This window comes from Shewanella algidipiscicola, from assembly GCF_900380485.1.
Taxonomy (GTDB): Bacteria; Pseudomonadota; Gammaproteobacteria; order Enterobacterales; family Shewanellaceae; genus Shewanella; species Shewanella algidipiscicola.
On record NZ_OXJV01000012.1, the window covers coordinates 460,881 to 576,223 of the forward strand.

General features: G+C 47.2%; 102 protein-coding genes, 1 other RNA gene and 2 pseudogenes (2 of these 105 cut by a window edge). 52 read left to right on the forward strand and 53 right to left on the reverse strand.

Annotated features, from left to right (window positions below; translation table 11 throughout):
- From DN599_RS09520 to DN599_RS18890, 5 genes and pseudogenes are all read left to right on the forward strand, one after another.
- Nucleotides 1-460 carry the 3' portion of a MotA/TolQ/ExbB proton channel family protein gene (locus DN599_RS09520; RefSeq protein ID WP_110457367.1) on the forward strand. It extends 56 nt beyond the left edge of the window, so the window shows 460 of its 516 coding nt (coding positions 57-516); its start codon lies off the left edge, out of view; the stop codon is at nt 458-460.
- Nucleotides 453-854, forward strand: coding sequence for an ExbD/TolR family protein (locus DN599_RS09525; RefSeq protein WP_012156720.1), 402 nt, complete (start codon nt 453-455; stop codon nt 852-854). Before DN599_RS09520 ends, DN599_RS09525 begins: the two co-directional genes overlap by 8 nt.
- Nucleotides 854-1,495, forward strand: coding sequence for an energy transducer TonB (locus DN599_RS09530; protein ID WP_110457368.1), 642 nt, complete (start codon nt 854-856; stop codon nt 1,493-1,495). Before DN599_RS09525 ends, DN599_RS09530 begins: the two co-directional genes overlap by 1 nt.
- Before the next feature lie 2 nt (nt 1,496-1,497).
- On the forward strand, nt 1,498-2,751 hold the full coding sequence (locus tag DN599_RS09535; protein WP_110457369.1) for a tetratricopeptide repeat protein: 1,254 nt from the start codon (nt 1,498-1,500) through the stop codon (nt 2,749-2,751).
- A 138-nt stretch (nt 2,752-2,889) separates the two neighbouring features.
- A pseudogene (locus DN599_RS18890) lies at nt 2,890-2,970 on the forward strand (anthranilate/aminodeoxychorismate synthase component II); the annotation flags it as partial.
- A gap of 346 nt (nt 2,971-3,316) precedes the next feature.
- Here DN599_RS18890 and DN599_RS09550 read toward each other — a convergent pair.
- The 3 genes from DN599_RS09550 to DN599_RS09560 all read right to left on the reverse strand — a co-directional run bounded on the left by DN599_RS09550 (nt 3,317) and on the right by DN599_RS09560 (nt 5,910).
- Complete coding sequence (locus DN599_RS09550; RefSeq protein ID WP_162599187.1) at nt 3,317-3,814, reverse strand: IS66 family transposase; 498 nt, start codon at nt 3,812-3,814, stop codon at nt 3,317-3,319.
- A gap of 1 nt (nt 3,815) precedes the next feature.
- A complete protein-coding gene (locus DN599_RS09555; protein ID WP_110457372.1) occupies nt 3,816-4,394 on the reverse strand; it encodes a TetR/AcrR family transcriptional regulator in 579 nt (192 codons plus the stop codon).
- Between the two features lie 91 nt (nt 4,395-4,485).
- On the reverse strand, nt 4,486-5,910 hold the full coding sequence (locus tag DN599_RS09560; protein WP_110457373.1) for a coniferyl aldehyde dehydrogenase: 1,425 nt from the start codon (nt 5,908-5,910) through the stop codon (nt 4,486-4,488).
- A 263-nt stretch (nt 5,911-6,173) separates the two neighbouring features.
- Here DN599_RS09560 and DN599_RS09565 point away from each other — a divergent pair, with 263 nt between their 5' ends.
- The 3 genes from DN599_RS09565 (at nt 6,174) to DN599_RS09575 (ending at nt 7,762) form a co-directional block, all read left to right on the forward strand.
- Nucleotides 6,174-6,551 carry a SpoIIAA family protein gene (locus DN599_RS09565; RefSeq protein ID WP_110457374.1) on the forward strand — a complete coding sequence of 126 codons (378 nt, stop codon included), beginning with the start codon at nt 6,174-6,176 and terminating at the stop codon, nt 6,549-6,551.
- Between the two features lie 275 nt (nt 6,552-6,826).
- Entirely contained in the window at nt 6,827-7,258 is a 432-nt protein-coding gene (locus tag DN599_RS09570) for a universal stress protein (RefSeq protein WP_110457375.1), read from the forward strand.
- A 60-nt stretch (nt 7,259-7,318) separates the two neighbouring features.
- Complete coding sequence (locus DN599_RS09575; protein WP_110457376.1) at nt 7,319-7,762, forward strand: universal stress protein; 444 nt, start codon at nt 7,319-7,321, stop codon at nt 7,760-7,762.
- Between the two features lie 69 nt (nt 7,763-7,831).
- Here DN599_RS09575 and DN599_RS09580 read toward each other — a convergent pair whose 3' ends face one another.
- From DN599_RS09580 to DN599_RS09605, 6 genes are all read right to left on the reverse strand, one after another.
- Nucleotides 7,832-8,941, reverse strand: a complete 1,110-nt coding sequence (locus DN599_RS09580; protein WP_110457377.1) for a PepSY-associated TM helix domain-containing protein — start codon at nt 8,939-8,941, stop codon at nt 7,832-7,834.
- Between the two features lie 86 nt (nt 8,942-9,027).
- Nucleotides 9,028-11,196 (reverse strand): TonB-dependent siderophore receptor, encoded by a 2,169-nt coding sequence (locus DN599_RS09585; RefSeq protein WP_420820859.1) that lies wholly within the window; start codon nt 11,194-11,196, stop codon nt 9,028-9,030.
- A 404-nt stretch (nt 11,197-11,600) separates the two neighbouring features.
- On the reverse strand, nt 11,601-12,362 hold the full coding sequence (locus DN599_RS09590; RefSeq protein WP_110457378.1) for a sulfite exporter TauE/SafE family protein: 762 nt from the start codon (nt 12,360-12,362) through the stop codon (nt 11,601-11,603).
- A 39-nt stretch (nt 12,363-12,401) separates the two neighbouring features.
- Nucleotides 12,402-12,956 (reverse strand): DUF924 family protein, encoded by a 555-nt coding sequence (locus DN599_RS09595; protein WP_110457379.1) that lies wholly within the window; start codon nt 12,954-12,956, stop codon nt 12,402-12,404.
- Between the two features lie 10 nt (nt 12,957-12,966).
- Complete coding sequence (locus DN599_RS09600; RefSeq protein ID WP_110457380.1) at nt 12,967-14,484, reverse strand: PH domain-containing protein; 1,518 nt, start codon at nt 14,482-14,484, stop codon at nt 12,967-12,969.
- On the reverse strand, nt 14,477-15,151 hold the full coding sequence (locus DN599_RS09605; RefSeq protein WP_110457381.1) for a PH domain-containing protein: 675 nt from the start codon (nt 15,149-15,151) through the stop codon (nt 14,477-14,479). The genes DN599_RS09600 and DN599_RS09605 overlap by 8 nt, the downstream gene beginning before the upstream one ends.
- 150 nt (nt 15,152-15,301) lie before the next feature.
- Here DN599_RS09605 and DN599_RS09610 point away from each other — a divergent pair, with 150 nt between their 5' ends.
- Entirely contained in the window at nt 15,302-15,604 is a 303-nt protein-coding gene (locus DN599_RS09610; protein ID WP_420820860.1) for a winged helix-turn-helix domain-containing protein, read from the forward strand.
- A 96-nt stretch (nt 15,605-15,700) separates the two neighbouring features.
- On the opposite strand, the gene DN599_RS09615 is transcribed toward DN599_RS09610, so the two are convergent.
- The 7 genes from DN599_RS09615 to DN599_RS09645 form a co-directional block, all read right to left on the reverse strand.
- On the reverse strand, nt 15,701-16,021 hold the full coding sequence (locus tag DN599_RS09615; RefSeq protein ID WP_110457383.1) for a DUF2956 domain-containing protein: 321 nt from the start codon (nt 16,019-16,021) through the stop codon (nt 15,701-15,703).
- A 99-nt stretch (nt 16,022-16,120) separates the two neighbouring features.
- Nucleotides 16,121-16,930: a heme ABC transporter ATP-binding protein gene (locus DN599_RS09620; RefSeq protein WP_204165113.1), complete on the reverse strand. Its 810-nt coding sequence runs from the start codon at nt 16,928-16,930 to the stop codon at nt 16,121-16,123.
- A gap of 2 nt (nt 16,931-16,932) precedes the next feature.
- A complete protein-coding gene (locus tag DN599_RS09625) occupies nt 16,933-17,949 on the reverse strand; it encodes a FecCD family ABC transporter permease (RefSeq protein WP_110457384.1) in 1,017 nt (338 codons plus the stop codon).
- Nucleotides 17,950-17,985: 36 nt separating this feature from the next.
- Entirely contained in the window at nt 17,986-18,882 is an 897-nt protein-coding gene (locus tag DN599_RS09630) for a heme/hemin ABC transporter substrate-binding protein (protein WP_110457385.1), read from the reverse strand.
- A gap of 111 nt (nt 18,883-18,993) precedes the next feature.
- The gene (locus DN599_RS09635; protein WP_110457386.1) at nt 18,994-19,407 is read right to left on the reverse strand and encodes an ExbD/TolR family protein; all 414 of its coding nucleotides are present in this window, start codon (nt 19,405-19,407) and stop codon (nt 18,994-18,996) included.
- Complete coding sequence (locus DN599_RS09640; RefSeq protein ID WP_110457387.1) at nt 19,404-20,117, reverse strand: MotA/TolQ/ExbB proton channel family protein; 714 nt, start codon at nt 20,115-20,117, stop codon at nt 19,404-19,406. The genes DN599_RS09635 and DN599_RS09640 overlap by 4 nt, the downstream gene beginning before the upstream one ends.
- A gap of 140 nt (nt 20,118-20,257) precedes the next feature.
- Complete coding sequence (locus tag DN599_RS09645) at nt 20,258-20,995, reverse strand: energy transducer TonB (protein WP_110457388.1); 738 nt, start codon at nt 20,993-20,995, stop codon at nt 20,258-20,260.
- Nucleotides 20,996-21,301: 306 nt separating this feature from the next.
- On the opposite strand from DN599_RS09645, the gene DN599_RS09650 reads away from it, so the two are divergent.
- The 5 genes from DN599_RS09650 (at nt 21,302) to DN599_RS09670 (ending at nt 27,397) form a co-directional block, all read left to right on the forward strand.
- Nucleotides 21,302-23,344 carry a TonB-dependent hemoglobin/transferrin/lactoferrin family receptor gene (locus DN599_RS09650; RefSeq protein ID WP_110457389.1) on the forward strand — a complete coding sequence of 681 codons (2,043 nt, stop codon included), beginning with the start codon at nt 21,302-21,304 and terminating at the stop codon, nt 23,342-23,344.
- 116 nt (nt 23,345-23,460) lie between these two features.
- A complete protein-coding gene (gene hutX, locus DN599_RS09655; RefSeq protein ID WP_110457536.1) occupies nt 23,461-24,027 on the forward strand; it encodes a heme utilization cystosolic carrier protein HutX in 567 nt (188 codons plus the stop codon).
- Nucleotides 24,028-24,064: 37 nt separating this feature from the next.
- Nucleotides 24,065-24,619, forward strand: a complete 555-nt coding sequence (gene hutZ, locus DN599_RS09660) for a heme utilization protein HutZ (protein WP_110457390.1) — start codon at nt 24,065-24,067, stop codon at nt 24,617-24,619.
- A gap of 330 nt (nt 24,620-24,949) precedes the next feature.
- Nucleotides 24,950-26,797 carry an ABC transporter transmembrane domain-containing protein gene (locus DN599_RS09665; protein WP_110457537.1) on the forward strand — a complete coding sequence of 616 codons (1,848 nt, stop codon included), beginning with the start codon at nt 24,950-24,952 and terminating at the stop codon, nt 26,795-26,797.
- A gap of 78 nt (nt 26,798-26,875) precedes the next feature.
- Nucleotides 26,876-27,397 (forward strand): lipocalin family protein, encoded by a 522-nt coding sequence (locus tag DN599_RS09670; protein ID WP_110457391.1) that lies wholly within the window; start codon nt 26,876-26,878, stop codon nt 27,395-27,397.
- Nucleotides 27,398-27,489: 92 nt separating this feature from the next.
- Here the strand turns inward: DN599_RS09670 and DN599_RS09675 are convergent, their stop codons facing one another.
- From DN599_RS09675 to DN599_RS09690, 4 genes are all read right to left on the reverse strand, one after another.
- Nucleotides 27,490-29,088, reverse strand: a complete 1,599-nt coding sequence (locus DN599_RS09675; protein WP_110457392.1) for an AMP-binding protein — start codon at nt 29,086-29,088, stop codon at nt 27,490-27,492.
- A 219-nt stretch (nt 29,089-29,307) separates the two neighbouring features.
- The gene (ccoG, locus tag DN599_RS09680; protein ID WP_110457393.1) at nt 29,308-30,762 is read right to left on the reverse strand and encodes a cytochrome c oxidase accessory protein CcoG; all 1,455 of its coding nucleotides are present in this window, start codon (nt 30,760-30,762) and stop codon (nt 29,308-29,310) included.
- A 178-nt stretch (nt 30,763-30,940) separates the two neighbouring features.
- On the reverse strand, nt 30,941-32,392 hold the full coding sequence (locus DN599_RS09685; RefSeq protein ID WP_110457394.1) for a sigma-54 interaction domain-containing protein: 1,452 nt from the start codon (nt 32,390-32,392) through the stop codon (nt 30,941-30,943).
- Between the two features lie 112 nt (nt 32,393-32,504).
- Entirely contained in the window at nt 32,505-33,041 is a 537-nt protein-coding gene (locus tag DN599_RS09690; RefSeq protein WP_110457395.1) for a thioredoxin family protein, read from the reverse strand.
- 217 nt (nt 33,042-33,258) lie between these two features.
- Between DN599_RS09690 and DN599_RS09695 the strand changes: the two genes are divergently transcribed.
- A complete protein-coding gene (locus DN599_RS09695; protein WP_110457396.1) occupies nt 33,259-33,873 on the forward strand; it encodes a LysE family translocator in 615 nt (204 codons plus the stop codon).
- A 194-nt stretch (nt 33,874-34,067) separates the two neighbouring features.
- Here DN599_RS09695 and DN599_RS09700 read toward each other — a convergent pair whose 3' ends face one another.
- Nucleotides 34,068-34,385: a DUF3144 domain-containing protein gene (locus tag DN599_RS09700; protein WP_110457397.1), complete on the reverse strand. Its 318-nt coding sequence runs from the start codon at nt 34,383-34,385 to the stop codon at nt 34,068-34,070.
- A gap of 156 nt (nt 34,386-34,541) precedes the next feature.
- On the reverse strand, nt 34,542-35,081 hold the full coding sequence (locus DN599_RS09705; protein WP_110457398.1) for a prepilin-type N-terminal cleavage/methylation domain-containing protein: 540 nt from the start codon (nt 35,079-35,081) through the stop codon (nt 34,542-34,544).
- A gap of 136 nt (nt 35,082-35,217) precedes the next feature.
- On the opposite strand from DN599_RS09705, the gene ung reads away from it, so the two are divergent.
- Both ung and DN599_RS09715 read left to right on the forward strand, forming a co-directional pair.
- Nucleotides 35,218-35,886, forward strand: a complete 669-nt coding sequence (ung, locus tag DN599_RS09710; RefSeq protein ID WP_110457399.1) for a uracil-DNA glycosylase — start codon at nt 35,218-35,220, stop codon at nt 35,884-35,886.
- Between the two features lie 394 nt (nt 35,887-36,280).
- Entirely contained in the window at nt 36,281-36,868 is a 588-nt protein-coding gene (locus DN599_RS09715; RefSeq protein ID WP_162599188.1) for a cold-shock protein, read from the forward strand.
- Between the two features lie 175 nt (nt 36,869-37,043).
- On the opposite strand, the gene DN599_RS09720 is transcribed toward DN599_RS09715, so the two are convergent.
- The 4 genes from DN599_RS09720 to DN599_RS09735 all read right to left on the reverse strand — a co-directional run bounded on the left by DN599_RS09720 (nt 37,044) and on the right by DN599_RS09735 (nt 39,222).
- Nucleotides 37,044-37,490, reverse strand: a complete 447-nt coding sequence (locus DN599_RS09720; protein WP_110457401.1) for a copper resistance protein NlpE — start codon at nt 37,488-37,490, stop codon at nt 37,044-37,046.
- Nucleotides 37,491-37,584: 94 nt separating this feature from the next.
- Entirely contained in the window at nt 37,585-38,205 is a 621-nt protein-coding gene (locus DN599_RS09725; RefSeq protein ID WP_110457402.1) for a 5-formyltetrahydrofolate cyclo-ligase, read from the reverse strand.
- A gap of 474 nt (nt 38,206-38,679) precedes the next feature.
- Nucleotides 38,680-38,860: non-coding RNA, 6S RNA (ssrS, locus tag DN599_RS09730), on the reverse strand.
- Nucleotides 38,861-38,913: 53 nt separating this feature from the next.
- Nucleotides 38,914-39,222: a cell division protein ZapA gene (locus DN599_RS09735; protein WP_110457403.1), complete on the reverse strand. Its 309-nt coding sequence runs from the start codon at nt 39,220-39,222 to the stop codon at nt 38,914-38,916.
- 333 nt (nt 39,223-39,555) lie between these two features.
- Here DN599_RS09735 and DN599_RS09740 point away from each other — a divergent pair, with 333 nt between their 5' ends.
- From DN599_RS09740 to gcvP, 6 genes are all read left to right on the forward strand, one after another.
- Nucleotides 39,556-40,128 carry a UPF0149 family protein gene (locus tag DN599_RS09740; RefSeq protein WP_110457404.1) on the forward strand — a complete coding sequence of 191 codons (573 nt, stop codon included), beginning with the start codon at nt 39,556-39,558 and terminating at the stop codon, nt 40,126-40,128.
- A 62-nt stretch (nt 40,129-40,190) separates the two neighbouring features.
- Entirely contained in the window at nt 40,191-41,426 is a 1,236-nt protein-coding gene (ubiH, locus tag DN599_RS09745) for a 2-octaprenyl-6-methoxyphenyl hydroxylase (RefSeq protein ID WP_110457405.1), read from the forward strand.
- Nucleotides 41,427-41,443: 17 nt separating this feature from the next.
- Nucleotides 41,444-42,652, forward strand: a complete 1,209-nt coding sequence (locus DN599_RS09750; protein ID WP_110457406.1) for an FAD-dependent monooxygenase — start codon at nt 41,444-41,446, stop codon at nt 42,650-42,652.
- Nucleotides 42,653-43,117: 465 nt separating this feature from the next.
- Nucleotides 43,118-44,212 (forward strand): glycine cleavage system aminomethyltransferase GcvT, encoded by a 1,095-nt coding sequence (gene gcvT, locus DN599_RS09755; protein ID WP_110457407.1) that lies wholly within the window; start codon nt 43,118-43,120, stop codon nt 44,210-44,212.
- A 69-nt stretch (nt 44,213-44,281) separates the two neighbouring features.
- Nucleotides 44,282-44,671, forward strand: coding sequence for a glycine cleavage system protein GcvH (gene gcvH / locus DN599_RS09760; protein ID WP_110457408.1), 390 nt, complete (start codon nt 44,282-44,284; stop codon nt 44,669-44,671).
- Between the two features lie 130 nt (nt 44,672-44,801).
- The gene (gene gcvP / locus DN599_RS09765; RefSeq protein WP_110457409.1) at nt 44,802-47,690 is read left to right on the forward strand and encodes an aminomethyl-transferring glycine dehydrogenase; all 2,889 of its coding nucleotides are present in this window, start codon (nt 44,802-44,804) and stop codon (nt 47,688-47,690) included.
- Between the two features lie 257 nt (nt 47,691-47,947).
- Here gcvP and DN599_RS09770 read toward each other — a convergent pair whose 3' ends face one another.
- Nucleotides 47,948-49,099, reverse strand: coding sequence for a hypothetical protein (locus DN599_RS09770; RefSeq protein WP_162599189.1), 1,152 nt, complete (start codon nt 49,097-49,099; stop codon nt 47,948-47,950).
- Nucleotides 49,100-49,143: 44 nt separating this feature from the next.
- Entirely contained in the window at nt 49,144-50,181 is a 1,038-nt protein-coding gene (locus tag DN599_RS09775) for a nucleoid-associated protein (RefSeq protein ID WP_110457411.1), read from the reverse strand.
- A gap of 580 nt (nt 50,182-50,761) precedes the next feature.
- Between DN599_RS09775 and mtnN the strand changes: the two genes are divergently transcribed.
- From mtnN to DN599_RS09790, 3 genes are all read left to right on the forward strand, one after another.
- The gene (gene mtnN, locus DN599_RS09780; RefSeq protein WP_110457412.1) at nt 50,762-51,535 is read left to right on the forward strand and encodes a 5'-methylthioadenosine/S-adenosylhomocysteine nucleosidase; all 774 of its coding nucleotides are present in this window, start codon (nt 50,762-50,764) and stop codon (nt 51,533-51,535) included.
- 123 nt (nt 51,536-51,658) lie between these two features.
- Nucleotides 51,659-52,927, forward strand: coding sequence for a NupC/NupG family nucleoside CNT transporter (locus DN599_RS09785; protein ID WP_110457413.1), 1,269 nt, complete (start codon nt 51,659-51,661; stop codon nt 52,925-52,927).
- Nucleotides 52,928-53,288: 361 nt separating this feature from the next.
- Nucleotides 53,289-53,750: a hypothetical protein gene (locus tag DN599_RS09790; RefSeq protein WP_110457414.1), complete on the forward strand. Its 462-nt coding sequence runs from the start codon at nt 53,289-53,291 to the stop codon at nt 53,748-53,750.
- Between the two features lie 723 nt (nt 53,751-54,473).
- Here DN599_RS09790 and DN599_RS09795 read toward each other — a convergent pair.
- Together DN599_RS09795 and DN599_RS09800 are read right to left on the reverse strand one after the other, a co-directional pair.
- Complete coding sequence (locus DN599_RS09795) at nt 54,474-56,051, reverse strand: ATP-binding cassette domain-containing protein (RefSeq protein ID WP_110457415.1); 1,578 nt, start codon at nt 56,049-56,051, stop codon at nt 54,474-54,476.
- Complete coding sequence (locus DN599_RS09800) at nt 56,048-57,649, reverse strand: ATP-binding cassette domain-containing protein (protein ID WP_110457416.1); 1,602 nt, start codon at nt 57,647-57,649, stop codon at nt 56,048-56,050. The genes DN599_RS09795 and DN599_RS09800 overlap by 4 nt, the downstream gene beginning before the upstream one ends.
- A 319-nt stretch (nt 57,650-57,968) precedes the next feature.
- On the opposite strand from DN599_RS09800, the gene DN599_RS09805 reads away from it, so the two are divergent.
- The 8 genes and pseudogenes from DN599_RS09805 to DN599_RS09840 all read left to right on the forward strand — a co-directional run bounded on the left by DN599_RS09805 (nt 57,969) and on the right by DN599_RS09840 (nt 65,836).
- The gene (locus DN599_RS09805) at nt 57,969-60,086 is read left to right on the forward strand and encodes a TonB-dependent receptor (RefSeq protein WP_110457417.1); all 2,118 of its coding nucleotides are present in this window, start codon (nt 57,969-57,971) and stop codon (nt 60,084-60,086) included.
- A 93-nt stretch (nt 60,087-60,179) separates the two neighbouring features.
- On the forward strand, nt 60,180-60,890 hold the full coding sequence (locus DN599_RS09810; protein WP_110457418.1) for a TetR/AcrR family transcriptional regulator: 711 nt from the start codon (nt 60,180-60,182) through the stop codon (nt 60,888-60,890).
- Between the two features lie 72 nt (nt 60,891-60,962).
- Nucleotides 60,963-61,904: an ABC transporter permease gene (locus DN599_RS09815; protein WP_110457419.1), complete on the forward strand. Its 942-nt coding sequence runs from the start codon at nt 60,963-60,965 to the stop codon at nt 61,902-61,904.
- The gene (locus DN599_RS09820) at nt 61,901-62,851 is read left to right on the forward strand and encodes an iron chelate uptake ABC transporter family permease subunit (RefSeq protein ID WP_110457420.1); all 951 of its coding nucleotides are present in this window, start codon (nt 61,901-61,903) and stop codon (nt 62,849-62,851) included. The genes DN599_RS09815 and DN599_RS09820 overlap by 4 nt, the downstream gene beginning before the upstream one ends.
- The gene (locus DN599_RS09825; protein WP_110457421.1) at nt 62,848-63,630 is read left to right on the forward strand and encodes an iron ABC transporter ATP-binding protein; all 783 of its coding nucleotides are present in this window, start codon (nt 62,848-62,850) and stop codon (nt 63,628-63,630) included. Before DN599_RS09820 ends, DN599_RS09825 begins: the two co-directional genes overlap by 4 nt.
- Nucleotides 63,627-64,625: a siderophore ABC transporter substrate-binding protein gene (locus DN599_RS09830; RefSeq protein ID WP_110457422.1), complete on the forward strand. Its 999-nt coding sequence runs from the start codon at nt 63,627-63,629 to the stop codon at nt 64,623-64,625. The genes DN599_RS09825 and DN599_RS09830 overlap by 4 nt, the downstream gene beginning before the upstream one ends.
- 3 nt (nt 64,626-64,628) lie before the next feature.
- Nucleotides 64,629-64,745 (forward strand): annotated as a pseudogene (locus DN599_RS09835) (IS30 family transposase); the annotation flags it as partial.
- Nucleotides 64,746-65,383: 638 nt separating this feature from the next.
- Nucleotides 65,384-65,836, forward strand: coding sequence for a GIY-YIG nuclease family protein (locus DN599_RS09840; RefSeq protein ID WP_110457423.1), 453 nt, complete (start codon nt 65,384-65,386; stop codon nt 65,834-65,836).
- A gap of 72 nt (nt 65,837-65,908) precedes the next feature.
- Here the strand turns inward: DN599_RS09840 and DN599_RS09845 are convergent, their stop codons facing one another.
- The 3 genes from DN599_RS09845 to DN599_RS09855 form a co-directional block, all read right to left on the reverse strand.
- Complete coding sequence (locus DN599_RS09845) at nt 65,909-67,105, reverse strand: serine hydrolase domain-containing protein (protein ID WP_110457424.1); 1,197 nt, start codon at nt 67,103-67,105, stop codon at nt 65,909-65,911.
- A gap of 548 nt (nt 67,106-67,653) precedes the next feature.
- On the reverse strand, nt 67,654-68,103 hold the full coding sequence (locus tag DN599_RS09850) for a dCMP deaminase family protein (RefSeq protein ID WP_110457425.1): 450 nt from the start codon (nt 68,101-68,103) through the stop codon (nt 67,654-67,656).
- 298 nt (nt 68,104-68,401) lie between these two features.
- A complete protein-coding gene (locus DN599_RS09855) occupies nt 68,402-69,454 on the reverse strand; it encodes a substrate-binding domain-containing protein (RefSeq protein ID WP_420820861.1) in 1,053 nt (350 codons plus the stop codon).
- Between the two features lie 472 nt (nt 69,455-69,926).
- Between DN599_RS09855 and DN599_RS18905 the strand changes: the two genes are divergently transcribed.
- The 3 genes from DN599_RS18905 to DN599_RS09870 all read left to right on the forward strand — a co-directional run bounded on the left by DN599_RS18905 (nt 69,927) and on the right by DN599_RS09870 (nt 78,110).
- Complete coding sequence (locus DN599_RS18905; RefSeq protein WP_239473275.1) at nt 69,927-70,130, forward strand: nucleoside transporter C-terminal domain-containing protein; 204 nt, start codon at nt 69,927-69,929, stop codon at nt 70,128-70,130.
- Nucleotides 70,131-70,475: 345 nt separating this feature from the next.
- Nucleotides 70,476-71,057, forward strand: a complete 582-nt coding sequence (locus DN599_RS09865) for a phage tail protein (RefSeq protein WP_110457427.1) — start codon at nt 70,476-70,478, stop codon at nt 71,055-71,057.
- A 90-nt stretch (nt 71,058-71,147) separates the two neighbouring features.
- Nucleotides 71,148-78,110, forward strand: a complete 6,963-nt coding sequence (locus DN599_RS09870) for an Ig-like domain-containing protein (RefSeq protein WP_110457428.1) — start codon at nt 71,148-71,150, stop codon at nt 78,108-78,110.
- Between the two features lie 636 nt (nt 78,111-78,746).
- Here DN599_RS09870 and DN599_RS09875 read toward each other — a convergent pair.
- Nucleotides 78,747-79,136, reverse strand: coding sequence for a helix-turn-helix domain-containing protein (locus DN599_RS09875; protein ID WP_110457538.1), 390 nt, complete (start codon nt 79,134-79,136; stop codon nt 78,747-78,749).
- Nucleotides 79,137-79,225: 89 nt separating this feature from the next.
- Between DN599_RS09875 and DN599_RS09880 the strand changes: the two genes are divergently transcribed.
- Nucleotides 79,226-79,717 (forward strand): DUF2938 family protein, encoded by a 492-nt coding sequence (locus DN599_RS09880; RefSeq protein WP_110457429.1) that lies wholly within the window; start codon nt 79,226-79,228, stop codon nt 79,715-79,717.
- Between the two features lie 922 nt (nt 79,718-80,639).
- The gene (locus DN599_RS09890) at nt 80,640-82,223 is read left to right on the forward strand and encodes a methyl-accepting chemotaxis protein (RefSeq protein WP_110457430.1); all 1,584 of its coding nucleotides are present in this window, start codon (nt 80,640-80,642) and stop codon (nt 82,221-82,223) included.
- Between the two features lie 236 nt (nt 82,224-82,459).
- Here DN599_RS09890 and DN599_RS09895 read toward each other — a convergent pair whose 3' ends face one another.
- Together DN599_RS09895 and DN599_RS09900 are read right to left on the reverse strand one after the other, a co-directional pair.
- Nucleotides 82,460-82,723: a DUF3297 family protein gene (locus DN599_RS09895; RefSeq protein ID WP_110457431.1), complete on the reverse strand. Its 264-nt coding sequence runs from the start codon at nt 82,721-82,723 to the stop codon at nt 82,460-82,462.
- A gap of 151 nt (nt 82,724-82,874) precedes the next feature.
- Nucleotides 82,875-83,537, reverse strand: a complete 663-nt coding sequence (locus DN599_RS09900; protein ID WP_110457432.1) for a glutathione S-transferase — start codon at nt 83,535-83,537, stop codon at nt 82,875-82,877.
- A 127-nt stretch (nt 83,538-83,664) separates the two neighbouring features.
- On the opposite strand from DN599_RS09900, the gene DN599_RS09905 reads away from it, so the two are divergent.
- The 7 genes from DN599_RS09905 to DN599_RS09935 all read left to right on the forward strand — a co-directional run bounded on the left by DN599_RS09905 (nt 83,665) and on the right by DN599_RS09935 (nt 92,903).
- Nucleotides 83,665-85,959 (forward strand): peptidase U32 family protein, encoded by a 2,295-nt coding sequence (locus DN599_RS09905; protein WP_110457433.1) that lies wholly within the window; start codon nt 83,665-83,667, stop codon nt 85,957-85,959.
- Nucleotides 85,960-86,036: 77 nt separating this feature from the next.
- Nucleotides 86,037-86,426 (forward strand): ribosome recycling factor family protein, encoded by a 390-nt coding sequence (locus DN599_RS09910; RefSeq protein ID WP_110457434.1) that lies wholly within the window; start codon nt 86,037-86,039, stop codon nt 86,424-86,426.
- A gap of 186 nt (nt 86,427-86,612) precedes the next feature.
- Entirely contained in the window at nt 86,613-87,851 is a 1,239-nt protein-coding gene (locus DN599_RS09915) for a cation:proton antiporter (protein ID WP_110457435.1), read from the forward strand.
- Between the two features lie 327 nt (nt 87,852-88,178).
- A complete protein-coding gene (locus DN599_RS09920; RefSeq protein ID WP_110457436.1) occupies nt 88,179-89,276 on the forward strand; it encodes an alkene reductase in 1,098 nt (365 codons plus the stop codon).
- Between the two features lie 209 nt (nt 89,277-89,485).
- On the forward strand, nt 89,486-90,358 hold the full coding sequence (locus tag DN599_RS09925; RefSeq protein ID WP_110457437.1) for a DMT family transporter: 873 nt from the start codon (nt 89,486-89,488) through the stop codon (nt 90,356-90,358).
- Between the two features lie 16 nt (nt 90,359-90,374).
- Nucleotides 90,375-90,563: a hypothetical protein gene (locus DN599_RS09930; protein WP_338054432.1), complete on the forward strand. Its 189-nt coding sequence runs from the start codon at nt 90,375-90,377 to the stop codon at nt 90,561-90,563.
- A gap of 153 nt (nt 90,564-90,716) precedes the next feature.
- Nucleotides 90,717-92,903 carry an OsmC domain/YcaO domain-containing protein gene (locus DN599_RS09935; protein ID WP_110457439.1) on the forward strand — a complete coding sequence of 729 codons (2,187 nt, stop codon included), beginning with the start codon at nt 90,717-90,719 and terminating at the stop codon, nt 92,901-92,903.
- Nucleotides 92,904-93,039: 136 nt separating this feature from the next.
- Here DN599_RS09935 and yghU read toward each other — a convergent pair whose 3' ends face one another.
- On the reverse strand, nt 93,040-93,897 hold the full coding sequence (yghU, locus tag DN599_RS09940) for a glutathione-dependent disulfide-bond oxidoreductase (RefSeq protein WP_110457440.1): 858 nt from the start codon (nt 93,895-93,897) through the stop codon (nt 93,040-93,042).
- Nucleotides 93,898-94,206: 309 nt separating this feature from the next.
- On the opposite strand from yghU, the gene DN599_RS09945 reads away from it, so the two are divergent.
- Nucleotides 94,207-94,455: a hypothetical protein gene (locus tag DN599_RS09945; RefSeq protein ID WP_110457441.1), complete on the forward strand. Its 249-nt coding sequence runs from the start codon at nt 94,207-94,209 to the stop codon at nt 94,453-94,455.
- A gap of 47 nt (nt 94,456-94,502) precedes the next feature.
- Here the strand turns inward: DN599_RS09945 and DN599_RS09950 are convergent, their stop codons facing one another.
- From DN599_RS09950 to DN599_RS09965, 4 genes are read right to left on the reverse strand one after another with little or no spacing between them, the layout of a single operon-like run.
- Nucleotides 94,503-95,597, reverse strand: coding sequence for a 5-(carboxyamino)imidazole ribonucleotide synthase (locus DN599_RS09950; protein ID WP_110457442.1), 1,095 nt, complete (start codon nt 95,595-95,597; stop codon nt 94,503-94,505).
- Nucleotides 95,597-96,079: a 5-(carboxyamino)imidazole ribonucleotide mutase gene (gene purE, locus DN599_RS09955; protein WP_110457443.1), complete on the reverse strand. Its 483-nt coding sequence runs from the start codon at nt 96,077-96,079 to the stop codon at nt 95,597-95,599. Before purE ends, DN599_RS09950 begins: the two co-directional genes overlap by 1 nt.
- Before the next feature lie 9 nt (nt 96,080-96,088).
- A complete protein-coding gene (locus tag DN599_RS09960) occupies nt 96,089-97,021 on the reverse strand; it encodes a sodium-dependent bicarbonate transport family permease (protein WP_110457444.1) in 933 nt (310 codons plus the stop codon).
- Between the two features lies 1 nt (nt 97,022).
- Nucleotides 97,023-97,283 (reverse strand): hypothetical protein, encoded by a 261-nt coding sequence (locus DN599_RS09965; protein WP_110457445.1) that lies wholly within the window; start codon nt 97,281-97,283, stop codon nt 97,023-97,025.
- A gap of 134 nt (nt 97,284-97,417) precedes the next feature.
- Between DN599_RS09965 and DN599_RS09970 the strand changes: the two genes are divergently transcribed.
- On the forward strand, nt 97,418-98,362 hold the full coding sequence (locus DN599_RS09970; protein ID WP_110457446.1) for a LysR family transcriptional regulator: 945 nt from the start codon (nt 97,418-97,420) through the stop codon (nt 98,360-98,362).
- Nucleotides 98,363-98,366: 4 nt separating this feature from the next.
- Here the strand turns inward: DN599_RS09970 and DN599_RS09975 are convergent, their stop codons facing one another.
- The 7 genes from DN599_RS09975 to DN599_RS10000 all read right to left on the reverse strand — a co-directional run bounded on the left by DN599_RS09975 (nt 98,367) and on the right by DN599_RS10000 (nt 105,407).
- Complete coding sequence (locus tag DN599_RS09975) at nt 98,367-98,690, reverse strand: DUF1840 domain-containing protein (RefSeq protein WP_110457447.1); 324 nt, start codon at nt 98,688-98,690, stop codon at nt 98,367-98,369.
- A gap of 183 nt (nt 98,691-98,873) precedes the next feature.
- The gene (locus tag DN599_RS09980; RefSeq protein ID WP_239473276.1) at nt 98,874-99,545 is read right to left on the reverse strand and encodes a TRAP transporter large permease subunit; all 672 of its coding nucleotides are present in this window, start codon (nt 99,543-99,545) and stop codon (nt 98,874-98,876) included.
- A 202-nt stretch (nt 99,546-99,747) separates the two neighbouring features.
- On the reverse strand, nt 99,748-101,817 hold the full coding sequence (locus tag DN599_RS09985; protein ID WP_110457448.1) for a M13 family metallopeptidase: 2,070 nt from the start codon (nt 101,815-101,817) through the stop codon (nt 99,748-99,750).
- 217 nt (nt 101,818-102,034) lie between these two features.
- On the reverse strand, nt 102,035-102,166 hold the full coding sequence (locus DN599_RS19060; RefSeq protein WP_275426003.1) for a hypothetical protein: 132 nt from the start codon (nt 102,164-102,166) through the stop codon (nt 102,035-102,037).
- Nucleotides 102,167-102,273: 107 nt separating this feature from the next.
- A complete protein-coding gene (locus DN599_RS09990) occupies nt 102,274-103,347 on the reverse strand; it encodes a PepSY-associated TM helix domain-containing protein (protein ID WP_110457449.1) in 1,074 nt (357 codons plus the stop codon).
- A 350-nt stretch (nt 103,348-103,697) separates the two neighbouring features.
- Complete coding sequence (locus DN599_RS09995) at nt 103,698-104,147, reverse strand: hypothetical protein (RefSeq protein WP_110457450.1); 450 nt, start codon at nt 104,145-104,147, stop codon at nt 103,698-103,700.
- 855 nt (nt 104,148-105,002) lie between these two features.
- Nucleotides 105,003-105,407, reverse strand: coding sequence for a GreA/GreB family elongation factor (locus DN599_RS10000; protein WP_110457451.1), 405 nt, complete (start codon nt 105,405-105,407; stop codon nt 105,003-105,005).
- Between the two features lie 1,274 nt (nt 105,408-106,681).
- Here DN599_RS10000 and DN599_RS19065 point away from each other — a divergent pair.
- From DN599_RS19065 to DN599_RS10015, 4 genes are all read left to right on the forward strand, one after another.
- On the forward strand, nt 106,682-106,804 hold the full coding sequence (locus DN599_RS19065) for a hypothetical protein (RefSeq protein WP_275426004.1): 123 nt from the start codon (nt 106,682-106,684) through the stop codon (nt 106,802-106,804).
- Between the two features lie 674 nt (nt 106,805-107,478).
- Entirely contained in the window at nt 107,479-108,681 is a 1,203-nt protein-coding gene (locus DN599_RS10005; RefSeq protein ID WP_204165114.1) for a GGDEF domain-containing protein, read from the forward strand.
- 100 nt (nt 108,682-108,781) lie between these two features.
- Nucleotides 108,782-109,462 (forward strand): energy-coupling factor ABC transporter permease, encoded by a 681-nt coding sequence (locus tag DN599_RS10010; protein WP_110457539.1) that lies wholly within the window; start codon nt 108,782-108,784, stop codon nt 109,460-109,462.
- A gap of 356 nt (nt 109,463-109,818) precedes the next feature.
- A complete protein-coding gene (locus tag DN599_RS10015) occupies nt 109,819-110,316 on the forward strand; it encodes a VF530 family protein (protein WP_110457453.1) in 498 nt (165 codons plus the stop codon).
- 86 nt (nt 110,317-110,402) lie between these two features.
- Here DN599_RS10015 and DN599_RS10020 read toward each other — a convergent pair whose 3' ends face one another.
- The 5 genes from DN599_RS10020 to putP all read right to left on the reverse strand — a co-directional run.
- The gene (locus tag DN599_RS10020; RefSeq protein WP_110457454.1) at nt 110,403-111,293 is read right to left on the reverse strand and encodes a dienelactone hydrolase family protein; all 891 of its coding nucleotides are present in this window, start codon (nt 111,291-111,293) and stop codon (nt 110,403-110,405) included.
- Between the two features lie 464 nt (nt 111,294-111,757).
- Nucleotides 111,758-112,732 carry a pyrroline-5-carboxylate reductase gene (gene proC / locus DN599_RS10025; RefSeq protein WP_239473277.1) on the reverse strand — a complete coding sequence of 325 codons (975 nt, stop codon included), beginning with the start codon at nt 112,730-112,732 and terminating at the stop codon, nt 111,758-111,760.
- Nucleotides 112,713-113,960: a glutamate-5-semialdehyde dehydrogenase gene (locus DN599_RS10030; protein WP_110457455.1), complete on the reverse strand. Its 1,248-nt coding sequence runs from the start codon at nt 113,958-113,960 to the stop codon at nt 112,713-112,715. The genes proC and DN599_RS10030 overlap by 20 nt, the downstream gene beginning before the upstream one ends.
- A gap of 2 nt (nt 113,961-113,962) precedes the next feature.
- The gene (gene proB / locus DN599_RS10035) at nt 113,963-115,060 is read right to left on the reverse strand and encodes a glutamate 5-kinase (protein ID WP_110457456.1); all 1,098 of its coding nucleotides are present in this window, start codon (nt 115,058-115,060) and stop codon (nt 113,963-113,965) included.
- Nucleotides 115,061-115,074: 14 nt separating this feature from the next.
- Nucleotides 115,075-115,343: the end of a sodium/proline symporter PutP gene (gene putP / locus DN599_RS10040; RefSeq protein ID WP_110457457.1), read on the reverse strand. 1,228 nt of this gene lie beyond the right edge of the window; only the last 269 of its 1,497 coding nucleotides appear in the window; its start codon lies beyond the right edge, outside the window — the gene reads right to left on this strand; its stop codon occupies nt 115,075-115,077.

Below are 115,343 nucleotides of genomic sequence, written 5' to 3' on the forward strand. Positions count from 1 at the left end.
CTTTATTGAGCTAGGCGGCATAGTGATGTGGCCGCTATTTATCTGTTGTTTATGGATGTTGTGGTTAGTCAGTCGTGCCTTATTTAAAGAGCAAAGCTTAGAAGCTCTGAGTGGTGTAACAACCGAGTGTGACTGGCTTAATCAACGTTTGCGCTTGTTGGCATTAAGGCAGGCACAGGCTCAGCAGTATGGCGATCTTCAAGGGGTTAGGTTACTTGCTATGGTTGCGCCGTTATTAGGCTTGCTCGGCACCGTGAGCGGAATGATCGCCATGTTTGATGCGGGAGCCAATTATGGCTTTCATGATCCAGCTGTAATTTCTGCAGGGATTTCTATGGCGATGGTGACCACGCAAACAGGTTTGTTTGTCGGCTTAACAGGGGTGATATTGGCCTTTTTTTGGCAGCGAAAGCTTAATCGTTTAGATACCGATTTATTCGTTGGAGGTGCACATGCTTAGCGATCGTTTTAGGCAAGATAAAGATCCCGAGATCAATATGACACCGATGCTAGATGTGGTTTTTATTTTGCTGATCTTCTTTATTGTGTCGACCAACTTTGTGCAGCAATCATCTGTTGAGATCAAGCGCCCTCAAGCCAGCACTGCGACCAGTGTTGACGGCAGCCCAATTGTGGTAACGCTCGACACAACTGGTCGGGTCTACTTTGAGTCAAAAGAGATCGATATTTACTATCTGCCGGGAAAATTACAGCAGATTGCTAGTCAAACGCCGAAAGCAAAATTGCTGGTGGTGGCCGACACTAACTGCCCAACTGGGGTCACGATTAAAGTGTTAGATATCGCCAAACAGGCTGGGATCAGCTTTAGTTCTGTCGCGTCAGAGATCCATTAATGATCAAACAGCAAGTTAAAGCCTTTTGGGTCAATAGTGTCAGGTTTATCTTATCGGTAATGGTAACTATTTTGCTTTGTTACTATTTGCCAAATAGTCTCAATCAAAACCTGGATAAAGGGCCATTAACCCAGCAAGTTAAGCTGCAAGAACTGCCATTATTACCTGTTGAGAAGCCGCGCCAAGTGGAGCCCAAAAAAGTTCAATCTAAACCGATAACGGCGAGCGTGGTAACGCCGATATCAAGCAGTATGCCGATTATGCCTGCTGTTGCAGATATGCCGTTGCAAGTTCCTATCATGGCTACACCAACATTGAACGGCTTAGGGTTACCCAGCATTGCTCCTGTGATTGCGGGTATAAAAGATGTTGATAAAGCGCCTGAATTATTACGCTTTATTCAGCCTAAAATGCCGATCGCAGGTCGTAAGTTTAAGCAAGGAGGCAAAGTTCTGCTACGGCTTATTGTGGAGGCTGATGGCATAGTGAGTCACGCAGAGGTATTAGAAGCAGAGCCCAAACAAGTGTTTGACCAATCAGCGATCGAAGCAGCGCGTAAATGGCGTTTTAAGCCTGCGGTGTTATCGGGCGAAGCGGTTAAGGTGTTTGTTGATGTACCGATTAATTTTAAGGTGAGTTAGTGATGAAGCGTATTCAACAACTTGCATTTGCATTTGTATTTAGTGGGTCGTTGATCAGTTTTTACAGCCATGGAGAGCAAGGGGAAAAGGCAGACCAAGGACGCTCGTTAAATCGGTTTGAGTCTAACCTGCTTAATAAAGCTAGCTCTTTGATAGAACACAACGATTTTGATGCAGCGCTAGTCATGATGCAGCCATTACTTGAGCAAAGTGCTCCACATCCAACGGTATTTCAATATGCATGTAAGACCATTGCCGATACAGGCGATGAAATTAAGGGGTTAAGTTGTTGGCAGCGAGGTTATAAGCTATATCCTCAGAAGGCGAATATTGCGATTAACTTAGCTCATGCTCAGCTTCAGTTTGAACATTATAAGGCGGCGCTTGCTAGCTTAAGCGGCTTGGATTTTTCAACTTTAGATGAGCCTATTTCAGCTCAAGTTCGTTATATGCGCGGCTACGCGCACTACCAGCAGGGGCAATATCAAGCGGTGTTAACTGAGCTGATTAGCCATGATGTGAAGCGGCATTGGTGGCCATTGATTAGTTACAGCCAGCTGGCGTTAGAGCAATGGCAAGCAGCAAAAGATAGCGCTGAGAGTTGGCTAGCACTTGAGCCAATTAACCGCAGCGCATGGCAGGTCTTAACCCGCAGTGAGCTCGGGTTAGAGCATCCTGTTGAGGCCGCGGTCGCAAGCGATATTGCTGCTAACTTACACACCGATAGAAACAAGGGCGTAGCTCGCGACAGTATTGGGCTGTTTGGTCAGATTAAAGCCTATAATTTGGCAGCTAGTTGCACGCAGTTTATTAATTCCAAAACTGATAGCGCAGCGTTTGCATCTGCGGATTTTAGCTGCGCGCAATATGCGTGGATATCGGGGCGCTATCAAACTGCATTAAATATATTAATGCAGTTTGATATGAGCAAACAAAATCAGCTGCATGATGACTTTTATGTACTACAAGGCCAACTATTTGCAGCGCTAAAGCAAGGCGATAAGGCGCGCAATGCATGGATTAAAGTCGGCTTACAATCATTGCCTACCGGCAGTGCGTCTGAAATAAAACATGCTCGACAACGCCGCAATGAATTACAAGGGCAGGCTCTATTATTAATAGGGCAAAGTTACTGGCTAGAGGGACTATGGCCTGAGGCTGAGGCGAGTTACAGGAAGCTTGCGCAAACACCGGGATTTGAAACGATAGCGGCGGCTTTTAGTCAAAGGTTAACTGCCTTAGTATTGTTTGAATAGAAACTCAGATGGTCAAAGCGGGCGGCCGTGGTAGCATCTGCGCCCAAATCATTCATATTTAGTTTTATTGCTCCACTATGGCAATTGGTCTTTTAGGTAGAAACAAATAAAACCAGCAACATAGTTTCTTGGATCTTAATGATCGACAATTACGACTCTTTCACCTTCAATTTGATGCAGTATTTTCAGCAGCTTGGACAAGATATTGTGGTTAAACGGTAAACGTCCGCTGAACTAGGGCCTGTTGATCTTTCAAGGTTGTTTTTGCAGCGAATTGTTGGGTATTTATACAAGGCAGAAGCTTTGTGGTGTAGTTATTCTACATAAAAAGCTGAGAACGCAGTAGAAATGAGCAACAAACGCTGCCCGAAGGGTTCGGCTAAAAACGTTTTACTCTTTGTTAAGTGAATTTTGCTTAGATGACTAGGCTGCAATCCACTCGCCTCGATTAAAACGTTTTTGTCTTGAACAAAATTCAACCAGCAAAGATCAACAGGCCCTAGTACATGATAGTCAAACAGCACCACATTATACATCAATGCTTTATCATTAATGTCTTTTGCTGTTAACGCTGGCGAGTCTGCACCTGAGCAGTACACCCAAATATACGATTCCGCTCGTTCATCATTGTGACTTTGATTGTTGTTTCATCTGCCTGTATGACGGGTGGTGAGAGCAATATTCCTCTCAACCGTTGATACAAGGGCTTAAACAAGGTGCCGCACTTCATCATCCAGTCCGGCAGGGTTCGCCGATTAATTTCAATACCGTGTTGCTTGAATAGGGGGGTCTTGTCGATAAAGCGGTAAGGCGTACTGATATTTATTGGTGATGATTTGGCTGAGCAAGCAGGGAGTGGCGTAGTCCTTTGGTACGAGGCTACTCGGTACCGGCGCTTGTCTGCTTCACCAATGTCATGGAACACTTGAACTTGTGGCAAGTGCTCCGGTAACGGTTTTCGCTTAGTTTTTTCTTTTTTCTTTGGCGGAGTGGTTTCTGACTCTGGTGTGGTATCGACGGCTAAAGTGTCGTCTTCAGCCAGCGTTTCTGCTTCATTAAACAACTCACCTTGGGCTTGCCATGGCCTGCCAAAACAGGTTGAAGCTGGCTTCTTTGTGGCTGGCCTGCTGCCATGTGTCAGGGTTATCAATAAAATAGCGGGTGGCGGCAAGGAATTGGCCGTGGCAATTGTCTTGCATCAGTGCCACCGGATAGGGGGCGATAACACCTTGCGTTTGGCCTTGTTCAATTAAGTCACCAATAAAGCCTAAAATGGTGTTCATCGCCTGCATACGCACCGCTTGCTCAACCGTTGGTGACATAGAGTATTGCTGAAAAAAGGCCTGCTTGAGCGGATTGTCGATCGCCCAATTGAGTGCGCTAAACCAGAGGTGTTTAGCATCTTGCTTAAGCTCCCCCGAGGGCTGATCGCTAGCGATAATCGCATCGGCAAACTCTTGCTTAATCGATAAAAAAAGGTGCTGCATAAGCGCATCTTTAGAGGGGAAGTGGTGAAACAAGGTGCCTGTGGCCACGCCAGCTTGGCGGGCTATCGCTGCGGTAGTGGTGGCATGAAAGCCCTGGGCGACAAACAGGCGGAGGGCTGTGTCCAAGATGGCTTGTTTTTTGTCGGTAATGCTCATGGTGTTCCTTACTGCATCATATGGCTGCGGACACAGGCCCGCCGCGGCGTGCGATAACTGCAATTTATCGCGTGCAACCTCGTCGTGGCCGTTAGCGTAAAAACACTTTCATCAGTAGCTTTTGTATTAGGCCACCATAAGGGGGATGGACTAACTTACCGGTATTCAATTTGCCGCGACTGAGCACGGTTTTAGCGTGGCTCATGGTTAAAAAGCCCTCTTTACCATGATAATGCCCCATGCCCGAGGGGCCAATTCCGCCAAAGGGCGCGTCATCGGCCGCTACATGAAACACGGTTTCGTTAATACACACACCGCCAGAGTGGGTGTGGCTTAAAATACGTTGCTGTGCTGCGTTATCGAAACTCATGATATATAAGGCTAACGGTCGTGGGCGATCATTGATGTAGTTTATGGCTTGGGCTAGATCATCATATTCTATGATAGGCAGCAGCGGGCCAAAGATCTCCTCTTGCATCACCAGCATCTCATCATTGACTTGGCTTAGCAGCTGGGTGGGGATCTTACGCGTCTTGCTGTCGATAGCTTCACCATTGGCCGAGGTGATGAGTGCACCTTTACTGCGCGCATCGTCGAGCACGGCGACTATCCTGTCAAACTGACGTTGATTAATGATGGTGCCATAATCTGGGTTGTTGGCGATTTGACCATACATGGCATTAAACTTATGCGTGAACGCTTGCTTAAAGGCGTCGGTTTTTCCCTTGGGCAGTAACACATAATCGGGGGCGACACAGATTTGTCCGGCATTTAAGCATTTACCGTAGATCATCCTCTCGACCGCTGTCTCAAGTGGCATATCATCGGCAATGATCACCGGCGATTTTCCCCCTAACTCTAAGGTGACCGGAGTGAGATTGTCGGCGGCGGCGCGCATCACGTGACGCCCGACTGTGGTTGAGCCAGTAAACAATAGATGATCGAAAGGCTGCGCCGAAAAAGCGGCCGCGACATCGGCCTCTCCTTCAACGACGGCGACCACAGTGTCATCAAATAGCTCAGCGAGCATCTTTTTTAATACGGTATTGGTGTGCGGGGTGAATTCAGACAGCTTGATCATGGCGCGGTTACCCGCAGCCAGTGCGGTAATTAATGGCCCGACAGATAACATCACCGGGAAGTTCCACGGCACTATGATGCCAACCACGCCAACAGGTTGATAATGTACGGTAATGTTTGCTGGGGCCAGCAGCATACCGGCATGGCGGCGGCTGGGCTTCATCCAACTTTTTAAATGTTTGAGGGTGTAATTGATATTGTTAATGCAGGGCATGATGTCGGAAATAAGGCTATCGTCAGCCGAGCGGTGGCCATAGTCTTGCGACAGGGCCTCAATAATGCTGTGTTGCTGCGTGAGTAAGGCTTTTTTTAAGGCCTTGAGCTGTGCTTTTCGTGCATCAAGATCCGGAGCCGGTTGGCGCTGATAAGCGGATTTTTGCGCGTTTAATTGCTGTAACAGTTGAGTGGCAATATTGGTTTGCAGTGGCATATTCATTACACCTGTCCTTATTCGCTAGCGCGTGATGAGTGGTTACCGCTCGAACTTATTCGCCTTAAAGTAAGCCATGTATCTTGCATGGCGATATCATTCAAAAAATAACCGACTGATTAGTCGGTCTGATAATAGGCGACATTGACTCTGCGGTCAAATAAGCATCATGATTCACAATAAAGTGTGATCTAGATCAACTGTGTTTATGGTATCAAAAACTACACTTAAAGCTAGATGTGTAGGTTTTTTGAGTCATTGGAGGGCATATGAGTGATTTACAGCATGGTATTTCTATCGGTATCGAACGAAGTGGCGACAATATCTATTTAATGCTGACGGCCATCGGCACTTTAACCCACGCCGATTATGAGTTGATGACCCCTATTTTAGAGTCGGCGTTGGCGGGACTCGATCAGCCTGAAATTGTCGCGTTGGTGGATATTACCCAATTAGAGGGGATCTCACTGCATGCTGCGTGGGACGATCTGCAACTGGGGCTTAAACACGGTAAAGCGTTTCACAAGGTGGCGATTGTCGGGCGTGGCGATTTCCAGCAGTGGATGAGTCGCATTGCCGGCTGGTTTAGCCCTGGTGAATTTAAATTTTTTGATAGTCGAGCTAAGGCAAGAGCATGGTTGCTGTGATGTCAGTGGTCATAGAGCTTCAGCTGGTTAATGCTTAATGCGCCTTAAGTTGATGAACCTTAAGTGTTGAGCACGAATAGAGGCTATGGTCGTCACACTTAGCAATGCCATTTGGCGTGTGATTAGGCCGTGGAGTCTAGTCACCTAAGCTTAACGGTTGTTGGGTTATCCGCTAAGCTTAATTACTGTAACCTGTGAATGATATATCAAGTCTTGCGCTAAACGGCTCAATGATACTACCGCTCACATCTCGCATTACCGCTAAGGAGTTCACGATGAGAAAAGGTCAAATTTTATGCCCAACCGACTTTTCCGACACGGCGTCTCATGCGCTGTCTTATGCTATTGAAATGGCCAACCTATATCAGGTGGGCTTTCGATTATTGCATGTTGTTGAGCAGCCTGTTGGTGATGAAAATTACCAGATCTTGGCTATCACTCCCGACGAATTAGCTAAGTCGATGGAAGATGCTGCCGCTGAAAAAATGAAATCATTATTAGCCAAGCTGGACAGTAATTTAGCGGTTGAAACCATGATCCGTCGTGGTGATGCGGTGACCGAGATCTTAGCCGAAGCCGAGGAGAGTGCTGCAGGTATGATTGTGATAGCCAGTCATGGCCGCACGGGTTTCTCCCATTTTTTACACACCAATGTCGCCGAGGCCGTAGCCAATGGGGCTAAGTGTCCGGTATTGGTGGTTAAATAAAGGTGTGAGTTGCAGAGACAGGGATGCTCCTCGCTGACACCATTATTGAGGAGGTGAGTGATGCGTACTCATCAGATTCTATGCCCAACCGACTTTTCTGATACGGCGTCTCATGCTTTGGGTTATGCTATTGAAATGGCATCACTTTACGGTGTGGATTTACGAATAGTGCACGTAGTAAGTCAGCCTTATGGTGCCCATAATTACGGTATTATGATCGGCAGTAATGAAGAGCTAGAGCAGCATTTGCATGCCTACGCCAGTGGCAAATTAGGGCAAATAGTGCGAGAAGCTCAGCTAGAGATGCCCGAGGGACTCACGGTTTACAGTAACATTAGGGCCGGTGATGTACTGGGGCAACTGCTGACGGAAGTGGAAGAACACAACATTGGCATGTTGGTGATTGCCAGTCACGGTCATCAAGGGTTATCACATCTGCTTAACCCCAATATTGCCGAGTCATTGGTCAATAAAGCCAAATGTCCAGTGTTAGTGGTCAAATAGCCTTTCGGCAGCAAGGCGACGGGGGATGCTATGTCGACCGTTTATCGCCATGACTGCCATGCTCGATAGTTATGCTGGGTTTAATTGTTGCGGCGTTCGCTTGGGTTTACGCCGATAACCGCGTCGTTGCCAGTAGAGGTATAGCCCTGTTATCCCTAGCCATAAAGGGCTCAGGCCTAACACTGCCCACAGTATACGGGTAGTTAGGCCGCCAAAATAACCAAAGTGCAGTTTTCGAAAACTGTCGACAAACACCGCTAAGCCACTCGCTTGGCGAATATCACTCTTTGATAGTAGCTCGCCGCTGGTTTTGTCGAAACTGACTTGGCTAGCATATTCGCTCGTCAAGGGGTTATCGCTATCGACCTCACCGTAAAAAGTGATGTTACGTCCGGGCTCGTGTGGCATGGCGAGGTATCCGCCATTAAAGCTGTCAATTTCAGTACGCGCTTGTAAGCGCAGCGCTTCGAAGGAGATATCTGGGCTATGGCGTGGGCCACTGATGTAGACGTGTTCGTCGCCAGCATGCTCGATAAGCTCATGCAGTAGACCTGTAAGGTTCCAATATCCGCCGGTGATCGCCAGCACTATCAATACTGGCGAGCTGCTAATGCCAATCATTTTATGCAGATCGCTAAAGAAGATACGTTTGGCGGCGCTAAGGCGTAAGGTAAAAAATTTGGCCCAAAAGCGGCGATACAGCACTATGCCGCTGATCCCCAGAAATAGCATAACTAAGGCGATAACAAAGCCGATAACGGCGCCAGTCTCATGCAATAGGAAGGCGTAATGCAGTTCAAGCAACCAGTCGGTGATGTAATGCGTCATCGATTGTGGCGTCGATAACACCTTATCGTGATATTGGTCGACATACACCTTTGCCCACTCGTCGGTGTGGCGTTTAATCAGATAGCTGGTATCAGAGCGTTGTTTATCATCGAATATTTCCCAGCCACCTAACTCATATTCTGGATTGTTGCTCAACACTGTGTGCATTAAGTTATCTAAACTGACGCGCTGGGTGTCTGGCGTGGCATCTACCTGCATATGTGCTGGCCTCAGCCAACTATCTATCTCGACTTTGAAGACTAAAATACTGCCAGTCACCGATATAATAAGCAGAGGTAGCATCGCGATCAGCGCCGCTAGAGAGTGCCACTTAAACAGATTTTTTCTCATCGCTTAGGGTTACCATTAGTGAGTTAAACAACTAAACCGCCATGAAGTTATTCATGACGGTTTAACTTGATACTTGATGTTGTGAGCTACATTGCCCAACTTAGGGTGGCGCTGTAGTTCGCCGGTGCGCCGTAATAGCCTTGTGCCCAATAAAGACTGGTGAGGTATTTCTCATCGGTCACATTGTTGGCGTTAAGGCTCAACCCTAGGCGGTCGGTAATTTGGTAACGGGCCATAAGATCGACAATCGCGTATGCGTCTTGGCGGGTAATAATGGTTTGGCCTGCATTAGCAAATCCACTGCCTACCTCGCCTTGGTTTCGATGAATATCGTCTTGCCAGCGCATATTCATGCCGATAGTTAAGCCATCGATAGCGCTAACATCATAAGTGGCGGCCAGTTTGAGCAATTTGCTTGGGGTGTACGCGGCGACTTGTTCATTGCCATCAATATCGAAGTCGGTATAGCCTAAGCTGACATTGAAGCCATCAAACACCTCACCTGCGACCTCAAGTTCATAGCCTTGGCTGCTAATACCATCGGCGCCAATATAGCGTTGCAGCGTTGGCGGCAAGTCCGCTGTGTTGGGGTCTGCTACCGCAAGGTTGACCTGCTGAATATCGAAGTAGGCGATGCTGGTTAGAAGGCGTCCATTAAAGAACTCCCCCTTAATACCCAGCTCTTTACTTTCGCCAGTCACGGGTGCCAAGGTTTGATCATTAATGTCTAGCTCGGTCTGCGCCACAAAGGTTTCGGTATAACTGGCATAGGCGACGACTTCAGGTATCAGGCGATACACCATGCCTAAATAGGGAATAAACTGACTATCATCGGCATCTTGTACCTTGCCATAAGAGATGCCCTCAGATTGCCATTGGTTAAAGCGCCCCCCAGCGATTAAGTGAAAATCCTCAAATAGATTAAAGCGCCCGGTAAAATAGGCGGCTCGCTGCTCAGCGCTAACATCGCTGCCACTGGGCTTGTCTTTGAAGATGGGCTTGGGAGTATTACCATCCCATGTATTGAGATCGGGCATGTCAGGAAAGCCATTGCCTGTCGAGTAGTCATAGAGCGAGATATCGGTGTAGTCGGCCTTGGCATAGTTTATCCCCGCGACCAGTTGATGCTCGCGGCCAAACAGTTCGATATCGCCATTGACGTAGAGATCGAACAGGTGATGTTTCTCATCCAGATCGTACTCGCTACCGTAACCTGTAAGCCCAAGCTCGGTGTTTTTATCTGGCGTGCCATACACATAAAATAGTTCGGTATCTTCGTCTCTGGTTTTATAAGAGTAGGTCGCACGTAAACGCCAATCGTTACTGAAGTAATGACTGAGTTCGACCACAGTGTTTTGCTTTTCTACCAGCCAGTTTGACCAGTTGGCCGAGGTATTGGTCGAGCGGGCATAATCGGTTGCGCTGCCGTCGGTGTAAAATAGTGGTAAGGCCCCCCAGTTATTGCCGCTAGCATCGTTGTGAATATAGCTGTGGCTCACCGAGAGGCTAGTATCATCGCTGAGATTGGCCTCGATAAAGGCATAAAGCACACTCTTATCACTCTGATAACGGTCTAAGTAGGAGTCCTTGGTCTGATTTACCGCCACGATACGGCCAGAAAAAGTGTCGTTGAGTCGTGCGCTGCCGTCGGCCTCGAGTCGGATATTGTCCCAACTGCCATAGCTGGCACTTAAATTGAGTTGGTTATTAGCTGTCGGGCGTTTACGAATAAAGTTGACCGTAGCAGAGGGATTACCTACACCTGTCATTAAGCCGTTGGCGCCGCGGATCACTTCGATACGATCATAAATTGCGGTGTCTTCATCGGAGTGGTTATTGCCATTGGTGAGGGGTAAACCGACACCATCGACCTGAAAGTTAGTCACATCGAAACCACGGGCGGTGTAGTAAGTGCGGTCGGTTTCGATACGTTCGACATTGATGCCGGTGGCGCTATCGAGTGCTGCGTTAATGTCGTTGAGTTGAAAGTCGCGCAATTGGGCATCGGTTATCACAGAAACTGACTGTGGAATATCGCTAATGGCTAAGTCGAGGCGAGAGGCACCACTGACCGAGTGGGCGTTGTAGCCCTCGATATACCGACCAGTAACCTCAATTTTCTCAATATTTTGAATGCTTGATTGTTCGGTGCTTTGCTGTGCTTGCTCATCGGCAAGAGGCGTTGCACTGAGGGTGGTTGGAATAATACAAAGAGCACAATAAACGGCGAGACTAATGGGTGTTTGTTTCATCATTGATTCATCTTAACTGTATGGAAGATTATAGGCTGGACTTATCATTGTTAGGCTATATTTGCGCCGCAGCCGCGTGATTATTGGGCTAAGGCTATCGAAAAACCGGTAAAATATAAATGATAATTATTATCGTTTACAGTTTGGGTATTTGTAAATTTACGCAAATAAAAGGATATTAGGCTTGAGTTGGCTAAGTCACAAAAGTGATAACTCTTTATACGCTATGGGTTAACCATATGTTATTTAATGAAAATTAACATTCACAGTATGACAGCGGTCAATACTGGTATGTTCAGATAAGCCATAGGAACCAGTGCTATGGGAGCCATATGTCAGTGTGCAGATATGTGAGCTGGCGCATTGTTGGTTGACACCGCACGCGATGCGGCGTCGAGGACGGTGCTTTATTCGCTGAGCATCGCTGCGGCGCTGCCACACAATGTCATGATAAACAGGAACCACTTTAATGCGTTAGGGCTGACTTTTATCGCCATTTTGACGGCAATGTGAGCACCGACTAAGGTGCCCGCGGCCAAGATTAAGCCGGGCAGCCAGAGGATCAGATCTTCGGCGATAAAGACGACTAACGAGGCTAAGGTAAAGACCAAAGAGCATAACACTTTTAAGGCGTTAGCTCTGACTAAGTCATAACGTAAGCTGCCAGCCAGTGCCGCCAATAGGACAAAGCCAACCCCAGCCTGAACAAAGCCGCCATAAATACCGGCAATTGTTAACCATACCCAGGAGCTCGGCGTTTGGCTGACTTTCTTCACTTCTGTGCCCAGTGCGGGTGAAATCATGGCCGGTTTCACTAAGATGATCAGTGCCATCGTCAACATGGTGCCTAACAGCAAGGGTTTAATGATATCCGATGGCGCGTAGGCTGCACCTGCCGCGCCAATGAATCCGCCGATAATGGTGGGCAATAAAATGGGGCCTGTATCACCGCCGTCTAATTTACCGTGCCGTTTAAATCCCACGACAGCCGTTAAGGACTGGACCACTACGCCTACGCGATTGGTGGCATTAGCGACTTCTGCAGGCATCCCCATCACCATTAAGGCTGGCAAGGTTAAATTAGATCCGCCACCGGCTAAGGTGTTAATGATCCCTGCGAGAAATCCGGTGAACAATAGCAATAGGCCGTGGGTAAGGGTGACATCCATTTTTTGTCCTTGGTCGATGTTGTTGAATGAAGTAGGGCGTTAGAACCGCGATCCCGGCTGTTGTAAAAAGGCGACCTCTTCGGGCGTCGACCGGCGGCCTAAGATGTGATTGCGATGAGGGTAGCGGCCAAATCGGTCGATGATCGCCTTATGACGCTGCTCGAACGGTAAGTTGGCCGTCACGGCCTCACGGCTAAAGAGGATTAGTGCCACCTCATGGATAGCACGCGACTCGCTGTGCATGTAAGGCATGTAGAGGAAGGACACATAGCTAACATTCAGCTGCTGATCGGCCCCCGCCGCAACGGCTTCTTGGGCTAAGGCTAGCGCCATGGGATCGGCGGCAAAGGCCTGCGGAGTATCACGATAAATGTTGCGGCTAAATTGGTCGAGGATGATGATTTCTGCCAAGCGCCCTTGTGGCGTAATGCGCCAATGATAAAGTTCGCCCTGTTTAGCCTGGATCAATAACGGCTCAAAACGCTGCTTAATCAGCGCGTCAAATTCGCTGTCTTTATCGAACCAAGCTTTGGGGTCAATCTCGTTAAACCAGAAATGGATAATATCATCTGGGCTATGCTGGGTGTTTGGCATCTAGGGCTCCTTATATCCAGTTATTATGGTCATACTTGGTTAAGCTTAGCGCCGTTTCGGCTATCAGTCTGGCGTCAGTGATACTAAGGTAAGGTATAGTTTGCTCGCCGCTGGCCATGCCTAAATGCAATGTGGCTAAGTGTTTGCGTCGCTGCCCAGACGTTTGGCTTATGCAGACATGCTGCACCTTGGTTAGCGACAGCAACTGCCAGCTGTGTCCAAGCATTCCGGTATGGATCCACAGATCATGGCCTTGCAGTCGATAACCCCATTGGCGATATCTTAGGTAGAGCGCGATCACCACAAGGGTCGCAGCGAGCCACATTAGTTGGGTGAAGCCGTTCAGACCCTGGAGAGCAACAGCGAGTAAAGGCACTAACGGTGGCCAATAAGCTCGGCGCCAAAACCAGCCAATATCAATCCCTTGGTAATGACTGGGCAGCTCGGTGGCGCGGCTCTTGAGTCCGGAAAGCTTAAAGAATACGGACGTTATCTCGGCAGGTGTCATGCTTGGGATCAGCATATGACGTTTGGCGTGCTGTTCGATCTCAGTCCCCTTTACTTGCTTGAAGTTTGCGGTCCAACGCTTAAACAGCCGACCTAAAATAGGCTGATTAAAGCGAATTAATTGTACTCTGCTTAATGCCAATACATCGTGTTGCTTGGCCAGTAAACCGCCGGTGCGGTGCAAGGTGTTATTCCGTAAACTCAACTTATAAGGGTGGTATTTTAAGACAGCCGATGCGATAGAGATAAGTGCCAATAACAGGGACAGTAAGAGTAACACCGACAGTGCAAATAGCAGTTCACTCATCAAACTGGTGGCGATAGTGGTTTGATACCATTGCCACAACGCTTGGGCAAACACGTTATCACCTATTTTGTCCCAATTGAGTTGCCCCAATATCGAGCCAAAGATGATGGATAACCAAAAGAGGTTATTTTGATATAAACCAAAGATGAGCAGATCCTTAAGCTGTTTTTGCACCACAATGCTGCTTGCTGAAGGGGCTGTTGCCGCGCCATCGACAGGCGCCGTTTCCGTTTGCTCGCTTACCGCTTGAGTGGGCGCATGGATAAATAATCGCTGTTTAAGCTGCATGGCTTGGCGGTAGTTGACCGCCGACAGCACAGCTTCATCTTGCTTTGAACCTGCCGTTTCCACCACTAAACTAAATAGTCCCAATGGGCGGAAATAGAGCGGCTGTTCGAGGCGCACATTTTGAATTTTATTCAGTGGAATTTCGTGAGTGCGTTTAAATAACAATCCCTGTTTGATGCCCAACTTATGGTCTTGTACGCGAAAGCGATATTGGCTCCACTGCACAATGGCGAAGGTGGTGATGGCTAAGATTATCGCGCTAATGACCAATATCACCCAAGGCGAGCTAAAACCCTGTTGCCAGCCGGTGTAGATCACAGGTATCAGCGCATAACCGTTACTGAGCATCATTTTGAGCGCATGTAAGCTAAAACTGATGATAGACCATGGCGATAGGCTCGCCCATTGAGTAAAGCGACTACTCATGTTTATCGCTCGGCGTTGCGGGATCACTGGGCGCGTTAGGTTGAGAGGCGAGTTTTGTCGTGTCGGTGAGATTATCGCTATTCAAGCTGGCCTGCGCTTCGATGTCGGATGGCGCCGAGCTGGCTTGGCGAACGAGCGCCGCTTTGGCCAACAAGTGTTGCCTAAGGGACTCAGCGACCGAACTACTCAGCCCTGGTAGGGTTATTTCGGCGCTGCCACTGCCAGCGCTAAAACACTTTAAGGTATGCTGACCAAAACGGCGCTCCAGCGGTCCCTGCGACAAACTAACATGTTGCAAGCGGCTGTAGGGCAAGGCGATTTTTTGCTGCCAAATAACTCCTTGTTGCATAACAAACTCATAGTCAAATACCCCATAAGCTAGCGACTGGGCAACCTTATAGCGGCCATAACTGATGAGCGCAGCGAGCACGAGTGCGGCCGTCACCAGTCCCAATAGCGCTAAAATGGGCAGATTGACCAATATGCCGATTACCGCAATGGCGATAATGATCGGCACAAATAACAGCAGGTTTTCGATGTGGACTTGTTCGATATAAGTGCTTTCCACTGGAGTGAGAGGCACTTGATCGAAGCTTAGCCATTCATTGGGCGCCAGCCGTTGCCGCTCGCCTAGGCTAAGTGTTGGGTCTTTTAGATCGTCTGCCATTGATTATCCTAAGCAAGATTGCCATGCTGTGGTTTATTTAGACTATATCAGCATCATGCCCAATTTAACCAGAGTGCGCCATAGCACTAATTTGTCATTATCTGTTATGGTTACAAAAGAGCTAAAATTAACCTCATCATGGAGTGCGCTGTGGGCGTAACCGACAATCAAATATCAAAACAGAAAAAGGCCTTTATTAGAAAACTCTATTTAGCCCATCTTATCGATAACGAACGTCATAACTTGTTGTCGCTGAGTAAGCTTACGGCCATGCCTCGGCGGACCTTGCAAGATGCCATTGCCACATTGGGCGATGTGGGTATCGAGTGTGAGTTTGTGCAAGATGGCGCGCGTCATAACGCAGGTTATTATCAATTACGCAGTTGGGGGCCGATTAATCCATTATGGGTTAAGGAGCACCTCAACGGTTTGCTCGCTCAATTACAATCATAATGAACCATTCACTGCAACACATTCTCGGCCTCGCTTCGTGTCTTGAACCGAGGCTTCAGATTAAAGACCTAGTCCTCGATGCGCAGTTTGAAGCCGTTAACGTGTTAACAGGTAAGCGGCAAATCCGACCCAGCTGAACAGTAGTAGCGCCCAAGGCAACTTAGCGGCGTTGTTTGAGTCGCTGGCTTGAACCTCATCGGTTTGCTCTGCAGAGGTTTTTTTCGTTTTTAGTGCCTGCTTGCGGGCTTTATCTTTCTCACGCGCCTTACTCTTTTGCTGTTTTTTATATTCAGCAATGCCTTTCTCAATCCCCAGCGTAATCAGTTTGGTTTGTTCTTTGGTTTGTCCCGGTTTTTGGGTTGCTTTAGCGACTCTTAGCGCCTCATTTTTGGTCTCATTTGAGATAGGATTCGACATCAGTCATGGTATCCATTATTAACATTAAGCGCACTATATCAGCTCTTAAGCTCGGCTGCAGCAAGGGCGCTTAGCCTGATAACTTTGAATATTAATTTTTTAAAACAGCAACGTAGTGGAATGGTCGGGCGATTGCACTATGAGCGGATCATAATGCCAGACTTGCCTCACGGTTGCTGCGGTTAAGGTGTCACTAGGCGCACCATCGCGGACAATGTGGCCTTGTTCTAATATCACGAGTCGGTCGGCATAACGCGACGCTTGGTTAAGATCATGCAATACCACTATCACTGCGTAGCCTTGTTGGTGGGCCAAGGCTTTTGCGATCGATAGCACTCGATGTTGCTGTGCTAAATCGAGTGCCGATGTGGGTTCATCGAGCAATAAAATGGGCGGCCTAGGGGATTGTGCCAGCTGGGTTAATACTCTAGCCAATTGCACTCGTTGCTTTTCGCCGCCAGAAAGACTCGGGTAGCGACGCTGCTTTAGGTGTTGCAGTGCCAGATGGTTTAACTGCTGCTCGACTATGGCTTGTCCCTGCTGGTGACTTAGGCTTAAGGGGTAAAGTCCCATGGCTACCACTTCCTCAGCGGTGAAGGGGAAGGTCAGTGAGGCGTGTTGCGGCAATACCCCAAGGGACTGAGCCAATTGTTGTCGATCCCACAGTGTTAATGGTTTGCCATAAATTTGAATGTCACCACAGGTGGGTGTCACCTCGTGACATAGGCTTTTTAACAAGGTCGATTTCCCCGCGCCATTTGGCCCTAGCAGTGCGGTGACCTCGCCGGAGCGAATCGTTAAATTAATATCAGATAAAACGGTTTGCTGGTCAATCTGCACGGAAAGTTGGCGCACTTCGAGAAGATCATCTTGGTGAGCGGCCTTTGGGGGCATAAGTTGCTTGAACATGGCTATATTAACCTGCTGCGTTGTTTTAAAAGTAAAATAATAAAGAAGGGAGCGCCTAATAGGGCGGTCACTAACCCGACGGGCAACTCAGATGGTGCCACCATTGAACGAGCGCCGATGTCGGCAAGGGCAAGTAAGGCTGCCCCTAGCATGGCGCTCAAGGGCAGTAGTTGTTTATGGTCGGGACCCACCATCATGCGCACTAAATGAGGGACGACTAACCCAATAAACCCTATGATGCCAGTGGCGGCAACGGCGATGCCGACCCCGATGGCGCACAGTAGAATAAGTTTCACTTTCAGTTTATCGACATCTAACCCTAAGTGGCGCGCTTCGGCCTCGCCTAACAGTAAGGCGTTAAGGGCTTTAGTACTGCGATTAAACTGCCAGCCGAGCAGGGCTAATGTCAGTAAACTGAGCAAGACATAGTGCCACTGAGCGCCAGCTATCGAGCCCATTTGCCACAGGGTTAAATCGCGTAATGCGAGATCATCTGCCATATAAGTTAGTAAGCCTATCCCTGCACCGGCTAAGGCGGCAATCGCCACCCCTGAAAGTAGCAGTAATACGATAGAGGTGCCCGTTGGGCTACTGGCAAGGCGATATACTGTCAGGGTGGTGAGCAGTCCGCCGATAAAGGCGCACAAGGCCACGCTATATTCACCGCCTTGGGGGAGTAGCACGATACAACATGCGGCACCCAGCGCTGCCCCCGATGATACGCCGATGATGCTAGGATCGGCCAAGGGATTACGAAATAACCCCTGCATGACAGCGCCGCACTGGGCCAAGATAGCCCCCACCGAAAGCGCCAATAAGGTGCGTGGTAAGCGAACGTTGTCGATCACCAGTTGTTCGTGTGGCGCCACAATGCCCAGCTCTATGCTGGTCGCCCAATGCATCACGGCGTTAAAGCTCACCGATGGGCTGATGTGTAACGGCCCTATGCTGACTGACATCAGTGCCGTTACCACTAAGGTGGCCAGTAGGCTGGGCCAAAGCCAACGATGCTTATCCATTGTATTTCCTTGCTATTATTATCAAGCCAGTGGCTGTTAGCGGCTAATGGTGATAAAACGGTCTGCCAAAGTGTCGGCGCTGGCGATGGCACTTAGGCCCAAGCCCCCTATTAGTGCTTGTGGTTCAAGCACATATAACTGCTTATGTTTTCCAGCTGGAGTATGGGTGAGTAGCGGCATGCGTTGCAGTAATTCGTCGAGGTTGGTGCCTGCTTCTGAGCGGCTGGCGAGTAAGATAACATCAGGTTGCAGCGATAAAATGCCCTCTTGCGAGAGACTCTTATAGCCACTAAACCCGGCAATATTGTTGCCTCCAGCCAAGGTTATGATGATATCGGCAGCGGTATCATCGCCGCCAACACGGGCGGGGCGATCCGCTTGTAGGAGCAAAAACACCACCCTAGGAGCGACGCCGAGTGCGTTAATTTTTTGCTTTTTTTCTACTATGTTGGCTAGTGAGTGTTGGACATCGATTTGCAGCTTACTGGCCTGTTTCTGCCGGTTGAGGTGTTTTCCCATCGCGTCAATATTGGCCAGTAGCTGCTGCTGGGTGTGGGCATTGGGTAGCTGCACAACATCGACGTTGGCCTTGCGTAACAGATTGAGGGTGGTTTGGGGGCCCATGGCTTCAGACCCTATCACTAGGCTAGGTGACAGTGCCAATATCCCTTCGGCGCTCAACATACGGTGATAACCCAGCTGCGCCACGCCAGTATAGTGAGGTGGAATTTGGCTGGTGGCATCGACACCCACTAACTCATCACCAGCTTCAAGTGCCAATAAGAGTTCGGTGATGCCAGCGCCTGCGCTGATCACCCGGTTAGCACTGGTTTGGTGTGAGAGGGCATTGGCCGACGCCAGCGGGCTGAATGTCAGCGTGGACAAGAGCGCGGCGATCGCTGCGCCGTTAATGGCAGGCATAAACTTAAACATAAAAACTCCATATTAATCGATATTGTTGGCCGAACGGGTTAATCGTTCTGCAGTATGTATTGCATTACGCCTGCCGTATTGAGCATGAGCGGTCAGGCGCTGGGCTAAAGATCAGGGTTCCATGATGATCTGGGTATTGGTGATTTGTTGTCGCTGCAAGGCGGCCAGTAACGTCATTAAAGGTTGTACCGGTGCGCTCTTATCTGCGGCAATTACCACCTTGGCAGATGGGTTGGCATTAAATGCCGCAATAAATGCGGCTTCAAAGTCACTAAATTGGCTAAAGGTTTTGCCATCTAATGCCCAATAAGGCGCAGTGACCAGCACATTGACTGTGATGTGTTTTTCTTGAGATAACTCACTTAACTTGGCATCGGTCGCTGTCGGAACCTCAATCGGTAAACTCAATAGCTGGGTATTGGCGGTTAATAATAAAAACACCAGCACAATAAAGATGATGTCGATAAGCGGGGTTAGATCGAGTCCCAGCGCTTGCGGGTCCTCATTATGCGGTAAGGCTATCATGGGCTGCTGCTCGTTGCGGTCGAATGCGCCAGAGTTGTCCCCTGTGGTGCGCTAGTATCATTATCTAGGCTTAATGCCTTGTCGAATCCCTCTAGCCATAGATTGAGGAGATTCAAAATGTGGCTCATTTTATTGCAACGCTGCTCGGCCCACAGGGTCAACAGGTGAGCGAATGTGATGGCGGGCACCGCAATGATAAGCCCGGCAGCTGTGGTGTTCATGGCTAACCCTAGACCTGAGGCTAGTTGCGCTGGGGTGACAGGGCCTTCTGACACACCGAGCTGATTAAACATCTCAATTAAGCCTAATACTGTCCCTAACAAGCCCAGTAGCGGAGTGATGATGCCGATGACTTGCAAAATTTTTAAGCCAGATAACAGCTGACGCTTTTGTTTTACGAGCCAGAGTGTCGCTATTTCTTCGCGCATGGCGCGGGGGTGATCGCTATGAGCCAACAGCAGCGCCGTTCCTTTCGATAGCATGCTACTGCCCCGACTTATTTGGGTCATTAACTGCTGTTTCTCTTGCGGGGTTGCACTCTTGGGTTGGCGACGTAATTGAGTCAGCCAAGTGTCGCGTTTAGGCAGTTCGAACAGCAATAGCGCCAAGCGTTCTAATACGATGAGCGAACTCAAAAAAGCACAGATAAATAATGGCCAAGTTAAGTATCCCAGTTGTTCCGACAGTTGGTGATATAGGGGGTGTGACATTCATTTTCCTCAGCGATAAACCGCTTACTCATGTGACGATAGCAGGACTAATACCTGTGTTATAAGAAACGGCTTATCGCCTCGGGTCGCTGACGACAAGCCATAGTGGGCGACGAGCTCGTGGCTTATTTCGGGCTGCATCAGTTATTAAGTGCAAAGGTCACCGGGACTCTCACCGTATAGGCCTGCGCGGTGTGTGGTATTGGCGCGGCAAATTGCCACTGCTTAACGGCACTGAGGGCGGCCTTATCTAATAGGTGGTAACCCGAGCTTTCAATCAGGGTTAACTGCAGCTGCTCACCTAACTGATTAAATTTTACCTCAATCATGGCGCTTCCCTGTTGGCCGCGTTTACGCGCTATTTTAGGGTAATTCGGTGGCTGGGGCGGTGTCGAAAATGTTGGCTGACTGAGGTTTTCGCTTACATGAGTGATTCCTTGCTTGGCTGTCATCTGCGGCTGTTGATGTGTTTGTTCGGCCTGACGAGTATCGGGTTTAGCGCTATCGTGCTCTGGCGTTGGTTGATGGTTAGGTGCGGGTGAACTGGCTGCTTGCTTGGGGGATATTTGCGCTTCGACAGCCTTAGTCCGTACTGCTTTTTTGGGCTTTTTCGCAGGTGCCAAGGGGGAACGCGTGCGCGCAGCAGGCTTAGTGGCCGGTGGCGTCATTTGCTGTTTAGATGCGCTGTTTGTTATCTGGGGCGAGCTGGCTTGTGCACGGCTCGCCTGCATCGCAAGCGAAAGGTTGATCGATTGAGTGGTTCCCATCGCACTCCCTGCATTGAGTTGGCTAGGGGGGGGACGGTTTTGTGAGGCCAGCACGCCTCCTTGGATTAACAAGGTTAAACAACCGAAAGCAAAATAGCGTCTAGGTGTCATGGCTAAAACTCTTACTCAAATTAGAGGCATAAGGCACGAGTGCATTTATTTAATGCAACCAATCACTCTGCAAAAAAACTTGTAATTTAGATTGTTTACAGTTGCTTAGCCGTAAAGTGTTTTGATGTTACGGCATAAGATAACGTGACGCACATGATAATGCAAATGATAATGATTTTCATTTGATCTATTTTTCTGTCTCGGGTAGAGTGCCTAAAATCACCAAGCAGAGGCACTAACTCATGCCTTGGTTAAACCGTACGCCTTGGAAGAAAAGCGTTTCATACTTACCTAAAGGATTGAATAATGACGAAGAAGCCAGTCGTCATCGCCATAGCTATGGTGATGGGAGCGAGTGCTCATGCTCAGCAAGTAACCGAATTTGACGAAGTTGTGGTTACCGCGACCCGAGTCAACGAGAAAGTGTCACAAACTAGCCGAAGCGTTGCCGTGGTTGATGAGCAAAAACTACAAGAGTCGCAACCTGCTTCTGTCGCTCAAGCGTTAAAAAATCAAGCCAACATCAGTGTCACCAATGGACCGCGCGCGTCCTCGCAAGGGGTCGAAATACGTGGACTAAGCGGTCCGCGAGTCCTGCAAACTATTGATGGTGCGAGACAAAACACCAGCTCTGGGCATCGTGGAACCTATTTTATGGATCCCGAGTTACTCCATTCTGTCGAAGTACTTCGTGGCCCTTCGAGTAGCTTGTGGGGCAGCGGTGCCATCGGTGGTGTAGTGGCACAAAATACTAAATCTGCGGCTGACTTCTTAGCAACAGGTGACACCTTCGGGGGTTATGTTAAGCAGGGTTATGAAACTAATGGTGATAGAACTAAGACCAGTGGAGCGCTTTATGGCATAGGTGAGTTAGCGGAGCTAGGCCGTGTCGATTGGTTATTCAATGGCAGCGTTTTTGATAGTAACAATATTAAGATTGGTAACGATCAAATCTTAGCCAATAGCGCATCCGATGGTGGTAGTGGTTTAGCAAAATTGGGCTGGGAGCCAAGCGATGGTCAACGTATACAGTTATCGGCTCGACAGTCGAAAATCGATGAGCGGGTTCCGAGTAATCCTGCTGTTGCCGTAGGGAACTCTGTTCCCTTAGTTAAGCGTAAAACCCAAGACAGTAATGTCACATTAGATTACAGCTTAAATCCAACGGATAACCCTTTACTCGACCTAAATGCCACCCTTTATTGGAATGACACAGATTACGATGAAGATAGGGTGACTAAGCAGCAGATCGACAGTACCGAATATCAAACGCTGGGTTTTAGTATCAATAATAGTTCCCAGCTTGGCAATACCACCTTGCTTTATGGTGTTGATGGCTATAAAGATTCAATTAAAACTGTGCGTGATGATAACGGGCAACAGGGGCAGCGTCCCGAAAATATCGATGGTGAAACCAGCGTATGGGGCGCCTTTACCCGCGTCGATGTTGCTATCAATGAACGCTGGGCTGTCGATGCCGCAGTGCGTTATGACAGCTTTAACAATCAGAGTAATAACCTCAATACCTCAGCCGATAATAGCGCGTTTTCGCCCTCTTTAGGCGTGGTATGGAATACCACTGATTGGTTAACCCTCAGCATGCGCTACGACCACGCATTTCGTGCACCAAGTGTTGAGGAGATGTTTTCAACGGGAAGCCACTATTGTATCCCGCCTTTAGGTAACTTCTTACCCAATGGCTTATGTAACACCTTCGAAATTAACCCCGATCTAAAAGCTGAGGAAGCGAAGAATAAAGAGATCAAGGCCGATCTTCGTTTTGCGCAGCTAGCAGGGGATGATGAGCTAGCCATCACCTTCAACGTGTTTAGAAACGATGTCGATGACTTTATCGAGCAAAGCGTTTCTAACCCTCTGATGGGGATCCCCGGTTTCGAGCAAACCACGTCGTGGAATAATGTCGATGCCGCTAAACTCACGGGTTTTGAACTGTCGACACGCTATCGTTATAAGCAGGCTCGAGTCAGCATAAACTATGGACAGACAGAAGGTAAGGATAAAGATAATGGCGACTATTTAGCGAACATTCCTGCTAAGGAGCTCGCTATCGATCTGTCGCAAGCCATTATGCAAGGCGATATAAAACTAGGCACTCGCTTTACTTATGTTGCCGATCAAGATCAGCTTCCAGCCAACAATAACAATCAATATGACGCATATAAGTTATGGGATGTATACCTTGCATGGGAGCCAACTCGTGCCAACTTAGAGGGGCTAAGAGTGGATTTTGCCATTGAGAATATTGGCGATGAAGAATATCGCCAAGCCTGGCAAACCCTGTATGACCAAGGGCGCAATGTTAAGTTGTCGGCACGTTATAACTTCTAAGGTTCACGATAAAGAGTGAGCGTTAATCTCATGCTTTATCCTCGAGTTGACTCAATGAGGCGCTTCGCTATTGAGTCAACTCGAGAGTTTTTATGATTTATGGGGGAGAGCAGAGCATGTCAGCGATTATCGATATGAGCACTAACAACACCAGCACACCAAGCGACAGGGATATCAAAACCACCGCGCTTATTCGCACCTATTTACAAAACAACCCTAGCGCCATGCCGAGTCAGGTGGCAGCCGATCTCAATGTCAGCGAGTTTGATGTGGTCTCCACGTTACCATCAGAGCAGGTGACGTTATTGGCATTATCACAACAAGATGCGTTGCTTGCTTCACTGCCCGACTGGGGGCCAATGACCACCATCATAGCGGTATCGGGCAGTATTTTTGAGTTTAAAGGCCACTTCCCACGTGGCAAATATGCCCACGGTTACTATAACCTCATCACTAAAGGTGAGGGATTGCATGGTCATTTAAAACTAAATAATATCAGTGCAATAGCTCTGGTGAGTAAACCGTTTAGAGGCAGTGAGAGTCACTCCATCAATTTTTTTGGGGCTCAAGGTGAAGTGATTTTTAAAGTGTACTTGGGGCGGGATAAGCAGCGAGTGTTGAACGCATCACAGCTTGAGCGTTTTACAGCCTTAAAAAGTTCGCGAATGGTGGCTGAGCTGTAGTGAACCATTTAGTGAGTAACGAGTAGAGAGATATCCGATGACAATCGATAAAGAACAAAGGCTGCGTGACAAACTATTACCCGAAATCGAAGCCTTCAAAGCCGAGCGTTCAACATTGCAATTAGCCACGCAAGATCAACACGGAGTGCCCAACGCCAGTTATGCTCCATTTGCGTTAGCCGACGATGGTTTTTATATTTTGGTCAGTGAGCTAGCGCGCCACGGTACTAACCTTAAAGCCTCTAAGTTATTATCTGTGATGTTACTTGAGGATGAAGCCGAAGCCAAAAGTGTCTTTGCCCGTAAACGGCTAACCTTCGATGCCACGGCAGAATCTGTGGCGAGGGGTAGCGACAGCTTTAGCAAAGGGGTCGCTGCTCTGTCTGCCCGTTTCGGTGAGATGATTGACAATTTGGCTGAGCTTAACGATTTTAATCTATATAAATTAACGCCACACCAAGGACTATACGTGAAAGGGTTCGGTCAGGCGTTTAGCCTCTCGGGAGCTGAACTATTGGATGTTGACTGGAAACGCGATGGCCATCACGGTCAACCTAATGCGGGAGTCGCACTAACGGAAGTGGTCGGTTAGGTTTTTCTCAATCGCCAATTAGCTAAGCCTTCGCAAGGCGATTAGTGACGCAGCATGACCCGCTCTCGAGCGGGTTTTGTTGTGTTCATGCTACTATCTTTATCGTATTGATTACTGGGTTACTCTCCGCTGAGCAATACGCTGCAATGGCAGGATAACGTATAATTAATATAAATGGTTATCTCAACTTTTTGCCTGCAGTTAAGCCACTCTTGTTCATCAATAAACCGAGCCAAGGTTAAGTTGAGGGGGAATGACATTTAACCATCATAGATTAAGGACATTACTTTGAGTCAAGATGTGCGCTTAGCGTCTAAGGAAGCGAGTCAAATGCCTGTAGATGAATCGAGAGAAAATCGTATTCCGCCGGTGGACTCATCAGGTCGCTCCTCGGCCCATCGCCGGGCGGTATTGCCCTGGATTGGTGCCTTTTTAAAACCTTATCGCGCTCGAGTCATCGCCGCTATCGTATTTTTGTTTATTGGCTCCTTGGCCTGGCTGTCATTAGGGCAAGGCGTTCGCCTGATGGTGGATGAAGGGTTTTTGCAAGATAACAGCGAGCGACTCAACGAGATCATCCTCTTGGTGATTGGCATTACCGCGCTCAGTAGTTCGGCGATTTTTTGTCGTTTTTACCTAATGACTTGGCTCGGCGAGCGAGTCAGCGCCGATATTCGCCTTAAGGTGTACGATCATCTGCTTAAGCTGTCGCCGAGCTTTTACGCCAAACTCAGAACCGGTGAAGTGATCTCGCGTTTTACCGCCGACTCGACCCTGTTGCAATCTGTGGTGGGCTCGAGCCTCTCTATGGCCCTTAGGGCCAGTGTTACCGTGATTGGCGGCATAGTGATGATGACGATCACTAGCCTGAAGATGACCGCTTTAGTGCTGCTTGCCGTGCCTATGGTGCTAGGACCTATCTTTTTCTTTGGTCGTAAGGTGCGCGATTTATCACGCAAGAGCCAAGACAGGGTCGGCGATCTTGGTGCCTATGTAGATGAAACTCTTCACGAAATCCATACGGTGCAAGCCTATTGTCATGAGAACAGAGATCGCGAGCTATTTAATGAGCGTGTCGAAGCGGTCATGGATGCTGCCAAGGGGCGGATAAAATATCGCTCGATATTAATTTCGCTGGTGATGTTTTTAAGTATTTTAGCCATCGCGCTGGTCACTTGGGTCGGCGCCCATGATGTGATGCAAGGGGTTATCACCGCCGGTGAACTGTCGGCCTTTATGTTTTATGCGGTGATGGTGGCAGGCTCGGTGGCAACCATTAGTGAGGTGATTGGTGAGATCCAGCGCGCGGCGGGGGCTACCGAGCGCCTTATCGAGTTGGTTGAAGCCCCCATCGACATCCCGCTGCCTCTGCACCCACAATCTATGCCGGTTAAGGTGCGCGGCGAACTGCAACTGAACCGGGTCTGTTTTGTCTATCCTAGTGGCGATAATGAGGCCGGCGCGCAGGGTGATGAAAAGCTCGGCAATCAATGGGCTATCCGTAACCTTAGCCTGCAGATCCACAGCGGTGAACGGGTGGCGCTGGTGGGCGAAAGTGGTGCCGGCAAGAGCACCTTATTTGAATTATTACAGCGCTTTTACCCCCTTAACAGCGGCAGTATCTTATTGGATGGTATCGATATCGCTAATTTGTTGCCGCAGACCCTTAGGCAGCAGTTTGCACTGGTGCCACAAGAGTCGGTGATCTTTGCCACCAGTGTGTTAGAAAATGTGCGCTATGGCCGCCCCGACGCTAGCGAGCAGCAAGTGATCGATGCCTGTATCGCCGCTCATGCCAATGAGTTTATTGTCGATTTTCCTATGGGATATCACACCTATTTGGGGGAACGTGGCGTGCGCCTCTCTGGCGGACAAAAACAGCGTATCGCCATTGCGCGTGCCATATTAGCCGAGCGGCCCATTTTACTGCTCGATGAGGCCACCAGTGCGCTGGATGCCGTTAGCGAACATAAGGTTAAGCTGGCATTAGATACCTTAATGCAGGGGCGCACCACATTGATCATTGCCCATCGATTAGCCACAGTGCTTAATGCCGATCGTATCTTAGTGATGCAAAAAGGGGAGTTGGTTGCCAGTGGTACCCATTCAGAGTTGATGCAAAGCTGCGAGCTGTATCGTGAATTTGCCAGTTTGCAATTATTAACAGATGAACCTTAATCGTAAAGTCAGCGTATTAGGCACATAGTAGAGCAAGAATGGAATATGAGTGTGATAACCCATGACGGAGCTAAGTCGATGCGATTTTATCTATTATTAAGTACGTTAATCAGTGTGCTGTTTCTATCTGCTTGCACCAGTGTGCCCAGTGGTATTAAGCCTGTTGAGCAGTTTGAACTGCCACGTTATTTAGGAACCTGGTATGAGGTCGCCAGATTAGATCACAGCTTTGAGCGCGGCTTAACGCAAGTCACTGCCACCTACAGTATGCAAGCCGATGGTGGAGTTCGAGTGATTAATCGTGGTTTTTCAGTGGTGGAGCAAAGCTGGGATGACGCCGAAGGTAAAGCCTATTTTGTCGAAAGCCCCGATATTGGCCACCTTAAGGTCTCCTTTTTTGGCCCCTTCTACGGCGCTTATGTGGTTTATGAACTGGATAAAACCGATTATCAATATGCCTTTATCACCAGCTATAAGCGCGACTATTTATGGTTTTTATCGCGTACACCCAAGGTGAGCGATGCGCTAAAACAGCAGTTTGTGACGCAGGCCAAGCAGCTGGGATTTGCGGTCGATGAGATTATTTGGGTGCAGCAATAATGGCATGACAATATTTGTGCTTCACTGCCTAATGAACACAAGCAAGCTGGGGAGGCCATGAGCCCCCCCTTTTTATGAATCGCAGCCCTTGGTTATTTACGCAGCTCGCGGCGCAATATTTTCCCTACGGTGGACTTTGGCAGCGCGCTCATAAACTCAACGATTTTAGGCACTTTATAAGCCGTCAGTTGTTCGCGGCAATGGGCAAGGATACTCGCTTGGGTTGCCGTGATATCATCGCTTGGGGTACTTAGCACAATTGCTGCCTTTACCGCCTCACCACTGCGCGCATCCTCTACGCCAATCACGGCGCATTCGAGTACGGCTTCATGGGCGCTTAGCACCTCTTCAACCTCATTGGGGTAAACGTTAAAGCCTGAGACGATGATCATATCTTTTTTCCGGTCGACAATTTTGTGCATTCCTAAGTCAATCGCAAGAGCAATATCCCCCGTCTTAAAGAAGCCGTCACTTGTCATCACCTTGGCGGTTTCCGCTGGCATCTGCCAATAGCCGCTCATCACTTGTGGGCCTTTTACCGCTAGCTCCCCAGTGGCACCCAAGGGCACCTCGTTATCATCGAGGTCGAGGATCTTCACTTGGGTGTCGATAACCGGCTTACCTATGCTGCCTAGTTGCTCCAATCCTGGTGCGTTAAGTGAGACAACCGGTGAGGTTTCTGACAGGCCATAGCCTTCTGATATGGTGCAGCCCGTGGTGGATTGCCAAGCCGCGGCGGCGGCTTGGGTGAGTGCCGTGCCGCCGGAGATAGTGACTTTTAGGTGGCTAAAATCGAGGGCTTTAAACTCAGGCTGGTGGCAAAGGCCGACAAATAAGGTGTTGATCCCGGCAAATCCAGTAAAAGAATGTTCACTCAAGGTTTTGATTAACGATGAAATATCTCTAGGGTTTGGGATAAGCACCGAGCAACCACCGCGCTCAAAATAGACCACCAGATTCACCATAAAGGCGTAGATATGATAGATAGGCAGCGGTGCGACAAATATCTCTTCGCCTGCAATGAGTTTACTGCCAAGGCGAGATTTAACCTGCATCGCATTGGCGATAAGGTTGCCGTGGCTCAACATGGCGCCTTTAGAAAGCCCAGTCGTGCCGCCAGTGTATTGCAGCGCGGCTAGGTCGCTTAATGTGGTCTTCACTGGGGTGAAACTAAGCTGACTGCCTTGGGCCAACACATCATTAAAGGAGGTGGTGGCAAAGGGGGCGGCAGGTTGTGGCTGCTCGGCAATTAAATCTAATGCGTGGGTTGCGATAACCGTTTCAATGGCGGTGTTAGCGATGACGTTGGACAGTGTAGGTAGTAGGTCGCTCAGCACGACTAAGGCCTTAGCACCCGAATCATTATACTGATGAATGAGTTCACGCTCTGTGTATAGCGGATTGGTATTGACTAACACTAAACCTGCACGCAATGCCCCATAGGCAGCAATAACAAATTGGGTAATGTTAGGCAGCTGAATAGCGACACGATCGCCAACATTGAGCGAGGTATGGTGTTGCAGGTAGGCGGCAAAGTAGCGTGAGTCACGTTCGATATCGGCAAAGCTACTCGACTTACCTAAACAGACGTAGGCGGTGTTATCGCTATAGCGCTGCGCCGATTTTTCAATCAGATCACTTAACGATTGGTACTGGGTAAGGTTGACGTGGGTATCAACATCATATGCCATAGCGAGCCTCTAATTGTTATTAGTTTGCTAAAAATTAAACAGGTGTTTAGATTGTGCTAAAAGCGCGCTAAGGTCAACCGAAAATAGCCGATGAACTTTGAGACTTAAACTTTTTAAGTTGATGTATATATAGTGTTTTACGCTTAAGTGGGGATGCGGTACTGGTCAGACCTTTATCGCGACTGTTGCAGGCAGACGCGATAAAGTCTGGGGGAGTGATTACGCTGAAGTCAGGGTAAAAAACTGGCTTTGTTGAGTCACACTGTCGAGCGGATCGGCCAGATTCATCACTTTAAAGGTAATGGGCTGCTGACGTAATGCGCCATCGATTGGGGCATCTTTGCTGCGTTGTTGATACACAGTCAACGGGTAACTGAGCTGTTCTCCGGGTTGAACGGTAATTTCTACCTCGACCTCTTTATTGATAAAGTGACCTTGTTTGCTTTCAAGATAAATTAAGTATTGTTGTGAGTGCTGAGTTTTATTACGTATCTTGAGTGTATAGCTATTTTCGATACGGTTATCGGGGGCGATGCGATACAGATTTTGTCTGTCTCTTATCACATTGAGTTGGATCGCGTCGCGCTGATACAGATCAAAGGCAAATACGCTCAACATAATCGCCACTGCCGTACCATAACCAATAAACCGCCAAGAGTTGAGGCGCTGTACGGGCAAGCCTTTTTGCTCATTTTCACTGCTATAGCTTATCAAGTTACGCTCATAGCCGAACTTATCCATGGTTTGATTGCAGGCGTCAACACAGGCACCGCAGTTAATGCATTCATACTGTAAGCCATTACGAATATCGATTCCCGTTGGGCACACATCGACGCATAAATTGCAATCGACACAATCGCCAAGTTGGGTGGTTTGTTTGCGTTTTCTGGGGCCGCGAGACTCACCACGTTGGGCATTATAGGTCACAGTCAAGGTATTACTGTCGAACATGGCCGATTGAAAGCGTGAGTAGGGGCAACAATGTAAGCACATCAATTCGCGCATAAAACCGGCGTTGATATAGGTACACAGGGCAAAAAACCATACCCAGGCCGTTACCCAAAAACTGCCATTGAGAGTAAAAATTTGTGGATATAAGCTGCTTGCGGGCACGAAATAGGCGATAAATCCACAGCCAGTAAGCAGTGCCATTAAGCCCCATATTAGGTGTTTGCTAACCCGCTTGGTGAGCTTATTGAGACTCCAGGGGGCTTTATCTAAGGCGTAACGTTTATTGCTGTTGCCCTCTATCTGCTTTTCCACCCAGACAAACATAAAGCTCCAACTGGTTTGCGGGCAAAAATAGCCACACCATACCCGCCCCCAAAATACGGTAATAAAAAACAGTAAAAATGCGGCAATAATAAATACCCACGCCATTAGGGTAAAATCTTGTGGCCATAGTGTCGTGCCAAAAAAATTAAACTGCTGGTTTTCTACATCAAATAAAATAGCTTGCTGGCCTTGGTAACGAATGAAAGGCACTAAGAAGAAACATAAGATCAACAGGCTGTTGAGGCCGGTTCGCAGTCGTTGAAAGTCACCTTTTTGCTCTTTGATATGGATCTTGCCCTTTTCGCTGGGGATAAAGGTCACCGCTATCGGTTCGCCATTTGACGAAGTGGCCGAATTGGCCGGGGTTGAGGTGGACCGTGAGTTCACACTTTGTGTCATGATTAAGGTTCCGCGCTATACATATTGGAAAAAGTATCGCGGTATTTGCAAGTTCAGCACCAATTTACATATTATTTAACCTATTGATAATAAGTTATTTTTTTTGAGTTAAATTGACCGGGATCGCGATATATCGCGCTTTGTCGATATATCGCGAAAAAAGAGGCAGGCGTTAACCTTAACTTGGTCGGTGAATATTGAGCTTTTTCATACGCGAGCGTAGGGTACTGGCCGGTAATCCCAGCACTTGAGCGGCACCCTGCGCCCCGGAAATACGCCAACCTAACTGTTGTAGGGTGCGGCGAATATGGGCGGCTTCCACTTGCTCTAAGGTTTGTCCGTGTGTCGACACCGCATTGGCGGTATCGACTTGCAGGGCGGGAATTTGTAATACCTGTCCCTGAGACAAAATACTCTGGCGCTCTATCACATTTTGCAGCTCCCTTACATTCCCCGGCCAACTGTAGGCCATCAGGTGGCTCAAGCCTTTATTACTGACCCCTTTAATTTTTTTGCCGAGTTTTTTATTGAGGTTGGCGACGATATGGCTCACTAAGGTGGGGATATCCTGTAAACGCTCACGCAATGGCGGCACATGCAGCGGAAACACATTAAGGCGATAATAGAGATCCATCCGAAATAGCCCCTGCTGCACACGTTTAAGTAAGTCGTGGTGGGTCGCAGTCACTAGGCGAATATCCACCTTAATGGTCGTGCTACTGCCGACCCGCTCAAACTCTTGCTCTTGCAATACTCTTAACAGCTTAGATTGGGCCTCGAGGGACAATTCGGCAACCTCATCGAGAAACAAGGTGCCTTGGTGAGCCAATTCGAATCGCCCCTTGCGCCGAGTCGTTGCCCCGGTAAACGCGCCTTTTTCATGGCCAAACAGTTCACTTTCCAGCAAGGTGGGTGAAAATGCGGCGCAGTTGACGCTCACCAGAGGCTTATCACTGCGTTCGCTGAGTTTATGAATATTGCGTGCGACCAGCTCTTTACCTGTGCCATTTTCGCCGCTGATTAGCACTGTACTATTGGTATTGGCGACCAGCTTAATTTGTTGAATAAGGCGTAAAATCGGTTCGCTTTCACCAGAGATACTCACATCGCCCGTGTGGCTAGCCAATTCCATTTGCAGGTAATCGTTTTCGCTGGCCAACTTTTCCGATAAGGCCTGCACCTGCTCTAATGCCTGGCGCAGTGAGTCTTCGGTTTGTTTCTGCATGCTAATGTCGCGAAATATCGCGACTACACCGATCAGCTGTTGCTGCTTATACACTGGGGTTGTGGTGTAATGTACCGGAAAACTGCTGCCATCTTTACGCCAAAACAGTTCATGACTGATCTCCCGTGCAATACCGTCGTGCATGGTGTTGTAGATGGGACAATCTTCTTGAGGATAATGGCTACCATCGGCATGGCTGTGATGATGGTGGTTGTGAATATTTTTACCCAGCAGCTCTTGTGCTGTCCAGCCGGTCATGCGCTCGGCTGCAGGATTGATAAATACCGCATTGCCTGCTAAATCAAAGCCGTAGATCCCTTCGCCCACGGCATTTAGCAATAATTTGTTTTCGGGCAGAAAGTCCACATGAGCTTCGCTAGTGGGCGCTAAAGAGGATGAACACATAAAGATACTCGCAGCAGAAATCAACTTGAACAACAGTGTACTTCAGCTCACGAGATATCGCGACTTTTTATCTTGCAAGACTGTTATCTTACCATTAATTAGTCGCCCCGTATCAATGCGCCCGTAATAGGCTCAGTACCTCGTGGTAATCGAGTACGCGCGATAACGCTATGCCTTGGGGATATTGAGGGCTAAAGAGTATCGTAAAGGGGATACCATAGGCATTATGCTGAGCTAAAAAAGCCTCAATCACGGGGTCGCTTCGGGTTAAGTCGCCCAGCATCAATACCATATTATCGCGCTTGAGTAACTTGACCACCGCCTCACGATGCAACACGCGGTCTTTATTGCCTTTGCAGATAATGCACCAATCGGCGCTGACATCGACAAATACCGCATTGCCCTGCTTAACCAGCGCGGGTATCTCTTTTGCGACTAAGGGTTGCCATATCAATTGTTTATAGGCGTTAATGTCTTCGCGTGGGTAAATAAAATAGGTCACGGCGGCGTTGATTGCGGTAAAACATAGCAGTAATAGCAGTACCGCTGTTGGGATCTGGGTGCCGCGTGCTTTTTTAACGCTAAGAAAAATAATCAAGCCAATAAGCAAGCTTAGTGTGAGCGCGCTGATAGTGAGGATGGTGTGCATGATAACCAGTGAAAGTGATTGATGAGGCTAGTCTAGCAAACATCAACGCCTGAATTGAAATAATCAGTACATCACAGATCTTTTGCACCTATGGCTGAATGTTTGTAAGCTGCCGGCTTGCGATGCCAAGGCAGATAAACGGGTAAGTGTTACTCAGGGCTATCGAATTAACCAAATGATATTAAATCAATAATCGAGCTTTAATAGAGGAAGCAGGATGAGTGTGAGTGCTTGGCTAGGTTTGCTGGCCATCTGTTGTTTGGGCGCCATGTCGCCCGGGCCAAGTTTAGCTATGGTGGTGCGGCATACCTTAGGTGGCGGCCGTGCTAAGGGGATTGTCTGCGCGTGGGCGCACTCTATTGGCATTGGGGTGTATGCCTTGGTCACTTTGCTTGGCCTTGGGGTGTTACTTAAGCAAGCGCCGCTGGTGTTTAATGGCATTGCCATTTTAGGCGCGCTCTATTTAGCCTATATCGGCGTGCAGGCGTTGCGTTCTAAGGGGGGGATGTCGGACAAGCTCTCGGCAGGCAAAGCCACTAGCACCCTTACCGCCGCGCGTGACGGGCTGGCTATTTCACTGTTTAACCCTAAGATTATGCTGTTTTTTTTGGCGCTGTTTAGTCAATTTGTGTTAGCGGCCGATAACCTCTGGGGGCAATCTTTAATCGTGTTAACGCCATTGGTGGTCGATGGGCTCTGGTATACCTTAATTGCATTACTGCTGTCGCATCGGTCAGTGTTACCCAAATTACGGGCGAATGCGCGCACCATAGATAGGCTCTCTGGTGTCGTGCTGATTTTATTGGCTATCAGGGTACTCGTTACGATTTAAGCTCCCTGAAACCGTTTGCTTTGCAAGCGCACATTGTATAAATAGTGAGAAATGGGCAAAGTGCTAGGGGGATATCGTTGTGGGGGTTATGGCGGAGAAATCGTAAACTTAATCATGAGTTAACTTAACCCGATTAACTATGCCACCGCTTACCTTAGCAGCAAGGCGATGGCATACAAGGTTACATCGGGTGATTAGCCTTTAAAGACTTGCACCGCTTCATCTTTCACAGGCTCGCTCTGGGCGGGTGACTGAGTATTAATGTGGTCATCGAGATTGTCATTTAACATATCGCGGTATTCTTTGCTAAACCACTCTAGTGCATTGTTTTTTTCAGCTGCTAAATTAGATGATTTGATTGATGCTTCAAATGCATTAAAACGAGCGGCCGCAAAACGCAGCGCCGTGCCGACTTTACCGACATCTTGCTCTTGGCCGCTAAGCTCGTTAGCAAGGGCAATAAATTGATCGGCTAATTCAAAAATAGTGGTTTCTTTTTGCTGTTCTGACATGCTGTTGGCTCACGATTGAGTGAATGTAATAGGCGGATATTAACTTAAATTAGCCAACAGTGAATCATTGAATGTGGCTTTATGAGATCAAATTGGCAAATTGCCGTGATTGATCGCTTGTCTCAATTCTTCACTATTCCTCCAAGTTAAGGTGTATTAGTTGTTCGGATCGCTGTCGACGACCACTTGGCCATTGCGAGAGTCGTAATAGATGCTTAAGTCTTTATTGTTATTAAACTCATAACGGCACTGATTAATGGCAATATAATTGGCTTTGTAATCTGTCTTCTCACTGCTATCGAAGCTCGACACGCTAGGCTCATCGCCTTGGTAAAGGGTTTGCCATACGGAAATACAATCTTCGACATTATCGAGTGAGGGAGAGGACTCGTTATCGGTGAAATAGTGTTGAGCAGGCCATCCCGCGGCATTAAAATCCATCTGGCCCGATTCAGCCTCTCCAAAAGTGGGCAGGTTTTCAGCTGGGCCTGAGCCTACACGGGTGGCCCAAACGGCATGAGCAAGGTTAATTCCCGCTTTAAATGCACCGCCTGTGGCTTTTACGCTGGCAATTTGAGCGTCTTGAGAGACATTTAAAAATTTAGGTAGGGCGGTGATCGCCAGTACCCCTAACACGATAATCACCACGACGAGCTCAATTAAGGTAAAACCAGGCTGTTGCTTTTGAGATTTCATGGTGGATACGTCCTAATAAAAATAAAGTTGCAGGCGGGCCATTCATAGCGCTTTAAACGTTTGCAGCTATAGGGCGTTATGGCAAATGATACATTAGTAATTAATTTTAATCGTTTTTTAACTTAAAGAGAAGAGTATGGATCATATCGCAAACTGGGATGACTTTATTCTGCAGCAGTCACAATTGGACTATTTTATTCAGCTGCAAGATTTTGTTGCGACCGAGCGCGCTGTGGGTAAAGCCATTTATCCTAGTGATGATGAGGTATTTAATGCCTTTAACTTAACGCCACTGAACAAGGTGAGCGTGGTGTTGATTGGGCAGGACCCTTACCATGGTGCAGGGCAAGCCCACGGTTTATGCTTTTCGGTAAAGCCAGGCATTAAGACGCCACCTTCATTAGTTAATATCTACAAAGAGCTAGCGACGGACATTCCCGGATTTAGCCTGCCTAATCATGGTGATTTACGCCAGTGGGCTGCCCAAGGCGTATTGATGTTAAATACGGTATTAACGGTTGAGCAGGGTAAAGCGCACTCTCATGCGAAAGCGGGCTGGGAAACCTTTACCGATAATGCCTTAGCACTGCTTAATGCCCAGCCACAACCAATCATATTTGTGTTGTGGGGAGCCCATGCGATTAAAAAAGCGAAGTGGATCACTCAAGGGCATCACCAAAAGCTAACGGGGCCACACCCTTCGCCGTTATCGGCGTATCGTGGTTTTTTCGGTTGTGCTCATTTCTCTAAAATCAATGAGTTACTTTTGCAACACGGGCAACCCGTTATCGACTGGCAAGTCTAACGCATTGGCATCAACAGAGATAATTCCTACTTGCCGTCAGGCTAATAGGTCATTATATTTATCTGTATTGTCATCATGAGTTAGGCAAAGGATGTTTAACGCTTGGTGAGGGTTTGAATCAATTTCAAGTAGCGAATTATCGGGTTAAATTACTGCGGTTAATCAATGGTTGATGCTGGAAATAGTGAGTTACAGTGGAGCCTGTGCTACGCTATTGGCTGTGATGTTGTAGCGACTTTAATTCACTTATTATATGAACCTGTTAAAACTCACCATTGGGTATTAATCGATAGGCCAGTGACTTAATTTGCTCGTAATGACAAGTTAACCACTGCCAATAAGTTTAACCCTAGGGTTTTATTAATAAGCTAAGATGGCTTAGATGGGCGTGAATATGGATATCAGGACGAAGCGAGGAACGCTTGTTCGTTGGAATAATGAACAAAGAGTGGGTTTTATCGCCCCAGATGATGGGTCAGATGAACTGCGCATACTCGGCGCTAATTTACTACCTTATGAGCATACACCTCAAGAAGGGCAGGCCGTTGTTTATCGCCAGTGGAAAGATAGACTTCGCGGCATCAAGGTGATCAAGGGAGAGATAGACTTAGGTCATCCCATCAAACTCACCTCACCTTTCGATAATCCTATTAACTCGATTGGCATAGATACCATAAGTTGGCAGCTTAAGGTTGGACTGGTGGTATGTGCGCTGGTGTTAGCCAGTTTACTTTATCTATTGATGATCAATTACGAGCTTAGTGCCGACGGGACTCAACCGCCAGCAGGATTATTTCCGGCAGGTTCTGAGCACTACATTGGCAAGCAAATACTGCCCAACGCCAATTTTAGTTGTGATACCCGTAAGCAATGTTTACAGATGACCTCGTGCCAAGAAGCACAATATTTTGTGCAGCACTGCCCAGGTTTTGAAAAAATGGTTGGTGAAATGCCCTGTGAAAAACTCTGGTGTAAGATGTAAGTTGCTGTGAACGATTGGTTTGATTACATCCTTTTATTCGATAGGTTAAGGTTTGATTTAAGATTAAAGGCGCAAAGGTAATACCTTAGCGCCTTACGTTGTGACAATTGCATTCTGTCGCTTCAGCACCCGTATTCAGTGTCCATCATAGTATGCGCTCGCCATCTTTACCTTATTATTGGTTTTTTGCTAGGCGGTAATGCTCGGCTAAGGCTCCAGTGATCCGTTTGCCGTCTTGATCTAGCATAAATAATTGGTTCTCGCCGACTTGAAACTGCATAGGAGTTGCATCGTTAGTTAGGCTAATCGCGCTGCCTCGTTCGTTCCAAGTAAAGTTACCCTCCTCGATAATCGGCTCGTCAGACTCTCCTAGATAACGCTGCGTTAAACGATAACTAAGATCGGCATTGAGCACTAAGTGCGTCTCTATCCCGCCACAACTGGCGCAAGGCAGTACGCCCGAGTATTCTCCCGGCCAATCTAAGGCATTTTGGCTATTGTCGCCGATGGATACCGCAGACTCGCTGGTGATCTCTGACGCTGTAGGTGCTGCCGGAGCGGGGGATTCTGGGTTGCAAGCGGCGAGAGTTAGCGCGCCGAATAAGATCAGCTGTGGCTTCATAAAAACTCCTTAAAGGTCAATGACGATGTAATACATTATATTTGTTCGGTATTTATCAAATTCAAGAGATGCTTGCTCTCTGCTTTAATGCTAGTTACGCACCATTCACTATGCGCGTTGGGGTAATAATCATAGGCAAGGGCACGTCCCAATGCTCACAAGGTAAGTGGCTGACTTGCTGGCAGTCATGGGCATAACCTACAGGTAATGGTTTGCCCATGAGCGGCCAATAGGCAAGGGTACGGTCATAGTACCCTCCGCCCATGCCCATACGATTACCATTGGCATCAAAGGCCACTAATGGGGTGATCACCATATCCAGTTGATGGGGCAGACGCATCTGAGTGATCGCCAGCTTGGGTTCGAGTATACCGAGGCGGTTTTTGATTAATGGGGAGTCGACTCGATAGGCGAGAAAGATAAGGTTGCCTGGCGAAAAGGGATGCAATCTAGGTAGATACACCTCAATCCCTCGTTGCCACAGGGCGTCAATTAAGGGCTGGGTATCGAGTTCACCATCATTTGCCAAATACAGTGCCAACCTTTTTACGCCGCGCTCGGTGATCAACTGTATGGCTCGTTGGCACGCTTGGTTGGCAAACTGGTTCTGCTGCTCAATGGAAAGGGCTTTACGGGCTGCTCGCACTTGAGCGCGCAGCGTTTGGCGTGAGATAAGCATAGGTGTAGTGGATGACAATAGGGGTCTCAATGGCATACTTCCTGTAAAATGTCTGGTTAACCGCTGCTCTGTAAAGTGTGGCCGTTAGGCTGAGCGCTCAGTGTAGCGTCAGGCAGGCTATCGATTCAATGGATAAAGTATTCTCAAACCATAAGCGCTTCAAGATGGGTAATTTGCTGAGTGCCTTAGTTTGTGATGCAACAGGTGTAAAAAAGCCACCGCAGGTTAAGGCGATGGCTTAATTATTTAAATTGCTCCCCAAGGCGTTGTTACCTGTGTAGCCCTTGAACCCATAAGCGTTTCAAGATGGGTAATTTGCTGAGTGCCTTAGTTTGTGATGCAACAGGTGTAAAAAAGCCACCGCAGGTTAAGGCGATGGCTTAATTATTTAAATTGCTCCCCAAGGCGTTGTTACCTGTGTAGCCCTTGAACCCATAAGCGTTTCAAGGTGGGTAACTTGCTGGTGTAAAAAAGCCACCGCAGGTTAAGGCGATGGCTTAATTATTTGAATTGCTCCCCAAGGTGCCGTTACCGGTGTAGCCCTTGAACCGTAGGTTCAAGGCGGGTAAATGATTAACTCCTAAGGCTTCTCGGTTCGAGCCGAGCTTGCGCAATGTCATTAAAACATTCACCCTGAGTTTGTAAATATCGGCACAGGGACATAACCGACTCACGCACACCACAGGGAGCAAAAACGTTGTATCGATACTCAGTGAGTATCAGCTAATTAATGCATCAACTAGCTTAGTCTTCTTTAGTTGAGCGCTCAACTAGCGCACTTTCTAAGGTCGACTGTAGCAGACCAATTTTATCATCCATCTGCTTTATATAATCTTGATTTTTCTTCTGTTCTTCTAACAGTTCATAGCCGATATTCAATGCGGCCATGATGGCAATCTCTTCCCGACTCAAATTGTTGGTGCGGGTACGAAGGGTGCTTAACTGTTTTTCCAGTTTTGCCGCTACATGACGCAAAGCATCTTCTTGACCTATAGGGCAAGCGATGGAGTAGGTCCGGCCTAATAAGCTAATCTCTATAGCATGGCTACTCATTTGCTGATGTAGATCCTTTTATCGTGTTGTTGAGCGGACTATATCGGTCTGTATCTTAAAGTGCAATAACACTTGGGTGCTAATAACACTTTGTTAGATTAAATGTTGTTTAGATAACCAATCACAGGCGCCTTGTGCGATAAATGGTGCTAAATCGCGTCGTTTATGGTGAAAATCTCGCCAATAGGCCTTAGCCATTATGTCGTTTTTTTCACCATCAATAAGCAAGCCAGTTGGGCTTAATGCGTGGCATCTAGGTCACGTTTTTAATCTTGGTCGATGTGGTCAATTCTGCTAGCATGTGTACAGATAAAATATGATTGGAAATTAGTTATGGCAACGCCTCCCTCTTTAAGTATCGATAGTCTATTAGCCGAGCTCAATGGCGCTGAAATTGCTCAACATCCGGTAGAAGTTCATGGTTCGCTAGTGGGGCTTATTTGTGGCGGAGTGGGGCAAGCGAAAAGCGAATGGTTAAAGTCACTATTAGAGTTAATTAATGATGGCCAATTACCGCCGCCATCGCTGACTCAACTGCTCGAAGAGCTCTACCAAGATACTGTGGCGCGGATCACCGATGCCGACTTTGGCTTTACGCCAATGGCTCCCGAAGAGGAGGAGCCGCTTAATAAGCGGGTTGAAGCACTCTCGTTATGGGTACAAAGCTTCTTAACGGGGTTGGCGATTGTGCAGCCTAAACTCAATCGCGCCTCTAAAGATGTCAAAGAGGTGATCAATGATCTGGCCGAAATCGCCCTGGTAGAATTTGACGTGGCCGACGATGATGAGTCTGAGGCGGCCTACATAGAGCTGATGGAGTTTTCGCGCATGGCGGCACTGCTGTGCTACGCCGAATTTGGCCCACAGCCGAGTGAGATCACAGATCAAGACCCTAAAATTCATTAAGATTGCCAACAGCAAAAGTCACGGCAGGTGCCGCTAAGTATCTGCCTAAATAGAGAAACTGAATGACCGCGTCTCAGACCACAGTTGATTTTGATATCGCCATTGTTGGCGGCGCCATGGCCGGTGCCACGTTAGCCTTAGGGCTAGCCAAACTGGCGCAGGAGCTCAAGCGTCCGTTAAAGGTCGCTTTGATTGAAGCCAGCCGTCCCGGTGGTCTGCATCCCGGTTTTGACGCCCGCTCAATCGCCATAGCGCAAGGCTCTATTTTTGAGCTGACCCGATTAGGCATCTGGCCTGAATTGGCGCATTTGGGCACCCCAATCGGCAACATTCACGTGTCCGATCGTGGTCATTTCGGCATGACCACCCTCAATGCTAGCGACTTTCACCTGCCTTACTTAGGGCAAGTGGTCGAGCTAGAGCGTGTAGGCGCCGCGTTATTTGAACTCTTAGAGAAACAGCAGATTAGCCTGTATTGCCCGGCTAAGTTAGCCAGCATTCGCGCCGATATCGACGCCAATTATTTGCTGCTTGATGATGGTCGCGAACTCAGCGCTAAGCTGGTGGTGGCTGCCGATGGGCTTAACTCGGTCGTCAGACGTGACTTTGCCTTGCCCCTTGAGCAAGTGGATTTCGAGCAGGTGGCGGTGGTGGCGAATATCGGCATCGACAAGCCCCATGGGCAATGGGCTTATGAGCGCTTTACCGACTCAGGCCCATTAGCCTTGCTGCCTATGGCCAATGTTGATGGTCAGGCTCGCATGTCTTTAGTGTGGGCATTGTCGCCCGCCATGGCGCAGCAAATGTTAACCTGCTCTAAATCGACCTTCTTAGCCAGTTTGCAGCAGGCCTTTGGCTATCGATCAGGGCAATTTATCGAGGTTGGAGAGCGCCACGCTTATCCGCTTAAGTTGTCGTCAATGCCGCGGCCTATCTATCAGCGCACCCTATTTATTGGTAACGCCGCCCAAACCTTACACCCTATTGCCGGTCAAGGGTTTAACCTTGGGCTGCGTGATTTAGTCTGCGTTATCGATGCGGTGCGCGGCGCGCTATTAGCTGGAGACGATCTTGGCGGCGCTAAGCTGACCCATCACTATTTAGCTCAGCGCAGTCAAGACAGGGCATCGACCATTAACAATGTCGAGTTTTTGGTGCGCGGCTTCTCTAATCAACACTGGCCGCTGGTGGCCGGACGTAATATAGGGCTGCGCCTCTTGTCGTGGTGTCCGCCGCTAAAAACGCCCATTGCCCGCCAAGCCATGGGATGGAAATCCCCTACAACTTCAGCCTCGTAGCGATAAAGGATACCTCTATGTTCAGCACTCAAACCTATGATGTAGCCATTGTTGGCGGTGGTATGGTGGGACTGGCCACGGCCATCGGCTTAGCGATGGAGTCGCTGCGGGTGGTGGTTATCGATGCTGGTGAAACCCAAGCCGTGTCGGGCGAGGCGCGTATGCGCGTCAGTGCGATTAACAAGGCCAGTCAACGTTTGCTTACCCACCTTGGTGCTTGGGCCTATGTCGATGAGGCGCGCATGGGGCCATACCAAAAAATGGCGGTGTGGGACAAAGACGGCCTAGGTAAAATTGGTTTCGACGCCCACAGTATCAGCGAGCAAACCTTAGGCAGCATCATTGAAAATGACAATATCAGCCACGCACTGGCTAGCCGTGCGGCCGAGCTTGATGAGATAACCCATCTTGAAAACCGCCGCCTCGACAAAATTGCCTTTGGCGAGCGCGAAGCATGGCTCACCTTAGACAATGGCGATAACCTGTCGGCGGCCCTCGTGATAGGCGCCGATGGAGCCAACTCTTGGGTGCGCGAACAGTGCAAGATCCCGATGACCTTTTGGGATTATGGCCACCACGCCATTGTCGCTACGGTGCGCACCGAATTGCCTCACAATGACACTGCACGGCAGGTGTTTTTACAAGATGGCCCATTGGCCTTTTTACCCCTGTTTGAAGCTAACCTCTGCTCTATCGTCTGGTCGGTGCCGCCAACAAAGGCACAAGCCTTACTCGACGGCGATGCGGTGCAGTTTGAGCGCAGCCTTACCGCGGCTTTCGACGGTAAGCTAGGCATGTGCAAGCTCGAAAGCGAGCCACAGGCTTTTCCACTGCGCATGCGTTATGCGCGCCACTTTGCCCGCCACCGCTTATTGCTGGCAGGCGACGCGGCTCATACCATACATCCATTGGCGGGGCAGGGGGTTAACCTTGGGTTTCTTGATGCTGCGGCCATTATCGAAACCCTGAGTGAGCTTAAGCGTACGGGTAAAGATTTGGGCGACTATGCCAATTTACGCGCCCTTGAACGTTGGCGTAAAGCCGATGCGCTGGAGATGATTGCCGCAATGGAAGGCTTTAAGCGCCTCTTCGATGGGGCGAACCCAGTGAAACAAGCACTGCGAGATTTGGGGCTTAATTTGGTTGATAATTTTTCTCCTGTGAAAACACTGTTTATGCAACAGGCGATGGGCAATAAAAACCGTCTGCCAGCCCTGTGTAAATAAGCATCGCTGAAAATAAATTAGATTTACTTTTTATTTAAATACAGTGGTTTATAGTGTTTTTGTGGTGTTGTTTTTTGATGCTGTAAAAAAGCTACAATTAACGCATAAGGAAAAGTAATGCTAAATGGGGTCGGATTAGAAAAATCTCTTATATACAAAACTGTGACGCAAGGTATAATTTCGCCGCATTTTGATACCATTGACCCGTCTTAGCAGGCGACACAGTCGATGCATCATATTCGACGCAATTGATGCAAAAATTCATCTTTGCAATCACATCCTGACCCAACGTACCCTACGTTCAGGTGTGTCTATAAATAAAGCACACCTAGGTGTCGCATAGCTAAAACCACAGGTGGAAACGGGATCTTATCCGAGCCTCTCGGTGAGTCCAGTTATCAATGTATTTCAGCCATGTTGTCGCCGTCAGGTAAGACCCGAAAAGGGCATAAAGAAGAGATAATAATGGCTAATAAAACTGTACTCTTTAACAAGCACTTGGAATCTAATGCCAAGATGGTCGACTTCCACGGTTGGGAAATGCCGATTAACTACGGCTCTCAAATCGAAGAGCACCATGCTGTACGTCAAGACGCAGGTATGTTTGACGTCTCTCATATGACAGTGGTTGACGTAATTGGCACTCAAGCCTGTGAATTTCTGCGTAAACTGTTGGCAAACGACGTTGCCAAACTCACCGTACCGGGTAAAGCGCTTTACTGCGGTATGCTAGACCACAATGCTGGCCTTATCGACGACCTCATTACCTATTATCTCGACGACACCCATTACCGTATTGTGGTTAACTCTGCGACCCGTGAAAAAGACCTCGCTTGGATTGCTGAGCAAGTGAAGGGCTTTGATGTCACCATTACCGAACGTCCAGAGTTGGCGATGATTGCCGTGCAAGGCCCTAACGCCAAGGCGAAAGCTGCCAGCGTGTTTACCGCCGAGCAAAACGCCGCCGTAGAGGGGATGAAACCTTTCTTTGGGGTGCAGTCGGGGTCACTGTTTATTGCTACCACAGGTTACACAGGTGAAGCGGGCTACGAGATCATTGTGCCACAAGAGGAAGCGGGTGCATTGTGGCAAGCGCTACTGGATAACGGCGTTAAGCCATGTGGCTTAGGCGCGCGTGATACCCTGCGTTTAGAAGCGGGTATGAACTTATATGGCCTAGACATGGACGAAAGCGTTAACCCGCTCGAAGCCAATATGGCATGGACTATTGCCTGGGAGCCAAGTGATCGTGACTTTATTGGCCGCGAAGCATTAAGTGCCATCAAAGCGGCGGGTACCCATAAGCAAGTGGGCCTAGTGATGGAAGCCAAAGGGGTGATTCGCCCGGGGATGGCCGTGTTCTTTACCGATGCGAACGGCGAAGAGCAGCAAGGGGTTATCACAAGCGGTACATTCTCTCCGACCTTAGGCTATTCTATTGCCATGGCACGCTTGCCCAATTCTGTTGGCGATGTCGCAGAAGTAGAGATGCGTAAAAAGCGCGTGCCTGTTAAAGTCATAGCCCCTGGCTTTGTGCGTAACGGTAAACAAGTATTCTAATTTTTTAGCTTAACTTACACATTGTCTGATTAGTCAAAATTGAGTATTACGGAAAAAGGATTAAAAATAATGAGCAATATTCCAGCTGAACTAAAGTACGCTTCTTCACACGAATGGATCCGCAAAGAAGCAGACGGTTCTTACACTGTCGGCATCAGTGAGCACGCCCAAGAGCTGCTAGGTGACATGGTATTTGTTGAGCTACCAGAAGTGGGTGACACAGTCACCGCCGGTGAAGACTGCGCCGTGGCCGAGTCGGTTAAAGCCGCCTCTGATATCTACGCGCCAATTTCTGGCGAAGTGATTGCCGTCAACGAATCATTAGAAGATTCTCCAGAGCTCGTTAACAGCGACGCATACGGCGACGGTTGGTTCTTCCGCGTGATGCCATCTGACGAGTCTGAAGTTGACAGCCTACTTGATGCCGAAGGGTATCAAGAAGTTATCGACGAAGAGTAAGCGTCGAGCCCCTAAAGCCCCATGCCTAAACGACATGGGGTTTTTCGTTATACCGCCCTACATTAAAAATGAGACCGGTAACACCGCCCCCTACAGGCAGGATACTGGCAAATATGGAACTAGGTTTATCATGACCACAGAAACTCTCACTCAGTTAGAGCAGCACGAACTCTTTATCCGTCGCCACATAGGACCGGACAGCGCAGAACAGCAAGAGATGTTGAACTTCGTTGGTGCAGAATCTTTAGAAGATTTAACACAGCAGATCGTACCTGAGTCGATTCGTCTAGGCCGCGACCTTGCTGTTAGCCCAGCATGTGGCGAAGCCGAAGGTATGGCCGCGATTCGCGCCATTGCCGATAAAAACAAGGTGTTTAAAAGCTACATAGGTATGGGTTACCACGGCACGCTAGTGCCAAGTGTTATCCAGCGTAATGTGTTTGAAAACCCAGGTTGGTACACCGCGTACACTCCATATCAGCCAGAGATCGCTCAAGGTCGTCTAGAAGCCATTTTAAACTTCCAGCAGGTGTCGATGGACCTAACCGGTCTTGATTTAGCCTCAGCTTCATTGCTAGACGAAGCCACCGCAGCAGCCGAAGCCATGGCGCTGGCGAAACGTGTCTCTAAGGCCAAGAAAGCCAATATCTTTTTTGTTGCCGATGATGTGTTCCCGCAAACCCTCGATGTGGTGAAAACCCGCGCCGAGTGTTTTGGCTTTGAAATTGTCACCGGCCCTGCCGAAGATGCCGTTAACTACGATCTGTTTGGCGCACTATTCCAATACACTAACCGTCACGGTCAAATTCGCGATTTCACTGCGCTTTTTGCTGCACTAAAAGAGAAAAAAGCGGTCGTGACCGTCGCCGCCGACATCATGTCGCTAGTGATGCTTAAATCACCAGGAGCCATGGGCGCCGATGTGGTTTTTGGTAGCGCCCAGCGTTTTGGCGTGCCCATGGGCTTTGGCGGCCCACACGCCGCATTCTTCGTCTCGCGTGACGAGCACAAGCGGTCACTGCCGGGTCGTATTATTGGGGTGTCGCAAGATGCACGCGGTAACCGCGCGCTGCGTATGGCGATGCAAACCCGTGAGCAACATATTCGCCGCGAAAAAGCCAACTCAAACATCTGTACAGCACAGGTACTCTTGGCCAACATGGCTTCGTTCTACGCCGTATACCATGGCCCACAAGGGCTAAAAACGATTGCACAGCGTATCAACCGCTTAACTGATATCTTAGCCGCAGGCCTTAAAGCCAAAGGCGTCGAGCTGGTTAACAACACTTGGTTCGATACCCTGTCATTTAAGGTCGCCGACAGCGCCGCTGTGATAGCGCGTTCGGTCGCGGCAGAGCTTAACTTGCGTGTCGATAGTGATGGCATTCTTGGGGTCAGCATCTCTGAGCCTACCACTCGTGCCGATATCGCTCAGCTATTTGATGTGATTTTAGGTGAAGGTCATGGCTTAGACGTTGCTGCAATGGATGCCGACATCGTCGCCAATGGCAATAGTTCAATACCAGCTGAGTTGGTGCGCACCGACGCTATCTTGACTCATCCAACTTTTAATCGCTACCACAGCGAAACCGAGATGATGCGTTATATCAAGCGTCTCGAAAACAAAGACTTAGCCCTAAACCACTCGATGATCTCGCTAGGCTCATGCACCATGAAGCTAAATGCCGCCACCGAGATGATGCCAGTCAGTTGGGCCGAGTTTGGCAATATGCACCCATTCTGCCCACAAGACCAAGCTCAAGGTTATGGAGAGCTGCTCGAGCAGTTGTCTGCATGGCTTGTTGATATCACAGGTTATGACGCCGTTTGCCTACAGCCTAACTCAGGCGCACAGGGCGAATACGCGGGTCTATTAGCCATTAAGAAGTACCATGAATCCCGTGGCGATGCGCACAGAAATATCTGTCTTATCCCACAATCGGCTCACGGTACTAACCCAGCTTCAGCCCAGCTTGCAGGCATGAAAGTGGTGGTGACCGCGTGCGATAAAGCCGGTAACGTCGACATGGAAGACTTGAAAGCCAAAGCCGCCGAAGTGGCCGATAACCTTTCTTGCATCATGATCACCTACCCATCGACCCACGGTGTGTATGAAGAGACCGTGCGCGAGATCTGCGACGTCATTCACAGCCATGGCGGCCAAGTCTACCTAGACGGAGCTAACATGAACGCGCAGGTGGGCTTAACGACTCCTGGTTTCATCGGCGCCGATGTATCGCACCTTAACCTACATAAAACCTTCGCGATCCCACATGGCGGCGGCGGACCCGGTATGGGCCCTATTGGTGTTAAGGCTCACCTTGCGCCTTTTGTTGCGGGTCACACCGTGGTTAAACATGGCCGCGAATCAGACAACAACGGCGCAGTATCGGCTGCACCATATGGTAGCGCCAGCATTTTGCCTATCACTTGGATGTACATTAAGTTATTGGGTTTCCAAGGCTTAAGACAATCGACTCAAGTGGCACTGCTTAACGCTAACTACATGATGAAGAAGCTATCAGCCCATTACCCTGTGCTGTACACAGGCCGTAATGATCGCGTGGCTCACGAGTGCATCATAGATCTGCGTCCGCTTAAAGATGCTTCTGGCGTCACAGAAATGGATATCGCTAAGCGTCTAAACGACTATGGTTTCCACGCGCCAACCATGAGCTTCCCGGTTGCAGGCACCTTAATGATTGAGCCAACGGAATCTGAGTCTAAAGTCGAGCTAGACAGATTCATCGATGCGATGATCTCAATTCGCGGCGAAATCGCCCGAGTCGAAGCTGGCGAGTGGCCAGTGGACAACAATCCACTGCACAACGCGCCGCACACCATGGCTGACATCATGGATAGCGAGTTTGACTCACGTCCGTACAGCCGTGAACTGGCGGTATTCCCAAGTGCTGCAGTTAAGGCGAACAAGTTCTGGCCAACGGTTAACCGTATCGACGATGTTTACGGCGACCGTAATCTGATGTGTTCTTGTGCACCTTTATCTGACTACGAATAAAGATAATGGCTACTTGGCCTCGATAATACGGCTTCAGCTTAAGCTTTTCGCTGCTCATTGACACCAGTCAACTCCGCGGCGAAAACCTCAAACTTCCTTGTCTTATCATCGGCAGTAACGCCATTATGAGTAGCTGGCTTCATTGAAGTTTAGCTATTTATAAAGTAAAAAAGCGAACCGATTGGTTCGCTTTTTTTGTTTTGGGTGAATAGTTTCTTTAACCCGGTTATTCATTGGTAGGAAAGTTAGACATGAGTTTAATTCGTTGCATAACAGACTAAAGCTATAACAATTATAAACATAGTAACGGCAACAAACATTGAGGTAGCCAGTTTATACCAAACTATATTGTATCTTGTTTTTAAATCATCAAGGTATGTATCAACCTCAGAGCCATCAATGCCTTTTTCTTTTTTCAACCTTTCAAATAGTGGTGTATATTCATTTTTAATTGCAGACAAACTGCTAAATTGCCCTAGTAAATTTAGGCAAACGATAACCGCTAAAACAAAGACTATTAATACAAAAACTATGTTCTTGTAAAATATTAGCGATCCTAAGCCACCTTCTTCAATCTTGCTTGCTGCAAGCCAAACACCTGCAGGAATAGCAAATGTTTTAGTAGCAACATCATCGAAGACCTTATTTATTTTACAAATGTATTCTGTTTTCTTTTCTTGATGCTCACGTCTTACTTTGTCAAAAGAATAGTTGTTCACATATTGCTCATAACTTGCGAGAAGCTGAGTTGCAAATGCATTAAAGTGAGTCAATAAGTAAGTAAACCTTTTGGCCTTATCAATATTTTTCAAAAAGGCAACAAGAGCTTCTCTAACTAGTCCTGTTTTAGCCTCTTTATGCAAATCTCTAGAAAGCAGCTCTTCCAATGATTCTGGGTCAATATCATAAGCTAATGCTGTTTCATCAATAGCAAAATTAATGGATAAACTTTGACCAAAGATAACAAGATAATCTTCTGATGCTGTTACGTCATTCGCCACTTGTTTAATTAACTGGCAAACTTTTGCAGCATTTTGATAACGAGTAAATATTTCTGACGGTGTAAGATGACTATGAACAGTCATTTCGTTTGCAACAAAAACTAATTCAACAGGATTTAAAACGTAGTTAGAGTAAGATAATAACTTATTCCAGTTATCACCAATAAAGTATTGATCGTGAACTTTTAGAGTAACAAGTTCGACTTTCACTTTAAAATTGGCAAACTTTTCTTCAAATTGAAAAGTAGGCAACTCTCTATGAGCTTTAGAGTCATCACCGCTATACAGTTCAATTCCTGCGGAGCAAAGCTCACTTCCGACAAGTGTTACTAGCTTATCAATGTTTTCTTTTGTTAGTTCTACAAACCCGGACACATAATGGCCCTGTGAAAACTCACAAGCTTCCATCAATTTTCTTATGTCGTTATATGTATTAAGGGTTTGTAGATCCATTAGTTACTTTGTCTTCTACTGTTTAGCTCTTCGGTGATCTCTGCTTTTAATGTCGCAGGGATTTCATTAAATGTAAGCTTACAATCATCACTATAAATAACCTGACTTCCTAACAGGTTCCTATCAAAGCTTATCGACACACCGCCAGCCTTACCGGAAATCCTCAGATATTTTTTTAGCTCCGCATTACTAATAGCAATTTCTTCACCTACATCATAAGTATTTCTAGCTACAGTTAAAAAGTCATCAGGGCTTTCAGGGAATACTCGATTAGCTAAATCGGATAGCTTCACTTCCTTACCAGATTGTAGCTTCTCTTTAATGAACCCGTGAGCATCATCAATTTTTTGTTGCGTATCAACTTCACTTAAATTAAGTGAATTTTGAGCGTAATCTTGAACTGCCTTTTTAAGGTTTTTAGTTTCTAAAATTGCCGCTTGCTTATCTCTTTGACAGCCAATATATTCTTCAAAATAATCTCTTACTTCAGCAGCGGTTCCCGTCTTAAACTTGATGTACCGATTAGATAAGTCTTCTTCCCAGTCGGTTAAGTTAATCGCAGCACCAAGGTGAAGCTTGTTTATGTCAATTATTTGAGAGGGCTCTAGCTCAAGGGTTGGGGAAGCATTATAACCTTCAGATCTTTGTAATACAGCAAGTGCTAACCAAGTTTTACCGTAACTTTCGTATTCGTAAAAAACAAGTAGACCACCTTTTACTGATTGTAAGTTCGGTCTGCGCATAATTTGTGCATACCTTGATGCCATTCTACGTGTCATCTCAACAAAGTCTCTACAATTGAGATTTTGGTAATGGTTTTTAATTCCTTGCTCAAATGGTGGGATTAAACTGTTATCCCCATCTACTGCGAATTCTCCAATGTTCAAAGTTGAATGAGAAAATAATGTAATAAGACTATCTGTCAGTGATCCAGCTAAACCTACAGCATTATTTTCTGTGGATCTAAGGTTCTCACTTACTGCTTCCCCATCTTCGTCACGCTTTACTTCATGGATGATTACATGGTTAATTGCCACTAATGTTATTCCTTTTGTAATACTTGGAATTAAATGGGTCAGAGTAAGCTTTCACTTTGTACTTCTGTGGTTCAAATGAACAGGCTTTACAAGCGAATGATTGGCTTCTTCTTCCCTGAAAGGCGTTCTCTTATTGGATTAAGAGCTTGGCCTGCGTTTGTTTTTTTTATTGGTTATACATTACGCTATTTTTTCTGTTTATTGCAATGCTTAAGCGCACTGTTTTGTCCGAAAAATTGATATGAAATCATCAGGAAGCATAGACACCCGCAAAGTGGCTAAAAGCAGAGCTACTACAACTAAACCAAATGGAGTACACCAAGATGCCATGCATTAGGTGTTATGGCGAACACTGTGTTTTGTCATTGTTAGTTTGTAAAATTAGCTTTAGCTTAATATTAAATCGATGATAATTAAATTCCTTATAAAACAAGAGTTGATATTTCGACGGTTACATTCAGTAACGCTAATTAACTATTTTTATAAAAATTCCAGTAACAAGTTGCTCACACTTTGTTTCGTTGCTCCCTCTGCTAAGCATTGATAATATCCGCGCACTTTCAGCTTTGAATACATTTATATGACAAATCATGATTATACTTCCTCCCAACGTCCTATTTTGGTTCAAGGGGCGATGGACGTAGAAATTGAAACGTTGGTTGAAGCTCTCGATCAAGTGACAGTAAAAACGTTTGGGTCATGGACTTTCTGGCAAGGCCAAATTAATGGTCAGTCGGTAGTGGTTTCTCGAACCGAAATCGGTTTAGCTAATGCTGCGGCGGCGACAACTTTGGCTATGGAGCATTATCAGCCAAGGCTCATCATCAACCAAGGCACAGCAGGTGGGCATGATCCTAAGTTATTTCGTGGCGATATAGTGGTTGGCACCAGTAGTTTTAACATGGGCTCTTACAAGACTGAGTACACAGAGAAAGGTCAGGGGATGCACCCAGCCAACTGGCAAAACTTTGATATGACAATGTATTTGCGCGAAAACGGCCAAGTAGTTAAACACAATCACTTTAAGGCGGACTCAGCCTTGGTTGAGCTGGCAATGTCCTTGGCTCACACCTATGACAAGGGGCAAGTGGTCACAGGTGTGATTGGTACGGGTGATGAGTGGAACCGAGAGGTAGACCGGATAAACTGGTTCCATCAACATTTTAATACGGCCATTGAAGAGATGGAGACGTCAGCAGCCGCTATGGTTGCCGAAGCCTATAAAATCCCATTTGTCAGTATTCGTGTATTGTCTAACACCGATCAGCATGGTCAAGATTTTGAGCCTCAAACGGCCGTTGATTGCCAATGTTTTGTGCTAAATATAATTAACGCATTAAATAAATCAAATTAGCAGGCTAATTAATGTGCTATTTCAAACTGAGTTAGCACTGAGCATGTTTATAACTATTTATTTGTGGACTTTATTTAATAATAAAGTCCAGTTTTGTTTGTTTATAATTTCCGGATTAAATTAATGCAAATCTTAGTTAGTATTTTAGGCATCGTTTCACTATTGCTTGTGGCATATATTGCCTCTGAAAACCGTAAAAAAATTAATTATAGAACAGTCGGTGTAGCGTTTTTGCTGCAATTAACCTTGGGTGCATTTGTTATGTACTCATCTGTTGGTCAGTCTGTAATTTTAAATATGGCGGAGGCTGTCTCGAATGTTATTGGTTATAGTAATGAGGGCATGTCATTTATTTTCGGCGGCCTAGTCAGTGATAAAATGTATGAACTGTTTGGTTCAGGTGGTTTTGTCATTGCCTTTAGGGTACTGCCAATCATGGTGTTTTTCTCAGCGATTTCAGCTGTTCTCTATTATTTAGGGGTAATGCAGTTAGTTGTTAAATGGGTCGGAGGCGCGCTACAAAAGCTGCTAAACACCAGCAAAGCTGAATCAATGTCGGCCGGAGCTAACATCTTTTTGGGGGTAACCGAGGCACCACTCTTAATTAAGCCTTATATTCCTCAAATGACCCGTTCTGAACTGTTTGCCGTTATGTGCGGCGGACTCGCCTCGATTGCCGGTACCATGCTGGCTGGCTATGCCCAGCTAGGTATTAAGATGGAATACCTATTGGCGGCCTCTTTTATGGCAGCTCCTGGTGGCCTACTATTTGCCAAGTTGCTGATCCCACAAACAGAAAACGTTACCGATAACGAGCTTGAGGTTACTGAAGAAGATAAGCCTCGTAATGTCATAGATGCCGCGACCTCGGGCACCATGAGTGGCTTGTCATTAGCCTTGGCGGTAGGGGCTATGCTGTTCTCATTCGTCAGTTTGGTTGCCTTGATGAACGGTATGATTGGTGGCATAGGTGGCTGGTTTGGCATTGAATCTTTAAGCCTGCAAATGATCTTAGGCTATTTGTTTGCTCCTGTTGCGTGGTTAATGGGGATACCTTGGAACGAAGCCATGTTAGCGGGTTCTTTTATTGGCCAAAAAATTGTGATCAACGAATTTTTTGCTTATATCAATTTGGCTCCCTACCTGACCGGTGACACATTAGTTGCAGCTACCGGACAACCAATGTCTGAGCGCACACAAGTGATCTTGTCATTTGCGCTGTGCGGTTTTGCCAATTTTGGCACTATCGCCATCGCCATAGCAGGGATTGGTAGTCTGGTGCCTGAGCGTCGCTCTGAAATTGTCAGTCTCGGCTTAAAGGCGCTGGTCGCGGGTATTTTGTCAAATCTAATGGCTGCCACCATCGCCGGGTTATTTATGTCTCTGGTATAAGTTTTTTAGGTGCAGTAAACCCTATTTAACCTTATGGCGTAGCGCCCAGCAGTCAGGTTAGTCGCAACGAACAACAACCCAGCTTAGGCTGGGTTGTTTTTTATGGACTAATTTAATGCTGCCGCTTAGTGAATATAAAAAGACAAAGGATATGGCTGCCCTGCCTTTTTGGCTCTGATTTTTAATAGCAGTGCAGCACGGTAATGAATCTGCCAGCTTATGCTTGGTCGGGGTTGCATCTAGGATGGTTAGCTAGCAAAATCGACACTTATCGCCAGCGTGACCCAAGGCTAACCGCCTATGGAAAAGCAAAATCAGCGCTAACAACAAAGGCAAAAAAGGTAAAAGGGCAAATATAAATATGCAGCAAGGATTTCCCATTACGGTAGCGGCCGATGGCCAATTTTCCAGTTCGCTTAACCCCTTGTTGACCCAGCTGGAGATGTGGTTAAATTTTCAGGCGCTAAAAGCGGATTGGTACAGTAATGAAGCGTTCATCTTGTCTTTTAACTTTACCTTGGTTCGATCGCTAGCAGAGAAAGCCGAGCATCTGACAAGCGCACAAGCGGACACACAAGCGGGCATACAGGCAGAGAGTGAAAAGGGTGAAGAAAGCCCAGCAGTCGATCTTGAAAAGCGTTGGAGAGTCGAATCGGGTTATGCCTACCAGTATGACAGCAGCAAGCTAACGACCACGGCTTTTATTGCCGTCGATGATTTGGCGCGGGGCGGTGTTGGTATCGAGCAGGGGATAAAGGCCAGATTAATTGCGGTGGCTAATGCGGTAGGACTCAAGCATGGCCTCATTGCTTTGTCTGAGTAATGGTTACTTAACCTCGATAATGCAGCCTTAAACCTCGTTTTATGCAACACTTTTCGTAAAGAGTTTGATACCCGTTAACTCCTGATAAGAGCCTTAGACTGGCCTTGTCATCGGCAATAACGCCATTACTCACGTCAAATTCCCACTAAATTTTTCTCATTAAAAATAATGGCTTGTATCAATATCTAAGTGCTGGCGGTTTAACCTTACTGTGATAAGACTTAACTAAGTGACTTTAGTTGTACGGGGCAATGGTGGCGCGGGTAATAGATAAAGCGGAAAGTGAGCCAGTGTAAACATGATATCGATTTACGCTGCCTCACATCGTATTTGTCTTACTCTTACTTTTACCTCACATAGCCGTCCTTTGATCTTTGTTAAATGTGCTGCCATTTCTTTTTTATGACGCTTATATTCTGTGGGGATTTTTATTAATCTGATCATCGAATAAGTGTGGGAGAGGCATCCGCCTATAGTTGATATTCAGAAAACCTCTATTAAGTGAGATTTTGATTGAATGAGACGGATACTAGGCTTAAATATGCGATGAGCTCTTGGTTAGTTCTATAACGATGCTCACGATACTTTGCACTTTCAGCTAATGCAGTACCGAAATGACTTTCGTCATCTCGGTAGTAATACATTCATCATTAGAAGCTTGGGTAAAGAAAAACAATAGGTTGGATAGCTTTAATTCGGTATTTCTAATGCACAAAGCAATTCTTACTTTAAGGCAAGCGGTTGATCAAATTCTATAATGTGAGTTGGCTGCCAAACTGATTGGTTTCGGTGCGAAACGGCAACCAATGTGCATCTTTGTTCGCAAATAGCTTTGGCAACGCGCTTTTCTGTCTCCTCATCCAATGCCGAGGTGGCCTCATCCATTATCAGAATCGATGCATTTTTGATAAGTGCACGTGCTAAGGCCAGCCTTTGGCGTTCTCCTCCCGATAACCCCGCACCTTGTAAGCCGACTTCTTGGTATATGCCCAGTTCTGATCTGTCTAATACTTCATCCAGTGCCACTTGGCGTGCTGCTATATCTACGGCTTGATCGTCGGCATCAGGGTTACCAATGCGAATATTACTGGCAATGGTGCCTGTAAAGATGAGTGGAACTTGTGGCACATAGGCGAAAAAGCGAGCAAGTTCAGAAGTAGGGATTGACGTGAGCGGCACCTTGCCCAAAGTGATCAGGCCTAGGGTGGGATCATCAAAGCGCATCAATAGCTTAAGTAAGCTGGTTTTACCTGAACCACTCGGGCCACAAATCAACACGCGTTCACCAGGCTCGATAGTGGCATTGATATTTTGCACCGCAGGCGGAAATGTTACATTATTCAGTTCGATTGTATGATTGTGCGGTGTTTTTTGTTGCGCTTGGCTTGGCTCTTTGAGCGTTGGCGCATTAGTGGCTTGTCGATAGTGTTTAATCGCCGCTAACTGATCATTAATGCCTATTGCGGCCACAGCGAGAGTCTCAAGCGGCGCTGACGCACGCATGGTCAACATCAAGACAGCGAGCAGCATTGTCGAATTGTTTACGCCTGATAACACGAGATAGAGAGCCATGCCGGCAATAGGTAAAATGCTGGCGATAGCTGACAGTAATGTTGCTATAGCGGCGGCGCGATTAGTTCGACCCAATGCGATTTCTTGTGCCTGCCAGTTTTGCTCTAAACGCTCGGTCGCACGATAGTATCCTGCTGCTGTACGGAGTAACTCTACGTGATCTATAAGTTCAATAGTGGATTGATTCGCTGCCAGTTCAACATTGTTTCGGTCCATATCTGCGCGGGCAAGGGTCCGTTGCGCCATACTCTGAATCACAAATGATAAGAGCAATAAACTCGCCAACATCATTACCAGAGGTATGCTACCGATCAAGCCGATGCCAAAAGTAATGCAAATCGGAATAAGCGGTGCATGAATAAATATCTGAAATTGATGTGCCGGAATGCTCATAAAGCCTGGAATACTCCGAGAGACAGTTTCTATGAGCAGTGTCCTGACGCTGGGTGTAAACCAAGAGAGTTTAGCTTGTTGCATGGTCGTGCCTAAGGCACGGTAGAGCGCATTGGCTAACCTTGCGCCAGCCCAAAAACCTGAACGCGAAGCCAGTATTGTGGTGAGTATGGTTATCGCGGCAATGGATAGCACTTTTTGTGGTGTTTGCTGTTCAATAATGGCTAAAGCCAGTTGAATGTAGCATGCGGCCTCTAATATGGCCGCCACAGCCCAACCGCAAGCAACAGGTATTAAGTGTTTTATGGCTGCGTAATCTTGAGGATAATTTATCATTGGTCTTCTCCTTCCATGTGCTCATGCTTGAGTGTGATCTTGTCATCTGCCAGCTCGGAAAGCGTTAAGTCATGGGTGATCATCACGATTGTTTTATGGTTTGTTTTTGCGTGATGGCTTAGCGCTGTGAACACGTTAAATGCCGTTTCGTTGTCTAGGGCCGATGTGGGTTCATCAAGTAATATCACGCGAGCGGGTGAAAGAAACACACGAGCAAGATTAACCCGTTGTATTTCACCACCAGACAAGGTGCTTGCATGAGTATTTAAGGGTTTATCCAATTGTGCGCAGTGTAATGCCACTAAGTAATCTTCATCCGTGGCATTAGATGCGGTGAGCGCGAGATTGTCGGCGATGGAGGTTGCTAGTAGTCCCGCACTTTGCGGTAATAGCATGATCGCGCGATTAATTGAGGCTTCATCCAACTTATTGAGTGCAATACCAGCGAGTAGAATATCTCCGGCATGTAATGGCTCCATGCCAGCTAATAAGCGCAGTAATGTGGATTTGCCAACACCACTGATCCCTGTAACTGCCGTAACTCTGCCAGATCTAAATTGGTAGTTAATTGGCATTGTTTTACTGCTTGTAGACAGTGAAGGCACGACATCGGTGAGGTTGAGCGGCATAGGTGTATTAAGATCAATATTACCGCTACCAACAGGGACTCTCGACTGCTCAAGAAAATCCGTTAGTCGCTGAGCTGCAGCGCGGCCCGTGGTGAGATAATCAAGCCCATGCCCGAGCTTTAGGGCTGGCGTGACAATGGCCAGACTGAAGAACAAGGCTGCAGCAAGTTTTTCTGGGGGCCATTCATACCCGATGGCATAGACAATCGCAAAAGTGCAAACAGCCTGTAGTAGTGATGTAGTCACTGCGACTGAAGTGGATACCTTGCTTACTCGCTCAATAATCTCCTCAATAAAATGCTTAGTTGCCTTTTGGTAGTCGGCTATTGCGCCAGTTTGATCGCCATAAATTCTAAATACTGGTGCACCACGCGAGTAATCGTCCACTGCAGTAGTGATATTTTCCATCACATTAGCTCGTGCTTCACCCTGTTTTGCAGCAAGCCTTGGGACTACCACCAAATAGAAAAGCGCGGCGACGAGGCCTGGGATAAGGGCAAGTAATGATACTAGGCCCGCGCTTAAGATTAGCAAGCCGATAGTAATGGCAGGGACAATGATAAAGGTCGCTAACTCTGAGGGTAAATGTGCGATCATATGATGTAATGACGCTATGTCATCGACCATTAATCGCTTTAACTTTTCGCCCTTATATTTTGCTAAAGTACTTGGTGGCAGCCTAACAAGATGCGCTGCAACATCACGCTTTAATCTTCCAGAAAATTGCGCCTCAGCATTGTGATTAATCCAAGAGGCGCTACCAGAAAGCAGTGCCGACAATATCCAAAATATGATCGCCCCCGCTAACCAAAATGAATGATGCCCAGCAATAAGCTGTATTACGCACCAGAGTGCACTTAGTGCCATCACGCCGGTACCAGCCGCTAGTAATGTTCCGATAGTGAGTGCGGGGATCACCGGACGTAATGCCAAAGCTAGTTTTGAATGGGGACTGAAAAGTAACTGCATTTTAATGTTCTCCTAAAAAATCTAAGTGGATCAGGCTGGGCTTCTGTCTGGAATGCGTGTTTAGCACAAGCCAAATTAAGTAATGAAGTCTTGATATTGCAGAGTAAAAAATAGTCTGAGTGCCAGATTTTATGGGCAAATGAACATCCACGAGCCAAATTCCTTGTTTCATAAAAATTGAACCATCATGAGATGGCGATCATATTAAGCGGTCATTTTTATTTATCAACATGGTGTTGATAAATATTTTGAACGGCGATAATATAATTGATAATTATTCTCATTGGCAACAAATCTTTCATATAAGGAGTTATTAAACATGCCCCGATTTGGTAAGTTTTACCCACAATCAAAGTGGGTTATCGGTTCTCTTGCGCTGGGGCTGAGCGCTATTTCCGGCTCAACTATTGCTGACAGTGGAACTGCTCCAGATAAGCAATCCCAGCAACAAGATGCAGCGGGAAACATTGAAGTCATTACCGTTTACGGTCAGAAAATCGAGCGAACGTTGAAAGAAACGGCGAGTTCAGTGACGGTCATCACTGAAGAACAGTTGAGGAAAAATGCTGACCAATCAACGATTTCTGAAATTCTCGGCGGTACACCAAATTTAATTTATGCTGGAAATACCGATGCGCCCATTATCCGCGGAACGGATACCAAAGGGCCTGTAGCAGCGGGTAATGCCTATTTATCTAAGCCTGTGCCAGGGGCAACTATCAGTGTTGATGGTAAATATCTGAGCCCCGCAGAACTGGATTTAGGCGCCGCAGGCGTGTGGGATGTATCGTCTATTGAAGTCTACCGTGGTCCGCAAACGACCAGTCAAGGAGCCAACAGTATTGCTGGCGCTGTAGTGATCCATACCCATAACCCCACTTATACGCCAGAATTTGCAGCGCAAGCACTTTATGGCAGTCGGAATAAGCAGCGCTTTTCGGTCATGGCGTCCGGTGCGCTAAGTAATGACTTTGCCGCAAGAATTAGCGCAGATTACAGCGCTAGAGATACCTTTGTTGATTACGTTAACCCAAAATTTACAGCCCATGATTTGGATTTTGAGTTTAAAAACCAAAATCTACGGGCGAAGTTGCTATGGGAACCCGAAAAATACAGCAACTTTTCTGCCATGCTAACTTATTCTTCCACTGAGGCTAAACGTCCCAGAAACGAGGTGGTATCAGAACCCTATGATGACTTAGAAAATCGTTCAATTTTTCAGGACAATCAAGAAGTCAGTAATCATGTCGGGATTTTTGATCTTGAATATGTGTTCGACAATGGGATGAAGTTGCATAACCAACTGCAGTATTCAGAAGGGCAGTTTGATTATCACTTCGCGGCACCTTATCAAGGGATCGCAAAACGGGATTATGAAAACTTTTCGAATGATATAAGGCTGAACTTTGGTGACAAGAGTTCAGAGTTTAGTGGGGTTGCCGGTATCTTCTACTGGGATGACAAAACGAATAACAGGCTGAACAACGTATTTGGTAATGCCGACGCCGATCTGAGGCATACCAGTTTTGCCCCCTACGGTGAAGTCATATGGCGCTTCTCACCTAAGTGGGCATTCACCAGCGCACTTCGTTATCAGTCTGATGAAATTAGTCACGATGGTTTTGCCAGCTACATCCCAGGCGTGCACCATCAATATGAAGAGACGTTTACGGCTTTGTTACCTAAGGTTGCCCTGTCATATGATCTGACAGATAACATCTTAATCGGCGCTATGATCAGTGAAGGCAATATTCCTGGTGGCACAGGCATCAACTTCCGCGGTGGCGAATATTATACATTCGATGCTGAGTCGGCATGGAACTATGAGCTTTTTACCCGTATTGATCTGCTTGAACAACGTTTGATCATAAATAGCAATCTCTTTTATACCCGCTTTAAGGATTCACAACGTTCAGTTACTGACTACCTAGATGGGCGTCCCTTTGGATCTGTCATTGTTAATGCCGATGAAGCGCAAAGCTATGGAGTTGAATTAGATTGGAATTTTAAAGTATCCAATAGTTTTAACTTATATGGTGGATTGGGTTTGCTTGATACTGAGATAAGTGAGTTTAATGACTACCGTGGCGATGAGTTTGTCGGTAACGAGTTTAGTAAAGCGCCAGGATATATGTTCAATATAGGGTTTGACTATACCATCACAGGTGCCATTAAAGTGAGCGGTGATGTACGTCATACGGATGGATATTTTTCAACGGATACTAATGAGCCTGAGTTAAGAGTGGGGTCTTACACAACGGTAAACCTGAATTCTTCCTATCAAATTAACCAATATTTTGAAGCCTTTGTTTATGCACGCAATTTACTCGATGAACGTGCACCTGTGGCAAAAACGGCTGACAGAAGTACTGGAGGCGTGGATGCATATTTACTTGAACCACGAGAAATAGGCGTAGGCGTTAGGGCGAAGTTTTAGCGGCTAGCTTGCTACCCGCTGTATTGAGTATTGCCATGCAGCGGATAGCAAGAGCGGTTAGAATGGCTTTTTTGCCTTGGAAACCTTATCGATATGACACAAGTACCGGATCAACCTTCTCAAAAACGCCAGCGTGGCAGGCCTAGTCGTATTTCTCGTGAGGCTATCGCCAGAGCTGCGTTGGAGATTGGGATTGATCAAGCGACCATTCCAGCTATAGCAGCACATTTAAAGGTCGATCACTCTTCCCTATACCATCACGTAGCAGGTCGAAATGACGTTATCTCTATTGCTGCTGAGCTTGCAATTAATGAGTTGGACTGGCGAGCGCCAGCAGCCACAGATTGGCGGAGTGAATTGATCATATTGACCGATGCCATTTGGACACTATATGAGCGTCACCCTGGCCTCGCTGAATCTATCCATCAAGCCAGTGTGACGCCGTCATCGGGTATACGTTCTTTTGCTGAATCGGTCGAAAAGCTGCAACACAAAGGCTTCTCTCTTGATGAGGCAGTGCTTGCCGTCGATATCTTAGTTGACATGGTGGGGGAGTGTTTTTTTGGATGGTGGTCAACCACTAAACCAGAAGCCGATGGCCGAATGCGTAAAGAACGAATTATTGCTATTTGGGAAGATGAAGCCACCAAGCTCCCTGATAAAACTGAGCAGATAAATGCGATGGTAGACATCATGAAGGTCGGCGCACGCAGATGGTGGGAGAGAAAACGTGACTTAGTGTTAGCAGGTATTGCCGTTACCCATGCCCAAAAGGCAGGGGGAGCCGATAAGGTTAAAACATAGTGCGTCGATATGAACATTTCATAGTGGCAGCAGATTAGTAAAAGATTTATTGCGTATAGGAAGTATTAGATAGTGAAGGTAATTTATGCACTGACGTGCTTTTTTGTGCTTTGTTTTGCCTCATTGCAACTAGGTGCAAAGTATGTTTCTGTGACGCAGTTGCTGACGTTTTCGGATGATGTCTGGTTGGTGTTATCTGCAAGTCGTCTGCCACGGCTTTTTGCCTTGGTTTGCTCAGGCGCAGGGCTCGCTGTCTGTGGCGTGATATTGCAGCAGATTGTGCAAAACAAGTTTGTTGAACCTGCTACTTGTGGCGGGCTTGATGCCGCCAAACTAGGCATATTAATTTCAATCATTCATGCTCCAAGTATGGGTGTCACCGCCAGAATGTTAGGAGCTTTGGTTTTTTGCCTGCTTGCGAGTTTAGTCTTTATTCTGATTATTCGTGGTATTCGGTATAAGAGTCCAGTGCTCATTCCAATTATTGGGATTATGTTTGGCAGTGTACTCAGTGCGATAGCGGAACTTTATGCCTATCAAAACAATATGATGCAGAGTATGCAGGGATGGATGCTGGGTGATTTTTCAAAAATCGTGCAAGGTAACTACGAAATCATCTATCTGATCCTTCCCATAGTCATGCTGACCTACCTTTATGCACAGCGCTTTACCATTGTAGGAATGGGCGAAGGCTTAGCTACCACACTAGGACTGAGTTATTTCAGTCTAGTTATCTTAGGGTTAGTACTGGTTTCCCTAACAATAGCCACCACCGTTATCACAGTCGGAAGTATTCCATTTATTGGTTTAATTATTCCTAACCTTGTCGCTATGCGTTACGGCGATAATTTAAAACGCACTTTGCCTATTATCGCCTTTGCTGGCGCAACGCTATTGATTATCTGTGACCTACTTGGTCGGCTTATTTTATATCCGTTTGAAATTCCTATAGGTCTAACGGCAAGCTGTTTAGGTGGGCTCATCTTTTTAGTTATCGTTTGGAAAATCAAATGAAAAACAGTGCATGGCATTTTTTGAGTTGGGGGCTGCTTGTAATATTAGCTGTCACATTTTTATTGATGGGCTCAGGTTTTGATTTTGACTATGTCATACCTAATCGATTGGTGCGTTTGGGTACAATTTGCCTTGGTGGTGTCTGTATTGCGTTTTCCTCGATACTGTTTCAGACCTTAGCCGGAAATCGAATTTTAACGCCATCTATCATGGGGTATGAAGGGGTTTACTTGATTTTGCAGGCACTGCTGATCCTTATCTTAGGGACGGGCAGCAGTATTTTGATCACCGCTAACAGCAATTTCTTTATTTCAGTCGTAGTGATGTTGCTTTACTCAATGGCGATTCACCGCTGGCTATTTAGCGGCGATCGACATGATGTGTTCTTCCTACTGCTTGTTGGCTTAGTACTCACTGTGGTGTTAGGCAGTTTTACTCAGTTAATCCAATACTCTATCAGTCCTGGTGAATTTTCAATTTTCCAGAGCTATAGCCTAGCGTCGTTCAACCGCGCTCAACCAGAGCAATTACTTATTTCTTTAGTGCTTGTCGGTGCCGTGTGTATTGTCGCTTGGAGATCGCGAGCTGTGCTCGATGTATTACTGATGGGGCGAGAGCAAGCAATTTCTCTCGGTATTGATTATCAAAAAGTGGTCCGCCTGTTATTAGGCCTTATCGCGGTATTGGTCGCAATATCAACCAGCTTAGTAGGGCCTACGGCCTTTATGGGGATATTTGTCGCGAATATGGCCTATACACTGGCAAGGCATCCGTCGCACTCATTTACCTTGATAACAGGATGCGCCGTTGCTATCTCAGTTTTTCTGATCGCACAAATACTTGTTGAGCACCTGTTTAATTATCAAACCAGTGTTGGGCTGTTAATTAACTTATTTTGTGGTGCCTATTTCTTTGTATTAATTCTTAAACCTCGGAGCGCAGTGTGATTACCGTCAATAACTTACATCATTCTTATGGCGCGAAACCTGTGCTTAAAAATGTTACCACGCAATTTCCCGAACATCAGATTACATCACTCATTGGCCCCAACGGCGCTGGCAAAAGTACCTTATTGATGTCGATTGGTCGGTTACTGAATATCCAGCAGGGCGAGGTATTACTCAAAGGTACTGCTATCCACAACATTCCCCTGAAGGATTACGCCAAGCAAGTGGCGACTATGCGTCAGTTTAACAGCCTTAATTTACGCCTGACAGTGAGGGAGTTAGTTACATTTGGTCGCTTTCCCTATAGTCGAGGCACACTCACAAAGGCAGATCATTGTGCCATTGATGAAGCTCTGTCGTTTTTAGACTTACAGTCATTAGCTAATGCATTTATCGATGAGCTTAGCGGCGGACAACGCCAAATGGCCTTTCTGGCAATGGCGATTGCACAGCAAACGAATTATCTATTGTTAGATGAACCGCTCAATAATCTTGATATGAAGCATGCTGTTAGCATAATGCGGGCGCTTCGTCACCTGTGCGACGACTTCAAGCGAACGGTAGTGTTAGTGGTTCACGATATCAATTTTGCGGCTAATTACTCCGACTATATTGTCGGCATGAAGCAAGGCGCTGTGCATTGCGAAGGACCCGTTGAGGAGGTTGTTACAGCACAAAGGTTAAAAGCACTGTACGAACTGGATCTTGAAGTGCTGAAAACAAGCCAAGGAACAGTATGTAACTATTTCAACTTCAATTTACAAGGAGAATACAAGTGACGTCGAAATCTAAAAGCGGTACTAAAGTAATGGCGATTCTTTTATTTAGCTCGGCTTTTTTGCTGGCCTGCGACAATAAAAGCGAGCCAGTACAGCAGACGATTCTTGCAATGTCTGATACTAGCGAGTCAAGTTTTACACCTGTTGAAATAACCCATAAGTTGGGCACTACAGTTATAACAAAACGCCCTGTACGCGTTGCGGCCCTCGATATGAATGAAGTCGATTATCTCGAACAGCTGGGCATCCCTGTTGCCGGTATGCCAAAAGATTTTATTCCACACTTTCTAAATGATTATAACAACAGTGATATTGTCGATTTAGGAGCGATAGTTCAGCCCAATATGGAACGTATTTATGCACTTAAACCCGATTTGGTGCTGATGTCATCTATTCAGGCAAATCATTATCAGGCGCTTTCGAATTTGGCTCCGACCATTCATTTGGATATTGATTATCAAGACAGCAACAGCGATTACTTTGATATAGTCAAACACCACTTGTTGGTGCTGGGGAAAGTATTTGATAAGCAAACCTTGGCAAAACATAAAGTGGATGAACTGGAAAGTAAGATCCAAGCCGCCAGAATGGTTATTCAGGATAGGCCTGAGAAAGCACTCGTGGTGTTACATAATAATGGTGCTTTTCGATTCTTAGGTATTCGTTCTCGGTATGGGTTCATTTACAGTGTGCTAGGGGTTAAACCAGCTAGCTTATCAGAGCAGATGGGATTGCATGGCCAACCCGTGTCAAGCGAATTCATTCTTGAAAACAATCCTGACATCATTTACGTGGTAGACAGAACCGCAGTCATGGAGCGAAGCCCAGTATTGGATAAACAGTCCATAGATAACCCTCTCTTGCGTGAGACGAATGCTTGGAAGATGGGGAACATCATCTTTGTAGATCCTGAAGCTTGGTATATCACAGGGGCCGGAATAACATCCCTTAACATCATTATTGATGATGTATTAAAGGGCTATGTAAAGGAGTAGCTGGCTGTATCTATCGAATCTAGACCTGCCATTGTTGATACTCGTGAGCGTTTCGGTGATTGGGAAATCGATACCGTATTGGGCAAGCATGGGACAGGTTCAATCGTGACAATTTTAGAGAGTGTGTACTTCGAAGTTGAATTCGGGTAGATACATCACGCCTAACACCACAAACATACTCGAGAGCAGAATGACGATAGCGGCGATATTGGCAAACAGATCAGTTATGTTCTTCCTTGAGCAGATATAAGCCTATATCAATGGTTAATGATATAAAGAATATGCAAAATAACATACATTGACTCGGTATAAAAAGTAACAGGCCCTAGTCTAATTGTGACTGGTTATCAGATTTTATTGATGAATGCCTTGTGTTTTGGCCTATAGTCCTGTCATTTTGGCTTGTATTCTGTGATGAAGTAATGTGTATCTTTGTCTTCGCTGGAGTAAACTCATTGAAAACTAGGGCCTGTTGATCTTTCAAGGTTATTTTTGCAGCGAGTTGTTGGGTATTTATACAAGGCAGAAGCTTTGTGGTGTAGTTATTCTACATAAAAAGCTGAGAACGCAGTAGAAATGAGCAACAAACGCTGCCCGAAGGGTTCGGCTAAAAACGTTTTACTCTTTGTTAAGTGAATTTTGCTTAGATGACTAGGCTGCAATCCACTCGCCTCGATTAAAACGTTTTTGTCTTGAACAAAATTCAACCAGCAAAGATCAACAGGCCCTAGTCATTTAATTAAATATGTAGGAGCTTTATGCGAATTTCTAACAACAATGATCCCCATGGACCTGGGTTTGTCTATGTGATGCGTGAGCCCGAAAACCTCAATCAGATCAAGATTGGGCTTAGTATAGATCCTATTCGCCGCGCGCGGGAGTTAGATACCACTGGGCGCGCTCAGGAGTTGGATGTCTATTTTGCCATACAGGTCGAAGACATGAAGCGGGTCGAGACGATTATCCACAATTACTTCGATTACCTGAGATATCCAGGCACAGAGTTTTTTATGGTGGTACATCCACAGCAAGAGATAGATCTTGGCAATCCTAAGTGTCTGGATGATGACACCATGGATATTTATCTGGATACGCGGATTGATGAGATCTGTGACGGTCTGAGCTCGATAGGGATTAAGTGGCGCGAGGTGTCGGTTGGCTATCTACGTCAGAAGCACTATGAGAGTGAACGCTATCGTGGTGATTGGTAGTGCAAGTCTTGTTGAACAATGTCGATATGGTTTTACTTATCAGTGCCTCACCGTTAGGTGAGCGTAAACATATTATTCACGCATCCACATAGCAGGCCAGTTGTAGGTCTCTGACATGGCTCTTGAAATCTCATGGATGAGTTGAAAGCCGTTGTCCGAGTTGGTCATGACAACAAATCCGCGCCCCGAGTCAGCAAAAGATACCGCATAGCAGGTGTATCCGGCGTTGCCTCCGCTATGTCTAAACCGAAAGGCGTCTGCTTTACCGTCAATACCTATGCCTGTGCCTCCTGCGCCTGGGACTCTGGTTAACATTGTCTTGGCGGACTCTTGTGACAACAAGGCTTCATCTTCGCCGCGATAGGCTTTACCCAGCGCTAGCATAAATTTTGCTAAATCTTTGGGCGTGCTCCACAAACCTGCCGCCGCCTTCTCTGGATAGAGATGGTAACCGCCTGCAATCATTTTTCCTTGGCTATTATAACCTTTGGCAATTTGGCTTTGGCGTCTTTCAGGCAGGTGTAATTCGAAGGCACTTTGGCTCATATCCAAGGGCTGTAGTATTAATTGCTCCATTAATGACGCGAAGGCTTGCCTACTGGTATCCTCCATCAATAATTGCAGGACTGTCATGCCGCCGCCAGAGTAGTGCTCCGATGCTCCTGGTGTTTGAAAGACCCTAACGGCTGGGGAGTTACTAAGTTCACTTCCTTGTAATATTTCAACGACCGAGGGGGTGGTCTGGGCTGTGTTATAGCCTTCGAACCCAGAGACATTCAGCCCTGATGTATGGCTCATAATTCTACTTGGCGTGACTTTTTGGTGTTGGGTAAATTGATTGTCTGGCACTTGCCAACGTTTCAGTTTTAAGTTCACGTCTTCATCAAGTGCAAAGTCACCATGCTCTATCATTTTAAATGCCCCAACACTGGTAACCGCCTTTGAAATGGAGGCGGCCTGAAAAAGCGTATTGCTTGTTGTGTTACGGTCTAATTTTATATCTGCTTTGCCGTATCCTTTAGACCAAATAATCTGGTTATTATCAAATACTGTAATACTCACTGCGGGCACGCGATAGGCACTCATTCGAACTGTCAGCGTAGTCGCTGATGCACTGCTATTTCCGTTGCTATCTATTGGACGAATGGTGCGCTCAAACGCTTGTTGCTGGGATAGATGTTGATTAGACGTTGTGGATACTTGGTTGTTGGCCGAGCATCCAACCAAAGCAAGAAACACCGCTGCGAGTGCGAAATTGTTAAGATTCATCTTATTGCTCCAATATTCTTATTGGTTGCCGTTGAAAGCGCATTGGTGTTCTGTTGGTTTTATCGATAATAAACGAGATTTGTTATGAATTCGAATACTTAGATTTTTCCAATTGTAAAATTAAGTGTTTAGGTCGTGCGGTCTCATCAACAAGAGGTGTTAGAGCCTGTGAGCAACGATATTAACGGTTTAGGTGGGTTTTAACGTCTGGGTAATAACGCCTAGGGTTATGCCGTGTTTATTCGACGACATTGTCGGCACTAGCATCTTCTAGTTCATCCAGTATGTCATATATCCCAGTGTTTAAAGCGCATGCCTAAGTAGGTCGAGGGAGTCAATAGCAAGGAAAGCAAGAGAAATAGCCATTGGTGTGTGTACTAACGACCACTGCCCAGAGATACTATCCACTTTTCCTTCGATCACTTGCTTAGCGGGCTTTTGAGGTATTGGATCTTATTTTCATCAACTTTTCTTAGCTTAGAAGGGCTAATCCCATTAGCTCCTTAGATTTTATTGCCATTAATCTACTTGTGTGATGATGACAAATATCACTCTGGTTGTGATGACGCCACCTGCATCCAATCGACTTGAACGCCAGCTTGCTCAAACATCTCTTGGCTGACTTTAATTTTGTCGCCCCAGCGCGACAGAAAGTCATCGCTGGGTTGTGGGCTATGCACGGCGCGCAGTCCGGTTTGGATGATTTTGGCGGCGCAGTTAGGGCAGGGGAAGTGGGTCACCCAGATCTCGCAGCTACTTAAATCGCGCTTGGCGTGGAGAATGGCGTTCTCTTCGGCGTGCAGGGTTTTAAGCAGTTTCATCTCACGGTTGTCGGTTTCGGCGCTATCAGATATGCCGTGGGGGTAGCCGTTAAAACCTAAAGAGACGATGCGATTGTTTTCGGTGATCACTGCGCCCACTTGGGTGGAGGGATCTTTACTCCAAGATGCTACGAGCTCGGCCATCTGTAAAAAACGTATCGCCCATTTTGTCATCATCGAGTTGGAGCTCCTATTTTATAGTGCTGAATGCATTAATTTATCTAGGCGCTATTCTCTATGGCGAACAGCGATAAATCAACCACCATTTAGCGCCTTAATAGCATAACCGAGTCAATAGCGAGTGGCTTTGGGTCTTGCGACTGCGACGCATTATTTGGGCTCGGTAAGCGTTACCCTGTTGCCTAAACCAGTTATCTAAACAGAAAGGCTTTGAGCGAACCATTTGCTGTGGTCAGAATGAAAAAGCGACCTGTTGGGGCGATTTAAACTTATTGGTAGGTGGCCTGCTACGCCGCTAATTGGCCATAGCTTCCATCGGCTGGAGCTTAGCGCACGTATCATAGTTTTGCTGGGTGCAAAACCTCATTGGGGTGTAAATCATTTTGTCATATTGTTGTTTTGTGACAATTTTATGTAGAGTCAATATCGCTTTTCGTCCCATTTCATAGGGGTTTTGACCAATATTTATATGAGCCAGCTGCTCTTGTAATATGGTTAACTGGCGGGGGGCTGCGTCGGTCATAATAATGATCACCTCTTTGTTATCAATTTTATCTTTGAAGGGGGTGATCATGCTGCGGTAAAGGTCGACATTATTTTGCGGCCAGCCTCCAACTGCAATAAAGGAATCGGCTTTTATTGGCTTACCTTTCATAACCGACTCCATCTGTTTAACGGCCTGTGTTAGCTGGTCAAAATTCGAAAATGGCTCGCGCACCTCAGTCCATCCACGATCGTTTTTAAGTAATAGCCCAGGAGCTGCGTCATAGCTTTTGCCCGATAGTGCCGAACGTATGCCCATAATTCTCTGATTTAAATTGGGCGAGTCTGGTCGTCCCGTTTGAATTACCAGAGTTCCACCATTGGGACGAAGTTTTTTTAACTCTTCACCTAGCGCCTTACCTAATTCAAAATTGTCGGTTCCTATGTAAGCTAAACGCAAGCTGTGATAGTTGTTTTGGGGGGAGATATCAAAATCAGAGTCATAGGTGATAATAGGGATGCCCGCTTTTTTCGCTTTTTGTAGGCTATTTTCTGCGAGAAATTTTGATTGCGTCACCGCTACCGCAATACCGTCTACCCCCTCATCGATCAGCTGTTCTATGATGCGATCTTGCATTCTTACATTGGCGACTTTTGGTCCTCGATATATGCATTCCACCCCCGCTATTTGAGCTGCAGCCTCTTTACAGCCATTGCCACTTTGATCAAAAAAAGTGCTGTAAAACTTGGGAACAACAGCAAACCTTAAGTCTTTTCCGCTCGCTGAAAATATGGGTAAGAGGGTCAATACGATAAATATTACAAGTGCTCTTGCCACACTTTCTCCTAGAACGAATAAAAACATGAATTAAACTTTAGCATTACACTTGACTTTAAATGTAACAAAGTCATTTGGTTAAAGATAGATGTTATGCATTTGATGGACATAATGGAAGGGATGAGAAACTTGTCTTCGCTGACACAATTATTATGACAGCCCCTGCTGACCTAATATTTGTCAAGTTGCTGATCCCACAAGTAGAAAAGGTTACTGATAACGAGCTTGAGGTTATAGAAAAAAATAAGCCTCGTGAGCTCATAGATGCTGTGACGTCTGGTACCGTGAGTGGTCAGTCATTAGCCTTGCGGTGGTAGGGGCTATGTTGTTTTCATTCGTCAGTTTGGTTGCCTTGATGAACGGTATGATTGGCGGCAGGTTTGGCATTAAATCTTTAAGTCTGTAAATGATCTTAGGCTATTTTTTGCATCAGAGGCGTGGTTAATGGGGTTACCTTGGAACGAAGCCAATTAGCGGGTTCTTTTATTGGTCAAAAAACGTGATCAACGCATTTTTGGCTTATATGAATTTGGCTCTCTACCTGAACGGTGACACATTAGTTGCAGCTACCGGACAACCAATGTTTGAGCGCACACAAATGATTTTATCACTTGTGCTGTGTAGTTTTGTCAATTTTGGCACTATCGCCATTGCTATTGCTGGGATTGGTAGCGGGTATTCTGTCACTGGTATAAGTTTGTGAGATGTAGCAAACACTTTTTAACCTCATTACGTAGCGTCCAACTTTCATGTTAGCCACAACGAAATACAACCCAGCTTAAGAAGGTTTTTATGGGTTAACTTAATGATGCCGCTTAGTGAATATGAAAGGCGATAAATTATGGCCGCCCAACTTAACGTTCAAGATGCCAGCTATAGCTGGATCATCTCTTTTTTGATGTTTGTGTTTGTAATTTGTTGATTTTGTGTTTCACTATGTTGTAAGAAGTTGGTGAATATTCTTCTGTGATACCTCGAAACATATCGACGTAACCAATAGGGGAGAGGTTTGTATTTGCTAAGTTTTTATTTTAAAGGAGATTATTTCATGGAAGAGAATTATTTAGGCGAGATCCGCATGGTGGGCTTCAACTTTGCCCCCGTTGGCTGGGCACTGTGCGCCGGACAAATGTTGAGTATTTCAAGTCATCAAGCATTATATTCAATATTAGGCACGACATACGGCGGTGATGGGCGCACCACATTCCAGCTGCCAGACCTTCGCGGCAGAGTCCCCGTCAGCTTTGGCCAGAGTCTAGGCACTAGTTTATACAAGCAAGGGCAGACGCTTGGAATCGAGAAAACCAATCTGACGACGGTTCAGTTGCCCGCCCATAGTCACGCCCTTCACTCAAACCAGATCAATGCCAGTGTCAGCCCTCTGGCATCCACCGGCAGCGGCACCATTGATGAGCCTGGTCCCAACACAGTACCGGCAAAAATTGCCAGCGGTCTCAGTGCTTTAGAGGCATACAGCACCACGGCGGACACCAGTATGCAACCGTCACCAGTCAGTTTTGAGGGAAATACGAACACAACGGGCAATAATGCCCCTGTCGATTTGCGCCAGCCGTTAACCGTGGTGAACTTCATCATTGCCTTACAAGGCCTTTATCCACCCAGACCATAAAAATACCAAGGTCAACGCCGCCGGGATTCGATTTACGGCTGGCGTTGAGTTTATACAGATACATCCAGACAATTTAGGGTAGGGAAAACCATGACTTCTTTAATACGGATATTAAGCCTGGTGGTGTTGTTGCTATTTCCGTTACTATCTCTCCAAAACTCAGCAATAGCCTCAACCAAGCCCACATCACTAGAATTGTTGGTAGTTGACGCATCTCTACCTCAATATCAAACTTTGTTAACACATTCCTCAGCCCAATGGCATAACACTCAATCTATTCTACGGCTTGCTGACCTCTCACCACTGGTGGAACAGGGCCAACGCTATTCTAACATTCACCTGATTACTCATGGCCAAAATGGCGAAATACAACTGGCAGGTCAAACGCTGTCGCCGCAGGAACTGGCCTCCCAGTTGGATCAACTGCTACTGCCGAGTGCCCCTCTCTACCTCTATGCCTGTAACCTGGCCCAAGACGCAAAGGGTAAAGCCTTTGTCGATAATCTGGCCTCGATTTTAGCCCGCCCCGTATTGGCATCTACCAACGCCACAGGCAACAAACGTCTTGGCGGTGATTGGCAACTCGAATATTCCACCTCCTCGACCATTGCTGACAGGACATTGTTTTCCGGTGATGTGAGAGGATTTAATACGCTATTGTCTAGCACTGCGTATGAACTCTCTGACGGTGATGTCGTTACCCTCACCAATGCCGCCTCTGCACTCTCCAATGACAGCGCCTTTACCCTGGAGCTCTGGACTAACCTTCCCAGCGTTTCAGGCATTATCAATCTGATGGATATTACCGGTGCTGTCGACGCGGGCGGCTTTGTTCTCGTCAATGGCGCATTGACTGTGGATTTGAGTAACGATTTTGCTAATTTAACCCAGAGCACCCCTATCACGCTCAGTATCAACACTTGGTATCACTTCGCCTTTGTCTTCGATAGCGGCCAATGGAGTTTTTATGTCAATGGCCAATCCTATGGTAGTGGCATCCCAGACATGGGTGGTAATAATATAGTGCCTGATTATCAATCGTTTAACGTCAATAATCTGGTCGCCGGTCTTCAAAATCATGCTGCGGTAAACAACTTTACCGGCAAAATAGATGATATCCGCCTTTGGAGTACGGCGCGGACTCAAACCGAAATTCAAAATAACCGCCAGCTCGAGCTGGCGGGCAATGAAACCGGCTTGATTGGCTACTGGAAACTTAATGAGACCAGCGGCACAGTTGTCAATGACAGCCAAACCAATGGTTCCATATTCCAGGGAAACAGCAGTGGTGTTACATTGGGTGTCACTGGAGCATTCACCGGTAATCAAAGCCCAACTGACATCACGCTTTCCAACACTTCAGTCAACCAAAGTAGCGGCAGCAATGCGGTAGTGGGCACATTGACCACCACGGATGCCAATGTCGGTGACAGCTTCAGCTATGCCTTGATTGCCGGTAGTGGTGACACCAGCAATGGCAGTTTCAATATCAGTGGTGATTCCCTTAGGGCTAACAATGCGTCAGCCTTGACCGGCGGTAGTTATAGCATCCGGGTGCAGACGACAGATTCAGGCAATGCCACATTTGAAAAAGTTTTTAGCATCACAGTGGTGGATGACCTTCCTCCGGAAGTGATCGGCATGACTGTTGATGGCTCACCCGCAGATACCGCAACCAGCATCAGTTACACAGTTAGTTTCAATGAGCTGGCCAATAATATCTCGACCGACGACTTCAGTCTGACTCCCACAGGTAGTGCGGCCGGTAACATTGCGTCGGTATCCGCCAGCTCAGGCACCAGCGTTACTGTAACTATCAACAATATCAGCGGTAACGGTTCGCTGCGCCTGGATCTGAAAGCAGCAACCAACATCAACGATGCTCAGGCCAACAGTGGGCCGGCAGCCTACACCTCTGGCGATGTTCATACTGTTGCCGTCCCGACGGTTCCCGGTGCCCCCATCATAGGCACGGCATCTGCCTTGGATGGTCAAGCCGTGGTCAACTTCTCGGCGCCGGCAAGTGATGGCGGTTCCGCGATTACCTCATACCAAGTGACTTCATCTCCAGGCGGGATCACCGCCAGCGATGCCAACTCGCCGATAGGGGTTGCAGGCCTGACCAACGGCACGAGTTATACCTTTACAGTGCAGGCCATCAATGCCGTGGGCACAAGTTTGCCATCCGCGCCATCCAACTCGGTAGTTCCAAAGGCAAACCAGACCATCAGCTTCAATAATCCGGGGGCACAGAATTTTGGCACCACGCCAACCCTTGCGGCCACGGCTAGCTCAGGGCTGACGCCTGGGTTCAGCTCCAGTACCACTGGGGTCTGTACCATTACGGCCTCCGGCACCTTAACCTTTGTCACCGCGGGTAATTGCACTATCGATGCAGACCAAGCCGGAGACAGCAGCTACAATGCGGCGCCCACAGTGACCCGGAGTTTCATGGTTCACGCCTTGGTGCCCGGTGCGCCGACGTCTGTCAACGCCGTTGCCTCTGACGCCAGCGCCACAGTCAGTTTCAGCGCCCCCGCAAGTACCGGCGGCGCTGCGATCAACGGCTATACCGTCACCTCAACCCCGGGTGGGATTACCGCCAGCGGCGCCGGATCGCCATTAACAGTTAGCGGCCTGAGCAACGGCACCGACTATAGCTTTACTGTCAGTGCCAGCAACACCGCAGGCACGGGCCCGGCCTCAAGCCCATCCAATACTGTGACCCCCAAGGTAAACCAGAGTATCAGCTTCAGCAACCCGGGGGCGCAGAGCTTTGGCAGCGCGCTCACACTCACAGCCACCGCCAGCTCAGGGCTAACACCTGTGTTTAGCTCCAGTACCACAGGGGTCTGTACCATCACGGCCTCCGGCGCATTAACCTTTGTCACCACGGGTAATTGCAGTATTGATGCCGACCAAGCTGGGGATAGCAGCTACAATGCTGCGCCAACCGTGACCCAGAGCTTTACTGTCAATGCCGTGGTGCCCGGAGCACCGACGTCTGTCAACGCCGTTGCCTCTGACGCCAGCGCCACAGTCAGTTTCAGCGCCCCCGTAAGTACCGGCGGCGCTGCGATCAGCGGCTATACCGTCACCTCAACCCCGGGTGGGATTACCGCCAGCGGCGCCGGATCGCCATTAACAGTTAGCGGCCTGAGCAACGGCACCGACTATAGCTTTACTGTCAGTGCCAGCAACACAGCGGGTACGGGCCTGGCCTCGACCCCCTCCAATACGGTGACCCCCAAGGTAAGTCAGAGCATTAGCTTCAGCAACCCGGGGGCGCAGAGTTTTGGTACCACACCAACCCTTGCGGCCACCGCCAGCTCAGGGTTAACCCCGGTGTTCAGCTCCACTACCACTGGGGTCTGTAACATCACGGCCTCCGGTACCTTAACCTTCGTCACCTCTGGCAGCTGCAGTATCAACGCCGATCAAGCCGGGAACAGCAGCTACAATGCGGCGCCCACCGTGACCCAGAGCTTTACAGTTAATGCCGTGGTGCCCGGCGCGCCAACGTCTGTTAGCGCTGTCGCTGCCGATGCCAGCGCAACGATCAGCTTCAGTGCTCCCGTCAGCAGTGGTGGCGCGGCGATAAGCGGCTATACCGTCACCTCAAGCCCGGTTGGTTTCACCACCAGCGGCACCGCCTCACCGCTGACAGTTAGCGGTCTGAGCAACGGCACCGGCTACAGCTTTACCGTCAGCGCCAGCAACATCGCAGGCACAGGCCCAGCCTCAAGTCCCTCCAATACTGTAACCCCGGAGCCGAATAACAAGGCTCCCAGTATTTCAGGTACTCCAGCCAGCAGCGTAGATCAGGATAGCTATTACAGCTTTACTCCCACGGCCACAGATCCGGATCAGGATCCTCTGACGTTCAGTATCAGCAACAAACCGGCCTGGGCCAGTTTCAACACGGCAAGCGGCGAGCTCAGTGGTACTCCACTGCGAGAGCATGTAGGCGTTAGTGACAACATCATTATCCGAGTCTCGGATGGTGCGCTCAGTACAGATTTGGCGCCCTTTAGTGTGGAAGTAAAGGCTGTCAATCAAGCGCCACAGGCCAACCACGACCGGATAACCCAAGCCTTCAGCCAGGAAAATAGTTATTTGCTCGATGTACTGGCCAACGACAGTGACCCGGATGACGATACGCTGACGATTGTGGATATCGGCACCAGCCTGGGCACTGCTACTGTATTGGGAGATAAGCTGCAACTGATAGTGCCGGAAAACTTCAATGGTCAGGTGCGACTCAGCTACAGCATCACGGACGGAGAGTTTTATGACAGTGCCAAGGTGAGCTTCAGCATAGAAGGCAGTAATCCAGAAGCCCCTGTCATCAATATCCCGGCCGATGTCACGGCCAACGCCACAGGTCTGTTTACCCGGGTAAACTTGGGTCGAGTCGGCGCCATCGACAGCGATGACAACCCCATTCCGGTATCCTTGTTGAACGGCTTCCCGTTTTTTGCTCCCGGCCAACATTTGGCTTACTGGAAAACCACAGATGGTAAGGGGGTAAGTGCCACAGCGTCGCAGTTGGTTACCGTGTACCCTAGGATTAACCTGGGAGCCTCGAAAACTGTCGCCAACTTCACTCAAGTGCAGGTGCCGGTTTTACTCAACGGCTCGGCCCCCGAGTATCCGCTGGAGATCCGCTACAGTGTCAGCGGCGATGCGATTGCAGGTCACCATGACCTCGCAAGCGGAAGCCTGCTCTTGAGTCAGGGAATGTCCACCAGCCTGGAGTTCAATGTTTTTGCCGACTTGACCGCCGGGCAACAAAAATCGCTAACAATCACCCTAGACGACGGTCAAAATCCCGGGTTTAACGTCACCACAGAAATACGCATCAGTAATGAGAATCTGGCGCCCAACCTCAGCTTGAGTGCCAGTCAACAGGGGGAAATGCGCTCCAGCGTAAGCAGCTCGGATGGCTTGGTGACGGTAGCGGCAGAAGTCGCTGATCCTAACCCGGCAGACAACATCAGTCTTAGTTGGTCCAGTGAGCCAACCCTGAGCAACCTCTCGGCCTCAGCAAACGAGTTTATCTTCGACCCCGCAACGCTGTCTCCAGGTGGGGTGACGCTGACATTGAACGCCATGGACGATGGTTCCCCCCAACTGGGAAGCAGCAAGAGTCTCAAGCTATTGCTGCTGGCACAGCTACCGGCTCTTGGGGAAACAGACGCCAACAACAATCGTTTACCGGATAGTGCCGAAGGTTATGGCGATCCGGATGGTAACGGTATTCCGGCCTATCTGCAGGGCGAACATCCCTGTAATGTGATCCCCGAACAGCTCAGCCGAGCTAATGGCTATCTGGCCGAGGCGCAACCCGGTATCTGCTCCCGTAAGGGGCAGCTAAGTCTGCAGCAACTGGACAACGGTATTGAGCTGGAAGATGGCTCAATGTTGCCAGATGACAGTGAAGGGAAAATTGTTGGGGGTCTGTTCGACTTCGAACTCGAGGGCAGTGAATATGGCGGCAGTGTCAGCATAGTGATCCCGCAAGTTCAGGCGATACCGGCACAGGCTCAATACCGTAAATACGTCGCTTCCGGCTGGCAGGAGTTTGTAACAGATGCCAACAATCAGGTATTTAGCAGCGCGGGAGAACCCGGATATTGTCCACCGATAGGTGATGCCAGCTGGCAGAGTGGCCTCACTGAAGGTCATTGGTGTGTGCAACTGTTTATTCAGGATGGTGGCCCTAACGACGGTGACGGCCAAGCTAATGGCACCATAGTCGACCCGGGCGGCGTTGCCGTGAAGCTGTCAGCCAACCAGGCCCCTATAGCCCAAGCTGACAGTTTTAGTTTGCCATGGAATCAGCAACATCTGTTGGACGTATTGGCCAACGATAATGATGCCGATAACGACAGCCTCTATCTGGTGCAGGCCAGTGTCTCTATCGGTGAGGTCAGTGTCAGTGACGACAAGCTCAGCTTGATGTACACGCCGCCGGAGGACTTTATCGGCAACGCGCAGCTGAGTTATACCGTCAGCGACGGCATGGGTGGTACGGCAATGAGCCATGCCGAACTGGTTGTCTTTTACAACAGGGCCCCCGTGGTGAATGACAGCAGCGCCAGCACGGACGACAGGACGGCGATAGAGCTGGATGTATTGAGCACTGCCAGTGACCCGGATGGCGACAGCCTGACGTTGGCAAGTGCGTCGGCTCAAACCGGCAGCGTCAGTATCACTGCCTCACAAACGCTGAAATATCAACCTAAATCCGGCTTTGCGGGCACCGACATCATCAGCTTCAGTGTCAGTGATGGTAACGGCGCCTCGGCAAACGCTCAGGTAGTGGTGACCGTCACGGCCTATCAAGAGGTTGTGGTGGAAAACCGCTCTTCCGGCGGAGCCGTGGCCCTCTGGGCCTTGGCACTAATGCTGTTGATGGCAGGATTCAGGCGCTTAAGCCTGCGTTTGGCAAGCCTGCCGCTGTTGCTACTACTGACAATTGGGGTCAGTTTCAATGCCCAGGCGCGCTGGTCTGTGAACCTCAACTTGGGGTACAGCCATGCGCGCCTTTCGGAGTCAGATATCAACGAGGCCTTACCGGCAGAGGTCAAACTGACGGAGTTGGACAAAGATGATTTCGCCTGGTCAGTGGCGCTGAACTACCAGGCTAATGATGTCTGGGCGCTACAGTTTGGCTATCTTGATTTAGGCGAAACCTCACTCACGCTGTCCAGCAGCACACTCGACCCACAGGTCTTGCAGCAATCACTTGCCAACCTTGGGGCGCAATTGGCCTCTGGGGTAACTGCCGGAGCAGAATACCGCTTTTGGCGATACCACGACTGGTCTTTCAGCCTCAACGGTGGTGTTTTTGCGTGGGAGAGTGACTTCGACAGCCAGTGGCAACAGCAAGAACTGAGCTATGATGACTCAGGTATCGATTTTTATTGGGGTTTGGGTAGTCAATATCAGTTCGCCGAGCAGTGGGGGATAAGGGCAGATTACCGGCGCTATATGCTGGATAGAAATCAGGTCGATGGTATCTTTGTTGGTCTGGAAGTCTTTTTCTGACCCTGAAGGGCTTAGTTTAGGTAAGCATAAGAGCTAAAAAGGGTCTAGACTCATTGCCAAACTTTGTGTCTCGTTTCTGTGTAACTAATGTTAATTAAGTTGGTCACAGGGAAGCGAGACTGAAGAAATTAGGTCATTCATACATCCATATGGGGGTAAACCGTATACCTCTGAAATAGCTATTGAAATTTCATAGGTTAATTCGAAGTCATTGTCAGAATTTGTCATAACAGCAACACCTCGTTCTTAAATTAGCAAAAAAGCTGCGTAGCAGGTGTTTCCGTCATTTCCTTCGCTATGCCTTAATCGAAACGCGTCTGTTTCTACATTAACCCCAACCCCTGTTGCAGTTCCACCATCGTCAGGTACTCTGGCTAATAATGCTTCATTTTCACCATGATAGACTTTACTTAGCATTATCATCAATTATGCCAAATCGGTGGGCGTTCTCCATAAATCTGCCACTGCTTTTCTGGATAGGGAGGATAACCGTTTGCAATCATATCTATTTGGGCATCATCACCTTTCGCCATTTTCTGTAGTGAACAATGATATAGCAACTTGCAAATTAGGGTTGATGGACAATATTCTCGTTATGGCCATCATAGTCAATCGCTACACAGTTTACCCTAGGGCCTAGGGCGAACAAGGCTTAACGGATTTCATGAGTTGTTGAAATGATGGGCATTGTAAGTGATCCGATTGTGGACAGCTTGCCACGTGGTTAAGGCTGTCCCGTATTGCTTGTAATCGCTTAATTTGAACATCAATCTCTGATGCTTTTTGAGCCAGTAAATAGCGGTCTATGGATAGTTCATCAGACTCATTAAACATCGTCATTATTTCGTTTAATGATAATCCCGCCATACGCGCAAGTGAGATGAGATTCAGCTTGTTTATGATTTTTGTGGCGTATTGACGCCTAAGCCCTTTTCGACCATTTGGCTGAATTAAGCCTATTTTTTCATAATATCTCAGTGCCGATGGGGCTAATCCAGATAGGCGCGATACCTCTGCAATATCCATAAAATTTACCCTTGACTTAAAGCCGACTTCAAGTTGTAACATGCCAGCACTATATCAATTTTGCTAAAGAACACAAAGGGGAGTAAGGGATGGATGTTGGGGTTTGGTTACAAGTCATTTTAGTGGGGATCGTGGCCACTGTGGTTATGGATATATGGTCTTGGCTACAAAGGAATGTGCTGCGCATTCCCTCTCTTGACTATGGACTCATAGGGCGTTGGGTGCTCTCTATGTTTAGGGGGAAGTGGGTGCATCGACCTATCATGGTGACGCCAGCAATTAAGGGGGAAACTTGGTTAGGCTGGTTCTTGCATTACTTGATAGGTGTGGTTTTTTCTGTAGCTCATCTGTTGGTCTTTGGCATTGCTTGGCTAGCCGATCCAACGTTACTCCCGGCTTTGTTAACTGCGCTTGCAACGCTAGTGTTGCCATTTTTTGTTATTCAGCCATGCCTTGGATTTGGCATGGCAGCAAGTAAAACTCCTGCACCATGGAAAGCTCGATGGTTGAGTTTATTGACTCATAGTGTTTATGGAGTCGGGTTGTTTATTGCGGCGCAATGCTTGAGATACTCCCCCTAAGTACTAGGGCCTGTTGATCTTTGCTGGTTGAATTTTGTTCTAGACAAAAACGTTTTAATCGAGGCGAGTGGATTGCAGCCTAGTCATCTAAGCAAAATTCACTTAACAAAGAGTAAAACGTTTTTAGCCGAACCCTTCGGGCAGCGTTTGTTGGGTATTTTTACTGCGTTCTCAGCTTTTTATGTAGAATAACTACACTACAAAGCTTCTGCCTTGTATAAATACCCAGCAATTCGCTGCAAAAACAACCTTGAAAGATCAACAGGCCCTAGATGATGCGCTATCGAAAATAGCCATTGTGTATGTCTGACTATTACTCTGTCTTTCCAACGTTACCGAGCGCAGGTATTTATTGTATACGACAAATTCAGTTAAAAACGAATTGCATATTTGGTCATCATTAGTGGTAAATTGAAATTTGTATTGTGGAATGTAGTTAGGTGAAATTTTGATGAATAACAATATATTAGTCATCAATTAAGCGACCTTATTTGTGTATTTGCTATTGATACAGGTAAAAGTGGGAGGCTGATAGAAGTCACTTTACGCGAAGCAATTTAGTGCCGCCACTTGATACATTGTTAGAATAATCTCGATATTTGTGATCGAGATCTCGTTCTGTGGGCGTCAATGTTGGAGGCTTGTTTCTATATTGCATCAGCTTGTTTTTTTGAATAAAAAAAACAAAGGCTTATTTTTTTGTTGTTTATTTTCACTTTTAATGGTCGTAACGTAAAAAGGTATGCTTTGTAACATATCCACACCAAGTCGCTGATATTTAAGGTTGTTGAAGGTTTTTTTTTATATTATTAGGTTTGATTACTGTCATTTGCGGCTGTAAAATAATCACTTTAAGTAGTTTTATTACAGTTTTTTCGTAATCAACCTTTAACCTACCTTTATCGCACACCTTAAGGCCACTATGTTTAATAATGCTAAAACCAGCACTCTGACTGCTTTGCCCTCTCTGATCGCCAGTATTTTACTCATCATCATTGGTATTTCATCTTATCGAGGTTTTACCGATCTGGGGAGCACCAGTGATCGTTTAGTTAACAACACACAACTAGTTGAAACCTTTACTAGTATACGTTCAGAATTTTTTGAAATTCGTTTAGCGAGTCTAGTTCACAACGAGCAAGGCATTATTAAGCATCAACAGAAAATTGGTAAACTTGTCGCCAAGCTCCCAGAATTTGAGACCAGTTTTCTGGGCAATAAAGCCCGTGAAATGTTCACCTTACAGCCACAAATTGACCAATATATTCGTCTCTATCGACAAGAAGTTGCGCTTGCTAAACAGACTGAAACTGAGGCTAAACTGAGTCAGGAACGTCGTGAATTAGGCCCCAAAGTCAGTGAAAAAATTGATGAGCTTGTCTCTCTTGTGACTGTGCGTAATCATGAACTGGGGACGCAAGCTGGCAATAAGATTGATATTACCGAGCGTCTTTTATTTGGATTAATATTATTTGCCATTGTCGCTTCACTACTGAGCGCCTTCTTCATGAGTAAGCGTTTAGTGCAGATTGTTAATGAGATTAAGTTTGTGATGGAAAGGCTTGCTAATGGTGATCTTACACAAAAGACACACATTAAGGGCGACAATGAGCTTTGTTCTCTTGCGGCAAACCTAGATCGCGTTATCGATAATCTGCGTAATATTATCTCCGACATTACCCAAGCATCGGATCACATGTCAGGCCAAATTGAGCAGCTGAATGTGCAATCTAATACTAATAACGTAGCGCTCCAAACTCATGCGATTGAAACCGATCAGGTCGTGACTGCCATGACAGAGATGACTGCAACGGCGCAAAATGTGGCTGGTGATGCTGCCGCTGCGGCGCAATTTACTCAACAAGCTAATGCGCAAGCCGATAAATCTAAAGTGGCTGTAGAGCAGGCGACCGATAGAGTCGTCGCCTTAGTTGGTGAAGTGGATTTGGCGGCGACAACCATTGGCGAAATGAATGAAAATACGCGTCAAATTGCCTCTGTGCTCAATGTGATCGGTGATATTGCTGAGCAGACGAATCTGTTGGCGTTAAATGCGGCCATCGAAGCGGCGCGTGCTGGTGAACAGGGTCGTGGTTTTGCTGTCGTCGCCGATGAAGTGCGTGCGCTTGCGGCGCGTACCCAAGCGAGTACTTCAGAGATCAATACTATGTTAGAGCGCCTACGCAGTGGGGCTGAACAGGCGGTCGCTGCGATGGAGCAAACGAAGCGCAGTTGCCAAGAGGCGGCCGATGATACCGCCCTAGTCACCGACAACCTCGATGGACTCGTTACTCACGTGTTTGATATCAATGGTCTCAGTAATCAGATTGCGACCGCTGCCGAGGAGCAAAGCGCGGTATCGGAGGAGATCAATCGTAACTTAAGTACTATTCGTGAGATGGTCGATGAACTTAACCTTAGCGCCAGTGCAACCTTATCCAGCGCTACATCATTGGCGGCGACCAGAGAGCAATTGAGTGCTGTAGTGGCTAACTTTAAGTTGTAGGCATTGCTGTCGGCTAGTCGTAATGGCTTGCATCTGATGGTGAGCCATTGTTTGCCGGCATGTTTAGTGAGAACAACTCTGAACCATAGTTTGATGCGAACGGCTAGCTTAACTTTTTTTATCCACTTTTAGATTTTTTTACTTATCGTTTCAATCCTGCGTTAAGGCAAGATTGATGATCAATAAGGCCGCATATTATGCGGCCTTATTTTTGGTTTTTACGCTTAAAATATATCTTAACGATAGAAAGCTTCAACTGTCCCTTTTACGGTCAACAATAGCGGTTGACCGCGACGGTCTAAGGATTTTGACGGGATTTTTACCCAACCTTCGCTGATGCAATACTCTTCTACATCGAAACGCTCTTTACCGTTAACACGAATGCCGATGTCGTGTTCGAAGATCTCTGCCACATGGTGTGGGCTACGAGGATTAACGGAAAGGCGATCCGGTAAGGCGGGTTGTGCTGCTGGTGAGGCTGGTGTGTTAGTGTCGTTCATGATCGTTGTCTGTAATGAATAAAACGTGCGCTATTGTAGGCAATACTGGCCCTTTGCTCAAGAAATTAACCTAGCAATATTAGGGTTAAATATATGATCCGTGACGTCATAGTGATAGGGCATAGCGTTGAGGGTGCCGCGGTGGATTAGCCTAGGGGTCGAGCCGCACATCACAGCGGTTAGTTAGCCACAACTCATGCTTGGTCATCACCTTGCTGAACATGTTGCTTTGTAGATAATCAGTTAACCATTGGCGAACGTGTGGGTAGGGTGACTGCAGATACCATTGGCGCTCGACGCGGGCAAATTGGCGAATAAACGGCAGCAAGGCGATGTCGGCTAGGCTTTCTCTGTTGGCCATTAGGTATTGATGCTGGGTTAATCGTTGCTCCAGCTGGGCGATATAACCTTGGCAAGCTTCGCGGCGTTCGATGATATTGGTTTCGCTGTAACGCTTAGCGCATTTGTAGTTTTCTAGGCAGCGCTTAAACCCGGTATCAAAGCGATAGATTAAAGTTTGCATGTCAGCGAGCATCTCATCATCCCCTGTGAACAGCAGATCGTCTGGGTCATTCATGCTCAGTGCCCACAGCATCACCTCAAGGCTTTCTTCAATCACAGTGCCATTTGGGGTGATTAACACTGGCACCGTGCCCTTAGGCGATGCCGCTAACATTTCGGCGGGTTTATCTTTTAATATAATGTCTCGCAGCAAAACTGGCAGCTGGGATTTATAAATCGCGATTCTCGCCCGCATGGCGAAGGGGCAATTTCTTAGCGAATAGATAATAGGTAAGCTACTATTTTTATTCATTTTAAACGCTATCTCTTGATCACTTATTTACGGATTTACTAATACTTGATCTACTTTAACCATATTCATCGGCAAAATATACGCGTACCATTCCCCCTTTTAACCTTAACTGAGACTCGCTAAAGTGATGAAACCCAAGATTGAATTATTAGCTCCAGGTGGTGATGTGCAGGCCATAAAAGCGGCCATTATTGCCGGTGCTGATGCTGTGTATTGCGGCCTAGATACCTTTAACGCCCGTAATCGCGCCGCTAATATTTCATTCGATCAACTTGTGGGGATCATCAGACTTGCCCATCAATACGATTGTCAAATTTTCTTAACCCTCAATATTGTTATCTTAGAGCAAGAATTTAAAACCTTATTTAACTTATTGAATAAGTTAGTCAACACCACCTTAGATGGGGTGATAGTGCAAGACATGGGCTTGCTTTATGTGTTGCGTCACTACTTTCCGACCCTTGATATCCATGCATCGACTCAGCTAACCACCCATAATGCGGGGCAAATTCCGTTTTTAAAAAAACTCGGTGTCAGCCGGGTGAACTTATCGCGCGAGCTTAATTTACGCGAGATAACGGCGCTCGCCAAAGTCGGCCAAGAGCATGACACCTTATTAGAGGTGTTTGTGCATGGGTCATTATGCGTGGCGTTTTCGGGTTTATGTTATTCAACCTCGGCCAGCGCGGGTAACTCGGGTAACCGTGGCCGTTGCAGTCAAGCGTGCCGTGAAGAGTATGAAACTACCGAGTCGGGTCATAATTTTCCATTAAATATCAAAGACAATTCGGCATTTTTTGATTTACCTGCCTTGATTGAAGCGGGTGTGTACTCCTTTAAAGTGGAAGGGCGCATTAAAGGCGCTAGCTATGTGCATACGGTGATCGATAGTTTTCGCAAGCAGATTGACGGCTATGTGGCAACCGGCGAGCTGACTCAAGATGGCGAACGTTTATATAAGGTGTTTAACCGCGACTTTACCAATGCGTTTTTACGGGGCGATTTAAACCAGTCGATGTTTATTGATAACCCACGTGATAACTCTAACAATCACTTGGTGGATAAACTCAAAGCCGAAAAAGGCGAGTCTATCTCTGTGGTACAAATTCACTCGGCTCAGCAGCAACTGCAAGTGGATAAACAGCAGATCACCAGCTCAGTTGATGAAAAAATTGCGCATTTGAGTATCGAAAAAATCAAGCTTAGCTTGAGCTTTGCCAGTGAGCTAGATGGGCCGCTGCGGTTAACGGTGGTGACTGAACAAAGTGATAGCCTGTTGCCCGGGCAAGCGGTTAAAACCGACAGTCAAGTCTTTACCTCTAGCAGTGTAATGATACCGAGCGAGGAGTTAAGCGTTGATAGGCAAGCGATTGAAAAGCGTTTCAAAAGCATTAATAACGCTAACTATGAACTCGTCGAGCTTGACACTCAGCAGCTAACCGATGGTTTAAGCATTCCGTTTCGTGAGATAACCACGTTAAAAAATGAGCTACTTAGCTACTTAAATGCAGGGGTTGCTATGATTGCACATGTGCAGCTGCCTAAACTTGAGCACCATCCTAAAGCCGATGGGCCGCTTGGGCTGTCGATGCTTATCTGTGATGAAGCCGATGTGGCATTGGCCGATGTGACCGATGGCGATATCTATTTTAAGCTGCCCGATGCTTACAAGCGTGGCTGCACCAAGTATGTCGACTTCTTGCTGCAAAACCCACGGCTTATTCCTTGGTTCCCGCCCGTGTTAATCGGCAAAGATTTTGATGTGGCGCTGAATATTTTGCAACAAGTGAAGCCTAAGCTGATTGTCACCAACAATACAGGTATTGCGTATCATGCCGAGCAGTTGGGGATTCAATGGATTGCGGGGCCATTTTTAAATACCACCAACTCTTACGCTTTGCTGGCACTTAAGCAAGGAGCGGCCTGCAGCGGCGCCTTTATTTCTAACGAGATAAACCGGCAGCAAATTAAGCAGATAGCCAGACCGAAAGACTTTAAGCTGCTTTACAGCATTTATCATCCCATTTTGTTGATGGCTAGCCGGCAGTGTTTTTTCCAACAGAGTGTGGGGTGTGAAAAGCCACGCATCGATAACGGTTGTATGTTGTCGTGCGATAAATCGACCAGTATTAAAAACCTCAAAGGTGACTCTTTTGCCATCGACAAGCAAAAAGCAGGTTACCCAAGCATTTATAACCAAGATCAGTTTTTAAATACCGACATCATTAACGACCTTAGTGATAAGTTTGATGGCTTTATGATTGATTTGACCAATATTGGCGCAGGCGACAGAGTCTCTCCTGACAAGGTTGAGCTCATTAAACAGTTTCAAGCCCTGCTCGATGGCCAAAGTGAAGCCAGCGCGAAGCTGTCGCGCTTAGTGCCCGAGTCAACGCTCCTGCAATACCAAAACGGGTTGTAAATTGAGGGGGTAACCTGATGTCGTACTTTAACCGCTCGCGTCAACGGCGCCTTTACTTGATTAACAGGTAAGCCGTTATGGATAAGCAGATCAGCATACCGCTTCCGGCGCTCATCCATCGGATTGGCAGGGAAGCGGCCAACAAGGCGCAAGCGGTTGCTAAGCAATATGGTTGCGAGCTAAAGCGTGTGCGCCGCTCCAGAAATTGGCAGTTGCGTGGCGATGCCATTGATATTCAATCGCTGGCATCGCAATTACACGTATCTGAGTGTGCTGAGTTATCTTACCTTGTGCAAAAAATTACCACAGCCTTACAGCAACACGCTGACAAGCTAGAACCTTTGCAGGTTAAGCTTGCTCGCCTCATTAAGGGCAACCCTAGCATCACCTTGAATGAGTTGATGCATCTCACCCAATGCTCTCTCACTGCAGCCAGGCGGGCGCGCTTTGACGCCGACGCTTGGTAGCTTCTGCGACACACTACAGCGAATAGCATCCAGTCGGCATTACCCCTGTGTATATCGGCCACCCTTTGAGGGCGTGCTTGAGTCGCCCTGCATTGCTATTATGGTCATATTTAAGGCAAGCTTAATTGCCACATTTTTGTTAGCTTTGAGGCTCAGTTATCGATTGACGTTAAGGACCGGCTAGGCATGGATGAGCATATCGTTATTTTAGTTATCGCAATGATTGTCTTGTTATATGGTTATATTTCCAAGGGGTTGTCTCGCCTCAATATCTCAGGTCCCATGGTGTTTACTGGGCTGGGACTATTACTCTCGCCGTTAGGATTGCATATAACTCAGGTCGAAATCGATGCTGAATTTGTCACTGTGATCGTTGAGCTTGCCTTGGTATTAGTGCTGTTTGCCGATGCCGCCCTGCTTGACCTTAAATTGCTGCGAAGTTCATGGCAAGTTCCGGCTAGATTGCTATTTATTGGCTTGCCGATCACTGTGGTGCTCGGCACCGCTGCGGCATGGTGGATTTTCCCTGATGAACCCATGACGACATTGCTTCTATTGGCTCTACTGCTGACCCCAACCGATGCGGCGCTCGGTAAGGCCGTGGTGTCCGACCCCAAAGTTCCTAAGTGGGTTCGCTCTAGCATTAATGTGGAAAGCGGGCTCAATGATGGCATCATTTTCCCTATGTTATTGACTGTCGTGGCGCTTATCTTAAGTGATACAGAGGCTGGTCAGCAGCAACACTGGATAGTCTATGTTGCTCAGCAGATTGGTGTCGGTGCGATAGTGGGCACAGTGGTGGGTTATGCAGGCACTAAGTTATTGGTGTGGGCCGATAAGCGAAATCTGGCCGAGGCCAGTTATCAAAATTTAATTCCCATCGCTTTAGCCGTCTTGGCTTTCTATCTTGCCGAAACGCTGTCGGGTAATGGCTTTATTGCGGCCTTTTTTGCTGGCTTATATGCGGGCAATACCTACGAGAAAACTCGTAATCATATTGAAGATTTTGCCGAGAGTGAAGGGGAGCTGTTTGTGTTAATTAGCTTCTTCGTTTTTGGTCTTGCGTTCGTGCCCCTTATCCTCGCTTATATCACCTGGGAAGTGGTGCTGTATGCGCTATTGAGTTTGACCGTGCTGCGCATGGTGCCTGTGGTGCTATCCCTTATCGGCACTGAGTTAGATCTATCGACTAAGTTATTTATTGCTTGGTTTGGTCCGCGAGGCATCGCCTCTATTTTATATGTGTTGATCGTGGTGCATGAGATAGGCAGCATGCAGGGATTCGCAACCTTATATGCTGTGGTGACCGTCACTGTGCTGTTGAGTATTTTAGCCCATGGCTTGAGTGCTCAGCCTCTGGCTAACCGCTATGCGCGGCGTCATCGGCTAACGTTTCCTGAGGCATCCTCACAAGATAAAGAGTGATAGATGAGCTGAGTGAGCTCTTGTTGGCTATTTAAGTGGGCCGAATTTGGCTTATCAATAATAAATTGTAATGATTAAAATAAAAAATGATAATTATGCGGACTGGTTTTCATGGCGTAGTATGCCGCTATTCAGTGAATCGCCACACTATGCTCGGGTGTGTTATCAAGTCAGTTGGGAATATCGATGAGCAAATTATTCTCTGTCTCGACACCATGATATGAGTTAAAGCTTGATAAATCAGTAGGCTCCCTACAGGAGTTAACGCAAGCATCTTGTGTCAGTGTTCATGCCGCACATAGGATTAGCCAACAGAGGTACAGCAAGATGAAGCAGGCATTATTTCAACCTTTGCAATTAGGTCGTTACACGTTAGTTAACCGGATTGTTATGCCGCCGATGACGCGTTCGCGTGCGACCCAACCGGGCAATGAAGCTAATGACATCATGGCCACTTACTATGCCCAGCGTGCTTCGGCAGGCTTAATCGTGGCTGAAGGTACTCAAATATCAGCCATGGGCCAAGGTTATGCGTGGACTCCTGGTATCTACACTCAGGCGCAAATTGATGGCTGGAAGAAAACCACCACCGCAGTGCATGCTAAAGGTGGAGTGATTTTTGCCCAGTTATGGCATGTGGGCCGCGTTACCCATCCCGATAATATCGGCGGGGCTCAGCCCATCTCTTCATCAGCCATTAAGGCCGAAAACGTTAAAGTGTTTGTTGATAATGGTAAGGCAGAGCCGGGCTTTGTTGATGTGGTAGAGCCTCGGGCCATGACCAAAGATGACATTAAGCAGGTGATTGGGGAATACCGTCAAGCGGCGCTCAATGCCATTGAGGCAGGGTTTGATGGTATCGAGCTGCATGCGGCCAATGGCTATTTAATCAACCAGTTTATCGACTCTGGTGCCAACAATCGCACCGATGAATATGGTGGCAGTGTCGACAATCGTCTGCGCTTTTTAGCCGACGTGGTCGAGGCGGTGGTCGATGCCATTGGAGCCGATCGCGTTGGGGTACGTTTAGCGCCATTTACATCACTTAATGGCACGGTTGATGCGAATCCCGTTGAAACCTATACCGCGGCAGCGGCGTTGCTCAATCAATACAACATCGTCTATTTACACATTGCCGAGGTGGATTGGGACGATGCACCAGAAACGCCATTGTCATTTAAACAGGCGGTACGTGCAGCCTTTAAAGGAGTATTAATTTACGCCGGTAAGTATGATGCTGAAAAAGCTGAGCAAACCCTTAATGACGGTTTGGCCGATATGATAGGTTTTGGCCGCCCCTTTGTGGCCAACCCTGATCTACCTGACCGTATCAAGCATGGCTATTCATGGGCTGAGCACGATCCGGCGACCTTGTTTGGCGGGGCTGAAAAAGGCTTAACCGATTATCCTGAGTATGCTAAATAATCAGGGGACCTTGCCGTCCACTGTGACGGTAAGCGGTTATCTGCGGTGAAATAAATAGCAACCACAGCAATGGGGTTGCTATTTACGCAAATAAAGATGAACAAAATTTAGATTAAAAAACTTGCCATATCATGGTTTTAGGTGTTTCATGTCGTCGCCATTTCAGCCTTGCTATTGAGGCTGAATCTTACTTTATATGAGTCCCCATCATGCGCGGAGTGTTGTATCTATTTATCGCTACCTTGTTAGCTGCTGTTGGTTGGATCGCATCGAAAATGGTTGTGATTCATATGCCTGGAGAGCTGTTTATCGGCGCTCGCTTCTTGCTCGCCAGCCTGCTGCTATTGCCCTTTTGCTATAAAAGTGTAGTTAAACTGCACATCAAATCTTTGTTGTCCGCTGGCGGTGTCGGTATTTTTCTTGGGGTCTCACTGCAAGTTTGGGTTCACGCTGTCGCCATGAGCCAAAGTTTGTCGGAAGGGGCATTTATCATGAGTTTGGCGATGATTATTGCCCCCATGGTCGCTTGGGTGTTGTTTCAAATTAAGCCCAATCGTGCCTTTTGGCTGGCTTTGCCTGTGAGTATTTGTGGCATGATGTTACTGATACTCACCAAGGGTTGGCAGGTTGATCCGAGCCAGTGGTATTTTCTATTAGCTGCGGCCTTACTTTCGGTTCATTTTGTATTAAACAAAAATATCAGCCTTAATATCAAACCATTAGATTCGATTTGTATTCAACTGTTTGTCGTTGGGATTGTTGGCTTGGTGTATGTGGCATTGACCAAAACAGTCGCCTTTGAGTTAAATGCGCAGTTACTATTTTGGTTTATGATATCGACGGTGATCGCGACATCGGTACGATACCTATTGCAAACCTTGGGGCAGTACAAGGTGACTATGGAAACGGCCGCACTGCTGATGATTTTAGAGCCGATTTGGACCATGTTGCTGAGTATTTGGATGTTAGATGAGCAGTTACAGCTGCAGCAGTTTGTCGGTGGCAGCGTGATTTTTCTATCACTACTGTTATATATTAAGTTGTCTAGATATTACGCGATCAAAACAAGGCCAGCCCTATAGAGATAAGTGTTGCATTGTGCTTGGTACTAGCCTTATTGCTGTTGGGGTTTATGTGCATAACCTTAGCGAAACGATAGAGGCCATGGGCGTTAATGGCATTATTATCAGTGCGATAGGTGTCGCCATCGGCATGGCGCTGTCGTTATCGACTAAGATGTACCTCACCTTTGTGTTAGTGAAGCGCGGATCTGAGCGCAACCTTTAACCCACGCCCCCAAGCCGCTGTATTTCCTGAGCGCTAACTCACTTAATGGGCTTTTTGGTAATTAACCCAAGACTAATGGGTTAAAAACACCGATAATTCACCTCAATGTAAGTTTTTTGGCCGCTTGGCCGCGCACGACACTGGATATATTCAATGGAAATCAAAGTTAATTTTCTCGACAATCTCAGACTTGAAGCCAAGTTTGACGATTTTACCGTTACCGCCGATCAACCGATCCGTTACAAAGGTGATGGTTCTGCCCCTAGTCCTTTTGATTATTTCTTAGCTTCATCAGCCCTTTGCGCGGCCTATTTCGTTAAGGTGTATTGTAAGGCGCGTGACATTCCCACCGACAATATTCGCCTGTCACAAAACAATATTGTGGATCCTGAAGATCGCTACAACCAAATTTTTCAAATTCAGGTTGAGCTGCCAGATGATATTTCCGATAAAGATCGCCAAGGTATCTTACGCTCTATCGAACGTTGCACCGTGAAAAAAGTGGTGCAAACCGGGCCTGAGTTCAAAATCGAAACGGTTGAGAATCTCGACGCCGATGCTAATGCCATGTTGATGGGCCAGCCCGATGGCGAAGCGAACACCTATATTTTGGGTAAAGATCTGCCGCTTGAGCAAACCATCGCCAATATGACTGGCATTTTGGCCGATCTTGGAATGAAGATTGAAATCTCATCATGGCGCAATATCGTGCCCAATGTGTGGTCGTTGCATATTCGTGATGCTGCCTCGCCCATGTGCTTTACCAATGGTAAAGGGGCGACCAAAGAGAGCGCATTATGCTCTGCATTAGGTGAATTTATTGAGCGCCTAAACTGTAACTTTTTCTATAACGACCAGTTCTTCGGTTTGGATATCGCCAACAGCGAGTTTGTGCATTACCCCAACGAGAAATGGTTTGCGCTCACCGATGACGATGCGCTGCCTGCTGGCCTGCTCGATGACTATTGTTTAGACATTTACAATCCCGATGATGAGCTGTGTGGCTCGCATCTTATCGATACCAACTCAGGCAACATCGAGCGCGGCATCTGCAGCATCCCCTATACGCGTCGCTCCGATGGCGAGACGGTTTATTTCCCGTCGAATTTAATCGAAAACCTGTTTTTAAGTAACGGTATGAGTGCGGGTAACAACCTGCAAGAAGCCGAAGTGCAGTGCTTATCAGAGATTTTTGAGCGTGCGGTTAAGCGTCAAATTATCGAGCAAGAAATTGTGCTACCCGATGTGCCTATGCAGGTGTTAGAAAAGTACCCCAGTATCCTTGCTGGCATCAAGGGGCTTGAGGAGCAAGGCTTCCCGGTTGTAGTGAAAGATGCCTCATTAGGCGGTCAGTTCCCGGTGATGTGTGTCACCTTGATGAATCCGAAAACTGGCGGCGTATTTGCGTCATTCGGCGCACATCCGAGTTTCGAAGTGGCCTTAGAGCGCAGCTTAACTGAGCTATTACAAGGTCGCAGCTTCGAAGGCCTTAACGATGTGCCTAAGCCGAGCTTTAACAGCATGGCGGTGAGTGAGCCAGAAAACTTTGTCGAACATTTTATCGACTCGACTGGGGTGATCTCGTGGCGCTTCTTTAGCAGCAAGCATGACTTTGACTTCTGCGAGTGGGATTTCTCTGGCACCAACGAAGAGGAAGCTAAAGGGTTGTTTGGCATCTTAGCAACCTTAGGTAAAGAGGTGTACGTGGCTGAGTTTGATCAACTCGGCGCGTCGGCTTGCCGTATTTTAGTGCCAGATTACTCAGAGGTTTATCCTGTCGAAGATTTGATTTGGGATAACACCAACAAGGCGCTGGATTACCGTGAAGATATCTTAAACCTGCATACCTTGAGTGATGATGAGCTGGTTGATTTAGTCAATCGTTTTGAAGAGAGTCAGCTCGATAACTACACAGATATTCGCACCCTGATTGGCATCGTGTTCGATGAAAATACCGTGTGGGGCCAGCTCACCATTATTGAGCTTAAAATCCTTATCTATCTTGCACTCGGTGCTCATGATGAGGCGCTGGAGCTGGTGGGCGACTTCTTGCAGTTTAACGATAATACGGTTGAGCGTGGCTTGTTCTATCAAGCGGTTAATGCGGTATTGGAAGTGACCTTAGACGAAGCGTTAGCGCTGGAAGATTTCATCCATAACTTCAATAGAATGTTTGGTGAAGCCGTGATGGAGCAAGTGGTTGGCTCGGTAAACGGTGACATACGTTTCTCTGGTTTAACCCAAACGAGCATGCAGCTTGAAGGCATAGAGCCACACCTGCGATTGATTGAAAGTTATAAGAAATTGCATCAAGCCCGGAAAGCCAAAGCCGGACTCTAATCATGGACCTGCGCGACTAACTGCGTTAGCACATGTTGATACTTAACCCCAAAAAAGCGAGCCTAAGGCTCGCTTTTTTAATGATGTGTTTCAACTTACGTGCCACCGATCCATGGCGTAACCACGCGACGTTAGCCTAAGGACGCTGATTTAGCACTTGGTCTATATCGCTGGCGCTGTGGCGCTCATCGAGTTGCTCCCACGTTTCGCCCCATGTGCGGTTGACGATACGACCGCGCTGCACTGCGGGTCTGGCGGCGACATTGTTGGCCCAGCGAACGACATGAGTATAAGAGCCTACCGCTAAGAATTCGGCGGCATCATATAAATGGCCAAGCACTAAGTTACCGTACCAAGTCCAAATGGCCATATCGGCAATGCTGTATTCATCGCCTGCAATGTAGGTGTTATTGGCTAACTGTTTATCTAGCACGTCTAATTGGCGTTTCACTTCCATGGTGAAGCGATTGATGGGGTACTCAAATTTTTCAGGCGCATAGGCATAGAAGTGGCCGAACCCGCCACCCAAGTAAGGCGCCGAGCCTTGTAGCCAAAATAACCAATTGAGTGTCTCAGTGCGGGCGGCGTGATCTTTAGGGATAAAGTGGCCAAATTTGTCGGCTAAATAAAGCAAGATGGCGCCCGACTCAAACACTCTTATCGGCTCATCACCCGAGTTATCGACGAGGGCAGGAATTTTCGAGTTGGGGTTGATGGCGACAAAGCCTGATGAGAATTGATCGCCCTCGCCAATATCTATGGTGTAGGCATCGTATTCGGCGGCGCTAACACCTTTAGCCAAGAGTTCCTCCAGCATGATAGTGACTTTTTGGCCGTTAGGGGTGGCCAACGAATGCAGTTGCAAAGGATGCTTGCCTACTGGCAAGGCTTGTTGGTGTCTGGCGCCAGAATCGGGGCGATTAATACTGGCCCATTTGCCGCCGCTCTCTTTATCCATTGTCCATACTTTGGGGGGCGTATATTCCTGTGTCATGTGATTTCCTTGGTTTTACTGGCGTGATACTGGTTAATATCGGGATGTTTAATCAGAGTTAAACCCCTAAAGGTTATTTTTAGTTATAACACTTGGCTATCGATCCCAAGTATTAGTTATAAGTGGCAGATAAATGGCCGCAATAGAATCTCTGCCGCCTTAGCCAATGATGATAGTGCAATACTGAGAGTTCACATTGTCCCCCACTTTACGGTAAAGTACGCCGCTCAAAGTGATACAGATACAGACTGAACCTCAGCTCCATTTGAGCTAATGTAGGTCAGTTGTGACGATAAGAGTAGTGAATAGATGAATAATGAACACGATGTGATCGACAATTTAACCGAGTTACGCCGCTTTATTGCCGCTGTTGAGCAGGGTGGGTTAGGTTTAGAAGGGGTCGTTGGGATTGGCATGGCGACCAATAATGCCGACGGTCGTCACTTTGTGGCGGTGTTTGGCAATAACCACAAGTTATTGCTTGCCCGTTGGGTAACCCAAGAGGTGTTTGATACGGGTAAAGATATTGTCCGAAATGGCGCCCAACCACAGCATTAAGTGTGGTTGAGCGACGGCTCTAAAGCGCCGTTGTCTGACGAGTGGCGCTAACGGGACAAGCGAGCTTCAACTTGTGCGATCTGCTGCTGTAATTGCGCATGGTCGCAGGCATTAATGTTGATATGGCCCACTTTTCGTTGAGGTTGTGGCGTCTTGTTATACCAGTGCAAACTGGCATTGGTGGTAAGCGCCTCCCTTGGCGCTGCAGCTGTGCCCAGTAAATTGAGCATTGCCGTCGCGCCTTGAGCTTGTGTTGCCCCTAGCGGCAGACCTACTATCGCCCTGAGGTGGTTTTCAAATTGACAGGTCATGGCGCCTAGCTGTGTCCAGTGGCCGCTGTTATGCACTCTAGGAGCCAGCTCGTTAACCAGTAGTTTATCTCCCACCACAAATAACTCCATGGCGAACACGCCCACATAGGGCAGGGCGTCAAAAATCGCCCGCATATAATCTTCGGCGGTTTGTTGCATCAGAGGCGTTATCCCCTGAGCTGGGGCGATGGAGCGCACTAAGATCCCTTGATGGTGCACATTTTCGGTTAGCGGGTAAAACTGGGTGTCGCCCGTCGTGCTGCGCACACCGATAAGCGATACTTCCCGGTCAAACGCTACCCACTGCTCTGCCAGATAGTCCGTTTGGGGTGGGCTGGCAGCGAGCTGTGCTAGTTGTCTATCATCTTTGACTAGCCACTGGTTTTTGCCGTCATAGCCGTCATGTAAGGATTTAAGCACCATGGGTAGACCAAGCTCTTTGGCGCTTTGGTTTAAGTCGATACCGTAGCAAAAAGGTACACTAGGGATCTGCAGTTGGGCTAGCAGCTGTTTTTCCTCGATACGGCTTTTGCAATGGGCAACGCTATTGACGCTCGGCGCGATACGGCAAAAAGCGGCTAAGCCGTGCAGTAAGTTGAGGTCGACCTGCTCCTTTTCTACCGTGAAAGCATCAGGCTGACCTAAGGCATCATAAAGGTCTGCAAGGTTATCACCCGCTTGCCATGGGGCAATCAGTCCTAAACCTTCTACGCAGCTTAAATCCGTATCGCTGCCAGTATCGGCCACAAAGCTAAACTTGAGCCCCAAAGGGAGCCCCGCCAGTGCCAGCATGCGGGCTAATTGACCGCAGCCAATGATGCCAATACGCATTATTCTACCTCCAAAGGCACGCTGGCAGTTTGTGAAGCTCTCCAATCGATAAGCCGCTGAGTTAAAGCGCTATCACCCAGTGCCAATATTTGCGCTGCCATCAGGCCGGCATTAAAGGCACCCGACTCGCCAATCGCTTGGGTGGCCACAGCAACCCCTTTCGGCATTTGCACGATAGACAGCAAACTGTCCATCCCTTTTAAAGATTTGCTCGACACCGGCACCGCAATTACGGGCAGGTGGGTCATCGCGGCAGTCATGCCGGGTAGGTGTGCGGCGCCGCCAGCGCCAGCAATGATCACCTCTATGCCCTCTTTAGCCGCATTATGGCTAAATTCGACCAGACGCTCAGGGGTACGATGCGCCGATACCACTTGTGTGTGGTAGCTTATCTTTAGTGCATCGAGCACAGTGGTTGCATTTTTCATGGTGGGCCAATCACTTTGTGAGCCCATAATTATTGCGACTTTAGCTTGTGTCATTGCTGCCTCTTAAGTTGTTAACCAATGTGTAAATAGTGCATAAGTGGGGATACCGACCAGTACGTTGAACGGGAAGGTGATTGCTAACGAATAGGTGACCGACAGGCTATGGTCGGCCCGGGGAATGGCAACGCGCATCGCCGCAGGCACCGCAATATAAGATGCGCTGGCGCCTAAGGTGGCCAATAAGATTGCGCCGCCATTGGACAGCCCTAAATAGAGCCCCAGTAAGCAGCCGATGAAACCGCCAATTAAGGGCATGGCCACGCCAAATGCCAGAATAAAGCTGCCCATCTGTTTTAGCGCCTGAATTCGACTGGCCGCCATCATCCCCATCTCTAATAAGAACAATGCCAAGACACCATGGAACAGGTCAAAGAACAGCGGCGTGATAGAGCCTATTCGGTCGGCGCCCCAGTAACCCATAACCAGCGCCCCCACAAGTAGGATTAAGCTTTGATTACAAAACACTTCATGCAGTAATACGCGCCACTTCACTTGCTGGCCTTTTTCTTGGGCAAGGGCGATACCGACGGCAATCGCAGGGATCTCCAGTAACACCACAAACAGCGGGAAATAGGCTTCATAACTGATATGTTGCGATTCTAAAAATGCCACCGCGACCGCATAGGTACCAATGCTTACCGAGCCATAATGGGCAGCAATTGAGGCGCTATCGGCGCGGTTAAGTTGGCCGATAAAGCGTAAAATGGGAAAGGCGATAAGTGGCAATATTAACCCCATTGCGATGACCCACATCGACTGGGGTAATAGTGCGCTAGAGCCATATTTGGCGAGCGCTACGCCACCTTTTAGGCCGATGGCGATTAATAAGAATAGGGTCAAAGCTTGATAGAGCGCCTTAGGAAATTGCACATTGGATTTCAATAATGTGGCTAACGCTCCTAAGATGAAAAATGCGATGGTAATGTCGAGTTGCATATTAGCTTCCGCTTAAGTCAGAGGTGAGCTTGACCTGCGTTGTTGACGCCAGAGGCTGACGTTGGCGGCGCGATGATGAGGTGAGTCGATTGAAAAGAGTGACTGCGCATAGGGTGAAAACCGCGCCAGCAGACAGAAGCAGTCCGCCACCATTGTGGCCCTGTATGTTAGCTACGCCGCCAAGTGCGCCCACACCTGTAGCAACCAGTAAACTAAATAACAGCGCGCGGTCTTGTCGTATTTGTTCAATGATCTGTTTCATCCCATCCTCGCTTGTTTGCGGCCGATTGCTATCGGTCACCAAATTTATGCGGTAATCTTGCCAAAAACAGGCTATATATAAAAATAGATATTTATTAGTTACTCTATAGATAAAAATCTATATAAAGGTCAGCCATGTCACTCAGATTACAAGCCCATTTAGGCACCCTGCGGCAGATGGAGATTTTGTTAGCGGTATATGATAGCGGCAGCGTCAGTGGCGCCGCGCAGCAATTGCACCTGACTCAGCCGACAATCTCGATGCAATTAAAAAAACTGGCCGACGTAGTCGGGCTGGCTTTGTATAACATCGTGGGCAGAAAAGTGGTGTTTACCGAAGCGGGATTAGAGGTGGTGAAAACAGCTACCGAGGTATTAGACAGTTTTTCTCGCTTAGAGATGTCGTTGTCAGACATGGGGGAGTTGAAGTCAGGAACGCTTCGCTTGGCGGTGGTGACCACCGCAAAATACTTTATTCCGCATCTGTTAGGGCCATTTTGTAAGCGTTACCCCAATATCAGCGTGCAATTAAATGTGGGTAACCGCCAACAGATCATCGAACGGCTTAAGCAAGGCATTGATGATTTTTATGTCTTTAGCCATCCACCGGGCGACCTTAATACCGAGAGCATCGAATTTTTTAATAATCCACTGGTTGCCATTGCCCACGAAGAGCATCCGTTGGTGCAGCAAGCGGAGGTGTCGTTAGCCCAGTTATGTGAGGCGCCTTTTTTAATGCGTGAGAACGGTTCAGGTACCCGTTTAGCCATCGAAAACTTCATGCTCCAACAGGGCGTTAAGCTTAATGTGAAGATGACCATTGAGAGTAACGAAGCCATTAAACATTCGGTGATGTCTGGTTTAGGGGTGAGTATATTATCAGCCCATACCCTCACGTTTGGCGGCCATATGGGGCTGGCTCAGTTGCGGGTGAAATCCTTGCCTATTAACTCCAATTGGTATTTTTTATGGCTAAAGTCGAAACGGCCCTCGGCGATAGCACAGGCCTTTTTATCTCATGTACAGAGTGAGGGGCGTGAAATGCTGCTAACCGAATTGGCCCGTTGCGAGCCGATTTAAGGTGTTATTCCCACATGACGTAGCTTTGCGACTCTTGCGCCGACTCGAGTAAGGCGATAAGTGGTAAGGCGCGGTGGCGTAAGCTGACTTCCGGCGCATCGTCCTCCTCTTCTTCATTATCGGCATCGAGCTGTGTGCGAGCGGCTTCATCGACAGTGGGGAGCGCCGAAATAGCCGCCGATAATTTTTGCAATGCAGCGGGGACATCGGCGGCCGCGATGGCACCGGGCACTATGGTACTGTGTCCCATCATTTGCAGTAAACGGGTAGCAACATCGCCAAACATGGTGATGTCAGAATAGTACTTGGTCTTAAATGTAACCAACATGGCTGGCCCCTTAAATGTGGCGGATGATTGATGATAGCATGTTAACTTTCAGTATGATGCCATACTTATACGCCGACCACTTAAATCGGTAATTATCACAATAAGTTTATTCTAGGTCATTATCTTAGGTTAAGGCGTTAGCGCGACAAGGCATGATGACCTTGGCGCGCTCATCAACGGCGGTTAGTGATTATCTGAACGCTTAATCACATCGCGGCTTTGCCACTGTATGGCTAGCAATACCAGTAATGCTGCGACACCAGCTATGCCTAAATTAAATGGATTAAAGAGTACCAAGGGGACAATAAACAGGGCCACCAATCGCTCTATTAGGGTCAGCCTACGCAGCATATAGCCTTCGATAGCGATAGCCAATGCGACTATGATGGTGCTGGTTTGTGCTATCGCAAATAGAAAGCCTAGCCAACTAACATCGGGATTAAGTAGGTCAGTATAAGCCATCATGATGGGGATGATAAACAGGCCAACGGCTAACTTAAAGGCTTCTACCGATGACTTCATCGGGTTGGCGTTTGCCACACCGGCACCAGCGAAGGCCGCCAGCGCGATAGGCGGTGTGACATTGGAGGTTTGTGACAGCCAAAATACAATCAGATGGGCAGTCAATAGGGGTAAGCCAAAGTCGCCCAGCATAGGCACGGCCATCACGGCCAGCACAATATATGCCGCCGTTACCGGTAGACCCATCCCCAGCACTAAGGCCATAATGCTGACCAGTCCCAGTGCTACCAACATATAGCCACCGGAAAAATCCATCACAAACTGGGTAAATTGCAAACCAATACCTGTTTGGCCGACAACGCCAACAATGATCCCCGCCGCGCCACACGCCACCGAGGCTGATTAAAGTCTGTGCGGTGGCGCAGATGAGGTTAAGGTGATTTTCGCGATTTGTGAGGCGTTAATGCGGGCAAAGTTGGGCTGGTATGTAAGTTATAAAAATGCCAGTCACTATGACTGGCATTTTAGTTTAGCTGTGTGGTAAATAAGCGATATTGCTCAGCAATTGCTTAGCTTACGCTGGTCTTGCTTGGCATTACCAAATGCGCACGCGCTCTTCTTCGCTGAGGTATAACGCATCGCCTGGCTGCACGTCGAACGCCTTGTACCATGCATCATGATTACGTGGCGCGAGTGCGCGATAACGACCCGGTGCGTGAGTGCCACCGCGCAGTTGGTTGAGCATGCTCTGCTCGGTGCGCTTTTCTCTCCAGACCTGGGCCCAAGCCAAGAAGAAACGTTGATCGCCCGTGAGGCCATCGATGACCGGTGCTTCTTTGCCATTTAGGCTAAGCTTGTAAGCATGATAGGCCATGGATAAACCGCCCACATCGCCGATATTTTCCCCTAGGCTGTTGCGGCCATTAACGAAGTTATCTGGGATCGGTTCGTATTGACTGTATTGCTCAGCAAGACGATCGGCTTTGGCATCAAAGGCGACGCGGTCTTGATCTGTCCACCAGTTACGTTGAATGCCATTAGCGTCAGACTTTGAGCCTTGGTCATCGAAGCCATGCCCCATTTCGTGACCAATTACGGCGCCAATGCCGCCATAGTTAACCGCAGGATCGGCGTTAGGATCGAAAAACGGCGGTTGTAAGATGGCCGCTGGGAAGACAATTTCGTTAAACGAGCTATTGTAGTAGGCGTTAACGCGTTGTGGCGTCATGCCCCAGCGGTTACGGTCGGTTTTTTCTAGCTCTTTAGCGACGCTATCGGCTCTAAAAAACTCTCTGAGATTGGTGATGTTACTGACTAAGTCGGTGCGACTTAGGGTTAAACCATCAAACTCTTGCCACACATCTGGATAGCCAATTTTGGGGGTGAAGGCTTTGAGTTTGGCGTGGGCGTTGACTTTGGTTTCATCACCCATCCAGTCGAGCCCATCGATGCGCTCACCTAGGGCGGTGCGAAGGTTTTCAACTAATTGGGCCATTTGCTGCTTCGATGACTCAGGGAAGTAGCGCGCCACGTACACTTTACCGATAGCAAAGCCCAGTGACTGCGTGCCAGACATCTGCTCTACAGCGCGCTTCCAACGTGGACGAGGCTCTTGTTGACCACTCAAGGTTTTGCCATAAAAATCGAAACTGGTGGCGTAAATATCTTCCGACAATAGTTCGGCATTGTTACTGATGGTGTGGAAGGTGAGGTAATCACGCCAGATAGCCAAATCTTCATTATTAATCAAGGCGATCATGGCGTTAACCGGCTCAGGCTGAGAGATATTGAGCTGCGGGACTTGGTAGCCTGTTTGGGCAAAATAGCGATCCCAGTTAAAACCTGGATACTGCTTGCTTAAGTCTTCGCGTTTAATTTGATTGAGGGTCAAGTCGCGGTTACGACGCTTCTCTCTGGGCCATTGGCCTTCGGCCATCTTGGTTTCTAACGCTAAAATCGCCTCGGCGCGCGCTTGGCCATCTTTGATGCCAGCAAAAGCCAGCATATCGGCGATATGTGCCACATACGCCTTGCGGATATTAACGAAGCGTTCGCTATCTTCTAAATAGTAAGAGCGATCGGGTAAGCCTAAGCCGCCAGCGCCAATGGACATCTCATATTGGTTGGGGTCGAGGCGATTAAACCACATTCCACCACCAATGGGTGAGGTGCTGCCGATAAGCCAAGATTGACCAAACAGGGTTGTTAAATCGTCGGTAGAATCGATAGCCGCAATGCTATCTAAGGTGGGCTGGATAGGGGTGATACCACGTTTATTGATGGTCTCAGTGTCCATATAGGCGTTATAGAAGTCGGCAATCAGTTGTTCTTCGGCGTTAAGGTTATCGCGAGCGGCGATATCATCGATGATCTCTTTGACTTGTTTCTCGCTGCGGTCGGCTAGTGCGGTAAATGCACCATAACGTGTCTTATCGGCTGGCATCTGGTAGTTGTCGTACCAAGTGCCGCTGGCATACATAAAGAAGTCATCGCCAGGTTTAACGGCTAAATTGCGCGCGGTTAAATCGACACCAAAGCTGCCCAGTTCGGCTTGCTTGCTTGGGGTGGTGACTTCACTTTTTACATCGCTGGTATTCACATCAGATGTGCCACAGCCACTGAGAAAAGTGCTGGCCAATGCGATGGCAATTAAGGATTTTTTCATCGTTTTATATTCTTCCTTGCTGGTGGTAGCTTGTTGATTGATGTTACTTATCTTGTAAGACTGTTGAAAAAAGTCAACCGTATAATTGTTAGCAAAGTTTTAACCTACAAAAACACGCGGCCAAGGGGGGGGCTGAGGAGGTTATTGGGAGATTAAGCTAAGAGGGACTCTTGGGTTGGAACTGGGCTGGAGCGCTTAGGGGATATGTTACCGCACCTTATGAATTATTCTGCTGAGCCTTAACGTGCTTGTATTGGTAGATGTGCTGATTGGCCAAGACAATATTTGCAGATTGATACAGACCCTCTTGTCCATGGGCGATACCAAACTCATACCACTGATGGGCCACAATAGCACTCTTGGGCCGGAAGTGGCGGTTGGCAAGGTCGGTAAAAGTGGGAGATGAGCAAGAAGCTCAGATAGCGAGCGGCTATCTGAGCCTGGTGGCACTAATCGTTAACCATTAGGCTGAGTATTCAGTGCATAACTGCGCTTACGTTTAAAGGTGCGACGACAAAAAGTCACTAAGCTAAACGATAAGATCAGTGTGCCGACACAGGATACTAAGGTGATCAGCACAACATAGCTCAGGGGCATATTGAGCGCATCATGCAGTGGTCTCACAAATGTCGCAATTTGACCCGAAAGTGGTCTATCGCTGTGTTTGAGCGCAGTTTGAATGATACCTTGCTGATGATTCATACTGATTTGGTCGGCTTCACGTAACCAGACATCGTTGTGGCTATTGAAGCGTATGCTGTAGATGAGCTGAGGTGCCTTGTCGTTGCGCGGCTTACTCACGGCGACTAACTGCGATTCAGGCCAAAATTGCTGCGCGGTATTCAATTGGCTGAGCCAATCACTTTGTTGGCTCACTGGATATGCTATATCCGATGATGGCACTGATTTTACAGCATCGATCCACAGCCCTTTGTAGGTAATTAAAAAGCCGCTAACACACAAAATAAATAGCGGGACAGAAATAAATAATCCCAGTTGTATATGGCTTTTTACCAAGCTGCTGGAGCGAGTGTTACGCGGAATACTCTGTTTTAGTCGAAACGACTTGCGCACACGCCACCACAGATAAATACCGACTAAGGTGATTGCGCCGCCAAGCAGTGACGCCCAAGCGTTAGTGTACTTACCTACATCACCGAGTAAAAAGTTACGATGTAACCAAAAAATAGTGCTGTAAAAGGGAATATTGGCAGAGGCGCTAACAGACAGCTCATTGAGCTGATTATCGAACGCGATAGACTTGCCACGCATCGATGCTTGAATATAGGGCTTATACTCGGTTGGAAAGCGTACCGTGGTCATTTCAGGGTAACGTTCAAATAACGACTGTAGAGCAGCGGCTTTCTGCTCAGTGGATAAGGGCATAAATGTTTGCCCTTGGTTATCGAGGCGCTTAATGATATCGACGCTGCCTAAATACACTCCTGTGATCAATACGATTAACATGGTGATGCTGACTGCAAAACCGACCCAATTATGAAACCACTTTAATGCTGGTACTAGATTCATGTTGTTCTCGTTCTACACAGCGGCATCGCTGGTAGATTCTCCGTGACTAATTTTACGAGGCGATCATAAAAAGCAGGATTGCAGTTTATGGTTAAGCCATTATGTAAACTCAAATAATTTATGAGAATGATAATTAGTCTCAACAGTGAATTCAATTAAAGAAATGTAAAGTTGAGTGGTTTAGCTCACAAATTATAAGGGATAGGCCACAGCAGAAGGTGCTTTGCGCTAATGTTGGTGAGCGGGGTGGGTTGTTGAGGTTTATCAACAGAGCTAAAGCGACCTGTATAATTGCTAGGCAGGTCGATATTAGGTAAGTCCTATTTTTATCCGTTATTTATGTTGTGCGTTTACTTTAGGATAATTTCGCGCATTCGATATTCACCCGTGAGGGTTCTCACTTCGGGGTACTTTGCAGAGATCTCCTCTGACATTTTTTTATCTGTCTCTGTCCATTTTTTCATAAAGGCATCGTATTTTTGCTTGTTAGGTTCCAGATCGCTTGAGTTCTCGAAGGTGACCACTAATAGCATGTTAAAATCACCGCTGGTGGGAAGGTCGCTGCCATAAATTTTCCAATTTTTAATATAACCAAGCTCTTTTTGAATTTTGGCTGCTTTCACCCAGCTCTCGCGCAGACCCGCCAAGTAAACATCGCTCATGTTAGGATCGATACGCACGGTAGTAATGCTCATGATCTCGCTGCCAAGTTCATAATCTTCATAGACTTCTAGCCTATCTTTGGCCATAGGCGAGCTACTGAATAAGGCACACAATAAGACAATTAATAAATTTTTCATTTCATTTGCTCCAGTGAGTAAAATATCTGAATGCTCATTTGAACCTGTGCTACATGAGCCTTAATCAGTATAGTCAAGCTCATGGTTATCGAGGCAAAGGGTTAAATCTAGTGTATTAATCAGTTAAGCCTAAGTCGACTTGATGCTTTAATGGCTGGCAGTCACTTTGATAAATTGAGTATTACTTCATTGTGGAGTGTTACAGGCAGGCGAGAGGTGGGGGCTAATGCGAATAAAAAGAGCCTAACAGTCATTGCTCAATGATCAGTTAGGCTCCGATGACTTACCTATTTAAAGAGGCGTGTGCCTCAAGCACAACTTTCATGCTTGCAGCGATAAACTAGTCGGACGACTTTTGTCGCTCGCGTTTATCTTTACGTTTCTCTTTTAATGAGCGTTGTGGCGCTTTCTTTGCCTTTTCTTTACTCATGGATATCGACTCCAACGTTTAACTCGCCATCAAATACCGCGCCGTTATTCGATTTTGATCGCTTGGGCTCAATTATTATTTCCAGCTTAAATTGAGGCGTTATACAAATTAATCCATCTTATCGTTAAGGTTAACCTCATGGGAGCGTTACAACATCTGTATCGCTTCGAATGATATTTTTGGGCGCTTACCTTAAAAGCGCTGCCATGCTGTTGAGTAAATGTCGCCCAAAAATGGGGGGGGTTAACGGCTTAATGATTTATCAAGTTAGATTAATCTTCACGGCCAATAAATGCCTTCAAAATAACATCTCCTTCTTCATGAGCTTGTCAGCCTAAGCCTTTTGCTCTGGGTTATCGACGTTCGCTGCCAGCCGCCACCAACAGCGAGTAATATAAGCATGGTGCCACGGAGCTGAGCATGCTTTAGGGTGTAGTCGTGCGGGCTTTCTTGTTACTCGTCACCTGGGTGATCATAAAGAGTACAGGTTTGCCTAAAATATTGACTTGTGCCATCTCCCCCTTAGACAGCCCCAGTAAGCTGGCGCCTAAATCTGAAATGACAGAAAAACGTCCAGCGCAGGGTTTGTGTTTGGGCGGGTAGACCAGTTCTATTTGATATTCTTGTTGATCTTGCATATTCACAAGCTTTACTTGGTATCCGACACCTATTTTATCGCTCGCAGTATCACCTTGCAGGTTATCCAATTTAGCGATAACCCCCGCTAGCGCTGTGGGCCGTAAAGAAGCGTTAAAACTATTTTGTAAATAATAAGATTCAGTTTTTATTGTTAATATCTTAAGTATGTTTTTTAAGAATGAAAGAATCATATTTCCTCTAATATTTTAAAGGTGAATAAAGATTAATTCGAGGTGATAAGTTCGCTGACTTATATCGATATTAATGAGTTTTTTGTAGTTATGCCGAGCGCTGCTAGCGCCCGGCTTACACTGGGAATATAAGTGAGAAGCGTGTCAGTGTGAAAAAGCTACAGCAAAAGGGATAAGCTGACTTTTTAGATAAAGATAGTGATGAAAATGCATCGGTAAACATAGTTTTTACATCTCCAGTCGCTGTTAATCGGGGTAGTGTTTATAACTTTCTAGATCGAGAATTCACTCTACATCTAGTAGTGGCCAGCCTGTCGCTCTACATTTTATGGCTGTAAGTTGGTATTTTTTAATCATATTCTTGGTATTTTATACCATTATCTCATGCCGCACCTTGACCACATTCTGAATCTTGTCGTGACGGCGTGAACAGAGAAAAATAAGTACCACCTGTATTAAAGCGGGTTGTGTTTACGACAGGCTTATTTGTCACATTCAATGACTAACCGTTAAATCAACTATTGATCGCGAGTAACTTTTATTTTTATAAGCGTCACTTTAGTCAACTCAAGTCTTTAGTCAATTACTGGTGTGTTTTCAATCGGCTTATCTATACCTTATGGTAACTAAAAAAATAAAGCAAGTCTGATTTTGTATACTAAGTGTATTTTATATTTTTTAAGTAATTTGTACGATAGTTTAAAATTAATGACGCAGTTTTTTGAGTATTATTAATGCTTGCCTCGATAGTAGTAGGGTATTATTTTTTTGAGACGTTTTTTGAAAAAATTAGCTGGATGATATTCGACAAGCATCAGTTATTAGTCTGAGCAGCTGTAGGATGGTATAAGCCCTTGGCTTGAATGTGGCATGGTAAAACTTTGGAACCCGTTCTTGAGCATTTGGTATTAGCGAATCAGTGGCTCATACCTCGTAGTGATTGCTTGATTCATGCTTAAGGCTTGAGTTGATGAGACCAATTTTTGGCGTTTCCCTTAGAACTGTAACATCTAGCATTAGCTTAACTTATTCTAATGAATCACTGGTTTTTATTGCTGAGTTTAGTGCTAGTATGGAGGGGTCTTAATGCACAGGTAGGAAACTGACATCACACCAATTTTAACTAATTAAATTAATGCGTTGTATTAATAGTGTGTATTGCATATTGAGTAAGTAACATACGTTTACTTCAGGACATCAAACGCTCGTTAAAATGACTAAGCTGTGAACGGTTAGCCCTAGCTAAGATGCCCCAGTAAACACTGGAGCGAAAAATGAGTAAAGAACATAAAAGCGGTAAAGAAAACAAGAAACAACCTTTAAAATCGGCCAAAGAAAAACGCAACGATAAATTGGCAAAGAAAGCCAATAAAGGCTTGTTTGACAAGATTAAGTAACCAAGATGGTATTAGCGTTGCGCACCTGACTCCTAGTCATGGGCAACGTTTGTAGAATAGAGGCTGGCATATACTGCTGGCCTTTTTTGTTTTTTCGCTTTGCCTCTTTGTGGCTTTCACCGCCTAAATTCGCCTTCTGTAGAGTGTTTTACTTTGTCAAAAAGTGAATCTTTACAAAGTAAGTTATCCAGTTAGACAGTGTCTCATTTCGAATCATCGCCCATAACGAGACTTGGCTTCAGCTAATTCGGTATTACATCACTTGAGCATGTTTGTGGTCAGTGTTCCTGCGCAGTTGCTGTATGTGGGTATCAAATAACCTTGCAGTACTCAATGATTAACTCGGCAGCAGTACCCAAGAGGTGAAGCGTAACGCATTATAAATTCGGCACATTGCTTATAATGATCCTAATTTGACTCAGCTTTTATTGAGCCATTAGGCTGGCTTTTGTGTTGCTGCACTATGGCATTGCAGACAGGCATTTCATTTAATAGTGTCACCAGTACTTTAGCGCCGAGTCGAAACGGTCGCTTTGGGTCAGTTGCATCGTCCAGTTTGTCTATTTTGCTGCGTTGAATTTTGTTTGGGGGGAATTGGGCCGCACATTTTACAGGGAAGTATTAACTACTTGTCTGTATTCTCTATGTTGAATATGGTGATTATTGGAGAAATTTTGAGTCATTTTTATCACTCTTGCCGCTATCTGCTTGCCCCGTTATTGCTCACCGGCCTGTTATTGGGTGCCATCGATTATTTTAGTGCTCGCTGGGTAGACTGGCTCGATACCATACAGGTGATGCCCTATTGGTTACTCGCCATTGCGGCGCTGATCGCACTGCAATTTAATCGTAGTCGCCTCAGTTATATCGCCAGCTTATTGTTGCTGTTTTATACGCTAACCCAACATGGATTACTCGGTCATGACACTTATCAATGGGTGTTTATTGGCGGCGGGATCATCACAGCCGTGTTTTGTTTCATTAAAGACCGAGGCCTGCTCAGTGTCCATACTTTGGTGCGTCTTGGCATTATTGCTGCGAGCTTGTTAGCGGCTTATTTATGGTTATCTCTACTGGAGCATTATCCAGGGATGGCGCAGCAGGTGCGTGAACGCTATCTGCCTTTCTTGTCTGCCAATGGTTTAGCCACATTGCCGGTATTTCTAGCTGGTGCTGTCATGTTGGTCAAACTAATTAAAGACAGCAATTTAGTGCATACGAGTCTAGGACTTACCTTTATTGTCTGGCTGATGCATTATTACGCTGCTGATTTACAGTCGTTGGCGGTGCAGCTTAATATGATCGCCGTTTTTCTATTATTAACTGTGCTGTTTGACTCGTATTTTCTAGCTTATCGCGATGAGCTTACCGGCTTACCTTCGCGCCGAGCCCTGTTTAATCTTAGTTTGTCTTTAGGCAGAAAATACACAGTCGCCATGGTCGATATCGATTATTTTAAAAAGTTTAACGATACCTATGGTCATGATGTGGGTGATCAGGTACTTAAATTAGTGGCCGTTAAATTGTCGCAAGTGACTGGTGGGGGTAAGGCATTTCGTTATGGCGGTGAAGAATTTACGATTGTGTTTGCGAATAAGCAGGCTAAACAGGTTGTCGAGCATCTCGATGCGGTGCGGCAATCGATAGAAGATTACGACATTGTACTCAGAGAAACTAAGCGTAAGGCTAATCAGAATAGTAACGCCAGTAAAAATCGCAACAAAAAAGCGGTCGATAAACAGCGTATCGTCAGTGTTACCGTATCGATTGGGTTAGCCGAGCATCTTGCCGATCAAAGTTTCGAACAATGCATGAAGCAGGCCGATAAAGCCTTGTATAAGGCCAAGAAAAAAGGCCGTAACCAGGTGTGTGCATAACGGGGCATTAAGCCATAATCAGCTGAGTAATATTGCGCTAAGGAGCTGAGTCATGACGTATCTCAGTTTATGATGGAGCCTAGCGCTGATGGGAGGGGGCATGACGGAGTTTTTGCTACAGCGGCTTAGCGATATCGATTGGCATTTGGGCGGTGCTCAGTTGTTGGCGATGTTGCTACTGCTCGTTTGGTTATGGGCGATTTGGCCCAGCACTGATATAAAGGCGCTGATCAACGATAAAGCGTTGCAATCACGGCTGTTATTAACCGCCTTTGCCATTAATGGATTATGGTTACTCGACGCCAGCATTACCGATGGTATTCACCTGCATTTTTTAGGTCTAGTTACCCTAATGTTGATGTTTGGTTGGCGTATGGCCACTGTGATAGCGCTATTGCCCGTACTGTTTTTTACCACCTTTATTTTGCAGCAACCGTTTGACTTTGCATTCTATGCATTGGTTGCCATCGCCTTACCTTTGTTTCTCTGTTATGCCGTTTACAGCAAGGTGTATCAACACTTACCGCATCATCTGTTTATCTATATTTTTTGTGCCGCCTTTATCAATGGGTTGCTCTCTATGGTGTTTCATATGGGGGCTTGGTCTGCTTGGCTATGGTTAAGTGGTGATTACCCATGGGATTACTTGGTAGATAACTATCTACTCTTAATTCCTTTGTTGGGCTTTCCTGAGGCGCTACTCAACGGTATGGCTGTGACCATTATGGTGGTGTATCGCCCGCAATGGTTATATGACTACTCAGACAGACATTACTTTTAGTTGCGGCTTAAAGCCTAATATTTGCTGGGTCTGTAGGGCGATTTTTTGGTATCATGGCGGCCAAATTAACGTAGCCAACTCAACATTGATCACGGTAAGCGGCTTGATACAAGACGTAAATTGAAATAACTAGTGATTCTAATTATATAATTTACCGTCCGTTGCAGTGTACTTTAGCCATTAAGCAAGAGCTAAACATCAACGCGATAGCTATCTTTAGCCCTTTTGATTAATGGGCGCCTGTGATTTGAGATCATGCCCGGTGGCAGGGCTCGAACACCCTAATTCACGGCTGCTTGAGCATAAGCTTGGCAGCAACTACTGTAGACACCGCAATGGCGGTCGTTGGATATTCCATGATTGAACAGCAACAAAACAACCCATTACATGGCCTAGGCTTAGAAACCATGGTGACCGAACTCGTCGATTTTTATGATTGGAAAATTTTATACGCGGCATTGCGCTTAGAGTGTTTTAATACCAATCCTAATATGGCAGCTTGCCTTAAGTTTTTAAAAAAAACTGAGTGGGCCAGAGAGCGGGTTGAAAGCTTTTACCTGTATCGTTTTAAGCGCATGCCAAAAGGTGATGCGGCGCAGTTTGAACTCAAGCCCAGAGAGCGCGGCTTTGCCGATGGCATTGTGCCTCGTAAGCCACAAGAGTTAACCATTGAGTTAATTGCAGAAATGCGCGCTAAAGCCACTGCCGATTATGAGGCGATGAAGCAAAATAAGACGCGCCCTCAATACGGTAAAGATAAACCACGCGCTCAAGATGCTTATGCACAGAATAAGCGTTCGGGTCATAATCGCCCTGCGCCATCACAAGATCCCAGCAATCCTTGGGGTAAGTGAGTGCTATCGTGGCAATAAAAAAGGCGAAGGGATTACCCTTCGCCTTTTTTGATCTCATAGCCATAGTGCTTTAGTTTAAGCGTTCTTTAGCTGAGGTGCTGTTTAAAAAAGCTTAAGGTGCGACTCCATGCCAGCTCGGCATTTTGTTCATCGTAACGTTGAGTCGAGTCGTTATGAAAGCCGTGCTGAGTATTGGGGTAAGTAAACATTTGATAGTTGGCGTTAATACGCTTTAGGTCTTGCTCATACTCAGGCCAAGTTTGATTAACCCTGTCATCGTGCTCTGCCAGTTGGATAAGTAAGGGCGCCTTGATATTGCTACGTAGCTCAGGCGTGGCTGGCGTACCATAAAAGGGCACTCCGGCGGCCAATAACTGACTGTCCACCGCCGCTAAATAATTGACCATATAGCCACCAAAACAGAAACCCACCGCACCGAGTTTTTCATTGCTTAATGGATGAGACTTTAAGAAGCGCGCCGCGGCCACAAAGTCATGCTGAATCTTATCCTTAGCTAATCTGCTTTGCATGGCTCTGCCTTCATCGTCGTTACCCAGGTACCCGCCAAGAGGAAATAACGCATCGGGGGCAAAGGCCACGAAGCCTGCTTTGGCTAAGCGCCGCACGACATCTTTTACATAGGGGTTAAGGCCTCGGTTTTCGTGCACCACTAATACTACGGGCAGCGGCCCCGTGAGCTGCGTAGGCACGGCTAAATAGCCGCGGCCTTTGCCATGGCCGTTAGGCGAGTCAAACTCTTGGTAGCTGGCTTTAATGTCTGGGTCATTAAAGGAGACCTGCTCAGCCAAAGCATAATTGGGTAATAATGCCGAAGTGAGCAAGGTCATTGAATAACCTACAGCGACAAGGGGGGTCAGTTTTTTCATAAAGGTGCGTCTATCTATCACGCCATGGGCGTATTCGTCGTACCAATCGAAGGCTTCTTGGGGGATATGATTGAGTGGTTGCTGAGCCATTATGCTTCCTTTCCTATTTTATTAGACAATCCAGTTGATTTGATAAACAGTGGCTAACCATTAGGTTATCGACATAAGCCTAAGATCATTTATCGAGTACGTTATCGACCTAGTGTCTGTTATTAAGATAGTCGCAGCTTAGGTGGCTTTCAAACCTAGTGCATGGTCAGCGAGGCTTGAGTGGTTTAGTGGCTGACACTCAGTTTATCGGGGGTGTTGGTGTTCCGCCGCGATAAAATGGATATTATCAGCCGTGTATAAACGGCTAGCGATAAGGGAAGCCTTGGGTCTATGGCACTGCCGTTTAACTGCCTAATAGGGGCTTAGGCAGGTTGCTTAGTCTTAGCATTATAGGCGGACTTAAGTTAGCCATCGCGTGATAGCAAAAGGGCACAAGTGTGAAGCATTCGTGCCCTGTCGATTATCTTGCCACGATAAGATGAGTGGTGAGTCTGTCTCGGCGTTTAGCCCAGAGAGAGCTCTTTAGCACGATCGGCGGCAGAGTCCATCGCATTAGCGACTAATGCATCAAGCTCGCCGTGTTGAAACGCTAATATGGCTTGCTCTGTGGTGCCTTTAGGTGAGGTCACTTGGCGGCGCAACTTGGCAAAATCGTGTTGGCTATCCATCGCCATTGCAATGGCGCCCATGGCACTTTGCAATACGGCTTTAGTGGCTGTCGCTTGTGGTAAGCCTTGGTTAATGGCCGCTTTTTCCATCGCTTCTAAAAACAGAAAAAAGTACGCTGGTGAACTGCCAGCGGTTGCCACTATGGTCGACATTTGGCTTTCCTCTTGCAGCCAAACGGTGTCACCAACGGCGCGCATCAGGTGGTCGGCGGTATCGACATCGGCTTGTTGGCTAAGCTTGGGGGCATACAGGCCGGTTAAGCCCTTACCTATGGCGGTGGGCAGATTTGGCATGGCACAGATCACCCGTTGATGATCGCCAAGCTTAGTGCTGATGGTGTTTTGTTTCACGCCTGCGGCAATCGAAATAACGAGTTTATCACCATCATGCTGTGCAATAACAGGAGCTAATTCTTCGCATACTAGCGGCACAATAAAGGGTTTAACCGCCAAGATAATCACGTCAGCGAAAGCCGCTGCGGTACTATTGTCTTGATGCACTCGCACATTAAACTGCTCCACCATTTCGCTGCGCGTTGCCTGAGTCGGGGCGCATACCAAGATGTGTTGACTGGAGTGACCATGCTTGAGTAAACCGGCAATGATGGCTTTGGCCATATTACCGCCACCGATGAAGGCTATACGCAATTGTGGGTCTAAGGGTGAGTCGTGATTAAAGATAACGGTCTCCTTGAGGCTATGTAATTGATGTGTGGGCTGGGATGTTGATGCGGTGATATCGGCTCGGCAATCCATCTTTAATAGGTGATCAATTGCCGAGTCGAAGGGCTTAAGCGCGTATTTGCCCATCACCGCTGACTAAATATTTTTCAGTAGTCAATGACTCAATGCCCATGGGACCATAGGCATGCAGTTTGGTGGTGGCAATGCCTATCTCGGCGCCCAATCCGAGTTCGCCGCCATCAGAAAAGCGTGAAGAGGCGTTAACCATGACCACAGAAGCATCGACCGTGCGCTGAAAACGGGCGGCAGTGAGCTCATTTTGGGTGCTGATCACCTCGGTGTGGTGACTACCAAAACGTCTAATGTGGTCGATAGCCTGCTCGAAGTCATTGACTTGGCGAATGGCGATTTCAAGATCTAAGTATTCTTGACCAAAATCTTGCTCATCTATCACTTGGCACGCGTCAAAGTGTGGGCTGGCATGTTCACAGGCATTAATGGTTACCTTATGTTCTGCTAAGGCTGAGGCCACTTTAGGTAAAAACTCGGCGGCAATCTCTTTGTGGACCAGTAGGCCTTCTAAGGTGTTGCACACCCCTGTGCGCTGGGTCTTACCGTTAAGCAGTAAGGCTAAGGCACTATCAAGGTCGGCATCTTTATCGACATACAGATGACAAACACCTTTAAAATGCTGAATGACAGGTATTTTACTGTTGTCGGTGACAAAGTTAATTAAACCTTCGCCGCCTCGAGGGATAATGACATCGATATAATCGCGTTGTTGCATCAACTCTAACATCAGGGCGCGATCGGGATCGGGCACCACGGTGATCAATGCTGGCGGTAAGCCATAATGAGTCAATACCGTTTGCATAATTGAGGCGATCACCTTACTGGTTTGCAGCGCCTCTTTACCGCCACGCAGTACAACGGCATTGCCCGATTTAAAACATAAGGCTCCGGCATCGGCAGTCACGTTCGGACGCGCCTCATAGATCATGCACACCACCCCGAGTGGCACGCGCATTTTACGGATATTTAAGCCATTGGGGCGCTGGCCCATGTCGCGCTCGGCACCGATAGGGTCGGGCAGTGAGGCAATGGTTTCAATGCCTTCTGCCATGGCCTCCACCCGCTCTGGGTTGAGGGTTAATCTGTCTATCATGGCGGCGCCAAGTTTGTCGGCATCGGCGTTAGCCAGATCGATCATGTTAGCGCTGAGGATCTCATAACTGTGGGCACGAATAGCGCGTGCCATATCCAATAGCACGGTATTTTTTAACTGTTCATCGAGTACCGCAAGGGTTTGTGCTGCTAATGCAGCATCTTGAGATAAGGTTTTAATTAAACTCATATTTACTCCAATATGGCGATATTTTTGTCGGAAATGATCGCGCCGGTCTTTTGCTGGACATCATTGGCAAAGTCGCGATCTTCTTGTTCCGCAATAAAATTCAGTAGACAACTGCTGTAGTTGGATCGGGCTTTCGCCAGTTTAGTGCCATCGCCTTTGCGCACTAATACCGTATCCCCAACGGAAAAGTTACCTGTTACGGCAACTACATCGTCGCTTGTCAGCGGTGTATGTTGGTCTAAGTTTCCATCGAAATCATTTTCGACAATCAACTCTCCCTGTGCTTGCGAGGTATGGGTCATCCAGTGCAGATGTTCCTGCATTGGGTGTTCAAACGGGGTAAATAAGGTTCCCGGATTTTGCCCTTTAAGCAGCTGGGTAAAAGTGTCGCCGTCAAAGCCATTGACTATCACGGTTTCAATACCGTGAGAGATAGCCTTTTCTGCAGCTTCAATCTTGGTGCGCATGCCACCTGTACCTACGTCACTGGTGGCGCCGCCTGCCATCGAATAGATATTGTCATTGATATCGCTGACCTGCTTTATCAGCTTGGCATCGTCGTGGATGTTTGGGTTTTTGGTATACAAACCCTTTACATCAGAACAGATGATCAGCGCATCAGCGTCGGCTGCTGCGGCCACCATCGCCGAGAGGTTGTCGTTATCACCGACTTTTAACTTGTCGGTGGTCACGGCATCGTTCTCGTTGATGATAGGCAACAAGCCATGCTCCAATAAACTGAAGATGGTATTTTTAATGCTGATGTAGCGTTCACGATTTCGTAAATCGCCATGGGTCACTAACAGCTGCGCGGTGGGAAAGTCGAATAACTTGTCCCACGTTGCCATCATGTCTGCTTGCCCTGCAGCGGCCATCGCCTTTTTTACCGATACTGACGGCTTATCTATGCCGTTAAATCGATGCCAGCCAGCGGCCACCGAGCCTGATGAGACCAATACCACTTCGCATCCATTGGCGCGACAGTTGGCGATAAACTGTGCGATACCCAATAGATAGTGGCTGCTACAACCTTGTTTGTGGGGTGCAATTAAGGCACTACCCACTTTAACGACAATGCGTTTCCAGTGTAAATCTGCCATGTTGCCTCCCCTAATTACCTTTCTTCTGCTAGTACACGTCCGGCTTTATTGAATGTTTTGACCGTTTTATGACAAGGATCTTTCGAAAAGATACTCGTGATCCAGATAACTAAACTACTGACGATAAAGCCTGGGATCATTTCATACATGACACTGCTTAAGGCTTCACCATCGGCAAGCACTGGCGCATAAATCCAAAACAGTACAGTGGCCGCACCCGAAACGATACCGGCAATCGCAGCTTTGTAGGTTAAGCTTTGTTTATGCAGGCTAAACAAGATCA

Bases quoted from the DNA above. Each gene is read 5' to 3' on its own strand.
- DN599_RS09750 (WP_110457406.1), top strand. From the start codon at position 41,444: ATGTTCAGCACTCAAACCTATGATGTAGCCATTGTTGGCGGTGGTATG.
- DN599_RS10015 (WP_110457453.1), top strand. From the start codon at position 109,819: ATGATTGAACAGCAACAAAACAACCCATTACATGGCCTAGGCTTAGAA.
- DN599_RS09735 (WP_110457403.1), bottom strand. From the start codon at position 39,222: ATGAGTAGCCATGCTATAGAGATTAGCTTATTAGGCCGGACCTACTCC.
- DN599_RS09530 (WP_110457368.1), top strand. From the start codon at position 854: ATGATCAAACAGCAAGTTAAAGCCTTTTGGGTCAATAGTGTCAGGTTT.
- DN599_RS09690 (WP_110457395.1), bottom strand. From the start codon at position 33,041: ATGCACACCATCCTCACTATCAGCGCGCTCACACTAAGCTTGCTTATT.
- DN599_RS09845 (WP_110457424.1), bottom strand. From the start codon at position 67,105: ATGAATCTTAACAATTTCGCACTCGCAGCGGTGTTTCTTGCTTTGGTT.
- DN599_RS09995 (WP_110457450.1), bottom strand. From the start codon at position 104,147: ATGAAAAATTTATTAATTGTCTTATTGTGTGCCTTATTCAGTAGCTCG.
- DN599_RS09740 (WP_110457404.1), top strand. From the start codon at position 39,556: ATGGCAACGCCTCCCTCTTTAAGTATCGATAGTCTATTAGCCGAGCTC.
- DN599_RS09950 (WP_110457442.1), bottom strand. From the start codon at position 95,597: ATGCGTATTGGCATCATTGGCTGCGGTCAATTAGCCCGCATGCTGGCA.
- DN599_RS09595 (WP_110457379.1), bottom strand. From the start codon at position 12,956: ATGCCAAACACCCAGCATAGCCCAGATGATATTATCCATTTCTGGTTT.
- DN599_RS09575 (WP_110457376.1), top strand. From the start codon at position 7,319: ATGCGTACTCATCAGATTCTATGCCCAACCGACTTTTCTGATACGGCG.
- DN599_RS09555 (WP_110457372.1), bottom strand. From the start codon at position 4,394: ATGAGCATTACCGACAAAAAACAAGCCATCTTGGACACAGCCCTCCGC.
- DN599_RS09915 (WP_110457435.1), top strand. From the start codon at position 86,613: ATGGATGAGCATATCGTTATTTTAGTTATCGCAATGATTGTCTTGTTA.
- DN599_RS09565 (WP_110457374.1), top strand. From the start codon at position 6,174: ATGAGTGATTTACAGCATGGTATTTCTATCGGTATCGAACGAAGTGGC.
- DN599_RS09715 (WP_162599188.1), top strand. From the start codon at position 36,281: ATGGATATCAGGACGAAGCGAGGAACGCTTGTTCGTTGGAATAATGAA.
- DN599_RS09705 (WP_110457398.1), bottom strand. From the start codon at position 35,081: ATGAAATCTCAAAAGCAACAGCCTGGTTTTACCTTAATTGAGCTCGTC.
- DN599_RS09945 (WP_110457441.1), top strand. From the start codon at position 94,207: ATGAATAATGAACACGATGTGATCGACAATTTAACCGAGTTACGCCGC.
- ung (WP_110457399.1), top strand. From the start codon at position 35,218: ATGGATCATATCGCAAACTGGGATGACTTTATTCTGCAGCAGTCACAA.
- DN599_RS09605 (WP_110457381.1), bottom strand. From the start codon at position 15,151: ATGGCAGACGATCTAAAAGACCCAACACTTAGCCTAGGCGAGCGGCAA.
- DN599_RS09895 (WP_110457431.1), bottom strand. From the start codon at position 82,723: ATGAACGACACTAACACACCAGCCTCACCAGCAGCACAACCCGCCTTA.
- DN599_RS09970 (WP_110457446.1), top strand. From the start codon at position 97,418: ATGTCACTCAGATTACAAGCCCATTTAGGCACCCTGCGGCAGATGGAG.
- DN599_RS09665 (WP_110457537.1), top strand. From the start codon at position 24,950: ATGCCTGTAGATGAATCGAGAGAAAATCGTATTCCGCCGGTGGACTCA.
- DN599_RS09720 (WP_110457401.1), bottom strand. From the start codon at position 37,490: ATGAAGCCACAGCTGATCTTATTCGGCGCGCTAACTCTCGCCGCTTGC.
- DN599_RS10010 (WP_110457539.1), top strand. From the start codon at position 108,782: ATGACGGAGTTTTTGCTACAGCGGCTTAGCGATATCGATTGGCATTTG.
- DN599_RS09805 (WP_110457417.1), top strand. From the start codon at position 57,969: ATGCCCCGATTTGGTAAGTTTTACCCACAATCAAAGTGGGTTATCGGT.
- DN599_RS09855 (WP_420820861.1), bottom strand. From the start codon at position 69,454: ATGTTTTTATTCGTTCTAGGAGAAAGTGTGGCAAGAGCACTTGTAATA.
- DN599_RS09615 (WP_110457383.1), bottom strand. From the start codon at position 16,021: ATGTCGAATCCTATCTCAAATGAGACCAAAAATGAGGCGCTAAGAGTC.
- yghU (WP_110457440.1), bottom strand. From the start codon at position 93,897: ATGACACAGGAATATACGCCCCCCAAAGTATGGACAATGGATAAAGAG.
- DN599_RS09840 (WP_110457423.1), top strand. From the start codon at position 65,384: ATGCGAATTTCTAACAACAATGATCCCCATGGACCTGGGTTTGTCTAT.
- DN599_RS09620 (WP_204165113.1), bottom strand. From the start codon at position 16,930: ATGTTCAAGCAACTTATGCCCCCAAAGGCCGCTCACCAAGATGATCTT.
- DN599_RS09875 (WP_110457538.1), bottom strand. From the start codon at position 79,136: ATGGATATTGCAGAGGTATCGCGCCTATCTGGATTAGCCCCATCGGCA.
- DN599_RS09990 (WP_110457449.1), bottom strand. From the start codon at position 103,347: ATGAATCTAGTACCAGCATTAAAGTGGTTTCATAATTGGGTCGGTTTT.
- DN599_RS09975 (WP_110457447.1), bottom strand. From the start codon at position 98,690: ATGTTGGTTACATTTAAGACCAAGTACTATTCTGACATCACCATGTTT.
- DN599_RS10020 (WP_110457454.1), bottom strand. From the start codon at position 111,293: ATGGCTCAGCAACCACTCAATCATATCCCCCAAGAAGCCTTCGATTGG.
- DN599_RS09650 (WP_110457389.1), top strand. From the start codon at position 21,302: ATGACGAAGAAGCCAGTCGTCATCGCCATAGCTATGGTGATGGGAGCG.
- DN599_RS09790 (WP_110457414.1), top strand. From the start codon at position 53,289: ATGCAGCAAGGATTTCCCATTACGGTAGCGGCCGATGGCCAATTTTCC.
- DN599_RS09880 (WP_110457429.1), top strand. From the start codon at position 79,226: ATGGATGTTGGGGTTTGGTTACAAGTCATTTTAGTGGGGATCGTGGCC.
- DN599_RS09890 (WP_110457430.1), top strand. From the start codon at position 80,640: ATGTTTAATAATGCTAAAACCAGCACTCTGACTGCTTTGCCCTCTCTG.
- DN599_RS09725 (WP_110457402.1), bottom strand. From the start codon at position 38,205: ATGCCATTGAGACCCCTATTGTCATCCACTACACCTATGCTTATCTCA.
- hutZ (WP_110457390.1), top strand. From the start codon at position 24,065: ATGACAATCGATAAAGAACAAAGGCTGCGTGACAAACTATTACCCGAA.
- DN599_RS09865 (WP_110457427.1), top strand. From the start codon at position 70,476: ATGGAAGAGAATTATTTAGGCGAGATCCGCATGGTGGGCTTCAACTTT.
- DN599_RS09625 (WP_110457384.1), bottom strand. From the start codon at position 17,949: ATGGATAAGCATCGTTGGCTTTGGCCCAGCCTACTGGCCACCTTAGTG.
- DN599_RS09905 (WP_110457433.1), top strand. From the start codon at position 83,665: ATGAAACCCAAGATTGAATTATTAGCTCCAGGTGGTGATGTGCAGGCC.
- ubiH (WP_110457405.1), top strand. From the start codon at position 40,191: ATGACCGCGTCTCAGACCACAGTTGATTTTGATATCGCCATTGTTGGC.
- DN599_RS09900 (WP_110457432.1), bottom strand. From the start codon at position 83,537: ATGAATAAAAATAGTAGCTTACCTATTATCTATTCGCTAAGAAATTGC.
- DN599_RS09580 (WP_110457377.1), bottom strand. From the start codon at position 8,941: ATGAGAAAAAATCTGTTTAAGTGGCACTCTCTAGCGGCGCTGATCGCG.
- DN599_RS09810 (WP_110457418.1), top strand. From the start codon at position 60,180: ATGACACAAGTACCGGATCAACCTTCTCAAAAACGCCAGCGTGGCAGG.
- proB (WP_110457456.1), bottom strand. From the start codon at position 115,060: ATGGCAGATTTACACTGGAAACGCATTGTCGTTAAAGTGGGTAGTGCC.
- hutX (WP_110457536.1), top strand. From the start codon at position 23,461: ATGTCAGCGATTATCGATATGAGCACTAACAACACCAGCACACCAAGC.
- DN599_RS09935 (WP_110457439.1), top strand. From the start codon at position 90,717: ATGGAAATCAAAGTTAATTTTCTCGACAATCTCAGACTTGAAGCCAAG.
- DN599_RS10030 (WP_110457455.1), bottom strand. From the start codon at position 113,960: ATGAGTTTAATTAAAACCTTATCTCAAGATGCTGCATTAGCAGCACAA.
- DN599_RS09800 (WP_110457416.1), bottom strand. From the start codon at position 57,649: ATGCAGTTACTTTTCAGTCCCCATTCAAAACTAGCTTTGGCATTACGT.
- gcvH (WP_110457408.1), top strand. From the start codon at position 44,282: ATGAGCAATATTCCAGCTGAACTAAAGTACGCTTCTTCACACGAATGG.
- purE (WP_110457443.1), bottom strand. From the start codon at position 96,079: ATGACACAAGCTAAAGTCGCAATAATTATGGGCTCACAAAGTGATTGG.
- DN599_RS09820 (WP_110457420.1), top strand. From the start codon at position 61,901: ATGAAAAACAGTGCATGGCATTTTTTGAGTTGGGGGCTGCTTGTAATA.
- ccoG (WP_110457393.1), bottom strand. From the start codon at position 30,762: ATGACACAAAGTGTGAACTCACGGTCCACCTCAACCCCGGCCAATTCG.
- DN599_RS09770 (WP_162599189.1), bottom strand. From the start codon at position 49,099: ATGGAAGCTTGTGAGTTTTCACAGGGCCATTATGTGTCCGGGTTTGTA.
- DN599_RS09960 (WP_110457444.1), bottom strand. From the start codon at position 97,021: ATGCAACTCGACATTACCATCGCATTTTTCATCTTAGGAGCGTTAGCC.
- gcvP (WP_110457409.1), top strand. From the start codon at position 44,802: ATGACCACAGAAACTCTCACTCAGTTAGAGCAGCACGAACTCTTTATC.
- DN599_RS09795 (WP_110457415.1), bottom strand. From the start codon at position 56,051: ATGATAAATTATCCTCAAGATTACGCAGCCATAAAACACTTAATACCT.
- DN599_RS09585 (WP_420820859.1), bottom strand. From the start codon at position 11,196: ATGATGAAACAAACACCCATTAGTCTCGCCGTTTATTGTGCTCTTTGT.
- DN599_RS09785 (WP_110457413.1), top strand. From the start codon at position 51,659: ATGCAAATCTTAGTTAGTATTTTAGGCATCGTTTCACTATTGCTTGTG.
- DN599_RS19065 (WP_275426004.1), top strand. From the start codon at position 106,682: ATGAGTAAAGAACATAAAAGCGGTAAAGAAAACAAGAAACAACCTTTA.
- DN599_RS09590 (WP_110457378.1), bottom strand. From the start codon at position 12,362: ATGGATGTCACCCTTACCCACGGCCTATTGCTATTGTTCACCGGATTT.
- DN599_RS09850 (WP_110457425.1), bottom strand. From the start codon at position 68,103: ATGATGACAAAATGGGCGATACGTTTTTTACAGATGGCCGAGCTCGTA.
- gcvT (WP_110457407.1), top strand. From the start codon at position 43,118: ATGGCTAATAAAACTGTACTCTTTAACAAGCACTTGGAATCTAATGCC.
- DN599_RS09640 (WP_110457387.1), bottom strand. From the start codon at position 20,117: ATGTCACACCCCCTATATCACCAACTGTCGGAACAACTGGGATACTTA.
- DN599_RS09685 (WP_110457394.1), bottom strand. From the start codon at position 32,392: ATGTGTTCATCCTCTTTAGCGCCCACTAGCGAAGCTCATGTGGACTTT.
- DN599_RS09645 (WP_110457388.1), bottom strand. From the start codon at position 20,995: ATGACACCTAGACGCTATTTTGCTTTCGGTTGTTTAACCTTGTTAATC.
- DN599_RS09570 (WP_110457375.1), top strand. From the start codon at position 6,827: ATGAGAAAAGGTCAAATTTTATGCCCAACCGACTTTTCCGACACGGCG.
- DN599_RS09870 (WP_110457428.1), top strand. From the start codon at position 71,148: ATGACTTCTTTAATACGGATATTAAGCCTGGTGGTGTTGTTGCTATTT.
- DN599_RS09985 (WP_110457448.1), bottom strand. From the start codon at position 101,817: ATGAAAAAATCCTTAATTGCCATCGCATTGGCCAGCACTTTTCTCAGT.
- DN599_RS09910 (WP_110457434.1), top strand. From the start codon at position 86,037: ATGGATAAGCAGATCAGCATACCGCTTCCGGCGCTCATCCATCGGATT.
- DN599_RS09600 (WP_110457380.1), bottom strand. From the start codon at position 14,484: ATGAGTAGTCGCTTTACTCAATGGGCGAGCCTATCGCCATGGTCTATC.
- DN599_RS09925 (WP_110457437.1), top strand. From the start codon at position 89,486: ATGCGCGGAGTGTTGTATCTATTTATCGCTACCTTGTTAGCTGCTGTT.
- DN599_RS09525 (WP_012156720.1), top strand. From the start codon at position 453: ATGCTTAGCGATCGTTTTAGGCAAGATAAAGATCCCGAGATCAATATG.
- DN599_RS09965 (WP_110457445.1), bottom strand. From the start codon at position 97,283: ATGAAACAGATCATTGAACAAATACGACAAGACCGCGCGCTGTTATTT.
- DN599_RS09700 (WP_110457397.1), bottom strand. From the start codon at position 34,385: ATGTCAGAACAGCAAAAAGAAACCACTATTTTTGAATTAGCCGATCAA.
- DN599_RS10000 (WP_110457451.1), bottom strand. From the start codon at position 105,407: ATGATTCTTTCATTCTTAAAAAACATACTTAAGATATTAACAATAAAA.
- DN599_RS09560 (WP_110457373.1), bottom strand. From the start codon at position 5,910: ATGAATATGCCACTGCAAACCAATATTGCCACTCAACTGTTACAGCAA.
- DN599_RS09920 (WP_110457436.1), top strand. From the start codon at position 88,179: ATGAAGCAGGCATTATTTCAACCTTTGCAATTAGGTCGTTACACGTTA.
- DN599_RS09675 (WP_110457392.1), bottom strand. From the start codon at position 29,088: ATGGCATATGATGTTGATACCCACGTCAACCTTACCCAGTACCAATCG.
- DN599_RS09695 (WP_110457396.1), top strand. From the start codon at position 33,259: ATGAGTGTGAGTGCTTGGCTAGGTTTGCTGGCCATCTGTTGTTTGGGC.
- DN599_RS09630 (WP_110457385.1), bottom strand. From the start codon at position 18,882: ATGTTTAAGTTTATGCCTGCCATTAACGGCGCAGCGATCGCCGCGCTC.
- DN599_RS09535 (WP_110457369.1), top strand. From the start codon at position 1,498: ATGAAGCGTATTCAACAACTTGCATTTGCATTTGTATTTAGTGGGTCG.
- mtnN (WP_110457412.1), top strand. From the start codon at position 50,762: ATGACAAATCATGATTATACTTCCTCCCAACGTCCTATTTTGGTTCAA.
- DN599_RS09635 (WP_110457386.1), bottom strand. From the start codon at position 19,407: ATGATAGCCTTACCGCATAATGAGGACCCGCAAGCGCTGGGACTCGAT.
- DN599_RS09670 (WP_110457391.1), top strand. From the start codon at position 26,876: ATGCGATTTTATCTATTATTAAGTACGTTAATCAGTGTGCTGTTTCTA.
- proC (WP_239473277.1), bottom strand. From the start codon at position 112,732: ATGGGCAAATACGCGCTTAAGCCCTTCGACTCGGCAATTGATCACCTA.